Origin of the sequence: Pseudomonas sp. 2FG (assembly GCF_005502935.1) — a bacterium.
Classification (GTDB): Bacteria; Pseudomonadota; Gammaproteobacteria; order Pseudomonadales; family Pseudomonadaceae; genus Aquipseudomonas.
In genome coordinates this window covers 111967-224839 of record NZ_SCMP01000002.1, presented here as the reverse complement: position 1 = coordinate 224839, position 112873 = coordinate 111967, and the positions used below count along the sequence as shown (strand labels likewise).

The 112873-nt window shown below is 62.6% G+C and carries 110 protein-coding genes, 5 pseudogenes and 1 riboswitch (2 of these 116 running past the window's edge); of the genes and pseudogenes, 59 read left to right on the top strand and 56 right to left on the bottom strand.

Annotated elements, in window-relative coordinates; all coding sequences use genetic code 11:
- Nucleotides 1-357 carry the beginning of a DEAD/DEAH box helicase gene (locus FFS13_RS02950; RefSeq protein WP_137817627.1) on the bottom strand. Its footprint begins 2586 nt before the window's first position, so only the first 357 of its 2943 coding nucleotides appear in the window; the start codon lies at nt 355-357; the stop codon falls past the left edge of the window.
- A complete protein-coding gene (locus tag FFS13_RS02945) occupies nt 354-2471 on the bottom strand; it encodes a site-specific DNA-methyltransferase (RefSeq protein ID WP_137817626.1) in 2118 nt (705 codons plus the stop codon). Before FFS13_RS02945 ends, FFS13_RS02950 begins: the two co-directional genes overlap by 4 nt.
- Before the next feature lie 95 nt (nt 2472-2566).
- On the opposite strand from FFS13_RS02945, the gene FFS13_RS02940 reads away from it, so the two are divergent.
- Nucleotides 2567-2965 carry a transcriptional regulator gene (locus FFS13_RS02940; protein WP_137817726.1) on the top strand — a complete coding sequence of 133 codons (399 nt, stop codon included), beginning with the start codon at nt 2567-2569 and terminating at the stop codon, nt 2963-2965.
- 158 nt (nt 2966-3123) lie between these two features.
- Here the strand turns inward: FFS13_RS02940 and FFS13_RS02935 are convergent, their stop codons facing one another.
- Entirely contained in the window at nt 3124-4041 is a 918-nt protein-coding gene (locus tag FFS13_RS02935) for a zinc ABC transporter substrate-binding protein (RefSeq protein ID WP_256657798.1), read from the bottom strand.
- 63 nt (nt 4042-4104) lie between these two features.
- On the opposite strand from FFS13_RS02935, the gene zur reads away from it, so the two are divergent.
- The 7 genes from zur (at nt 4105) to FFS13_RS02900 (ending at nt 9897) form a co-directional block, all read left to right on the top strand.
- Nucleotides 4105-4590: a zinc uptake transcriptional repressor Zur gene (zur, locus tag FFS13_RS02930; RefSeq protein WP_137817624.1), complete on the top strand. Its 486-nt coding sequence runs from the start codon at nt 4105-4107 to the stop codon at nt 4588-4590.
- Nucleotides 4587-5396 carry a zinc ABC transporter ATP-binding protein ZnuC gene (znuC, locus tag FFS13_RS02925; protein WP_137817623.1) on the top strand — a complete coding sequence of 270 codons (810 nt, stop codon included), beginning with the start codon at nt 4587-4589 and terminating at the stop codon, nt 5394-5396. The genes zur and znuC overlap by 4 nt, the downstream gene beginning before the upstream one ends.
- A complete protein-coding gene (gene znuB, locus FFS13_RS02920; protein WP_137817622.1) occupies nt 5389-6177 on the top strand; it encodes a zinc ABC transporter permease subunit ZnuB in 789 nt (262 codons plus the stop codon). The genes znuC and znuB overlap by 8 nt, the downstream gene beginning before the upstream one ends.
- A gap of 104 nt (nt 6178-6281) precedes the next feature.
- On the top strand, nt 6282-7139 hold the full coding sequence (locus FFS13_RS02915) for a PA5502 family lipoprotein (protein WP_137817621.1): 858 nt from the start codon (nt 6282-6284) through the stop codon (nt 7137-7139).
- A 220-nt stretch (nt 7140-7359) separates the two neighbouring features.
- Complete coding sequence (locus FFS13_RS02910; RefSeq protein ID WP_137817620.1) at nt 7360-8367, top strand: methionine ABC transporter ATP-binding protein; 1008 nt, start codon at nt 7360-7362, stop codon at nt 8365-8367.
- The gene (locus FFS13_RS02905) at nt 8367-9041 is read left to right on the top strand and encodes a methionine ABC transporter permease (RefSeq protein ID WP_137817619.1); all 675 of its coding nucleotides are present in this window, start codon (nt 8367-8369) and stop codon (nt 9039-9041) included. Before FFS13_RS02910 ends, FFS13_RS02905 begins: the two co-directional genes overlap by 1 nt.
- Nucleotides 9042-9102: 61 nt before the next feature.
- Nucleotides 9103-9897, top strand: coding sequence for a MetQ/NlpA family ABC transporter substrate-binding protein (locus FFS13_RS02900; RefSeq protein WP_137817618.1), 795 nt, complete (start codon nt 9103-9105; stop codon nt 9895-9897).
- Between the two features lie 73 nt (nt 9898-9970).
- Here the strand turns inward: FFS13_RS02900 and FFS13_RS02895 are convergent, their stop codons facing one another.
- The 5 genes from FFS13_RS02895 to FFS13_RS02875 all read right to left on the bottom strand — a co-directional run bounded on the left by FFS13_RS02895 (nt 9971) and on the right by FFS13_RS02875 (nt 13962).
- Entirely contained in the window at nt 9971-10606 is a 636-nt protein-coding gene (locus FFS13_RS02895) for an SCO family protein (protein WP_137817617.1), read from the bottom strand.
- A gap of 28 nt (nt 10607-10634) precedes the next feature.
- Entirely contained in the window at nt 10635-11534 is a 900-nt protein-coding gene (gene cyoE / locus FFS13_RS02890) for a heme o synthase (protein ID WP_137817616.1), read from the bottom strand.
- Nucleotides 11535-11614: 80 nt separating this feature from the next.
- Entirely contained in the window at nt 11615-12646 is a 1032-nt protein-coding gene (locus tag FFS13_RS02885; RefSeq protein WP_137817615.1) for a COX15/CtaA family protein, read from the bottom strand.
- Nucleotides 12647-12655: 9 nt separating this feature from the next.
- Nucleotides 12656-13237, bottom strand: a complete 582-nt coding sequence (locus FFS13_RS02880) for a hypothetical protein (RefSeq protein WP_137817614.1) — start codon at nt 13235-13237, stop codon at nt 12656-12658.
- Entirely contained in the window at nt 13234-13962 is a 729-nt protein-coding gene (locus tag FFS13_RS02875) for an SURF1 family protein (RefSeq protein ID WP_137817613.1), read from the bottom strand. Before FFS13_RS02875 ends, FFS13_RS02880 begins: the two co-directional genes overlap by 4 nt.
- A 76-nt stretch (nt 13963-14038) precedes the next feature.
- On the opposite strand from FFS13_RS02875, the gene FFS13_RS02870 reads away from it, so the two are divergent.
- Nucleotides 14039-14242, top strand: coding sequence for a twin transmembrane helix small protein (locus FFS13_RS02870; protein WP_137817612.1), 204 nt, complete (start codon nt 14039-14041; stop codon nt 14240-14242).
- A gap of 32 nt (nt 14243-14274) precedes the next feature.
- On the opposite strand, the gene FFS13_RS02865 is transcribed toward FFS13_RS02870, so the two are convergent.
- Genes FFS13_RS02865 through coxB form a run of 4 tightly spaced genes read right to left on the bottom strand, consistent with a single transcriptional unit; the run spans nt 14275 to nt 18478 of the window.
- On the bottom strand, nt 14275-15162 hold the full coding sequence (locus FFS13_RS02865) for a cytochrome c oxidase subunit 3 (protein WP_137817611.1): 888 nt from the start codon (nt 15160-15162) through the stop codon (nt 14275-14277).
- 15 nt (nt 15163-15177) lie between these two features.
- The gene (locus FFS13_RS02860) at nt 15178-15726 is read right to left on the bottom strand and encodes a cytochrome c oxidase assembly protein (protein WP_137817610.1); all 549 of its coding nucleotides are present in this window, start codon (nt 15724-15726) and stop codon (nt 15178-15180) included.
- Complete coding sequence (gene ctaD, locus FFS13_RS02855; protein WP_137817725.1) at nt 15726-17342, bottom strand: cytochrome c oxidase subunit I; 1617 nt, start codon at nt 17340-17342, stop codon at nt 15726-15728. The genes FFS13_RS02860 and ctaD overlap by 1 nt, the downstream gene beginning before the upstream one ends.
- An 11-nt stretch (nt 17343-17353) precedes the next feature.
- Entirely contained in the window at nt 17354-18478 is a 1125-nt protein-coding gene (gene coxB, locus FFS13_RS02850) for a cytochrome c oxidase subunit II (protein WP_137817609.1), read from the bottom strand.
- A 372-nt stretch (nt 18479-18850) separates the two neighbouring features.
- Between coxB and FFS13_RS02845 the strand changes: the two genes are divergently transcribed.
- Nucleotides 18851-19510, top strand: a complete 660-nt coding sequence (locus FFS13_RS02845) for a hypothetical protein (RefSeq protein WP_137817608.1) — start codon at nt 18851-18853, stop codon at nt 19508-19510.
- Between the two features lie 24 nt (nt 19511-19534).
- Here FFS13_RS02845 and FFS13_RS02840 read toward each other — a convergent pair whose 3' ends face one another.
- From FFS13_RS02840 to prlC, 3 genes are all read right to left on the bottom strand, one after another.
- Nucleotides 19535-20593 (bottom strand): PA0069 family radical SAM protein, encoded by a 1059-nt coding sequence (locus FFS13_RS02840; RefSeq protein WP_137817607.1) that lies wholly within the window; start codon nt 20591-20593, stop codon nt 19535-19537.
- A gap of 102 nt (nt 20594-20695) precedes the next feature.
- Entirely contained in the window at nt 20696-20983 is a 288-nt protein-coding gene (locus tag FFS13_RS02835; RefSeq protein ID WP_137817606.1) for a YheV family putative zinc ribbon protein, read from the bottom strand.
- Entirely contained in the window at nt 20980-23028 is a 2049-nt protein-coding gene (prlC, locus tag FFS13_RS02830; RefSeq protein ID WP_137817605.1) for an oligopeptidase A, read from the bottom strand. Before prlC ends, FFS13_RS02835 begins: the two co-directional genes overlap by 4 nt.
- A 135-nt stretch (nt 23029-23163) precedes the next feature.
- Between prlC and FFS13_RS02825 the strand changes: the two genes are divergently transcribed.
- Nucleotides 23164-23706: a gamma carbonic anhydrase family protein gene (locus tag FFS13_RS02825; protein ID WP_137817604.1), complete on the top strand. Its 543-nt coding sequence runs from the start codon at nt 23164-23166 to the stop codon at nt 23704-23706.
- A gap of 144 nt (nt 23707-23850) precedes the next feature.
- On the opposite strand, the gene FFS13_RS02820 is transcribed toward FFS13_RS02825, so the two are convergent.
- Together FFS13_RS02820 and FFS13_RS02815 are read right to left on the bottom strand one after the other, a co-directional pair.
- Entirely contained in the window at nt 23851-24081 is a 231-nt protein-coding gene (locus FFS13_RS02820) for a DUF1161 domain-containing protein (RefSeq protein WP_137817603.1), read from the bottom strand.
- Between the two features lie 65 nt (nt 24082-24146).
- Nucleotides 24147-25217: an aminopeptidase gene (locus FFS13_RS02815; protein WP_137817602.1), complete on the bottom strand. Its 1071-nt coding sequence runs from the start codon at nt 25215-25217 to the stop codon at nt 24147-24149.
- Between the two features lie 91 nt (nt 25218-25308).
- Between FFS13_RS02815 and FFS13_RS02810 the strand changes: the two genes are divergently transcribed.
- Nucleotides 25309-25731 carry a hypothetical protein gene (locus FFS13_RS02810; RefSeq protein WP_137817601.1) on the top strand — a complete coding sequence of 141 codons (423 nt, stop codon included), beginning with the start codon at nt 25309-25311 and terminating at the stop codon, nt 25729-25731.
- Nucleotides 25732-25777: 46 nt separating this feature from the next.
- The gene (locus FFS13_RS02805) at nt 25778-26197 is read left to right on the top strand and encodes a hypothetical protein (RefSeq protein ID WP_137817600.1); all 420 of its coding nucleotides are present in this window, start codon (nt 25778-25780) and stop codon (nt 26195-26197) included.
- A 257-nt stretch (nt 26198-26454) separates the two neighbouring features.
- On the opposite strand, the gene FFS13_RS02800 is transcribed toward FFS13_RS02805, so the two are convergent.
- The 3 genes from FFS13_RS02800 to FFS13_RS02790 form a co-directional block, all read right to left on the bottom strand.
- Nucleotides 26455-26685, bottom strand: coding sequence for a DUF1161 domain-containing protein (locus FFS13_RS02800; protein ID WP_137817724.1), 231 nt, complete (start codon nt 26683-26685; stop codon nt 26455-26457).
- A gap of 174 nt (nt 26686-26859) precedes the next feature.
- On the bottom strand, nt 26860-27075 hold the full coding sequence (locus FFS13_RS02795; protein ID WP_137817599.1) for a dodecin: 216 nt from the start codon (nt 27073-27075) through the stop codon (nt 26860-26862).
- Between the two features lie 238 nt (nt 27076-27313).
- Nucleotides 27314-28210 (bottom strand): LysR family transcriptional regulator, encoded by an 897-nt coding sequence (locus tag FFS13_RS02790; RefSeq protein WP_137817598.1) that lies wholly within the window; start codon nt 28208-28210, stop codon nt 27314-27316.
- Between the two features lie 194 nt (nt 28211-28404).
- Between FFS13_RS02790 and trpB the strand changes: the two genes are divergently transcribed.
- From trpB to FFS13_RS02760, 6 genes are all read left to right on the top strand, one after another.
- Nucleotides 28405-29619, top strand: coding sequence for a tryptophan synthase subunit beta (trpB, locus tag FFS13_RS02785; RefSeq protein ID WP_171006403.1), 1215 nt, complete (start codon nt 28405-28407; stop codon nt 29617-29619).
- Entirely contained in the window at nt 29616-30425 is an 810-nt protein-coding gene (trpA, locus tag FFS13_RS02780) for a tryptophan synthase subunit alpha (RefSeq protein ID WP_137817597.1), read from the top strand. Before trpB ends, trpA begins: the two co-directional genes overlap by 4 nt.
- Nucleotides 30426-30821: 396 nt before the next feature.
- A complete protein-coding gene (locus FFS13_RS02775) occupies nt 30822-31190 on the top strand; it encodes a DUF3302 domain-containing protein (protein WP_137817596.1) in 369 nt (122 codons plus the stop codon).
- 3 nt (nt 31191-31193) lie between these two features.
- The gene (locus FFS13_RS02770; RefSeq protein ID WP_137817595.1) at nt 31194-32153 is read left to right on the top strand and encodes an HlyD family secretion protein; all 960 of its coding nucleotides are present in this window, start codon (nt 31194-31196) and stop codon (nt 32151-32153) included.
- Nucleotides 32154-32341: 188 nt separating this feature from the next.
- The gene (locus FFS13_RS02765) at nt 32342-32548 is read left to right on the top strand and encodes a type II toxin-antitoxin system VapB family antitoxin (RefSeq protein WP_137817594.1); all 207 of its coding nucleotides are present in this window, start codon (nt 32342-32344) and stop codon (nt 32546-32548) included.
- Complete coding sequence (locus FFS13_RS02760) at nt 32545-32925, top strand: type II toxin-antitoxin system VapC family toxin (RefSeq protein WP_137817593.1); 381 nt, start codon at nt 32545-32547, stop codon at nt 32923-32925. Before FFS13_RS02765 ends, FFS13_RS02760 begins: the two co-directional genes overlap by 4 nt.
- 185 nt (nt 32926-33110) lie before the next feature.
- Here FFS13_RS02760 and FFS13_RS02755 read toward each other — a convergent pair.
- Nucleotides 33111-33620 (bottom strand): annotated as a pseudogene (locus tag FFS13_RS02755) (IS5 family transposase); the annotation flags it as partial.
- Between the two features lie 347 nt (nt 33621-33967).
- Between FFS13_RS02755 and ppk2 the strand changes: the two are divergent.
- The 3 genes and pseudogenes from ppk2 to FFS13_RS02740 form a co-directional block, all read left to right on the top strand.
- Nucleotides 33968-34789 (top strand): polyphosphate kinase 2, encoded by an 822-nt coding sequence (gene ppk2 / locus FFS13_RS02750; RefSeq protein ID WP_137817592.1) that lies wholly within the window; start codon nt 33968-33970, stop codon nt 34787-34789.
- 62 nt (nt 34790-34851) lie between these two features.
- Nucleotides 34852-36597: a SulP family inorganic anion transporter gene (locus FFS13_RS02745; protein ID WP_137817591.1), complete on the top strand. Its 1746-nt coding sequence runs from the start codon at nt 34852-34854 to the stop codon at nt 36595-36597.
- A gap of 308 nt (nt 36598-36905) precedes the next feature.
- Nucleotides 36906-37577: pseudogene (locus FFS13_RS02740) on the top strand (calcium-binding protein); the annotation flags it as partial.
- Nucleotides 37578-37750: 173 nt separating this feature from the next.
- Here the strand turns inward: FFS13_RS02740 and FFS13_RS02735 are convergent.
- From FFS13_RS02735 to hemF, 7 genes and pseudogenes are all read right to left on the bottom strand, one after another.
- Nucleotides 37751-38119 carry a DUF5064 family protein gene (locus tag FFS13_RS02735; protein ID WP_137817590.1) on the bottom strand — a complete coding sequence of 123 codons (369 nt, stop codon included), beginning with the start codon at nt 38117-38119 and terminating at the stop codon, nt 37751-37753.
- A gap of 362 nt (nt 38120-38481) precedes the next feature.
- Nucleotides 38482-38760 (bottom strand): annotated as a pseudogene (locus FFS13_RS02725) (transposase); the annotation flags it as partial.
- Nucleotides 38761-38854: 94 nt separating this feature from the next.
- Complete coding sequence (locus FFS13_RS02720; protein ID WP_137817589.1) at nt 38855-39442, bottom strand: hypothetical protein; 588 nt, start codon at nt 39440-39442, stop codon at nt 38855-38857.
- Nucleotides 39439-40719 (bottom strand): peptidyl-prolyl cis-trans isomerase, encoded by a 1281-nt coding sequence (locus FFS13_RS02715; protein WP_137817588.1) that lies wholly within the window; start codon nt 40717-40719, stop codon nt 39439-39441. Before FFS13_RS02715 ends, FFS13_RS02720 begins: the two co-directional genes overlap by 4 nt.
- Nucleotides 40700-41689: a phospholipase gene (locus FFS13_RS02710; protein ID WP_137817587.1), complete on the bottom strand. Its 990-nt coding sequence runs from the start codon at nt 41687-41689 to the stop codon at nt 40700-40702. Before FFS13_RS02710 ends, FFS13_RS02715 begins: the two co-directional genes overlap by 20 nt.
- 328 nt (nt 41690-42017) lie before the next feature.
- A complete protein-coding gene (aroE, locus tag FFS13_RS02705; protein WP_137817586.1) occupies nt 42018-42836 on the bottom strand; it encodes a shikimate dehydrogenase in 819 nt (272 codons plus the stop codon).
- A gap of 188 nt (nt 42837-43024) precedes the next feature.
- Nucleotides 43025-43942 carry an oxygen-dependent coproporphyrinogen oxidase gene (gene hemF / locus FFS13_RS02700; protein WP_137817585.1) on the bottom strand — a complete coding sequence of 306 codons (918 nt, stop codon included), beginning with the start codon at nt 43940-43942 and terminating at the stop codon, nt 43025-43027.
- 308 nt (nt 43943-44250) lie between these two features.
- Between hemF and FFS13_RS02695 the strand changes: the two genes are divergently transcribed.
- Nucleotides 44251-45228 carry an NADPH:quinone reductase gene (locus FFS13_RS02695; RefSeq protein WP_137817584.1) on the top strand — a complete coding sequence of 326 codons (978 nt, stop codon included), beginning with the start codon at nt 44251-44253 and terminating at the stop codon, nt 45226-45228.
- Between the two features lie 6 nt (nt 45229-45234).
- Here FFS13_RS02695 and FFS13_RS02690 read toward each other — a convergent pair whose 3' ends face one another.
- The 3 genes from FFS13_RS02690 to FFS13_RS02680 form a co-directional block, all read right to left on the bottom strand.
- Nucleotides 45235-45792, bottom strand: coding sequence for an L-threonylcarbamoyladenylate synthase (locus FFS13_RS02690; protein WP_137817721.1), 558 nt, complete (start codon nt 45790-45792; stop codon nt 45235-45237).
- A gap of 90 nt (nt 45793-45882) precedes the next feature.
- Entirely contained in the window at nt 45883-46977 is a 1095-nt protein-coding gene (gene dprA, locus FFS13_RS02685; protein WP_137817583.1) for a DNA-processing protein DprA, read from the bottom strand.
- A gap of 105 nt (nt 46978-47082) precedes the next feature.
- Nucleotides 47083-48108, bottom strand: coding sequence for a LysM peptidoglycan-binding domain-containing protein (locus tag FFS13_RS02680; RefSeq protein WP_137817582.1), 1026 nt, complete (start codon nt 48106-48108; stop codon nt 47083-47085).
- A gap of 153 nt (nt 48109-48261) precedes the next feature.
- Between FFS13_RS02680 and def the strand changes: the two genes are divergently transcribed.
- From def to FFS13_RS02655, 5 genes are all read left to right on the top strand, one after another.
- A complete protein-coding gene (gene def, locus FFS13_RS02675) occupies nt 48262-48768 on the top strand; it encodes a peptide deformylase (RefSeq protein WP_137817581.1) in 507 nt (168 codons plus the stop codon).
- Between the two features lie 16 nt (nt 48769-48784).
- Entirely contained in the window at nt 48785-49762 is a 978-nt protein-coding gene (gene fmt / locus FFS13_RS02670; protein WP_171006402.1) for a methionyl-tRNA formyltransferase, read from the top strand.
- Complete coding sequence (gene rsmB / locus FFS13_RS02665) at nt 49759-51087, top strand: 16S rRNA (cytosine(967)-C(5))-methyltransferase RsmB (protein WP_137817579.1); 1329 nt, start codon at nt 49759-49761, stop codon at nt 51085-51087. The genes fmt and rsmB overlap by 4 nt, the downstream gene beginning before the upstream one ends.
- A gap of 12 nt (nt 51088-51099) precedes the next feature.
- Nucleotides 51100-52473 (top strand): Trk system potassium transporter TrkA, encoded by a 1374-nt coding sequence (trkA, locus tag FFS13_RS02660; RefSeq protein ID WP_137817578.1) that lies wholly within the window; start codon nt 51100-51102, stop codon nt 52471-52473.
- A 68-nt stretch (nt 52474-52541) separates the two neighbouring features.
- Nucleotides 52542-52862, top strand: a complete 321-nt coding sequence (locus FFS13_RS02655; RefSeq protein ID WP_137817577.1) for a tetratricopeptide repeat protein — start codon at nt 52542-52544, stop codon at nt 52860-52862.
- Between the two features lie 54 nt (nt 52863-52916).
- On the opposite strand, the gene FFS13_RS02650 is transcribed toward FFS13_RS02655, so the two are convergent.
- Complete coding sequence (locus FFS13_RS02650) at nt 52917-53804, bottom strand: lysophospholipid acyltransferase (protein ID WP_137817576.1); 888 nt, start codon at nt 53802-53804, stop codon at nt 52917-52919.
- Nucleotides 53805-53919: 115 nt separating this feature from the next.
- The gene (locus FFS13_RS02645; RefSeq protein WP_137817575.1) at nt 53920-54477 is read right to left on the bottom strand and encodes a DNA-3-methyladenine glycosylase I; all 558 of its coding nucleotides are present in this window, start codon (nt 54475-54477) and stop codon (nt 53920-53922) included.
- An 80-nt stretch (nt 54478-54557) separates the two neighbouring features.
- Here FFS13_RS02645 and glyQ point away from each other — a divergent pair, with 80 nt between their 5' ends.
- The 4 genes from glyQ to FFS13_RS02625 are packed head-to-tail and all read left to right on the top strand — an operon-like array spanning nt 54558 to nt 58907.
- Nucleotides 54558-55511 (top strand): glycine--tRNA ligase subunit alpha, encoded by a 954-nt coding sequence (glyQ, locus tag FFS13_RS02640; RefSeq protein ID WP_137817574.1) that lies wholly within the window; start codon nt 54558-54560, stop codon nt 55509-55511.
- Nucleotides 55508-57562: a glycine--tRNA ligase subunit beta gene (glyS, locus tag FFS13_RS02635; protein ID WP_137817573.1), complete on the top strand. Its 2055-nt coding sequence runs from the start codon at nt 55508-55510 to the stop codon at nt 57560-57562. The genes glyQ and glyS overlap by 4 nt, the downstream gene beginning before the upstream one ends.
- Nucleotides 57563-57565: 3 nt before the next feature.
- On the top strand, nt 57566-58102 hold the full coding sequence (gene gmhB / locus FFS13_RS02630; RefSeq protein WP_137817572.1) for a D-glycero-beta-D-manno-heptose 1,7-bisphosphate 7-phosphatase: 537 nt from the start codon (nt 57566-57568) through the stop codon (nt 58100-58102).
- A gap of 31 nt (nt 58103-58133) precedes the next feature.
- On the top strand, nt 58134-58907 hold the full coding sequence (locus FFS13_RS02625) for a 1-acyl-sn-glycerol-3-phosphate acyltransferase (protein ID WP_137817571.1): 774 nt from the start codon (nt 58134-58136) through the stop codon (nt 58905-58907).
- A gap of 122 nt (nt 58908-59029) precedes the next feature.
- Here FFS13_RS02625 and FFS13_RS02620 read toward each other — a convergent pair whose 3' ends face one another.
- The 5 genes and pseudogenes from FFS13_RS02620 to FFS13_RS20240 form a co-directional block, all read right to left on the bottom strand.
- Nucleotides 59030-61417: a DEAD/DEAH box helicase family protein gene (locus FFS13_RS02620; RefSeq protein WP_137817570.1), complete on the bottom strand. Its 2388-nt coding sequence runs from the start codon at nt 61415-61417 to the stop codon at nt 59030-59032.
- Nucleotides 61418-61431: 14 nt separating this feature from the next.
- The gene (locus FFS13_RS02615) at nt 61432-61719 is read right to left on the bottom strand and encodes a type II toxin-antitoxin system RelE/ParE family toxin (protein WP_137817569.1); all 288 of its coding nucleotides are present in this window, start codon (nt 61717-61719) and stop codon (nt 61432-61434) included.
- Entirely contained in the window at nt 61709-61948 is a 240-nt protein-coding gene (locus FFS13_RS02610; protein WP_137817568.1) for a type II toxin-antitoxin system RelB/DinJ family antitoxin, read from the bottom strand. The genes FFS13_RS02615 and FFS13_RS02610 overlap by 11 nt, the downstream gene beginning before the upstream one ends.
- A 66-nt stretch (nt 61949-62014) precedes the next feature.
- Complete coding sequence (locus tag FFS13_RS02605; protein ID WP_137817567.1) at nt 62015-62620, bottom strand: competence protein CoiA family protein; 606 nt, start codon at nt 62618-62620, stop codon at nt 62015-62017.
- A 777-nt stretch (nt 62621-63397) separates the two neighbouring features.
- A pseudogene (locus FFS13_RS20240) lies at nt 63398-63502 on the bottom strand (antitoxin); the annotation flags it as partial.
- Nucleotides 63503-63572: 70 nt separating this feature from the next.
- Between FFS13_RS20240 and FFS13_RS02595 the strand changes: the two are divergent.
- Entirely contained in the window at nt 63573-65450 is a 1878-nt protein-coding gene (locus FFS13_RS02595) for a hypothetical protein (protein WP_171006401.1), read from the top strand.
- 496 nt (nt 65451-65946) lie between these two features.
- Here FFS13_RS02595 and gyrB read toward each other — a convergent pair whose 3' ends face one another.
- The 4 genes from gyrB to dnaA are packed head-to-tail and all read right to left on the bottom strand — an operon-like array spanning nt 65947 to nt 72113.
- On the bottom strand, nt 65947-68364 hold the full coding sequence (gene gyrB, locus FFS13_RS02590; protein ID WP_137817565.1) for a DNA topoisomerase (ATP-hydrolyzing) subunit B: 2418 nt from the start codon (nt 68362-68364) through the stop codon (nt 65947-65949).
- 4 nt (nt 68365-68368) lie between these two features.
- A complete protein-coding gene (gene recF / locus FFS13_RS02585) occupies nt 68369-69472 on the bottom strand; it encodes a DNA replication/repair protein RecF (protein WP_137817564.1) in 1104 nt (367 codons plus the stop codon).
- Nucleotides 69473-69495: 23 nt separating this feature from the next.
- Nucleotides 69496-70599, bottom strand: a complete 1104-nt coding sequence (gene dnaN / locus FFS13_RS02580) for a DNA polymerase III subunit beta (protein ID WP_137817563.1) — start codon at nt 70597-70599, stop codon at nt 69496-69498.
- 38 nt (nt 70600-70637) lie between these two features.
- Nucleotides 70638-72113 carry a chromosomal replication initiator protein DnaA gene (gene dnaA / locus FFS13_RS02575; protein ID WP_137817562.1) on the bottom strand — a complete coding sequence of 492 codons (1476 nt, stop codon included), beginning with the start codon at nt 72111-72113 and terminating at the stop codon, nt 70638-70640.
- A gap of 528 nt (nt 72114-72641) precedes the next feature.
- Between dnaA and rpmH the strand changes: the two genes are divergently transcribed.
- The 21 genes from rpmH to glmS all read left to right on the top strand — a co-directional run bounded on the left by rpmH (nt 72642) and on the right by glmS (nt 93091).
- The gene (gene rpmH, locus FFS13_RS02570; RefSeq protein ID WP_002551315.1) at nt 72642-72776 is read left to right on the top strand and encodes a 50S ribosomal protein L34; all 135 of its coding nucleotides are present in this window, start codon (nt 72642-72644) and stop codon (nt 72774-72776) included.
- Nucleotides 72777-72792: 16 nt separating this feature from the next.
- Complete coding sequence (rnpA, locus tag FFS13_RS02565; RefSeq protein ID WP_218568589.1) at nt 72793-73194, top strand: ribonuclease P protein component; 402 nt, start codon at nt 72793-72795, stop codon at nt 73192-73194.
- Complete coding sequence (gene yidD, locus FFS13_RS02560) at nt 73187-73432, top strand: membrane protein insertion efficiency factor YidD (RefSeq protein ID WP_137817560.1); 246 nt, start codon at nt 73187-73189, stop codon at nt 73430-73432. The genes rnpA and yidD overlap by 8 nt, the downstream gene beginning before the upstream one ends.
- Nucleotides 73433-73434: 2 nt before the next feature.
- Nucleotides 73435-75177 (top strand): membrane protein insertase YidC, encoded by a 1743-nt coding sequence (gene yidC / locus FFS13_RS02555; RefSeq protein WP_137817559.1) that lies wholly within the window; start codon nt 73435-73437, stop codon nt 75175-75177.
- 93 nt (nt 75178-75270) lie between these two features.
- Nucleotides 75271-76638: a tRNA uridine-5-carboxymethylaminomethyl(34) synthesis GTPase MnmE gene (gene mnmE, locus FFS13_RS02550; protein ID WP_137817558.1), complete on the top strand. Its 1368-nt coding sequence runs from the start codon at nt 75271-75273 to the stop codon at nt 76636-76638.
- A gap of 560 nt (nt 76639-77198) precedes the next feature.
- Nucleotides 77199-79091, top strand: coding sequence for a tRNA uridine-5-carboxymethylaminomethyl(34) synthesis enzyme MnmG (mnmG, locus tag FFS13_RS02545; protein ID WP_137817557.1), 1893 nt, complete (start codon nt 77199-77201; stop codon nt 79089-79091).
- Nucleotides 79091-79771, top strand: coding sequence for a 16S rRNA (guanine(527)-N(7))-methyltransferase RsmG (gene rsmG / locus FFS13_RS02540; RefSeq protein WP_137817556.1), 681 nt, complete (start codon nt 79091-79093; stop codon nt 79769-79771). Before mnmG ends, rsmG begins: the two co-directional genes overlap by 1 nt.
- Nucleotides 79764-80552 carry a ParA family protein gene (locus FFS13_RS02535; RefSeq protein ID WP_137817555.1) on the top strand — a complete coding sequence of 263 codons (789 nt, stop codon included), beginning with the start codon at nt 79764-79766 and terminating at the stop codon, nt 80550-80552. The genes rsmG and FFS13_RS02535 overlap by 8 nt, the downstream gene beginning before the upstream one ends.
- A gap of 9 nt (nt 80553-80561) precedes the next feature.
- Nucleotides 80562-81434: a ParB/RepB/Spo0J family partition protein gene (locus FFS13_RS02530; protein ID WP_137817554.1), complete on the top strand. Its 873-nt coding sequence runs from the start codon at nt 80562-80564 to the stop codon at nt 81432-81434.
- A gap of 161 nt (nt 81435-81595) precedes the next feature.
- The gene (locus FFS13_RS02525; protein ID WP_137817553.1) at nt 81596-82003 is read left to right on the top strand and encodes a F0F1 ATP synthase subunit I; all 408 of its coding nucleotides are present in this window, start codon (nt 81596-81598) and stop codon (nt 82001-82003) included.
- Between the two features lie 16 nt (nt 82004-82019).
- Nucleotides 82020-82889, top strand: a complete 870-nt coding sequence (gene atpB / locus FFS13_RS02520; protein WP_137817552.1) for a F0F1 ATP synthase subunit A — start codon at nt 82020-82022, stop codon at nt 82887-82889.
- Between the two features lie 176 nt (nt 82890-83065).
- On the top strand, nt 83066-83323 hold the full coding sequence (gene atpE / locus FFS13_RS02515; RefSeq protein ID WP_002555987.1) for a F0F1 ATP synthase subunit C: 258 nt from the start codon (nt 83066-83068) through the stop codon (nt 83321-83323).
- A gap of 70 nt (nt 83324-83393) precedes the next feature.
- Nucleotides 83394-83864, top strand: coding sequence for a F0F1 ATP synthase subunit B (locus tag FFS13_RS02510; protein ID WP_137817551.1), 471 nt, complete (start codon nt 83394-83396; stop codon nt 83862-83864).
- Nucleotides 83865-83878: 14 nt separating this feature from the next.
- Complete coding sequence (locus tag FFS13_RS02505; RefSeq protein ID WP_137817550.1) at nt 83879-84415, top strand: F0F1 ATP synthase subunit delta; 537 nt, start codon at nt 83879-83881, stop codon at nt 84413-84415.
- Nucleotides 84416-84436: 21 nt separating this feature from the next.
- Nucleotides 84437-85981 (top strand): F0F1 ATP synthase subunit alpha, encoded by a 1545-nt coding sequence (gene atpA / locus FFS13_RS02500; RefSeq protein ID WP_137817549.1) that lies wholly within the window; start codon nt 84437-84439, stop codon nt 85979-85981.
- Between the two features lie 50 nt (nt 85982-86031).
- The gene (atpG, locus tag FFS13_RS02495) at nt 86032-86892 is read left to right on the top strand and encodes a F0F1 ATP synthase subunit gamma (RefSeq protein WP_137817548.1); all 861 of its coding nucleotides are present in this window, start codon (nt 86032-86034) and stop codon (nt 86890-86892) included.
- 30 nt (nt 86893-86922) lie between these two features.
- Nucleotides 86923-88299 carry a F0F1 ATP synthase subunit beta gene (gene atpD, locus FFS13_RS02490; RefSeq protein ID WP_137817547.1) on the top strand — a complete coding sequence of 459 codons (1377 nt, stop codon included), beginning with the start codon at nt 86923-86925 and terminating at the stop codon, nt 88297-88299.
- 44 nt (nt 88300-88343) lie between these two features.
- Nucleotides 88344-88769 carry a F0F1 ATP synthase subunit epsilon gene (locus tag FFS13_RS02485; RefSeq protein ID WP_137817546.1) on the top strand — a complete coding sequence of 142 codons (426 nt, stop codon included), beginning with the start codon at nt 88344-88346 and terminating at the stop codon, nt 88767-88769.
- A 160-nt stretch (nt 88770-88929) separates the two neighbouring features.
- A complete protein-coding gene (glmU, locus tag FFS13_RS02480) occupies nt 88930-90288 on the top strand; it encodes a bifunctional UDP-N-acetylglucosamine diphosphorylase/glucosamine-1-phosphate N-acetyltransferase GlmU (RefSeq protein ID WP_137817545.1) in 1359 nt (452 codons plus the stop codon).
- 171 nt (nt 90289-90459) lie between these two features.
- Nucleotides 90460-91230 carry a DeoR/GlpR family DNA-binding transcription regulator gene (locus FFS13_RS02475; RefSeq protein WP_137817544.1) on the top strand — a complete coding sequence of 257 codons (771 nt, stop codon included), beginning with the start codon at nt 90460-90462 and terminating at the stop codon, nt 91228-91230.
- A gap of 10 nt (nt 91231-91240) precedes the next feature.
- On the top strand, nt 91241-93091 hold the full coding sequence (gene glmS, locus FFS13_RS02470) for a glutamine--fructose-6-phosphate transaminase (isomerizing) (RefSeq protein ID WP_137817543.1): 1851 nt from the start codon (nt 91241-91243) through the stop codon (nt 93089-93091).
- A 66-nt stretch (nt 93092-93157) separates the two neighbouring features.
- Here the strand turns inward: glmS and FFS13_RS02465 are convergent, their stop codons facing one another.
- From FFS13_RS02465 to cobG, 9 genes are all read right to left on the bottom strand, one after another.
- Nucleotides 93158-93643, bottom strand: a complete 486-nt coding sequence (locus FFS13_RS02465) for a potassium channel family protein (RefSeq protein WP_137817542.1) — start codon at nt 93641-93643, stop codon at nt 93158-93160.
- 11 nt (nt 93644-93654) lie between these two features.
- On the bottom strand, nt 93655-94680 hold the full coding sequence (locus FFS13_RS02460; RefSeq protein WP_137817541.1) for a DUF2955 domain-containing protein: 1026 nt from the start codon (nt 94678-94680) through the stop codon (nt 93655-93657).
- An 8-nt stretch (nt 94681-94688) separates the two neighbouring features.
- Nucleotides 94689-95819 (bottom strand): HlyD family secretion protein, encoded by a 1131-nt coding sequence (locus FFS13_RS02455; protein ID WP_137817540.1) that lies wholly within the window; start codon nt 95817-95819, stop codon nt 94689-94691.
- Nucleotides 95812-97359: an efflux transporter outer membrane subunit gene (locus FFS13_RS02450; protein WP_137817539.1), complete on the bottom strand. Its 1548-nt coding sequence runs from the start codon at nt 97357-97359 to the stop codon at nt 95812-95814. Before FFS13_RS02450 ends, FFS13_RS02455 begins: the two co-directional genes overlap by 8 nt.
- Nucleotides 97360-97378: 19 nt before the next feature.
- Nucleotides 97379-98479, bottom strand: coding sequence for an AI-2E family transporter (locus FFS13_RS02445; protein WP_137817538.1), 1101 nt, complete (start codon nt 98477-98479; stop codon nt 97379-97381).
- Between the two features lie 177 nt (nt 98480-98656).
- Nucleotides 98657-100312 (bottom strand): precorrin-3B C(17)-methyltransferase, encoded by a 1656-nt coding sequence (cobJ, locus tag FFS13_RS02440; RefSeq protein WP_137817537.1) that lies wholly within the window; start codon nt 100310-100312, stop codon nt 98657-98659.
- A 176-nt stretch (nt 100313-100488) separates the two neighbouring features.
- The gene (locus FFS13_RS02435) at nt 100489-101238 is read right to left on the bottom strand and encodes a precorrin-2 C(20)-methyltransferase (protein ID WP_137817536.1); all 750 of its coding nucleotides are present in this window, start codon (nt 101236-101238) and stop codon (nt 100489-100491) included.
- Entirely contained in the window at nt 101235-101861 is a 627-nt protein-coding gene (locus FFS13_RS02430; protein WP_137817535.1) for a precorrin-8X methylmutase, read from the bottom strand. Before FFS13_RS02430 ends, FFS13_RS02435 begins: the two co-directional genes overlap by 4 nt.
- On the bottom strand, nt 101854-103230 hold the full coding sequence (gene cobG, locus FFS13_RS02425) for a precorrin-3B synthase (protein WP_256657795.1): 1377 nt from the start codon (nt 103228-103230) through the stop codon (nt 101854-101856). The genes FFS13_RS02430 and cobG overlap by 8 nt, the downstream gene beginning before the upstream one ends.
- A 91-nt stretch (nt 103231-103321) precedes the next feature.
- Nucleotides 103322-103543: riboswitch (cobalamin riboswitch) on the bottom strand.
- A gap of 224 nt (nt 103544-103767) precedes the next feature.
- Between cobG and cbiE the strand changes: the two genes are divergently transcribed.
- From cbiE to FFS13_RS02410, 3 genes are read left to right on the top strand one after another with little or no spacing between them, the layout of a single operon-like run.
- Entirely contained in the window at nt 103768-104979 is a 1212-nt protein-coding gene (gene cbiE / locus FFS13_RS02420; RefSeq protein ID WP_137817533.1) for a precorrin-6y C5,15-methyltransferase (decarboxylating) subunit CbiE, read from the top strand.
- 2 nt (nt 104980-104981) lie between these two features.
- Nucleotides 104982-106094: a cobalt-precorrin-5B (C(1))-methyltransferase gene (locus FFS13_RS02415; RefSeq protein WP_137817532.1), complete on the top strand. Its 1113-nt coding sequence runs from the start codon at nt 104982-104984 to the stop codon at nt 106092-106094.
- The gene (locus FFS13_RS02410) at nt 106091-106810 is read left to right on the top strand and encodes a cobalt-precorrin-6A reductase (RefSeq protein ID WP_137817531.1); all 720 of its coding nucleotides are present in this window, start codon (nt 106091-106093) and stop codon (nt 106808-106810) included. The genes FFS13_RS02415 and FFS13_RS02410 overlap by 4 nt, the downstream gene beginning before the upstream one ends.
- A gap of 60 nt (nt 106811-106870) precedes the next feature.
- Here the strand turns inward: FFS13_RS02410 and FFS13_RS02405 are convergent, their stop codons facing one another.
- Nucleotides 106871-107656 (bottom strand): TOBE domain-containing protein, encoded by a 786-nt coding sequence (locus FFS13_RS02405; protein ID WP_137817530.1) that lies wholly within the window; start codon nt 107654-107656, stop codon nt 106871-106873.
- A 143-nt stretch (nt 107657-107799) separates the two neighbouring features.
- Here FFS13_RS02405 and FFS13_RS19940 point away from each other — a divergent pair.
- Together FFS13_RS19940 and FFS13_RS02395 are read left to right on the top strand one after the other, a co-directional pair.
- Nucleotides 107800-107966: pseudogene (locus FFS13_RS19940) on the top strand (ParA family protein); the annotation flags it as partial.
- A 221-nt stretch (nt 107967-108187) separates the two neighbouring features.
- On the top strand, nt 108188-108961 hold the full coding sequence (locus FFS13_RS02395; RefSeq protein ID WP_137817529.1) for a CHAD domain-containing protein: 774 nt from the start codon (nt 108188-108190) through the stop codon (nt 108959-108961).
- Between the two features lie 43 nt (nt 108962-109004).
- Here the strand turns inward: FFS13_RS02395 and FFS13_RS02390 are convergent, their stop codons facing one another.
- The 4 genes from FFS13_RS02390 to FFS13_RS02375 all read right to left on the bottom strand — a co-directional run.
- Entirely contained in the window at nt 109005-109229 is a 225-nt protein-coding gene (locus tag FFS13_RS02390) for a hypothetical protein (protein WP_137817528.1), read from the bottom strand.
- A 338-nt stretch (nt 109230-109567) separates the two neighbouring features.
- The gene (locus FFS13_RS02385) at nt 109568-109981 is read right to left on the bottom strand and encodes an arsenate reductase ArsC (RefSeq protein ID WP_137817527.1); all 414 of its coding nucleotides are present in this window, start codon (nt 109979-109981) and stop codon (nt 109568-109570) included.
- Nucleotides 109982-110183: 202 nt separating this feature from the next.
- The gene (locus FFS13_RS02380) at nt 110184-111803 is read right to left on the bottom strand and encodes a PEP/pyruvate-binding domain-containing protein (protein WP_137817526.1); all 1620 of its coding nucleotides are present in this window, start codon (nt 111801-111803) and stop codon (nt 110184-110186) included.
- On the bottom strand, nt 111800-112873 hold the 3' portion of the coding sequence (locus tag FFS13_RS02375; RefSeq protein WP_137817525.1) for a DUF47 family protein. The gene runs 870 nt beyond the window's last position; only the last 1074 of its 1944 coding nucleotides appear in the window; its start codon lies beyond the right edge, outside the window; it ends in the stop codon at nt 111800-111802. Before FFS13_RS02375 ends, FFS13_RS02380 begins: the two co-directional genes overlap by 4 nt.

Sequence of the window (112873 nt, the reverse complement as noted above, 5' to 3'; positions counted from 1 at the left end):
GTACTTGGGGTGTGCATGCTTGGCCTGGCTGACCTCGCTCAGACGATGGCCGACCAGCAAGGCATCCGCGGCAGCCTGCTGATAAAGATCCTTCAGCGTGGTGCAGCCCAATACCTCATGGGCGACGATGCAGTTGAGAATCGCCTGACGTTGGCCGGGGTGGAAGTTCAAACCGTTGCGGGTGGCGGTCATTTCCGCACCGAACCACCACCTGAGTAGTTCGGCCGTAACCGGCGTGACCAGGTCGAAGATATCCGCCACGCCGTCTTCCAGCCCGAGGCACAGGGTATTGGTACGCAGCGTCAGGGCATCGCTCAGTTGCAGCTGTTCGCGGTTCGGCTTGCTCGGCTCGCTCATTGCGCGCCCTCCACGCCGACGTTGACTGCCACTTCGGCCTCGAAGCCGAACACATCCACCGCCCGCACACAGACCCGTCGAGGGCCGGTCTTGGCCGGCACTTGCAGCACGGCCTCGGTCACCACCCGCAGCGGGTCGCCATCGTTGTCCACATTGCCGCGATAGTCCTGCCAGACCGAGCGGAACACCTGGCCGTCGTAATCCGGATCGACTGCCCAGTACTCGATCATCGCCAGCGGTTCGACGTTTATCACCTGCTGCAACTTGGCGCGGTTGTCGTCGTCCAGATTGATCGCCTCGGGCGACAGCAGCACATAGTTGGCCAGGTTGACCTTGAGGTTTTCCTGTTGCCCGTCAGCGCTACGCTGGCGTTGCACCGGCTTGATCTTCAGGTACTGCAGGCTGGCGAAGCGCACACTGCCACGCAATTTTTCCAGGCTGCCTTTCTTCTTCAGGCGGTCGAGCAAGTCCGGCGGAATCACCAGCACTTCAAGACCCGGGTCATTCAGCGCATCGATGCTCTCGCCGATATTCGGCTCGAAGTTCCAACCCAGCACCACCACCTTGTCCCAGCCCCCGAGCAGGCTGTCGCGCTGGGCCAGCGCCTTCTTCAGGGTCGCCGCGCCGGTCAGTTTGTTCGGCGAGTCGGCATACACCAGGGTGCGCACACCGCCTCCGGCGATGCTGCCAAGATTGCGCAGCGGGTTGTCTTCTTCCGCCAAGGGCAGCGCGCCAAACAACGACAGAACTATCTGCGACAGATCGCCGATACGGAAACTGCGGCCCAGGGTGTTTTTCGCCGCCTCGACCTGGTAGTCGCCGATGGCCTGATACAGAAAGGGCTGGGCATTCTGATCGATCAGGCGCTTGCGCATAATCATGCAGGCTGGCTTGCCCAGATCGCTGGTAATCCAGCGCCGGCCCAGCCGCTCGGCTACGGCGGCGGTGGTGCCGGAGCCGCCGAAAAAGTCGGCGACCAGGCCACCTTCGGGGCAGGAGGCTTTGATGATTCGCTCCAGCAGCGCCGAAGGCTTTTGCGTCGCATAGCCAATGCTCTCGCTGCCCTGCAGTGAGCGGATATCAGCCCACACGTCCCGGCAACGCACACCCTCGGGATTTTTATAAAGTTTCTTACCGGGCACCTTGCCAAACTCAACAAACAGAATGCCCTGCCTGATCCATTCACGTGCGGTTTCTTCGGGCATCCGATACCCGTTGCGCGGCATCTTTTCGCCATAACCAAGGTCGTAGATATACCCCCCGCCTCCGGGGTTATCGATTGGCGCCAGACGAAATACGCCCCCTGCATCTTCTTTGTTGTAAAGCTTGTCACTGGCATCACTGAATGCCTGGAAAACATCCGTCCATACAGGGTCGTTACCCGTTTTCCGATAGAAGAACAGCGTGTCGTGTGACTTGATGAATTTCTTGTTTTTCTCGGAGGTGTCGCCAATAGCGCCTTGCCAGATCAGTTCATTAACGAAGCATTCCCTGCCAAATACCTCATCCAGCACCAGCTTGACGTAGTGCCCCACATGCCAGTCCAGATGCACATAGATCGAGCCGGTATCGCTCAATAGCTCGCGCATCAGGATCAGTCGCGGCGTGATCATCTCCAGATAGGAGGCGGTGCCGTCGCTCCAGGTGTCGGAGTAGGCGAATTGCTCGATCACCGTCGGTTTCTGCTCCAGTTCCACGCCGGGCAGGGTGACCTTGGTGCGGTAGTCGGCCTTGGAGTCGAATGGCGGGTCGATATAGATCAGATCCAGCTTGCCGCGCAGGCTCGGCAGACCGCTCTCAAGATCGCCAGCCAGCAAGGCGGCCATGGCCAGCAGGTTGTCACCGTAAATAAGGCGATTGCGCCATGCTGCATCGGCATCGCCCAGGGCCGGCTGCACCGCGCCGAACAAGCCGCCCTGTACCGAGGCCAGCGACTGCTGACGCAGGCTGGAACTGATCCAGTCGCTAACCTTGCTGTCCTTCGACGGCAACACCCATTCGCGTGTCTGCAGCCCCACACGGTGCCGGCCCTCCAGGCTTTCCAGGATTTTTTCCGCCACCTGCCGCCCACGGGCAACGATTTCGGGGAGTTGTTCAAGCAGCGACTTAGCCATGGAAATCCTGTTCAATTCGTATTGAACTATTAATTCAATAGAAAACCGAACAGGTGTTCAACTTATTGATTGAACTGCGCTTCAAATTCGCCGCCATGAATGAGAAAGCCCAGTTCGCCGAACGTCTGAAAACCGCCATGCTCGCCGCCGGCTACGAGCCTCGTCCGTCGGTTCTTGAGCGGGAGTTCAACCTTCACTATTGGGGTAACCCGATCACTTTCCAGGCGGTAAGACGTTGGCTGCGCGGCGAGTCGCTTCCTGAGCAAGACAAACTGCAAGTACTGGCCGAGTGGCTGCGGGTCGATCCGCAAGCCCTGCGTTTTGGCGAAGGCGCCGTGCAGCGCATCCAGGAAATCCGCAGTCGCTGGGACCAGGCCTTAATGGGTGAAGAGCGCGAAGTGATGCAGGCCTATCTCGACCTGCCGACAGAGCAGCGCAAGATCATTCGCGAAGTGATCCTGGCATTCGACAAAGCGCTAAAAGCCGGCGAATAGGTGGTTCACCCGGTGATGCCTATTCGATCTGTAGCCACTGTTCAGTGGAAAACGCTTCGCGGTTTTCCACCCTTCGTGCGGCCTTTCGCCTTCTAAGAGGGGCGACAGGGTGTAGGTTGGGCTGAGCGGCGCGCTTCAACCCGAGCTACGCCGCGCAGCTATAGGCTGCTCAGGCACTCCACCAGGCCGTCGGCCAGGTTTTCCAGCAATGCCTCATAGCCCGTGACCTCCACCGGCAACGCAGCACCCATGGCATCCAACTCAGCCAGGCGCACCGGCAAACCGGCGCTAAGGGTCTCCGCCAGCCGCGGGCGCAGCGGCGGCTCGCTGAACACGCAAGTCGCACCCACCTGCTGCAAACGCGCGCGCATCGCCGCGACATGCTGCGCCCCCGGCTGCACCTCGCTGGCCACGCTGAGCACCCCGGCGTGCTGCAGGCCATAGGCCGCCTCGAAATAATCGTAGGCTTCGTGGAACACGAAGTAGGGCTTGCCGGCGACGCCGGCCAGACGCGCTTGCAAGCGCTGATCCAAGGCCGTCAGGCGCTCGCCGAACGCCTCGAGGTTGGCCTGATAGCGCGCGGCATTGGCCGGGTCGGCGGCCGCCAGGTCGGCGGCCATCCGCGCGGCGATCACCCGCGCATTGGCCGGCAGCAGCCACAGATGCGCGTCCAGCGTGCCTGGGCGGTGTTCATGATCGTGCTCATCCGCAGCATCGGCAGCCTCCGCATGCGCCGCCGAATCCTCGCCAAAATGCCGCAGGCTCAAACCCGGCAAGCCTTGCACGGCCACGCTGGGCAGGCTGCGGCCCTGCAGCACGCGGGGCAGGAAGCCTTCCATATCCGGGCCGATCCAATACAGCAGCTCGACCTCACGCACTCGCCGCACATCCGACGGGCGCAAGGCATAGTGGTGCGGCGAAGCGCCCGGTGGCAGCAACACCTCGGGCGTACCGACCCCCTCCTGCACCGCCGCGGCGATCAGTTGCAGGGGCTTGATGCTGGTCAGCAGGCGCACCTGCGCCTGGGCCGAAGCCGCGCAGAGGACAAAAAACAGCAGGGCGAGCAAACGCGACACGGGGGCACACTCCGCAGCGAAAGAGTTATAGAATAACGTCTCTTCCAGCAGCCGTCGCCGCCCATGATCCTGACCCCCCTGGCTTCCCGCCCCCACGATCACTCCCATTGCGTGCATAACGCCCTGGCAGAAGCCGACGCCATCTGCGCCCGCCTGGGTCTGCGCCTGACCACCCTGCGTCGGCGGGTGCTGGAGCTGGTCTGGCAGAGCCACAAGCCGCTGGGCGCCTACGACATTCTCGGCGTGCTGGCCGAAGAAGATGGCCGGCGTGCCGCGCCGCCGACTGTCTATCGGGCGCTGGATTTCCTGCTGGAAAACGGTCTGGTGCATCGCATCGCCTCGCTCAACGCCTTCGTCGGCTGCAACCACCCGGAACACGCCCATCAAGGCCAGTTCCTGATCTGTCGCAGCTGCCACGCGGCGATCGAGCTGGAACAGTTGGCGATCAGTGAGGCTATTGTCGCCAGCGCCAACGCCGTTGGCTTCGCGGTGGAAGGCCAGACGGTCGAAGTCGTCGGCCTGTGCGCCGGCTGCCGGAAGGCCGAATGAGCAACGCACTGATCCGCCTCCAGGGCGTTGGCGTCAGCTTCGCCGGGCAAAGCGTGCTGAAGGATGTGCAGCTCAGCGTGCAGCCGGGGGAGATCGTCACCCTGATCGGCCCCAACGGCGCCGGCAAGACCACCCTGGTGCGCGCCGTGCTCGGCCTGCTGAAAACCGAGGTCGGCAGCGTCTGGCGCAAGCCGAAACTGCGCATCGGCTATATGCCGCAGAAGCTCCATGTGGACGCCACCCTGCCGCTCTCGGTGCTGCGCTTTCTGCGCCTGGTGCCGGGCGTCGATCGTCCGCGCGCACTCGCCGCCTTGGCCGAAGTCGGCGCCGAACAGGTGATCGACAGCCCGCTGCAAGGCATCTCCGGCGGCGAACTGCAGCGCGTGCTACTAGCCCGCGCGCTGCTGCGCGAACCCGAGCTGCTGGTCCTCGACGAACCGGTACAAGGCGTCGATGTGGCCGGCCAGGCCGAGCTGTATCGGCTGATCACCCGCCTGCGCGACCGCCACGGCTGCGGCGTGCTGATGGTCTCCCACGACTTGCATCTGGTGATGAGCACCACCGACCAGGTGGTCTGCCTAAACCGGCACGTCTGCTGCTCCGGCCATCCGGAACAGGTCAGTGGCGACCCGGCCTTCGTCGAGTTGTTTGGTCAGGACGCCCAGGATTTGGCGATCTACCACCACCGCCACGACCACGCCCATGACCTGCACGGTGCGGTAGTTGCCGAGCCGCCGGCCGGCGGCCTGACCATCCAGGGCCAAGTGCAACCCCATGTCCACGGAGATGGCTGCAACCATGCCTGATTTTCTCCTCAACGCCCTGCTCGCCGGTTTGGCCCTGGCGCTGGTCGCCGGGCCGCTGGGCTCCTTCGTGGTCTGGCGGCGCATGGCCTATTTCGGCGACACCCTCGCGCATGCCGCGCTGCTCGGCGTGGCCCTCGGCCTGCTGCTGGACGTCAGCCCGACCCTGGCGGTGACGGTCGGCTGTGTGCTGCTCGCGGTGCTGCTGGTCACCCTGCAACAGCGTCAACCGCTGGCCTCCGACACCCTGCTGGGGATTCTCGCACCGACCACCCTGTCGCTGGGCCTGGTGGTGCTGAGCTTTATGCGCGACGTGCGGATCGACCTGATGGGCTACCTGTTCGGCGACCTGCTCGCCGTCAGTCCCGGCGATCTGGCCTGGATTCTCGGCGGCAGCGCGCTGGTGCTGCTGACGTTGACCGCCCTGTGGCGGCCGCTGCTGGCGGTCACCGTGCATGAGGAACTGGCCAAGGTCGAGGGCCTGCCCATCGCCAGCCTGCGCCTGGCGTTGATGCTGTTGATCGCGGTGGTGATTGCCGTGGCGATGAAGATTGTCGGCGTGCTGCTGATCACCTCGCTGCTGATCATTCCGGCCGCCGCCGCCCAACGCCATGCGCGCACGCCGGAACAGATGGCCTGCGGCGCCAGCCTGCTCGGCTTGCTCGCCGTCTGCGCAGGCTTGGCGCTGTCCTGGTTCAAGGACACGCCGGCCGGGCCGTCGATCGTGGTCTCGGCGGCGGCGCTGTTCCTGTTGAGCTTCGCTCTGCCGCGCCGTACCGCGTAGCGGCGACGGAGCACGGCGCCAAAGGCGCACGCCAGCCGAGGTTTGGTTCCAGCCCCTCACGGGGTGTAGACTCGCGTGTTTTGCGCCATCTGAGAGTTGCAGGAATGAAGCCGTTCGCTACCCGTTGTCTGCCCATTGTGGCTATTTCCCTGCTGTTAGCCGCATGCCAGAGCCCGTCGAACAACACTGTGGTGCCGACCGATGAGCTGATCACGGCGTTCCGCCAGTTGGACCAGAGCCTGGCCAGCGGCCAACTCAGCGAGGCCGAAAGCCAGCTCGGCGCGTTGCAGCAGCGCGCCGCCGGCGATACGCGCCTGGAACAGTACCAGCGCCAGCTGGCCGAGGCCTACCTGCAACAAGGCCAGAACGCGCTGCAACAAGGCGATCTGGATAGCGCCGCCAAGGCCCTGAGCCGTGCCCGCGGTTTTATGCCGCAAGCCCCGGCACTGACCACCGGCCTGGATAGCGCCATCGCCCAGGCGCGTACCGCCGAGCTGAGCGCCGCCGAACAGGCCCGCAGCCGCGCGGCGCAAGCCGCCGCCAGTGACGCGGCCGCGCGCAGCGAACAGGCCCGGCAACAGCGCCTGGCCGCCGAGCGCCAAGCCGCCGCCAGCCAACCGCCCAGCACCGCGCCGACGACAACGCCCGCCGTGCCGCCGAGCACACCCGTGGCCCGCTTGATCGACCCGGCGGCCAGCAGCAGCGCGATCCCCCTGCCGATGCTGGACACCCAGGACAACGAACGCCTGCGCAGCTTGCTCGATGCGGTCGCCGCCGATGTCGTGGCGTTTAACTGCGCGGTGCGCATCGAAGTTCGCCAGGCCAAGGACTTCCCTTGGGTGGCCGCCTTGCTCTCGGCGCGGATCAAGAAAATCGACCCGAACTTCAGCCCGCGCCTGTCGCAGCTAATCAAGCCGGGGCAAGTGCCGCGCCTGCTGCTCAGCCCGCAGCACAAGGGTTGACGAAGGGCTTGGTAGGAGCGGCCCATGGCCGCGACCGACCCGAGAGCTCGTATTGCTTGTTGGCTGGGTCTCGCGGTCATGGATCGCTCTTGCGCCGGCCCTAATACGCTTTCGCTATAGCCATAGGCCTATAAAGATTTTTGCGGCCTATTAAGTGCCGGCTAGACTAGCGCCCCCTCATGCCTACCCGGCAGACCGAAAAACCCAAAAGGTTTAACCCGTGATCGACTTCCACCAGGTCCACAAGGCGTACCGCGTCAGTGGCCGCGACATTCCGGCCCTGCAGCCCACCGACCTGAGCATCGCCCGCGGTGAAGTGTTCGGCATCATCGGCCACTCCGGCGCCGGCAAGAGTACCCTGCTGCGCCTGGTCAATCGCCTGGAAGAGCCGTCCGGCGGACGCATCCAGATCGACGGTGACGACGTCACCGCGCTGGACGCCAAGGGCCTGCGGCGCTTCCGCCAACAGGTCGGGATGATCTTCCAGCACTTCAATCTGCTCGCCTCGAAAAGCGTCGCCGACAACGTCGCCCTGCCGTTGAAGCTGGCCGGCGAGCTGTCGCGCCGCGACATCGAGCAACGGGTGGCCGAGCTGCTCGAGCGGGTCGGCCTCGGCGAGCACGCCAAGAAGTACCCGGCGCAACTGTCCGGCGGGCAGAAACAGCGCGTCGGCATCGCCCGCGCGCTGGCGACCCAGCCGAAGATCCTGCTGTGCGACGAGGCCACCAGCGCCCTCGACCCACAAACCACGGCCTCGGTGCTGGAGCTGCTGGCGCAGATCAACCGCGAGCTGAACCTGACCATAGTGCTGATCACCCACGAGATGGACGTCATCCGCAGGGTCTGCGATCGCGTGGCGGTGATGGACGCCGGGGTGATAGTCGAGCAAGGCCCGGTGTCTGAAGTGTTCCTGCATCCGCAACAGCCGACCACCAAGCGCTTCGTGCTGGAAGACGAACAGATCGATGAGGGCGAGCAGCGCGACGATTTCGCCCATGTCCCGGGGCGCATCTTGCGCCTGACCTTCCAGGGTGAAGCGACCTATGCGCCGCTACTCGGCACCGTGGCGCGGGAGACCGGGGTGGATTACAGCATCCTCGCCGGGCGCATCGACCGCATCAAGCAAACCCCTTACGGTCAACTGACACTGGCCCTGACCGGTGGCAGTTTCGAGCAGGCCCTGGCGCGCTTCCAGGCTGCCGACGTGCATGTGGAGGTACTGCGCTGATGGATGCTCTTTTGGCCTTCTTCACCCACGTCGACTGGTATGAGATCTGGCTGGCGAGCCTCGACACCCTGTTGATGCTCGGCGGCTCGCTGCTGTTCACCATCCTGCTGGGGCTGCCACTGGGCGTGCTGTTGTTCCTCACCGGGCCGCGGCAGATGTTCGAGCAGAAGGCGCTGTATGCGCTGCTCTCGCTGGTGGTCAACGTGCTGCGCTCGCTGCCGTTCATCATCCTGCTGATCGTGATGATCCCCTTCACTGTGCTGCTGACCGGCACCTCGCTGGGCGTGGCCGGCGCCATTCCGCCACTGGTGGTCGGCGCCACACCCTTCTTCGCGCGCCTGGTGGAAACCGCGCTGCGCGAGGTCGATCGCGGGATCATCGAGGCGACCCAGGCGATGGGCGCCAGCACCCAGCAGATCATCCTGAATGCCTTGCTGCCGGAAGCCCGCCCAGGCATTTTCGCCGCCATTACCGTCACCGCCATCACCTTGGTGTCCTACACGGCGATGGCCGGCGTGGTCGGCGCCGGTGGCCTCGGCGACCTGGCGATCCGCTTCGGCTATCAGCGCTTCCAGACCGACGTGATGGTGGTCACCGTCGTGCTGTTGCTGGTGCTGGTGCAGATTCTGCAAAGCCTCGGCGACAAGCTGGTGGTGCACTTCTCCAGGAAATAACAACCTCGGCTACATCAGCGGCTATCCGCCGCCCCGACTGACATCCCACAAGGAGCACACGATGAAAAAATTGCTAGCTGCCTTCGCCGCCGTGGCGGCGCTCTCCAATGCTGCCGCGGCTTTGGCCGCCCAGGCCGGCGAAACCCTGACCGTCGCCGCCACCCCGGTGCCGCATGCGGAAATCCTCGAGTTCATCAAGCCGGCCCTGGCCAAACAAGGTGTCGAGCTGAGGGTCAAGGTCTTCACCGACTACGTGCAGCCGAACGTGCAAGTGGCCGAGAAGCGCCTGGACGCCAACTTCTTCCAGCACCAGCCGTACCTGGATGAGTTCAACAAGAGCAAAGGCACCCAACTGGTCAGCGTCGCCGGTATTCACGTCGAACCCTTCGGCGCCTACTCGAGCAAGTTCAAGAGCCTGAGCGAACTGCCGCAGGGCGCCAGCGTAGTGATCCCCAACGACGCCACCAACGGCGGCCGGGCCTTGCTGCTGCTGAATAAGGTCGGCGTGATCAAGCTGAAGGACGCGCAGAACATCCTCGCCACGCCCAAGGACATCGTCGAGAACCCGAAAGCCATCAAGGTGCGCGAGCTGGAAGCCGCGACCCTGCCGCGCGTGCTCGGCCAGGTCGACCTGGCGTTGATCAACACCAACTACGCCCTGGAAGCCAAACTCGACCCGAGCAAGGATGCCCTGGCCATCGAAGGCAGCGACTCGCCCTACGTGAACATCCTGGTCGCGCGCCCGGACAACAAAGACTCCGCCGCCCTGCAGAAACTGGCCAAGGCGCTGAACAGCCCGGAGGTGAAGCAATTCATCCTGGAGAAGTACCAGGGTGCGATAGTGCCGGCGTTCTAAACCCGGCCGCAGCAACCGCGTAACGCAAAAGCCCGCTCATCTGAGCGGGCTTTTTTATGCGCGTGGCTTTAGATCAATCTCTGCCTTGCAACAGAACCGGCAACTGCACGGCCAGCTTCTCGTTATTCAGGGGCGCGCGAATGAAACCATGCTGACGGCCATCCGGCCCGATGATGACCAGGTTGCCACTGTGGTCGACGGTGTAGTTTTCCTTGCTGGTATCGGCCGGGATAAACGGGATGCTCACCGCGTTAGCCAGCTTCTGGATACTCACCACCTCGCCGGTCAGGCCCTGGAACGTCGGGTCAAAGTAACCGAGGTACTGCTTGAGTAGCGGCGGCGTATCACGCTGCGGATCGACGCTGACCAGGATCACCTGCAGCTTGTTGCGCGCCTCTTCCGGCAGCTTGCCCTTGAGTTCGCGCAACTGGGCGAGGGTGGTCGGGCAGATGTCCGGGCAGAAGGTGTAGCCGAAGAACAGCAGGCTCCATTTATCCTTGAGCTGATCGACCGCCACCGCCTGCCCGTCCTGATTGGTCAGGCTCAGGTCAGGCAGCGTGCGGCTTTGTGGCAGCAGGATGATGCCGGCATCGATCAACGCCGCCGGATCTCCTTGGCTCCTGCCATTGAGCACCTTGTGTACGGTCAGGCCCAGCACCAGCGCAACCAAGGCCACGAGAACGAAAACGGTGATTTGAGTACGGGTCATAGGCTCAACAATTCAGAAGTTCAGCCGCTCAGAGATTCAGCAGCAGGTAGTGGTCGACCAGCAGGGCGATAAACAACAGGAACAGGTAGTAGATACTGTACTTGAAGGTATTGATCGCCGCATGTGGCTGGCTGTCACGGTACAGCACCCAGGCCCAATGCAGAAAGCGCGCGCCCAAACCCAGAGCGCAAACCAGGTAGAGCGTTCCACTCATGTGGATGACGTAGGGCAGCAGGCTGACCGCCAGCAACACCAGGGTGTAAAGGACGATATGCACCTTGGTGTAATGCTCGCCGTGGGTCACCGGCAACATCGGGATGTCGGCCTTGGCATATTCGGCCTTGCGGTGGATGGCCAGGGCCCAGAAGTGCGGCGGCGTCCAGGCGAAGATGATCAGCACCAGAAGCAGCGGTTCCGCACTCAGGTGTCCAGTCACCGCCACCCAGCCGAGCAGCGGTGGCGCAGCGCCAGCCAAGCCACCGATCACGATGTTCTGCGGCGTGGCACGCTTGAGAAAGCCGGTGTAGAGCACCGCGTAGCCCAGCAGCGAGGCCAGGGTCAGCCAGGCCGTCAGTTCATTGGTGAAAGCCAGCAGAATGACCAGCCCCGAAACCGACAGCAACAGCGCGAAAGCCAATGCCGCGGCGGGTGATACCCGGCCTTCGGCGAGCGGCCGCTTATGGGTGCGCGCCATCAACGCGTCGATGCGCCGATCCACCACATGGTTGACCGCCGCCGCGCCGCCGGCACACAGGGCGATGCCCAGATTGCCGAACAGCAGCACGGTCCAGGGCACCCCCGCACGAGTCGCGAGGAACATGCCGACCAGGGAGGTGATCAGCATCAGCACCACGACCTTGGGCTTGGTCAACTCCAAATAGTCGCGCCAGAGGGCTTGGCTGTGCTGTTCGCTGAGTAGAGTGGCCATGGCGTCTCTCCTTCTTGTTATTCGTAAGGTAGGTTAGGCCGAAGGACCTAACCCAGCGTTTCACTCGACCCTATGGAGGGTTACGCCGTGGTGCGGCTAACCCAGCCTGCGGACCTCTGCTGCGTCTGACCTAGGTGGCTGCGCAACCGGTAATTGACCAGCACCAGCACCAGCAGCAACGCCGCGCCACCGCCGTTATGGGCGACGGCGACGACCAGCGGCAGGTGCAGTAATACGTTGCTCGCGCCCAGACCGACCTGCACGGCCAAGGCCAACACGAGCAACCCGGCCAACCGTGAGAACCCCGCACCGCGCAGCTGCCAGGCCAGTGCCAGCAGCACCAGCGTCACCGCCAGGGCACCGAGGCGGTGAGTCAGATGAATGGCGGTACGCGCATCGCTATCCAGCTGGCCACCGAGGTAATTGGGACCAATCTGCTGGGTCAGGTGAAAGCCGTTGGCGAAGTCCACCGCCGGCCACCATTGACCATGGCAGGTGGGCAGGTCGATGCAGGCCACCGCCGCGTAGTTGGAGCTCACCCAGCCACCCAGGGCAATCTGCCCGATCACCAGCAGCAGCCCCAACGCCGCCAAGCGGCGCAGTCGGGCAGGCAGCGCTGGCAACGGCGCTAAAGCGCCGGATAGCCGCAGAGTCAAGAGAAACAGCAAGGCCAGGGTGGTAAAGCCCCCGACCAGGTGGGCGGTGACCACCTGGGGCCAGAGCTTCAAGGTCACAGTCCACATGCCAAAGGCCGCCTGGGCGATCACCACAGCGAGCAGTAGCAGTGGCAATTTCAATGGCTGGCCCGGCTGACCGCGCCGGCGCAGCGCGAGGATGGCCAAGCTGAGAATCAGCAAGCCAAGGCTACCGGCGAAGTAGCGGTGCACCATCTCGTTCCAACCCTTCTGCGCCTCCACCGGCGCCTGCGGATAATGCTGCTCGGCATGGGCCAACTGCACCTCGGTTTTCGGTACGCCGATAAAGCCGTAGCAGCCGGGCCAGTCCGGGCAGCCGAGGCCGGCATGGGTCAGCCGGGTGTAGGCGCCCAGCAGCACCACCACCACGGCCAGCACGGTAGCCAGCAGGGCGAGACGGAATCCGGGTTTGGCCATAACGCTTCCTTAGCCGATATTCGACAGTTTCAGCAGATGAAGGAGGTCATTCAGCACAGCTTTGCCTTTGACCTTGGCGCCATAGCGCAGCACCAGGTTGCCGTGCGGATCGACGAGCCACAGCTGCGCAGCGCTGCCGCCATCGGTGGCCTGGTCATAGGCCTGTGCATCCAGCGAGAGGCGCCCGAGCCTGGGATATTCGCGCGTCAGTTCGGCGCTGTAGTCATCCGCCAGTGGCTGCGCAGTGGCCAGGGCATGGCTGGCGCGTGAGGCTTCGCGGCCGAGGCCGATCTGAATTTGCCGCGCCAGGTAGACCAGCTGACGACAGTCTTCAGCGCAGCCTTGCGGGGCGGTCACCAATATCTGCCAGCGGGTTTCTTCGGCGGATTGCACACCCAAATCAGCCCGACTCTGGCCATTGCCGATCAGCTCACCGTGATAATTGCGCCCATCCGGCACCCAGAACCGCCATTGGTACATGGCTGTCGCCAGCACCATCGGACCGATAGTCAGCGCCAGCAGCAGCAACAGCTGCCAGCGCCCCCGACGACGGCTAGGCGGGGCACCAGGCAGGGTTATGGCTGGATTCATGAGGGTTCTCCTGCGCGTTGTGCACTAGCGGATACAGAGTGCAATCCGAGATAAATAAACAGGCCAAACAGGGCTACCGCGAGGGCAAACCATTGCACGGCATAACCCTGGTGTTTTTCCGGCCCCATGGCGACTACGGCCCAGTCGGCCTGGTAGGCCGCGGGGCCGGGTTCCAGGCGCAATTCATAAGGCAGTCCAGCACGGCCCAACTGTTCCCAGACGCTACGCGGCTCAACTGCGGTGATCAGGTGCGGCCACTCGCGGCTCGGCTGGTCGGCTTGCAGCTGGAAGGTGGCGCCCGGCGGCACATAGACCCAGGCAACCAGGCTCAGGGCCGTATCCGGAGTATTGAAGACGGGTGGCGTGCGCCGATCTGGCCAGCGCAGCCAGCCACGGTTGAGCAACAACCAGAGACCGCTGGCCTGATCGTAGAAGGGTTGCAGCAATTCGATGCCGACCTGTCCGGCACGGATGCGGTTGTCGAGCAACAGGCTGTGCTGCTCGTCGAAATGGCCGTACAGACGCACGCGCCGGTACGCCGGATCGGCACTGTGCTCCAACTCGACAATATCGATCGGCTCGGCCGTTCGCCGGGCTTCATAACTGCTCAGCAGGCCGCGCTTTTCCGCGGCGCGGGACAACTGCCAGAAGCCCAGGGCGATCAGCAGCGGCAGCAGCGCCAACACCACCAGGGTTGGCGCCAGACCGGGCCGAAAGCGGCTCATGCGGCCCTCCCGAATCCACCCGTGTGACTGGCTATACTGAACTGCATTCCCCTTCCCCACATCCGAGAGTCACGCCATGCTCAAAGCGGCGATCATCTTCATGCTATTGGCAACCCTAGTCAGTCTGTTCAGCGGTCTGTTCTTTCTGGTCAAGGATCAAGGCCACAGCTCACGGCTGGTCTACGCCCTGACCGTGCGTGTCACCCTTGCAGCCCTCACGCTGGCTCTAGTGGCCTGGGGTTTCTACAGCGGGCAGCTGGTCTCGCATGTCACCTGGTAGCCCGAACCCGCATCCGGGCTACCAGGCCTGCGTTAAAGCACGTAAACGAAGGTAAACAGCCCAATCCACACCACATCGACGAAGTGCCAGTACCAGGCGGCCGCCTCGAAGCCGAAGTGGTGCTCCGGATCGAAGTGCCCGCGCAAGATGCGCACCAGCATCACCGTCAGAATGATCGTCCCCAGCGTCACGTGGGCACCGTGGAAGCCGGTAAGCATAAAGAAGGTGGCGCCGTAGATGCCCGAGCCCAGGGTCAGGCCCAGTTCGTGGTAGGCCTCGACGTATTCCGTGGCCTGGAATGCCAGGAAGGTCAGACCCAGCAGAATGGTCAGCGCCAACCACAGCTTCAGCGGCTTGCGATGGCCCTTGCGCAGCGCATGGTGGGCTAAGGTCACGGTAACGCTGGAGCTGACCAGCAGTAAGGTGTTGAGCAGCGGCAGCTCCCAGGGCGAGATCACTTCCTTGGGCGGCGGGAACAACTTGGAGTCCGGGTTGTTCAGCAGCGGCCAGGCAAACTCGAAGCTCGGCCAGAGCATGTTCGCCACTCCTTTCGCCCCTTCACCACCGAGCCAAGGCCCGGAGAGGTTGCGCACGTAGAACAAGGCGCCAAAGAAGGCGATAAAGAACATCACCTCGGAGAAGATGAACCAGCTCATGCCCCAGCGGAATGAACGGTCCATTTGCGAGCTGTACAGACCTGAGCGGCTCTCCTTGATCACCGTGCCGAACCAGCCAAATAGCATGTAGGCGAGGAACAGGCCGCCGATGAAGAAGATCAGCGGGCCATGGGAATCGGGGCGCGCAGCTTTCATGTCGTTGAACCAGGTGCCCAGGCCGTAGACAGTGGTGAGCAGGCCGATTGTGGCGATGATCGGCCACTTGCTCTGGGTCGGAACGTAATACTGCTCGTGGGTTGCCATTATTGTTCTCCTTGGTTATCCGCCGTTGCTGGCAACCGGCGGATGACGTGCAGTGATATCGAACAGCGTGTAACCGAGGGTCAGGTGGTACACATCCTTGGGCAGGTCACGGTCGACGATGAAACGCACCACCATCTCGATACGCTCACCCGCCTGCAGCACCTGCTGGGTGAAACAGAAACATTCGGTTTTATGGAAATACGCCGCTGCCTCCGACGGCACCACACTGGGAATGGCCTGGGCCGTCATCGGCTTATCGGTCGGGTTATGCGCGATAAACTTCATCTCGTTGACCGCCCCTGGATACACGACTAACTCGTCCGCTACGGGATGGAACTCCCAAACCATGTCGGCGGCATTGGTGGCGAGAAACTGCACTCGTACTTGGCGCTGCTCGTCCACGGTCTGCGTGCCCGCATAGGCCCCGGCCGTTTTGCCATTGATGCCGAACACCTTGCACATCTGGTCGTAAATCGGCACCAAAGCGAAACCAAAGGCGAACATCGCCACCACCAGCACGAGCAGGCGGGTAACCAGGCGACGCGTACTCTGGGCCTCGCTCATCAGCGGCTCACTTCAACTTCCGGTGGCGTCGTGAAGGTGTGGTAAGGCGCTGGCGAGGGCACCGTCCACTCCAGACCCTCTGCCCCATCCCAAGGTTTGGCCGGCGCGGCCTTGCCGCCACGGATGCACTTGATGACGATGAACAGGAAGAGGAACTGCGTGGCGCCAAAGCTGAAGGCACCGATCGAGGAGATCATGTTGAAGTCGGCGAACTGCAGGCTGTAGTCCGGAATCCGCCGCGGCATGCCCGCCAAGCCAACGAAATGCATCGGGAAGAAGGCCATGTTCATGCCGACGAACGACAGCCAGAAGTGCAGCTTGCCGAGGGTCTCGTCGTACATGTGGCCGGTCCACTTCGGCAGCCAGTAATAGGCCGAAGCGAAGATCCCGAAGATCGCCCCCGGCACCAATACATAGTGGAAGTGCGCCACCACGAAGTAAGTGTCGTGGTACTGGAAATCCGCCGGAGCGATGGCCAGCATCAGCCCGGAGAAACCGCCGATGGTGAACAGGATGACGAAGGCCACGGCGAACAGCATCGGCGTCTCGAAGGTCAGCGAGCCCTGCCACATGGTGCTCACCCAGTTGAACACCTTGACCCCGGTGGGCACGGCGATCAGCAGGGTGGCATACATGAAGAACAGCTCGCCCACCAGCGGAATACCGACCACGAACATGTGGTGCGCCCAGACGATGAACGACAGGAAGGCGATACTCGCCGTGGCGTAGACCATCGAGGTGTAGCCGAACAGCGGCTTGCGCGAGAAGGCCGGAATGATCGCGCTGACCGCACCGAAGGCGGGCAGGATCATGATGTACACCTCGGGGTGGCCGAAGAACCAGAACACATGCTGGAACAACACCGGATCCCCGCCGCCGGCAGCACTGAAGAAACTGGTGCCGAAATGGATGTCCATCAGCATCATGGTCACGCAACCCGCCAGTACCGGCATCACCGCGATCAGCAGGAAGGCGGTGATCAGCCAGGTCCAGACGAACAGCGGCATCTTCATCAGGGTCATGCCAGGGGCACGCAGGTTGAGGATGGTGGCGATTATGTTGATCGCGCCCATGATCGAGCTGATGCCCATCAGGTGGATGGCGAAGATGAAGAAGGTGACGCTTTCCGGGGCGTAGGTGGTGGACAGCGGCGCGTAGAAGGTCCAGCCGAAGTTCGGCCCGCCAGCGGCAGAGAACAGGGTGCTGACCAGCAGCGTGAACGCCGCCGGTAGCAGCCAGAAGCTGAAGTTGTTCATCCGTGGCAGGGCCATATCCGGGGCGCCAACCATCAGCGGGATCATCCAGTTGGCCAGGCCGACGAAGGCCGGCATCACCGCGCCGAAGACCATGATCAGGCCATGCATGGTGGTCATCTGGTTGAAGAACTCCGGCTGGACTATCTGCAAGCCGGGCTGGAACAGCTCGGCGCGGATGACCATGGCCATCGAACCGCCGAGCAGGAACATTGCAAAGCTGAACCACAGGTACATCGTGCCGATGTCCTTGTGGTTGGTGGTCAATACCCAGCGCATCAGCCCCTTGGCCGGCCCGTGGTGATGGTGGTCCTGCTCGCTGCTCAGGTGGCTATGCTCGGGATGCTCGTTCACGGCATTCATAGTCATTATTCCTATTCCTCAGCCTGTTTGAGGGCCAACACATCTTTCGGGGCGACCATGTCACCGACGTTGTTGCCCCAGGCGTTGCGCTCGTAGGTGATCACTGCGGCAATATCGACTTCCGACAGTTGCTTGCCGAACGCGGCCATGGAAGTCCCGGGTTTGCCGTTGAAGACGATCTTCAGATGGTCTTCCTTCGGCCCGGTAGCGATCTTCGAGCCCTTAAGCGCCGGGAACATCGGCGGCAGGCCCTGACCTTCGGGTTGGTGACAGGCGGCGCAGGTGCTGTGGTAGACCTTGTCACCCCGCGCAACCAGCTCTTCGCGAGTCCATTCCTTGCTGGTCAGCTCCTTGAGCTTGAGCGTTTCCTCCTTACGCGCGGCCAGCCAGGTGGCGAAATCTTCTTTCGACTTGGCTTCGACCACGATCGGCATAAAGCCGTGGTCCTTGCCGCACAGTTCGGTGCACTGCCCACGGTAGAGACCGGGTTGCTCGATCCGCGTCCACGCTTCGTTGACGAAGCCGGGGATCGCATCGCGCTTCACCGCCAACGCCGGCACCCACCAGGAATGGATCACATCGGCGGCGGTAATCAGGAAACGCACCTTGGTGCCCACCGGCACCACCAATGGCTGGTCGACTTCCAGCAGGTAATGCTCGTCTTTGGGCGCTTGGTTATTGATCTGTTCGGCGGGGGTGGTCAGGTTGCTGAAGAACTCAACGTCCTGGCCCAGATACTTGTACTGCCACTTCCATTGATAGCCGGTGACCTGGATATCCAGCTCCGACTCGCTGCTGTCGTAGATGTCGATCAGCGTCTTGGTCGCCGGAATCGCCATGGCCACCAGGATCACGAAGGGCACCACGGTCCAGAGAATCTCTACCGTCGTGCTTTCGTGGAAGTGCGCCGCCACCTGACCGGTGGAGCGCCGATGGACGAGCATCGACCAGAACATCGCGCCGAACACCACTACACCGATGACCGCGCAGATCCAGAAGATGGTCATGTGTAAATCAAACACTGCATGGCTGACCGCCGTCGCGCCAGGCGCCATATTCACCGTCCAGGCGGCTTGCGCTTGGCTGAATACCGACCACAGCAGGAGTCCCACCCAGACTCGTGGATGTCGCATCATTGCGGGTTCCCCTTATCGTTCTTGTTATCCCGCCGGCTGTGCCTGCGGCCAAGGGAGCGGCTGCTAAAAACCGACTTTAACTGCCGCAACCTCGCCTTGCCGTAGCTCAGTCCGGTTCCATCAGGTGACGCCTTTCGAATCGGAGTATAGACGGCGACTTCGACCTGGCAACGTCGAAACGCAAATGGCCAAAGCCGCCGAAGGCTTGTCCTAAACGCCCCGGTTACCGCGGGCGGAAAACGGTCGCAAACAGCCGATATAACACGCTCGCATAACCATTAAATAATTATGACAATCGCGTCTGAGCCACAGCGTCTGGCGAGCTATGGTCTTTGTTCGCCTCTCACCCATGTCCTTATTTCAGGAGCTGTCATGAACACCGCCGCCCTGCGCGAACTGATTCAGCGCGCGCACCTACACGAAGCCACCAGTGGGCACCTCGTACGCCAACTCGAGGGAAAACTGCTGCGCCTGCACCCCTCCATCCGCCTGCCGGCCAGCGATGCCCAAGGGGTCTTGACGCGCTTCGTCACCGCCTATGTGGAGCAGGTGCCGGAGGTCTTGGATGCCGCCAATCAAGTGGCGCGTGAGGCCGGGATCGAGGCGCAGATCAAACCGGTGCTGAAGGTGGCCGAGCAGTTTTTCCTCCAGCCGCCGGCGCTAATGGCCGGCCATGAAGGTCTCGACGGCCTGCTCGACGAGGCGTATTTGGCCCATCGCCTGGTCGAGGAAGTGAATGATCGCTACATCACCCACCTCGGCCAGCCGTTGATCCCGCTGGATACCACGGTGGCCAATCTGATCGCCCACCAGTTGATTGGTGAGCCCTTCGCCAATCAATTGGACGAAGCGGTACACCTTGCGGTCGAAGGCATGCTGGACGCCGCGATGTTTGCCCAGGACTCCGTGCAGGCCTATCGCGAACGCCTGAGCAGCCCGACCACGGATGCCGCCTGGAAACGCTGGCCGTGCCTGTCACGCCAACTCGGCGTCGAGCTGGAACTCGATCAAGCGCAGCGCGTGGCGAGCTAATTGCGCCGCTAGCACTAAGAGCCTCTACAACAGCGCCATCTGCCCGCCCGGCGGGCAAAAGCGCGAGCAGTCGAGATTGAAACCCTCACGCCTGTTCAGGCCCAGGCGCTTGAGTGCCAGCTTGAAGCGCTGCGCCAGCAGCTCGGCGAACGGCCCTTCGCCACGCATCCGCGTGCCGAAGCGGCCGTCGTAGAGCTCACCGCCACGGCTCTGCCGCACCAGGCTCAACACATGCTCGGCACGCTCGGGAAAGTGCGCCGCCAGCCACTCCTCGAACAGTGGCGCCACTTCGCGCGGCAGGCGCAGGAACATATAGGCCGCGCTTTGCGCGCCGGCCCCCTTGGCCTGCGCCAGCAGTTGCTCCAGTTCGCTGTCGTTGATCAGCGGAATCATCGGCGAGCAGAGCACGCCAACCGGAATCCCCGCCTCGCGCAACACCCGAATGGCCCGCAAACGTGCCGAGGGTGCGGCCGCGCGCGGTTCCATGATGCGTTTCAACTCGTCATCGAGGGTAGTCAGGCTGATCATCACCGCCACCAGCCGCTGCTTGGCCAGTTCGCTGAGCAGATCCAGGTCGCGCAGCACCAGCGAGCCCTTGGTCACTATCGTCAGCGGGTGACGATAACGCAGCAGCACTTCGAGCGTGCGCCGGGTCAGTTGGTGTTCACGTTCGATCGGCTGATAGGGGTCGGTGTTGGCGCCCAGATTGATCGGCGCACAGACATAACCGGGCTTGGACAGCTGTTGTTCGAGCAGGGCCGGGGCGTTGGTCTTGGCGATCAGTTTGGTCTCGAAATCCAGCCCCGGCGACAGATCCCAATAGGCATGGCCGGGCCTGGCGTAGCAATAGATACAACCGTGTTCACAACCGCGGTAAGGGTTGATCGAGCGGTCGAACGGCAGGTCCGGCGACTGGTTGCGGGTGATGATGGTCTTCGCGGTTTCGATCCGCACTTCGGTAGCACGCGACGGCGGCACTTCCTGAAACCAGCCGTCGTCCTCGACCACCGAGCGGGTCGGGGCGAAGCGGTTATGAGGGTTGCTGGCGGTGCCGCGACCGCGCGGCGGAAAAGGCGTAGACATGGCGAAAGGCTCCGGCAATTAACTGTACAAATATACAGTTAATTGCCGGCTTGTCGCTGCGCGTCTATCGGATTGCACTCATTCCCGCAGGAAAGGCGCGGCTCACTCGCCGGACGGTTTCTTCAGCTTGGGATTGGGGAAGAACTGCACCGCCTGCACCTTGGGATCGGCCGGCTTCTTCACTGCGCTGACGTTGACCCGTGTGCCGAGCTCCTTGGGCACCGACTGGCCCTGTGCGTTGAGGGTGTCGGCATAACCGCAGGCGACGCACTCGCGGTGCGGCACGCCATCCACGTCCCACATCTGGATCTTGTCGAGCTCGCTGCACGCAGGGCACACGGCGCCGGCGATAAAGCGTTTCTTGCCGATGTTCACCGGGGCGTCGCTCATGCTGCCTCCGCGCTCAGGCCGAGATGGCGCAGCAGCGCGTCGATCGACGGCTCGCGACCGCGGAAGTCGACGAACAGCTGCATCGGCTCCTGCGCCCCGCCGCGCGCCAGGATCGCCTCGCGGAAGGCGCGGCCGGTATCGGCGTTGAACACGCCTTCTTCCTCGAACCTGGAGAAGGCATCGGCGGACAGCACTTCGGCCCACTTGTAGCTGTAGTAGCCCGCCGCATAACCGCCGGCGAAGATGTGCGCAAAGCTGTTGGGGAAGCGGTTGTAAGCCGGCGGGCGCATGACCGAGACCTCGGCGCGAATGCCTTCCAGCACCTCCAGCACGCTGCGGCCATCACCGTGGGTGGCGTGTAGTTCGAAGTCGAACAGCGAGAACTCGATCTGCCGCGCCATCATCAGCCCGGATTGGAAGTTCTTCGCCGCCAACATCTTGTCCAGCAGGTCCTGCGGCAGTGCTTCGCCGCTCTGGTAGTGGCCGGAAATCAGCGCCAGGCCTTCCGGCTCCCAGCACCAGTTCTCCATGAATTGGCTGGGCAGCTCGACCGCATCCCAGGCCACGCCATTGATGCCCGCAGCACCGGCGTGCTCGACGCGGGTCAGCAGGTGATGCAGGCCGTGGCCGAACTCGTGGAACAGGGTGGTGACTTCATCATGGGTCAGCAGCGCCGGCTGCTCGCCAACCGCCGGGGTGAAGTTGCAGACCAGGTTGGCCACCGGGCTGATCAGATCGCCTGCGGCAGAGCGGCGACGGTCGCGGGCGCCATCCATCCAGGCGCCACCGCGCTTGTTGGCGCGGGCGTAGAGGTCGAAGAAGAAGCGCCCGACATGTTGGCCGTGTTCCTTGATCTCGAACAGACGCACGTCCGGATGCCAGCTGTCGAAGCCTTGCAGCTCGGCGATCTGGATGCCGTAGAGGCGCTGCACTATGGCGAACAGGCCGGTCAGCACCTGGTCGATCGGGAAATAGGCGCGCAGGGTTTCCTGGGCAATGCTGTAGCGCTGCTGGCGCAGCTTCTCGCTGTAGTAGCCGACGTCCCAGCTCTGCAGCTCGCTGCAACCCTGTTCGGCGGCGAAAGCCTGCAACTCGGTGAGATCCTGGGCGGCGAAGGCTTTGCTGCGCAGCGCCAGGTCTCGGAGGAAGTTCAGCACCTGCTCGCTGCTGTCGGCCATCTTGGTCGCCAGGCTCAGCTCGGCGTAGCTGGCGAAGCCGAGCAGCTGCGCCAGCTCCTGGCGCAGATCGAGGATCTCGGCCATCACCGGGCCGTTGTCGTGCTGCCCGGCATTCGGCCCCTGGTCGGAGGCGCGGGTGCAGTAGGCGGCGTAGACCTCTTCGCGCAACGCGCGATTATCGGCATAGGTCATCACCGCGTAGTAGCTGGGGAATTCCAGGCTGATCAGCCAGCCGTCGAGGTCCTTGGCCTTGGCCGCCTGGGCCATCTGCAACTGGGCCGAGTCGGTAATCCCGGAGAGCAGGGCTGCATCGGTGACGTGCTTGGTCCAGGCCTGGGTGGCGTCGAGCAGTTGATTGGAGAAGTGGCTGCCCAGCTCGGAGAGTTTCATCTGGATTGCGCCGTAACGCTGCTGCTCGGCGGGCGGCAGGTCGATGCCGGACAGGCGGAAGTCGCGCAGGGCGTGTTCGAGAATGGTCGTCTGCGCCACCTCGAAACCGCTCGCGGCCGGGCTCTGCGCCAGTGCCTCGTAGGCTTCAAACAAACCGCGGTTCTGCCCCAGCTCGGTCCAGTACTCGGACAGCTTGGGCAGGCACGCCTCGTACGCCTGGCGCAGTTCGGCGCTGTTGCACACGGCGTTCAGGTGGCTGACCGGGCTCCAGGCCCGGCCCAGACGCTCGCCCAGCTCATCCAGCGCCAGCACCAGGCCGTCCCAGGTCGGGGTGGCGGGCTGCTTGGCCAGCAGTTCGGCAATCGCCGCACGGCTCTCGGCCAGAATCGTATCGATGGCCGGCTCGACATGCTGCGGACGAATGGACGAGTAGGGCGGCAGGTCGAAGGATTGCAGTAAGGGGTTGTTCTCGCTCACGGCGGCTCACCTGTTTGGGCATAGAGGGATGTTCTGACCCACGCCGGTGGGCGACGCTCCCCGGCGAGTTTCAAAACAGAATGGGCGCCATCTTAATTACAATCGCGGCTTACCGCAGCTTAAGAGGTTTCTATCGTGGCGATTCGCAGTTATCAGGGCAGCACTCCTAGCTTGGGCGAACGGGTGTTCGTCGATGCCTCGGCCGTGGTCATCGGCGACGTGCAGTTGGGCGCCGACAGCTCGGTCTGGCCGCTGGTGGTGATCCGCGGCGATATGCACCGGATCAGGATTGGTCAACGCACCAGCGTGCAGGACGGCAGCGTGCTGCACATCACCCACGCCGGGCCGTTCAACCCGGACGGCTTCCCGCTGCTGATCGGCGACGACGTGACCATCGGCCACAAAGTCATGCTGCATGGCTGCACGGTCGGCAGCCGGATCTTGATCGGCATGGGTTCGACGGTAATGGACGGCGCGGTGCTCGAAGACCAGGTGATCCTCGGCGCCGGCAGCCTGGTGCCACCGGGCAAACGCCTGGAGAGCGGCTACCTGTACGTCGGCAGCCCGGTGCAACAGGCACGGCCGCTGACCGACAAGGAGAAGGCCTTCTTCACCTACAGTGCGGCGAATTACGTGAGGCTCAAGGACCTGCATATCGCCGAGGGCTACGACCGGTAATGCCCTTCCCCTATTCGTCACCAGGTTGCCCCATGCACTACACAGAACATCCTTTTTGACCCCGGCGGCACCTGACCGGCCCACCGCTGTTGCAGGCCGCTTGCAGTTCCTACAAGCGCAAAGGCACTGTCTGTTGGCCGCCGCTCAACCGTTCTTCTGGTAGATGATCTTCTTCGTGCCGTTTTCGCAGCTGCCGACCACCATGCTCTGGTCATGCACTTCATCGTTGCTGACGATTTCCAGGGTGTAGCTGGTGACCCCGGCGGCTTGGATCTTGGTTTCGATCTCCTGCTTGAGCTCTTCGCAGGATTTCGGCGCGGCCAGCACCGGGGCGGCGAACAGGCTGATCAGCACGGCAACAGCTAATTTTTTCATGGTCCAGCTTCCAGTGATTGCAACATTCCTTGACCGCGTGCGCCTGAATCGCTCGGCGCAACGCCCTAGTCACCCTGCAAGCGTTTCAGCGCCTGCTCGCGCATCGCGCAGGGCAACTCGCCGAGGCCTTTGACCTCTGCATAGAACGCCGGCCAGTCGCCATTTACCTGCCGGAACAGCTGAGCGAACGCCGGCACCCATTGATCATATAGGCCAAAGGGCAACAGCTTGGCATTGTTCAGCGGGCTGTCGATCCAGGCGTCATAGCGCCCCATACCGGCCCATTCGCGCGCGCGCAGCTGGCGGTACTCCGCGCGCAGGCGCTCGAATTCGACGGCCTTGCCGTGGCGCAACGCTGCCTCGCTCTGGCCGCTGGCATACAGGGTTTCCAGCCGTGCGCGGCTGGCCAGCACCAGCGCGGTGAACTGCTCCCGCTGCCGCTCGCGGTTGTCCGCCGGCACCGGCAAGCCACGCGCGGCACGCCATTGGCGCAGGCCCTCGGCCTCGACGAAGCTGGCATAGGACTCGTTGAACGCGGTGTCGCCCGGCAGATAAAACTGCTGGTGCGCCAACTCGTGAAAGATCACCGCGGCCAGGCGCTGGTCATCCCAACGCAGCATGGTGTTGAGCAGCGGATCGTCGAACCAACCGAGCGTCGAATAGGCCTCCACCCCGGCGACGTAGGTGTCCAACCCCTGCTGCTGGAGCAGCGCCGCCGCACCGCGCGCGCGGTTCTGCTCATAGAAGCCGCGATAGGCCACGCAACCGGCGATGGGAAAGCACTGGGTCTGTGGCGCCAGGGAAAACTCCGGGGTGGCGAACAGATTCCACAGCACGAAGGGCCGAGCGAGATCGGCATACAGCCGATAGCTGCGGTTATCCGGCAGGCCCAGTTCGGCGCTGGCGAACGCCCGGGCCGCTTGTGCCAGCACCAGCCGCTGGCGTAGCGCAGGATCGCGCGCGGGGTCGGCCAGCAACTCGGCGACCGGCTCGCGGCGCTGCAACAGCTCGAGCTGGCCGCCGAGCAGTTGCGTGTAATAACCGGCACTGGAACAACCGCTCAGCCCCAAGGCCAGCAGCAACGGAACCCAGTGCGGGTTCGGGGGGTCGAGTAACCAGGATAGACAGTGCGGCATCGCGCGACCCTAGCGCATCTTCGGCAGGCGCTCCAGCGGCGGCTGCTATCCCATCTGCCCACCACTGCCTGACTCAGGCCGGAGCCCCAGCATGCGCGCTTTGCTTCTCGCCACCAGCCTGCTCAGCCTCGGCGGCTGCGCCTTGCTGCGCTTTATGCCGACGCCCGATCCCAGCCAAGCCTGGATCGATCTGCACACCAACGCCGAGAGTGAACTACAGGCCTACCGGGTCGACGCCAAGCCCCTGGACGATGATCGCTACTTCCAGGTCAGCCCCGGCCAGCATGAACTGCGAGTGCGCTTCCAGTTCGCGGTCGCGGCCAGCAATATCGGGCCCAATAGCCCAGCGCACCAGCGCGACTGCCAGCTGGCGTTGAATTACCCGCAGTTCGCCGCCGGCCAACGCTATCGCCTGGAAGCCGGCAGTATCGGCTTCCGCCCCTGGGCCAAGCTTTACGACGATCGGCATCGGCTGCTGGCGCGCGCCCGTGAGACAGGCTGCGGCGGCAGCTAAGCGCAAACGCTATGCTGATAGGAAGGATTCATCTCGCGAGACGTCCATGCGCCACCTGCCTTACTTGCTGCTAGCGCTTGCCCTCGGGGCCTGTGCCAGCCCGTTGCCCAAACCCGATCCCCTGCAAGCCTGGGTCGATCTGTATGCCACGGCCGGCTATACGCTGATGGCCAACAAACTCGACGACAAGCGCGTGAACGACGGCCGCTACTTCCAAGTCAGCCCCGGTCAGCACGAGTTGGAAGTGCGCTTCCAATTCGAGGCGAGCGGTGGTGGTGGCGGCATGGATCAGATGTCCGAGCCGCTGCGGATCACCTGTCACCTGCGGCTGCGCCATGACTTCAGCGCCGGCCAACGCTATCGCCTGGAAGTGCGGCCGCTGCTGAATAGAGCCCAAGGCTGGTTGTACGACGCCCAGCACCGGCTGCTTGCACGCGCCGAAGTGCTGCGCTGCCAGCCCTTTTGAGCCGCTGGCCGCAAGGCTGATCCCAGCGCGACTGCGCGAGGATTTCGTAGGAGCGTAAGCGGGCCCGAAGTCATGCCTATCGCCGGTGAAGATCGGCTCATCGGCGTCGGTCTGCTCCAGCAGCAGCTCCAGCTTGGCGCGGAGGGGAATCCAGCCTTTGCGCTGCAAGAGGCACCTGCGGGTAAGCGCCAGGCAATAAAAAGCCGGCGTCACCTAGGCGACGCCGGCTGCGGCTACACACGTGGCTTAGAAGATTCTTAGTTGCGCCGGTAGACGATTTCCTTGCTGCCGCCGTCGCAACTGCCGACCACTTGCTTGTCGGTCACACTGCCTTTTGCAACGATTTCCAGGCTGTAGGAGGCCACACCCTTGGCTTTCAGCTTCGCGTCGATCTCAGCCTTCAACTCTTCGCACGGCTTAGTGCTGGCGAAGGCCGAACTGGCCAGGGTCAACAGGCCAACGGCCAACATCAGTTTCTTCATCATTATTAACGCTCCCTCGTTGTGTCTAAATCCAATCGGTAAGAACAAGCGTTCACCTGAGCGCTTGGCAGAGCGGCGTACCCCAGGTAAACAGCGCGCAGGCTGTCTTCAGCCCGCAGCCGCTAGGCGAGCCAGCCGAAACCAGCCTAGCTCAAGTTCGCCGACAGTTTTGCGACAGCCCTAGCTATCACTGATCCGAAAGCCGACCTTGAGCGTCACCTGGTAGTGGCCCACCTTGCCGTTTTCGATATGTCCGCGGGTCTCGACGACTTCAAACCAATCCATATTGCGTATCGACTTGGCGCACTCCGCCAAGGCGTTATTGATCGCCTCCTCGATGCTGATTGGCGACGAGCCGATCAGTTCGATTTTCTTGTAGGTGTGGTGGTTCGACATAGACGCAGCTCCTCTGCCGCTGAAAAAGGTCAGCGCTCATGCGTTGCCTCTATTCATGGACACTAGTCGACAGCGAAAAGCGCGGCAAACCCAGCGCCACAAATTAGCTCGGCCCGCCAACCGCGCGGTTCAGGGCAGATTTTTGACGCTGTCCGGGCGGCGCACTCAGCCGTGGCTTGCGCGGCCAAACCGTCCTGAACTAGCGCGCTAGAACAGGCCCTCATCAGCCGGCGACGGCCTAACCCTGCGGCGGGCCGAGGGCGGCTTGCAACCAAGCAGCCAGTTGTTGCGGGCGCTTATCCAGCGTCCGCGCCGGCACCCACAGCGCCAGCTTGGCCGAGGTTTCGACAAAGCCCCAGGGTGCAACCAGGCGCCCGGCCGCCAGATCATCCGCCACCAGTTGTTGTGGCGCGATGGCCACCCCGAGACCGGCGGCGGCGGCTTCCAGCAAGAAATACAGGTGTTCGAAGCCCTGGCCGAGCTTGAGCGCGCCGGCGGCCAAACCATTGCTCGCGGCCCAGGTTGGCCAGGCTTGCGGGCGTGAGGCCGTGTGCAGCAAGGGTTCGCCGAGCAACGCGGCAGGCCCTGCGCCATGCAGCTCGGCAAAGCGCCCATAGCGCGGACTGATCACCGGGCCGATGCGCTCGGCCGCCAGCTCGAAGACCTGCATATCCGCCGGCCACGGCGGCTCGGCGAACCACAGGGTGGCATCCAACCCGGCCCGGCGCGGATCGAGCTCGCCCTCGCTGGCCGACAGGTGCAAACGCAGCTCGGGCAAGTCGCGGTTGAGCCGATCCAGGCGCGGAATGAACCAGCGCGCCAGCAGGCTGCCGGGGCAACCGAGGACGAAAGGCGCATCGGCATTCTGCTGCTTCAGCTCGGCGCAGGCCGTGCGCAGGCGCGCGAACGCCTCGCCACTGGCTTCCCGCAGGCGCAGCCCTGCATCTGTGAGTTTTAGGCCGCGCCCGTCCTTGATGAACAGGGCCAGGCCCAGATCCTCTTCGAGCAGGCGAATCTGCCGACTCACCGCGCCGTGGGTGACGTTCAGCTCGACCGCCGCCTGACTCACGCTCTGCAGGCGGGCGGTGGCCTCGAAGGCGCGCAGGGCATTCAGCGGGGGGAGATCGCGAGACATGAAAATCCGTGAGTTTTACTGACAGGTTAGGGCGATCTTATCGCTTTTGCCGCACGCCACACAGCTTTATCCTGTGCACATTGTTGTAGGAGCGGGCCCTGCCCGCGAGCCAGGTTCGCGCCCATGGGGCACGCCTACAGATGCAGGGGCTGGCTGAAATCCATTCGGCGCCCGACTTTCACAGGAGCATACCCATGACCTCTTTGCGCAACGGCCCCGACGCCAACGGCCTGTTCGGTGCCTTCGGCGGCCAGTATGTCGCCGAAACCCTGATGCCGCTGATCCATGACCTGGCCCGCGAATACGAAGCGGCCAAGGTCGATCCCGCCTTCCTCGAAGAGCTGGCCTATTTCCAACGCGATTACGTCGGCCGCCCGAGCCCGCTGTACTTCGCCGAGCGCCTGACCGAGTTCTGCGGCGGGGCGAAGATCTACCTCAAGCGCGAAGAGCTGAACCACACCGGCGCGCACAAGATCAACAACTGCATCGGCCAGATCCTCCTGGCCCGGCGCATGGGCAAGCAACGCATCATCGCCGAGACCGGCGCCGGCATGCACGGCGTGGCCACCGCCACCGTGGCCGCGCGTTTCGGCCTCGACTGCGTGATCTACATGGGCACCACCGACATCGACCGCCAGCAGGCCAACGTCTTCCGCATGAAGCTGCTGGGCGCCGAGGTGATCCCGGTCACCGCCGGCACCGGCACCCTCAAGGACGCGATGAACGAGGCCCTGCGCGACTGGGTGACCAACGTCGACAGCACCTTCTATCTGATCGGCACCGTCGCCGGCCCGCACCCGTACCCGGCGATGGTCCGCGACTTCCAGGCGGTGATAGGCCGGGAAACCCGCGAGCAGCTGCAAGCCCAGGAAGGCCGTCTGCCCGACAGCCTGGTTGCCTGCATCGGTGGCGGCTCGAATGCCATGGGCCTGTTCCACCCCTTCCTCGACGACGCCAGCGTACAGATCATCGGCGTCGAAGCCGCAGGCTTAGGCATCGAAACCGGCAAGCATGCGGCCAGCCTGAACGGCGGCGTACCCGGCGTGCTGCACGGCAACCGCACCTTCCTGCTGCAGGACGACGACGGCCAGATTATCGACGCGCATTCCATCTCGGCGGGGCTGGACTACCCCGGCATAGGCCCGGAACACGCCTGGTTGCACGAGATCGGCCGGGTCGAATACTGCTCCATCACCGACCAGGAGGCGCTCGACGCCTTTCATAAGTGCTGCCGCCTGGAAGGCATCATCCCGGCCCTGGAAAGCGCCCACGCCCTGGCCGAGGTGTTCAAACGCGCACCCCAGCTGCCGAAGGAGCATCTGATGGTGGTCAACCTCTCCGGGCGTGGCGACAAGGACATGCAGACCGTCATGCACCATATGCAAGAACAGAAGGAGTCCGTCGTATGAGCCGCCTGCAGACGCGCTTTGCCGAACTGAAAGAACAGAACCGTGCCGCCCTGGTGACCTTCATCACCGCCGGCGACCCGGGCTATGACGCCTCGCTGGCGATCCTCAAGGGCCTGCCTGCGGCCGGCGCCGACGTGATCGAACTGGGCATGCCCTTCACCGACCCGATGGCCGACGGCCCGGCGATCCAGCTGGCCAACATCCGCGCACTGGCGGCCAAGCAGAACCTGGCGAAAACCCTGCAAATGGTGCGCGAGTTCCGCGCCGGCAACGGCGACACCCCGCTGGTGCTGATGGGCTACTTCAACCCGATCCACCACTACGGCGTGCCGCGTTTCATCAGCGATGCGAAAGAGGCCGGCGTGGACGGCCTGATCGTGGTCGACCTGCCGCCGGAGCATAACGCCGACCTCTGCGACCCGGCCCAGGCCGCCGGCCTCGACTTCATCCGCCTGACCACCCCGACCACCGACGATGCTCGTCTGCCGAAGGTGCTCAACGGCAGCTCCGGCTTCGTCTACTACGTGTCGGTGGCCGGCGTCACCGGCGCCGGCTCGGCGACCCTCGAGCACGTCGAACAGGCCGTCGCCCGTCTGCGCCGGCATACCGACCTGCCGATCAGCATCGGCTTCGGCATCCGCACCCCGGAGCACGCGGCGACCATCGCCCGCCTGGCGGATGGGGTGGTGGTGGGTTCGGCGCTGATCGACCAGATCGCCAATGCCGAGTCGCCGGAGCAAGCGGTGGCAGGGGTGTTGACGCTCTGCGCGGAACTGGCCAAAGGCGTGCGCGGCGCGCGGGTATAAGCGCTTAGCTGCACAGGTCAGAAAAAAACCGCTGCTTCCGGGAGGGGCAGCGGTTTTTTGTTGGACGCAATGGCTGGAGTCGACCCAAGGACATTCAGTTAGCTAAACATCTGCTCTTCATTGCCTCTCCTGAGGCCATTTCTAGGCGAAGCTTCCTTCGCCGTCGGGGCATTTTCGCTATGCCTGGAACTACCAGGCGGTTATTGATAGCCAAACGACTTATTTCTTTTCTCGTGAAACGACGTTCGTTTCCAATGAATTAATGCTTAGCCTCCAGTGGCAATAATGAAGACTTCCCATATACCTAAAAAGTGACGCTGCACGGAGTCAGTCGTGCCGTGGCTGCCTTGTCGCTGGAAACGCGCTCAAGCTTAAGCAACGAAAAAGGAAGCTTTCATGCTTGATTACTTCGCCTTGGGTCTGCTGATTTTCGTTGGGCTGGTACTGTTCTACGGGATCATCGTGCTACACGACATCCCCTATGAAATCGCCGTGCACCGCAATCATCCGCACCAGGATGCTATCCATGCCGCTGGCTGGGTCAGCCTGTTCACCCTGCATGCCATCTGGCCGTTCCTGTGGATCTGGGCAATGTTGTACCGCGAGGACCGTGGCTGGGGGTTTGGAGACGGCAAGTCCCCGCAAAACCATGTTATGCACCTGGAACAGCAAGTGGCTGAGCTACAGCAGCGCCTGGACCGGCTTGAAGGGCGCGCGGGGCTGCCGCAGGAACCCGCAGAACCGACTCAGGGCGAGGGGATATAAACCATGGACCTCTTGCTGATCCTCACCTACACAGCATTCTGCATCGCCATCTTCAAGATCTTCCGTATCCCACTGAACAAGTGGACGGTACCCACCGCCGTCCTCGGTGGCGTAGTGCTCATCGGCGCGTTGATCTTCACCATGAACTACAACCACCCATACTCCGAGGTGGCGCGTTCGTATTTCGTTTCGGTACCCGTGATTCCGGCGGTTAGCGGCCTGGTAATCGAGGTTCCGGTGCAACCCAACCAGCCACTGGAGAAGGGCGATGTGCTGTTTCACATCGACCCGACTCCTTTTGATAACCGCGTGAAATCGCTCAAGGCGCAGATGGTCTCGGCCAGGGCTGATCTTTTCCGCGCCAGCGAGCTGTTCAAGCGCAACGTCGGCAACCGCCGTGATCAAGATATTGCTACCGCTCGTGTGGCGGACTTACAGGCACAGCTCAACATCGCCCAGTTCGAGCTGGACCACACCGTGGTGCGAGCGCCAAGCAAGGGCTTCGTCACCCACGTCTCGCTGCGCCCGGGGATGATGGCGACCAAGCTACCGCTACGGCCTTCCATGGTCTTCATCCCCGATGAGGGTCACTACTTCGCAGCCTGGATGCGCCAGAACAGCCAGCTGCGATTGACGGCGGGCGACGAGGCCGAAGTCGCCTTCGACGGCATCCCCGGGAAGGTGTTCAAGGGCAAGGTTAAGAACGTGATCGCGGTGATCGGCGAAGGGCAGGTCCAGCCCTCGGGCACGCTACTCAGCTACACCGGCTCGCCACCGCCGGGGCGGGTACCGGTAATCATCGAGATCACCGACCCCGAATACGAGCAGTACAGCAAGCTGATGCCGGGCGGCGCCTATGGGCAGGCGGCGATCTACAGCCGGCATTTCCACCATGTGGCGGTGATGCGCAAGATCCTCCTGCGCATGGCGGCCTGGATGAATTACATCTTCCCGTTCCACTGAGTATTGCGATTGAACAAAAGGCGCCGTTTGGTCGAGCCGTTTGCTTAATCTGTTGAAATCCTAAGTGGCGCACATCCAGTAGCTGGTGAGTGAATGGGAGCACCTAGGCCGGGAATCACCCGGTTCTTGCTTGCCTTGATGATAAAATTGATGCATATTTGAATCAATATTGATGAGGAGGCTCCCGTATGCGAACCACTGTCACAATTGATGATGACCTCTACAAAAAGGCACTAGAAATGGCTGATCCCGGCATGGACAAGACGGACATTTTCCGTGAGGCCATCAAAACGTTTGTGCGAGTGCAAGCGGCCAAGCGTCTTGCTGCCCTTGGCGGCACGATGCCTGAGATTCAGGATGTGCCGCGTCGTCGTGGTGAGTCGGTTTCGCAATGAGTGTGCTTATAGACACTTCGGTATGGATAGACCACTTCCGAAATGGCAACAATGTGTTGGTTGACATGATTGGGCTTGACCTCGCGCTAACTCATCCGATGGTCATTGTCGAAATTGCGTGCGGAACACCCCCAGCGCCGAGAGCACAGACCTTGAACAACATTGGTCTTTTGCAGCCATGCAACCAGGCAAGCTTGAGCGAGGTGATGGAGTTCATCGAACGAGAAAAGCTGTATGGCCTGGGGTGTGGGTTAGTAGACATGGCACTACTTGCTTCCACTCTCATTACACCGGGTGCTGAATTATGGACGCTTGATAAGCGTCTCGACGAATTGGCCGGGCGTTTCGGCGTGGCGCACCGTCCAGCCCTGCACTAAGATTGGGCATCCATTCTCAGTTTCGACCATTTGGCCCTGGGAAGATTTCTTCCCGATTGCTGACCGCTGAAATATGAGGCGGATAGGCCTATCCAAGACTATCTGCCTCGTATTTCAACAGATTAAGCAAACGGCTCGCCGTTTGGTGCCTTTTGCGTTTTAGCCGAGACCCGAGGCTTTCTTGTCTGGGGGCCCTTCTTGGTCTGGTGCATTTCCGGGTCGCGCTTGCCGTCTTTGTTCTTCGTCGAACTGGGCGCATGGATGATCGTGGCATCGACGATGGTGCCCTGGCGCAACATCAGCCCGCAGTCGCCCAAGTAGCCATTGATGACGCCCAGAGTCCCGGCGGCCAGGTCGTGTTTCTCCAGCAGGCGGCGGAAGTTGAGGATGGTGGTTTCATCCGGAATGCAATCCAGATCAAGTCCGGCAAACTGGCGCAGAATCGTGGTCTCGTACAGCGACTCTTCCATCGCCGGATCGCTGTAGCCGAACCAGTTTTGCAGCAGATGCACCCGCAGCAACGCCATCAACGGATAGGCCGGACGACCGCCTTCACCCTTCGGATAATGGGGCTCAATCAACGCTATCAAGGCTTTCCACGGCACCACCTGATCCATCTCGATCAGGAAGCGCTCACGGCGGGTTTGCTTGCGCTTGCCGGCGTACTCGGCATCGGCGAAGGAGATCTGCTTCATCGGGCAACTCGGATAACTGGACGGGCGTATTTCACCAGAATCGGGAAGTCTTTTTCAGCTCAGGGAGGCGTCCATATAAGTTTCCCTAGTGCTTCGGCATCTGAGCGAGCAGCATCTTGTTCGGGGCTGGGCACTCCCTTGCATAGGCTGGCGTCCTCAACTACACCGACAATGGAGCATAAAGCCAAACGAGCGATTCCTCGTGGCTTGGTGCGCACATCGAGCAAAGAGCCAGCCCACAATCGACTCACCACTTCGCTAGACACAAAGTGCCAACTCCGGGCCGGAACGTTGCGTCCACAGGGCTTACCGATCGGCAGCCCGCGAGCACTTGTGAGGCCGAGGCCATGGCAAAGGATAAAAAGGACTCGAATAAGGGTAGACCTGCTGAAAATGCGAAGCTGACGAACAAGGGCTACCTGAATGAACTGCAACGGCTGCACATCGAACTGGTCAAACTGCAGCAGTGGGTGCAGCAAAAGGGCCTCAAGATCTGCATCGTTTTCGAGGGACGCGATGGCGCCGGCAAGGGCGGGACGATCAAGGCACTCACCGAGCGGGTGAGCCCGCGCGTCTTCCGCGTGGTGGCACTGCCAGCGCCGACCGAGCGCGAAAAGAGCCAGATGTATCTGCAGCGCTACCTGCCGCACCTGCCGGCGGCCGGCGAAGTGGTGATCTTCGATCGCAGCTGGTACAACCGCGCGGGCGTCGAGCGCGTGATGGGGTTCTGCACCAAAGAGCAGGTTGCCAGTTTCCTCAAGTCAGTACCTCTTGTGGAACGCGCGATCGTCGGCTCGGGAATCATCCTGCTCAAGTATTGGCTGGAGGTCAGCCAGGAGGAGCAAACCCGCCGACTCGAGGCCCGCATCAACGATGGCCGCAAGATCTGGAAGCTGTCGCCAATGGACCTCAAGTCGTATGGCCGCTGGTATGACTATTCGCGCGCGCGGGACGACATGTTCAAGGCGACCGACAGCGAGTATGCACCGTGGCTGGTGGCCAACTCGAACGACAAGCGGCGGGCCCGCCTCAATATCATCACCGACTTGCTCAGCCGCATCCCCTACGGGGATATACCGCGCGAGAAAGTGAAGTTGCCCAAACGGCAGAAGCCTGGCGGCTATCGCGAACCGGATTATCCGTTCAGGTTCATCCCCGGAAGATTCTGACGGGCGCTGCCGCTCCCCGGAGACACACGCTGCGTGTAGCTGGCCCCGGCTAGGAGAGAGCCATGAAGCAGCAAGGTCCTGAACCCCGCAATCGACTCCATGGCCCTAGTGCGCACGGTGCACGGCCACATTCGAGGAGCAGTGCGCGCCTGCTCGCTCCGGAATGGGTTCGCGGCTATCGGCAGGCCTGGCTCCAGCTCGATGTGATTGCCGGCCTGACTGCGGCGGCGGTCGTCATTCCCAAGGCCCTGGCATACGCAACCATTGCGGGGCTGCCGGTACAGGTCGGGCTCTACACGGCATTTGTCCCAATGCTGATCTATGCCCTGCTCGGAACGTCGCGGCCCCTCAGCGTTAGTACGACCACGACCATCGCCATCCTGACCGGCGCGGCGCTCGCTGGGCTCGGCTCGCCCATCGATCCGGCAGCTCTTGTCGCGGCAACAGCGACGCTGGCATTGCTGGTGGGCGCGATCCTCGTACTTGCAGGACTCCTGCGACTGGGATTCGTCGCCAATTTCATCTCCGAGCCTGTGCTGGTCGGATTCAAGGCCGGCATCGGGATCGTCATCGTGGTGGACCAAATACCGAAGCTGTTAGGCATCCACATTCACAAAGGCTCATTCATCCACAACCTGCTTGGCACGCTCGAGAGCATTCCGCAGGCGTCGCTGCCGACCGTCGCCATGGCGACTTTCATGATTGCGATCCTGGTGGCCATGAAGCGCTTCGCTCCACGCGCGCCCGCGCCGCTGGTCGCGGTGGCGATCGGGATTGGCACCATGGTTGTGTTTGGCCTGGAGCGCTTCGGGGTGGCGACAGTCGGCGTCGTTCCGACAGGGCTGCCTGCCGTGACGCTGCCTGATTGGAAGTTGCTGGCCCAGCTCTGGCCCGCGGCCACGGGCATCGCGCTGATGAGCTTCACCGAAACAATCGCGGCAGGGCGAGCCTTCGCCCAGAGTGACGAGCCCACGCCGCAACCCAACCGGGAACTGGTCGCGACGGGGCTCGCCAACATCGGCGGCGCATTGCTGGGTGCCATGCCCGCCGGCGGTGGCACTACGCAGACGGCGGTGAACCGGCTCGCGGGGGCGCGCTCGCAACTTGCGGGGCTGGTCACGGCGGTACTGGCACTTGGGACTATCCTGCTGCTGGCACCCTTCATCGGTCTGATGCCGGACGCCACCCTGGCTGCGGTAGTAATCGTGTACTCAGTGGGCCTGGTCAATCCGCTGGAGTTCCGCGAAATACTCAAGGTGCGGCGCACCGAGTTCATCTGGGCCCTGGTCGCGATGGCGGGTGTCGTGCTGCTCGGAACGCTGCAGGGCATTGTCGTGGCGATCATCGTATCGCTCGTGGCCCTGGCTTATCAGGTGTCCGATCCACCAGTTCACGTCCTGGGGCGCAGGCCGGATTCCAATGTATTTCGACCTCGAACCGATGAACATCCCGAAGACGAAAGCTTTCCCGACTTGCTCTTGCTGCGGCCGGAGGGGCGCATCTTCTTCGCCAATGCCGAGCGCATCGGCCAGAAGATCCTGCCGTTGATCGCCGAGGCCAGGCCGAAGGTCGTGGTAATCGACCTCAGTGGGGTCTTCGATCTGGAGTACACCGCACTCAAGATGCTGGCCGAGTTCGAGAAGCGCCAGCGCGAGAAGGGGGTGACGCTGTGGCTCGTAGGCCTGACGCCGAGTGTACTGGCCATGGTCAAGCAGTCACCACTAGGGCAGACGCTGGGCATCGAACGCATGTTTTACAATCTCGAGGAGGCCGTTGCGCGCTACGAGGCCGCGTCGGCGGCCGTGTAACTGCCTCTCGTTGTCATCATCTGGGGCTAGTGGCCCTGCTCGAAGAACAGGTCGTCGCAGTTCAGTGCTGCCCAAGGCTGGTGCGACTTGGTGCTCACTGGCGTGGATTGAGCACTGGGCGCCGCTGATGAAAGTTGGCGCGACCATGTCCACGATGAACTGCTATTGGGGCGACAAGATCGTTTCAAACTACCATTGGCCCCACAGCTCACTGGGCAATCTGACCCCCCGCGAGTTTGCCCAACGCGGTCAGAAACAGGCCCTCAAAGCGGCCGAAACCTAGTTTCGAACTGTCGGAAAAGCGGGGTGACAAATACCAGGGCGGCACCGGTAACGACACTTACGTGGTGGATGGCGCGACCGAGACCGTGACGGAAAACGCCAGCGAAGGCATCGACACCATCGAGTCGAGTGTCACGCTGACTTTGGGAAATAACGTCGAGAATCTGACCTTGGTAGGCAGTGGGGCCATTAATGGTACCGGCAACACGCTGAACAACGTGCTGCTTGGTGGCAGTGGAACCAACAGCCTGTCCGGTGCTGCGGGCAACGACAGGCTGGACGGTCAGGGTGGTGCAGATACGTTGACGGGCGGGACGGGTAACGACACCTATGTGCTGGGTCGTGGTTATGGGGCAGACACGGCGGTGGAGAACGATGCCACTGCTGGGAATACCGACATTGCCCAGTTCCTGGGAGGTATAGACACCGATCAGCTGTGGTTCCGTAAGGTATCGAACAATCTTGAAGTGAGCATCATTGGTACTTCCGACAAGCTGACGGTCAAGGACTGGTATCTCGGCAATGCTTATCACGTTGAGCAGTTCAAGACCGCCGAGGGCAAGACCTTGCTAGATAGCCAAGTACAGAACTTGGTCAATGCGATGGCTGCGTTTGCTCCGCCCGCTGCTGGGCAGACATCCTTACCGGAAAATTACCAAACGGCACTGACGTCGGTGATTGCGACCAACTGGCAGTAATTGTCTTCTGAGGGACTCAAGGTCTTTACCATATGGACCTTGAGTCTTTCGGATGTACCCGCTGTTCACCACTGATGCAACTCAGTGTGCAGATCCAATGCAATTGGGTGTTCAGAAACGATGCAGGTCAGTGTGCAGGTGCATGCAATTACGCAGCGGGGCGACCTCAACACTCAAAAACCGTCCTTCTCGAGGTTGTCCAGGTTCACCGGATCGCCAGGTTTGGTATCAAGCTTGTTGCGAATATCCTCGAACATTGCGTCATATTCGGAGTGGCTGCGCATGATGGGGCTAGCGTTAGCGGGCAGGCCATGCTTGATCGCGGCTTTGGCCAGCAGGCTGGCGAAGTTGAAGGCGGTATCGCGGTGCATATCGAATTCTTCAACGAACTCTCGGCCCGACACATGTCCGATCATCTTGAAGTGCATCAGAATGCCTTCCTTGGGGTCACGATGAACCTCATAGAAAACGTCGATGTTGAATTCCGGTACGCCTGGAGTTCCGGGGATACTGGCGCGATTGAGATGACCAGGTGTGAACATTGGATGCTCCTGTTCAGTCTGATTCTGTGAGACCTGCTCATGCTCGCTTAATCAAGCACTAATCCAAGTGGGTTACACGGAGCGACCTTCCCGTGGATCATGACCTGGTCAGAATTTGCGAACAGTTCCAGCAAGTATCCAGATGCTCTTGAGTGAAACTAGCGGGCGCTTGATAGCTTGCAAGGCTGGTAACTGCACCATGCCGTGTTTGTCATTTTAGCACCGAGGCAATGCCTGGGTGCTCAAGCCCGGCGCCAAGTGACACGGCTTTGGTGATCTCGGCGACTACTGCATGCTCGACCCGATCAAGGTCACCGTGCTGACCCCGGGGCAGCCCCTGGAAGGCGATATGGAGGCCAATGGCTCAGCCCGGCAAACTGGCGCAGAATCGTGGTCTCGTACAGCGACTCTTCCATCGCCGGATCGCTGTAGCCGAACCAGTTTTGCAGCAGATGAACCCGCAGCAACGCCATCAACGGATACGCCGGACGACCGCCCTCACCCTTCGGATAATGGGGCTCGATCAACGCTATCAAGCCTTTCCACGGCACCACCTGATCCATCTCGATCAGGAAGCGCTCACGACGGGTTTGCTTGCGCTTGCCGGCGTACTCGGCACCGGCGAAGGAGATCTGCTTCATCGGGCAACTCGGATAACTGGACGGGCGTATTTCACCAGAATCGGGAAGTCTTTTTCAGAGTCTCCTTAAGTAATTGAACTAACCAAACATGCTACTAGGGCGCACTCGGCAACAGCTGCGGCGCTTGGTGCTGCAATTGGCTCTGCAGCATCTCCAACTGCTCCAGGGCCGCGCGCGCCTCGTCGAGTTCCTCGGCGTTGCGTTCGCCGCTTTGCGCGGCCTGTTCGATGCGTTCGCGGATTTCCGGAATCTTCTGCACGCCGGCGGCGTAGGCCTGGATCTGCTCGCGGCTCTGGCGGTCTTCGAATTGGGCATAGCGCGCCGGGTCGGCCAGGGCGGCGGCGGGCGCCTTGGCCCGCGGCTGGCTGGGCTGGAGCGCCGGGCTGCGGGGGTCGCCCTGTTCGGCCATCAGTTGCATCAGGGTCACGGCTTCTTCGGCGCTGAGGCGGGCGGGCTCGACCTGCGCCGGTTCGGCCGGGAGGCTGAGCGGCACCGCGGTCACGCTAAAGTCCGCCACGTCCGCGCTCGGTGAGGGTTGCGGCGCGGCCAGCGACCGCGTTGGCTCGGCGGCCCGCGGCGGCAGCGGCACAGCCGCGACCGGCGCCGCGGCCGGCCGACTCAGCCAGACCACCCCCAGCACCGTCGCCACGGCCAGCAGGGCCAGCCCCAGCCAGGCCTTCATGCCCCCGCCACCTGGGCTGCGGCGCGCAGCGTTTTAAGCCGTGCGTCGAACTGCACCGCGAGCTTCTGCTTGGCCACCGCCTGGTTGATCTCGTAGCGCACGCTGGGATCGCTCAGCGGCAATTGGCGGTCCTCGCGGGCACGCACCCGGATGATCTCGAAGGCGCCGTCGATCAGCATCGGCTGCGATTGGCTAGCGGCCTTCTGGATCAAGGCGGCCTTGTGCAGGAAATCCAGTTGCGAGTCGTCATGGCGGATCAGGCCGAGGTCGCCCGGCGGTGTGCGGGTCTTGTCCGCGGCAATGGAATAACGCCGCACCGCCTCGTCGAAGGCCAAGCCGTTCTGCAGCTCGGCATAGACCTTATCGGCCGTGGCCTGATCGGCCAGGCGGATATGCGCGGCCTGGACCCGGGCGACGTTCTGGTACTGCGCCAGGTTGGCCTGGTAGTAGGCCTGCGCCTCCGCGTCGCTGACCTGGCGCGCCAACTGCTTCAGGCTTTCCGTCTCGTGGTGGAAGTCGCTGTACAGGCCGATCTGGTGCAAATACTTGTGCCGCACCAGCTTGTCGCGCACCAGCCGCCGCACGCCGGCCTGCTCCTCGGCGCCGAAGCCCTGTTGGCCGAGCTGGTACCAGAGGTAATCGCGCCGCACCCGCTGCTGCACCTCGCGCGCCAGGTACTCCAGGTTGCCCTGCTGCAACTCCACCTGGCCCTGCACCGACACGCCCTCATACAGCTCCAACAGGCTGAGCCGCCGCGCCGGCTGGCCGGGGAACTGCCAGTCGAGCAGGGCGATGCCGGCCGCGGCCTGACGCTGCGCCTCGCTCAGCCACAGGCTATTGACCACCACCCCCTGGGCCGCGGGCGCCAGGGTCTGGCGCAGCAGCTCGGCGCTGAGCGGCTGCGGGTTGCGCAGGAAGGGGCCGATATCGCGCTGCAGACGCTGGCCATGAACCCGCTCGATCAGGCTGGCGGCTTCCTCCTCCACCAGGGCGTCGAGGTCGCGGCGGTTGGCCTGGTTCAGCTCGGCCTCCACCGCCCGCGCCAGCAGGCGGTTTTCCACCAGGCCCTCACGCAACTGGCGCGGGTCGGTGTTGAACTTCACCCGCAGCAGCGCCTGCTGCAGCAGCTCGATGCTCTTGCCCGGCAGGCGTTCGCCGTCGATGCGCAGATCGCCGGCGGCCTGGGCGGCGAAGCCCAGGCCCAGGCCGAGAGCGAGCACTAGGGCGCGGCCCAGCCCGGCGGCCGGGCCGCGTGCCTTACAGTCCACCTTGACCATAGAAGCTGTTGGCGCCCTTGGTCAGCACGCTGACGGTCAGCGCGATGGATTCCGGAATCATCTCCTTGGCCACCCGCAGGCGCGTCGGGTAGCTGGTGTCGTACAGCGGCTCCGGATGCTGGTAAGCGACCTGGGCGGTCTGGGTCAGCAGGTCGCGCAGCGGCTGCTGCGCATCGTAGCGGCCGACCAGGTTGGCCACCGCCGTCGGGTCGTTGAGGCTCTCGCTGAAGTAGTGGTCGTCGACCCAGCCTTCCCAGCCGGAGTGACCGTTGCCCGAGGTGATCCAGGCGTGGTGCGGCTGCGCCACGTCGCCGGTGGCGTGCAGGGAATAACCGATGGTCTGCAGCGAAGGCGCCGTCTTGAACTGGTCGAACCAGTACTTGGCCAGGTTGTCGATCGGCTGGAAGGCCGCGGTCTGGAAATCGCCGTAGTGCTGCTGCCAGTCCGAGGCGCTGCCCTGGCGGTAGTGCGTCTCGGTGCTGTTGAAGTCGTCCTTTTTCAGCTCGCGGTTGTACAGATAGACCATGGCGTACCAGTCGACGTCGCCGCCCCAGCTGCCGTCGACCTTGCGGTAGCGGTAGTCGTAGCCGCCGTGGTCGTTGCCGTGGGCATCGCCCTGGCGGCCCATGTTGATGAAGTGCCAGTAGGAGGTGTAGTTGACCAGGGAGGACGCAGCGCCGGCGACCGGCGCGTACTCGTAGCCGATCCACCAGCCGCCGAGGCGGGTGTCCTTGAAGTCGTCGACGTCGTAGGCCGCCTGGCCGAGGATCTCGCCGGCCTGGGCCGGACTGCCGGCGGCGCCGACATAGAACTGGTAGGCCCGGCGCATGTCCGCCGTGGCGCTGGCCGAGTTCATATAGGTCAGGGCGTCTTTGACGATGTTCTTGTGGGTGGGTTGCGACCAGGCGCCGGCTTGGCCGGCGACGGCGGCCAGGCAGAGGCCGGCGGCGAGAGCGGTGATGGGTTTCATGGCGAGTGCGCTCGAGTTGTTATTGGAGTTGAGCATCTATAAGCCGCGCAGATGGCAAGCGTGTGGCAACGGCGGCTACTGCGTACTAAACACCCTGGCCGCGCCCGGCGCGCCCAACCAAAGACGGGGAGGCCCCACACCGACCCCAGCCAAATGGGGGGTGATCAAACAGCGGGCCAGGGCCGATCGAAGAGCTGCGCAAGCTGGAAGGGGCAGAGCATTGCCCGATCCGCTTCGAGGCCTAGGCTGGGTTAGCTGCGGTAGGGTGCAACCCAGCACCCGGCCCAGCGGGCCGGTCATGGCGATGCCTGGCGGCACCGTTGGTGGGTTACGCCAGCAGGCGGCGCAGCTCGGCCAAGACCGGCGCCGTGGCAGGCCGAACGCCGCGCCAGAGGAAGAAGGCCTCCGCGGCCTGTTCGACCAGCATGCCGAGGCCATCCAGCGCGCGAGGCGCGCCGTGCTCGGCGGCCCAACGGCAGAACGCGGTCGGCTCCTTGCCGTACATCATGTCGTAACAGAGGGTATGGCCAGGCCGAATCAGGCTCGCCGAGATCGGCGGTAACTCGCCGGCCAGGCTGGCCGAGGTGCCGTTGACTATCAGGTCGAGCGGTTCTTCCAGCCAGTCGAAGCCGCTGGCGCACAGCGGCCCGAGGTCGGCGAACTGCTGGGCCAAGGCTTCGGCTTTTTCCACCGTGCGGTTGGCGATCACCAGCGCCGCCGGCCGCTCGGCCAGGAACGGCGCCAAGACCCCACGCACCGCGCCGCCGGCGCCGAGCAGGAGAATGCGTTTACCCGCCAGGGCAAAGCCGGCATTCACCGTCAGATCACGCACCAGCCCGGCACCGTCGGTGTTATCGCCGAGCAGGCTGCCATCGGCCAGCTTCTTCAAGGTATTCACCGCGCCGGCCCGCTGGGCCCGGGCGCTCAGGCTATCGGCGAGCCGATAGGCCTGCTCCTTGAACGGCACGGTGACATTGGCCCCCTCGCCGGTCTGGAAGAACGCCCGGGCAAAGCCAGTGAAATCGTCCAGCGGCGCCAGCAGGGCCTCGTAAGTCAGTTGCTGGCCGGTCTGCGCGGCGAACAAACGCTGAATCAGCGGCGACTTGCTGTGGCCGATCGGGTTGCCGAATACGCCATATCTATCCATTCAAAAATCGTCCTGAACGCGTCACGAGTGAAAGCCAGGCAAGGCGCAACGACCATCGGGAGTAACAGCCATAGGCTGGCCCGAAGGGCGAGCGCCAGCGAGTAAAGTGGGCGAGGAAGCGGAGTTTACTGCAGTAAATGAGCATTCCGAGCCCGCTTTCAACGCCGCATGGCTGAACGCAGTAGCGTTCAGGATGATTTTTCCAGCCAATCGCGATCGGTCAGAAAATACTCGGTCAGCCGCGCCTCTTCGCTGCCGGGTGCGGGCTTCCAGTCATAACCCCAGCGCACCAGGGGCGGCAGCGACATCAGGATCGACTCGGTGCGCCCGCCGGACTGCAGGCCGAACAGCGTGCCGCGGTCGTAGACCAGGTTGAACTCGACGTAGCGGCCACGGCGAAAAGCCTGGAACTCGCGCTGTTGCTCGGTAAAGGGCGTGGCCTTGCGCTTTTGTACGATCGGCAGGTAGGCCTCGATAAAGGCATCACCGATGGCGCGCATAAAGGCGAAGCTGGTGTCGAAATCCCACTCGTTGAGGTCGTCGAAGAACAGGCCGCCGACACCGCGCGGTTCATTGCGGTGCTTGATGTGGAAGTAGCGATCGCACCAGGCCTTGTAGCGCGGGTACACCTCGGCGCCGAACGGCGCGCAGGCCCGCTCGGCGATGCGGTGCCAGTGCACGCAGTCTTCCTCGACGGCGTAGTAGGGGGTCAGGTCGAAACCGCCGCCGAACCACCAGACCGGCTCTTCGCCTTCCTTCTCGGCGATGAAGAAGCGCACGTTGGCGTGGGCGGTCGGCACATGGGGGTTTTCCGGGTGCATCACCAGCGATACGCCAAGGGCCTCGAAGCCACGCCCGGCCAGCTCCGGCCGATGGGCGCTGGCCGACGGCGGCAGGCCGCTGCCGAAGACATGGGAGAAGTTCACCCCGCCTTTTTCCAACAGCGCGCCGTTCTCGATCACCCGCGTGCGCCCGCCGCCGCCGGCCGGGCGCTGCCAGGCGTCTTCAACGAAGCGCGCGCTACCGTCTTCGCCTTCCAGCGCGGCACAGATACGGTCTTGTAGGTCGAGCAGATAGGCCTTCACGGCCGCAGTACGGTCACTCACAGCATCACCTTTTGGAGATCTGGCCGCGCCAGATGTCTGCAGTACATGGATGTGCCGCCCGCCAGGCAAAGACTGCTCCTTGCGTTGTCCCGGGCCGAGTCAGGACCCGTACCGGACTCGGCATCCTCGCGCCCAGGCCAGGGCGGACTTGGGTAACACTTAAGCGGCGGGCAAAGCCACGCAGCGCGTGGCTCATAGGCTGAACAGGGGCGCAAGCATAGCATCTGCACCGGCCCCTTCGCTGTTGACGCAGATCAAGCGGGAGAGTTGCATAGGGCCTTTGCCGAACCGTCCAGAGGAGCTTGCCCATGGCCAAACGCATCCAATTCGCCACCCACGGTGGTCCCGAAGTGCTCGACTACGTCGACTACAGCCCCGCCGAGCCGGGCCCCCTGGAAGTCCGGGTACAGAACCAGGCGATCGGCCTGAACTTTATCGACACCTATTACCGCAACGGCCTCTACGCGCCGCCGGCCTTGCCTTCCGGCCTGGGTACCGAAGGTGCCGGGGTGGTGGAGGCGGTGGGCAGCGCCGTGACCCATGTGCAGGTCGGTGACCGCGTCGCCTACGCCACCGGCCCCTTGGGTGCCTACAGCGAACTGCATGTGCTGCCGGCGGAGAAGTTGGTCAAGCTGCCGGATAGCATCAGCTTCGAGCAGGCCGCCAGCGTGATGCTCAAGGGCCTGACCGTGCAGTACCTGCTGCGCCAGACCTATCCGCTCCAAGGCGGCGAAACCATTTTGTTCCATGCCGCGGCCGGCGGGGTCGGCAGCCTGGCCTGCCAGTGGGCCAAGGCCCTGGGCGTGAAGCTGATCGGCACCGTCGGCTCGCCCGCCAAAGCCGAGCGGGCCAAGACCCTCGGTGCCTGGGCGACTATCGACTACAGCCGCGAGAACGTGGTCGCGCGCGTACTGGAATTGACCGACGGGCAGAAGTGCCCGGTGGTCTACGACTCGGTCGGCAAGGACACCTGGGAAACCTCGCTGGACTGCGTCGCGCCGCGTGGCCTGCTGGTCAGCTTCGGCAATTCCTCCGGGCCGGTCAGCGGGGTCAACCTCGGCATCCTCGCGCAGAAAGGCTCGCTGTTCGTCACCCGCCCGACCCTGGCCGGCTACGCCGACAGCCCGGCACGCTTGCAGGCGATGGCCGACGAGCTGTTCGCGATGATCGCCAGCGGCAAGATTCAGCTGCAGATCGGCCAACGCTTCGCCTTGAGCGAAGCCGCCGAGGCCCATCGCGCACTGACCGGACGACAGACCAGCGGTTCGACCATCTTGCTGCCGTAGGCTGGGTTAGGCCGGACGAACCACCTGACCGCTGACCAGGTCACGAATCACGCTGGGATTCTTGCGCCCGCCCAGGGCGCCAGCGAGCACCGCGTCGAGCTGCCGCGGAAAGTACTGCTGGATCCGTAGCCGCGTACGCGCCGGCAGACGGCCGGCGGGATTGGCCGAGGTGGACACCAGCGGCCCGGTCAAGGCGCACAGCTCACGCACCAGCGGGTGGCCACTGACGCGCAAGGCTACGCTGTCGTGCTGACCGGTAATCCACGCCGGGAGGCGGTTCTGGTGCGGCACCAGCCAGGTATTCGGCCCCGGCCAGGTGCTGGCCAGGCGATCGAGCCAGAGCTCGGGAAAGTCTTCGAGGAGAAAGTCGAATTGGCGAATGCTGTCGGCGACCAGGATCAGGCCCTTGTCGATCGGCCGATCCTTCAGCGCCAGCAGGCGCTCGACCGCCTCGGCGTTCCACGGATCGCAGCCCAGGCCCCAGACGGCCTCGGTCGGATAGGCGATCACCCCACCGTTGCGCACCACGCGCGCCACCTGCTGTACCCGCCAACTGCTCACCATCGCCACCTCTGCGCGCAAAACTGGCGTGCAGTGTACCCAAGCTGGCATCTCGACTCATAAGTTTGGCGAAGGGATGGCGAGCTACCAGCTCTAGCGGCCCAGCCAGCGCCCGCCCTCGCAAGCCACCCGGCCCTCCAACTCCAACTCGGTCAGCGCCGCCAGCACCTGCGGCAACGGCCAACCGCAGGCAGCGGCCAGGGCCTCGCTGCTATGGGGCGCGGCATACAGCAGTTGCAGCAGCGGATGCGCGACGGCGGCGGGCGTCACCGTCTCCGGGCCGGCGGCGGGCGGCAAGGCTTGCCAGCCGCGCAGCGCCTCCAGAATATGCTCGACGCTCTCCACCAGAATCGCACCGTCACGGATCAGTTGATGGCAGCCGCGGGCGCCAGGATGGTGGATCGAACCGGGAATCGCGTAGACCTCGCGGCCCTGCTCGGCCGCCAGGCGCGCCGTGATCAAGGAGCCGCTGGACGGACTCGCCTCGACCACCAGCACGCCCAGCGACAGGCCGCTGATGATCCGATTGCGCCGTGGGAAATTACTCGCGTGCGGCGGGCAGTCCAGCGGCAGCTCGGACACCAGCGCGCCAGCCTGCTCGCGAATCGCCGCCGCCAAGCGCAGATGCCGTTGCGGATAGAGGCGCTGCAGCCCCGTGCCGAGTACCGCGACGGTTTTTCCGCCGGCCTCCAGCGCGCCTTGATGGGCCGCACCGTCGATGCCCAGGGCCAGACCGCTGGTAATCACGAAACCGCCCCCGGCCAGACTCCGCGCGAAGGCCTGCGCCGTGTCCAGCCCCGGCTTGGAGGCACGGCGACTGCCGACCATCGCCAGTTGCGGCTGCTGCAGAATGCTCGACTCGCCGGCCACGAACAGCAGCGGCGGGGCATCCGCCAGTTCGGCCAACAGCGCGGGGTAATGCGGATCGTCCCACATCAGCAGATGCTGGCCGGGCTGCTCGAGCCAGGCCAAGGCGGCCGCGGCCCGCTCGCGGATCTCGGCACTGCGCCGCGGCTGCGCACAGGCGGCCGGTAAACCCAGGGCGCGCCAGGCCGTGGCCGGCGCGCTGAGGGCCGAGGAGGCGCTGCCAAAGGCGGCGAGTAATTTGCGCAAGCGCCGCGGCCCGAGTTCGGGCAGGCAATGCAGGCGGAGGCGGGCCTCCAGCTCGGCGGGAGAGGTGAGTGACATGCTGATCATCCTTGATCGGGCCCGCCGCCGCGGGCGGCAGACAACTACTCGGGGAAAACTACTGGGCTAGAAAGCAGAACCCCCGCAGCGCGGGGGTCTTGGGTGTCAGGGGTTTTGCACCTTGTCCATCAGCTCCAGCGAGCGGGTGGCCCCGAGCACCAAGCCGTAGGAAAGCTTGTCGTAGGTGCGGAACACCATCAGCAGGCCGGCACGCTCATCGGGGATCTTCACCGACTCCCCGGTGATGCGATCGCGCACGGTTTCCCCGGTTTTGTACACCGCCAGCACGTTACCTTCGCTAAGCCCATCGCGCCTGCCCTTGTTCAGGGTCACCACGTCGAACTGACCGATCTGGGTGACGCCGCGCGGCACATCGATGATCAGGCCTTGCACTTCCTTGGCCGGCGCACTCGGCATGAAGGTCGAGTTCACCGCGCGCTCTTCGGTGGGGAACAGCCGATCGCCATTACGCACTTCCTGGGTGGTGCGCGTCAGGTTCATGGTCGCCACATCGCCTTCTTCGGCAACCACTTCGCCCCCGCCGATATCGTCGGCGTTGATCCCGAGAACCTCGTTGGTGTACGGATCGGTGTAGGTCTTGCCCTGACGAAAGATGCCGTAGACCGGATGCGCTTCATCGAAGCGGCCACGCGCATACACGCGGTCACCGGCGCCACTGACCACGCGCTCGGCGTTGCCGGCGACTATGTAGGGCGCACCCAGGAACTGCTCCGGCGTGTCGACGATGCGGTTACTGATCAGGAAGCTGTTGATCGCCTCCAGCGGAATGGTCGGAATCGCCTCCGCCATCGGCGTGCTGCGCACCTGCGGCGACAGCTTGATGGTGCCGCGCGACTCGCCACGATTGAGCATCAAGCGCGGTTGGCCGTCGACATAAGTCAGGCTGAGCTGGTCGCCCGGGTAGATCAGATGGGGGTTTTCCACTTGCGGATTAGCGTGCCAGATTTCCGGCCACTTCCAGGGTTCACGCAGGAATTTCCCGGAAATATCCCAGAGGGTATCGCCCTTGACCACGGTATAGCGGTCCGGGTGACCATCCTTGAGCTGCACTTCGGCCTGGGCCAAGCCACTGGCGGCAAGGAGTAGCAGGGCGAGTAGTGATTTCCTCATGCGGTGAATCCCTTTATTATGTGTCTTCACGTGGAACGCCCAAGGGCTGCTCCGAAACCCTCGGGAGCCGCGGCCTGAAGCCGTTTTTCAATGCTGCTCAGCATATTAGCAGCGGATTTTGACTTTATTCCACAAGTGCATCACACAACGCATATGGCAATTCTAAACATCCTCGAGTTTCCCGATCCGCGCCTGCGCACCATCGCCAAGCCGGTGGACGTGGTCGATGACGCCTTGCGTCAGCTGATCGACGACATGTTTGAAACCATGTACGCCGCCCCGGGTATTGGTTTGGCCGCCACCCAGGTCAATGTGCATAAGCGCGTGGTGGTGATGGACCTCAGCGAAGACAAGAGCGAACCGCGGGTGTTTATCAACCCCGAGTTCGAAACCTTGACCGAGCAAGTCGATCAGTACCAGGAGGGCTGCCTCTCGGTGCCGGGCTTCTACGAAAACGTCGACCGCCCGCAGAAGGTCAAGATCAAGGCCTTGGACCGCGACGGCCAAGCCTATGAAGTGCTTGCCGAAGGCCTGCTGGCGGTGTGCATTCAGCACGAGTGCGACCATCTCAACGGCAAACTCTTTGTCGACTACCTGTCCACGCTCAAGCGCGACCGCATCAAGAAGAAGCTGGAGAAACAACACCGCCAGCACGCTTGAGTCCGACACCAAAGGCTTGCCGCGGCAAGCCTTTTTCTTTTCTGGAGAAGCATCTTTGCGCATCGTCTTTGCCGGCACGCCGGAATTTGCCGCACAGCATCTGCAGGCCTTGCTGGCTAGCGAGCACGAGCTGATCGCCGTCTACACCCAACCGGATCGCCCCGCCGGCCGTGGCCAGAAGCTGATGCCCAGCCCGGTGAAACAGCTGGCCCTGCAACACGGGCTGCCGGTGTACCAACCGCAGACCTTGCGCGACCCCGCCGCGCAGGCGGAGCTGGCGGCGCTAAACGCGGACTTGCTGGTGGTGGTGGCTTACGGCCTGATCCTGCCGCAAGTGGTGCTGGATACCCCGCGCCTGGGCTGCATCAACAGCCATGCCTCCTTGTTGCCGCGCTGGCGCGGGGCGGCGCCGATTCAGCGCGCCATCGAAGCCGGCGATAGCGAATCCGGGGTGACTGTGATGCAGATGGACGCCGGCCTGGATACCGGGCCGATGCTGCTGAAAGTCCGCACCCCGATCGGTGCCGAAGACACCGGTGGCAGCCTGCATGACCGCCTCGCCGAACTGGGCCCGCCCGCCGTGCTGCACGCCATCGCCGCCCTGGCCGCCGGCACGCTCGAGGCCGAGGTGCAAGACCACGGCCTGGCCACCTACGCGCACAAATTGAACAAGGACGAAGCGCGCCTGGACTGGCAGCGCCCGGCCCTTGAACTGGAGCGCCTGATTCGCGCCTTCAACCCCTGGCCGATCTGCCACAGCAGCCTCAATGGCGAGCCCCTGAAAGTCCTCGCCGCTGAAATAGCCGAAGGGCAGGGCCAGCCCGGCCAAGTCATCCAGGCCGGCCGCGAGGGCTTGACCGTGGCCTGCGGCGAGGGTGCGCTGCGCCTGACTCGGCTGCAACTGCCCGGCGGCAAAGCGTTGAACTTCGCCGACCTGTTCAACAGCCGCCGCGAACAGTTTGCCCTCGGCACGCTGCTGGGGGCGACAGCATGAATCCGCGTCTGGCCGCCGCCCGTGCCCTGGCGGCGGTACTCGCCGGGAAGGCCTCGCTGAACAGTTCCCTGCCGGCGCAGCTGGACAAGGTCGAACCGCGGGATCGCGGCCTGACCCAGGAGCTGGCCTTTGGCACCGCGCGCTGGCAGCCGCGGCTGGCGCTGCTGGCGGAGAAACTCCTGCAAAAACCCTTCAAGGCCGCCGACAAGGATCTCGAAGCCTTGTTGCTGATCGGTTTGTACCAACTGTTCTACACCCGCATCCCGGCACATGCGGCCATCGGTGAAACCGTCGGCTGTGCCGACCAACTGAAGAAGTCCTCGGCCAAGAGCCTGCTGAATGCCGTACTGCGCCGGGCCCAGCGCGAAGGCGAGGCTTTGCTCGCCGAGCTGGAAAAAGACCCGGCCGCCCGCACCGCCCACCCGCGCTGGTTGCAAAAGGCCCTGAAGGCCTTCTGGCCGGAGCAGTGGGAAGCCATCTGCGCGGCCAACAACGCCCATCCGCCGCTGATCCTGCGGGTCAATCGGTGCCTGGGCAGTCGCGATGCCTATCTCGCCGAACTGCAACGCGTCGGCTTCGCCGCCAGCGCCTGCACCTTCAGCCGTGACGGCATCCTCCTCGGCGAGGCCTGCGATGTCACCACCCTGCCGGGCTTCGCCGAAGGCCGCGTCAGCGTGCAGGACGAAGCCGCGCAGCTGGCGGCCGACCTGCTGGAACTGGCGCCCGGGCAACGGGTGCTGGATGCCTGCTGCGCGCCCGGCGGCAAGACCTGCCACCTGCTCGAGGTAGAGCCCGGGCTGGCCGCGGTGGTGGCCATCGACCTGGAAGCCAAGCGCCTGCTCCGCGTGCAGGAAAACCTCGACCGCCTGGGCCTTAGCGCGCAACTGATCGCCGCCGATGCCCGGCAGACCGAGCAGTGGTGGGACGGCCAACCCTTCCAACGGATCCTGCTCGACGCGCCCTGTTCCGCCACCGGGGTGATCCGCCGCCATCCGGATATCAAACTGACCCGCCAGGCCGAGGACATTCCGGCCCTGGCCGCGCTGCAGGGCGAACTGCTGGACGCCCTCTGGCCCACCCTGGACATCGGCGGGGTGCTGCTCTATGCCACCTGTTCGACCCTGCCGAGCGAGAACAGCGAGGTGCTCGAAGCCTTCCTGGCTCGCACTCCCGGGGCCCGTGAACTGGCTATCGCCGGTCAGCTCGGCCAGCAAGCGCCCGGCCTGACACAGCCCCATGGGCGCCAACTGCTCGCGCAGGAAGGCGGCCATGACGGCTTTTACTATGCCAAGCTGATCAAGATCGCCGCGTCCCCCCGCGGCTGAGGAAGGACACGGATGAAGATCATTATTCTCGGCGCCGGCCAGGTCGGCGGCACCCTGGCCGAGCACCTGGCCAGTGAACACAACGACATCACCGTGGTCGACACCGATGGCGACCGCCTGCGCGACCTCGGCGACCGCCTCGACATTCGTACCGTCCAGGGCCGCGGCTCCTTCCCGGCCGTGCTGCGCCAAGCCGGCGCGGACGATGCCGACATGCTGATCGCGGTGACCAACAGCGACGAAATCAATATGGTCGCCTGCCAGGTCGCCTACACCCTGTTCCACACCCCGACCAAGATCGCCCGGGTGCGCGAGGCCGCGTACCTGACCCGCGCCGACCTGTTCGACAACGAGGCGATTCCGGTCGATGTGCTGATCAGCCCGGAACAGCTGGTGACCCACTACATCAAGCGCCTGATCGAGCACCCCGGTGCCTTGCAGGTGATCGACTTCGCCGAGGGCAAGGCCCAGCTGGTAGGGGTCAGGGCCTACTACGGCGGCCCGCTGGTCGGCCAGCAGCTGCGCCAGCTGCGCCAGCACATGCCCAACATCGACACCCGGGTGGCGGCGATCTACCGTCGCGACCGGCCGATCATTCCCCAGGGTGACACCGTGATCGAGGCCGATGACGAGGTGTTCTTCATCGCCGCCAAGGGCCACATCCGCGCGGTGATGAGCGAGCTGCGCCGTCTCGAGGACAGCTACAAGCGCATCGTCATCGCCGGCGGCGGGCATGTCGGCGAGCGCCTGGCCGAGGCCATCGAAAGCCGTTATCAGGTGAAGATCATCGAGATGAACCCGGCCCGTTGTCGCGCGCTCTCCGAGGCCCTGGACAGCACCGTAGTGCTGCAGGGCAGCGCTTCCGACCGCGATCTGCTGCTGGAAGAAAATATCGCCGACGCCGACATCTTCCTCGCCCTGACCAACGACGACGAGGCCAACATCATGTCCTCGTTGCTGGCCAAGCGCCTGGGCGCGCGCAAGGTGATGAGCATCATCAACAACCCGGCCTATGTCGACCTGGTGCAGGGCGGCGAGATCGATATCGCCATCAGCCCGCAGCTAGCCACCATCGGCGCCCTGCTGACCCACGTGCGCCGCGGCGATATCGTCAGCGTGCACTCGCTGCGGCGCGGGGCGGCGGAGGCCATCGAGGCCATCGCCCACGGCGACGCCAAGTCGAGCAAGGTGATCGGCCGCGCCATCGAAGACATCGCCTTGCCGCCGGGCACCACCATCGGCGCGCTGGTGCGTGACGAAAAGGTGCTGATCGCCCACGACGATACGGTGATCGAGGCCGGCGACCACGTGATCCTGTTCCTGGTCGACAAGCAGTACATCCGCGATGTCGAGCGGCTGTTCCAGGTTGGCCTGACGTTCTTCTAACTTCCGATCCCTAGGCCGGGTAGAGCCAGAAGGGCGAAACCCAGCCGACGAAATGAGGTCGCGCCGATATGCTCGAAGGGCTGGAAAAAATGCTCGCCAAGGGCGTGGACAACGCCCTGCTGCGCTTCGGCCTGGGCAAGGGTTACCTGGATGCCGGCGAATACGCCCGTGCCGCCGAGCACCTGCAGCGCTGCGTCGAGTTCGACCCGAAGTATTCCGCGGCCTGGAAGCTGCTCGGCAAGGCGCACGCAGGCCAAGCCGATCATGCTGGCGCCCGCCGGGCCTGGGAGCAGGGCCTGGCCGCCGCCCAGGCCCATGGCGACAAGCAGGCCGAGAAGGAAATGAGCGTGTTTCTGAAGAAACTGGAACGCCAGCATCCCGCCGCCTGAAGCCGGCGCCAGGATCGATGCGACGCGCGGCTCAGCACGTTTTCGCGAACGAAACTAGTACCACCTCGGCTCGCCGGGCGGGCGCTTCTTGAAGCGTTTCATGCTCCACATGTATTGGCTCGGGTAAGCCCGCACATAGCTCTCGACCACCCGGCTCATGGCCGCCACGGCGGTGTGCGGGTCTTCGCTGTACATCGCCTCGGGCGCCGCCTCGAAAATCACCTTGTAACCCGAGCCATCCTCCAGACGCAGCGCATGCAGGAACACTCCCACCGCCTTGCCGCCGGCGAGCATGCCCGGAACGAATTTGCTGGTCAGCGCCTGCACCGCGCAGAAGGGTACGAAGAAGCCGGCCGAGAGGCTCGGCTCGGGGTCGGCGGGAATCCCCACCACGCCGCCTTTGCGCACTTCCTTGATGATGCTGAGGATGCCTTCCTTGGTCGAAGGCGCCACCCGATTGCCGAGCTGCACGCGCTGTTTGCGCAGCAGCTCATCGACCGCCTTGAGCTTCGGCGGACGGTAGAAAATGATCGGTTTGCACAGGTTGCAATAATAGTGGTTGAGCACTTCCCAGTTGCCCAGGTGGCTGGTGATGCCGACCACGCCCTTGCCGGACGCCAGCGCCGCCTGCAACACCTCCAGGCCTTGCACCTCGCGCACCAGTTCGAGGGACTTCTGCGCCGGCCAGACCCAGGCGCAGGCGCTTTCGGTCAGGGTCCTGCCGATCTCCATCAGGCTCTGGCGCAGCAGACGGTCATGGGCGACGGCATCCAGCTCGGGAAAGCATTTGCTCAGGTTGAGGCCCGCCACCTCGCGCGAGCTGTTCGGCAGCCGCCACATCAGCCAACCAATCGCCGCGCCGAGACCTTGCACCACCCGCCAGGGTAGGAGGGCGAACAGGCGCAGAAAGCCCACCACCAGCGCACCTTTGAACTTCTCCACAGGCAACTCCTGAAATTTGCGAGGCGGCTATTGTAACCAGGCCGAGAGATGGCGAGGTGGCTTAGTAGGAGCGGGCCATGCCCGCGAACGCGCTGATCGCGGGCATGGCCCGCTCCTACCCGGCGGCTGCCAGCTCGGCGTAACGCGAACAATCGGTGGTGTGATCCATGACCATCCCGGCCGCCTGCATAAAGGCGTAACAGATGGTCGGGCCGACGAAGGTGAAGCCCGCCTTCTTCAGCGCCTTGCTCATCGCCTCGGCCTCCGCCGTCACCGCCGGCACCTGGCTGCGATCCTGGAAGTGATTGATCTTCGGCACCCCGCCGACGAAGGACCAGAGCAGCGTCAGCGGATCCTCCAGCTGCTGCCAGGCCTGGGCATTCTGCCGGGCGGCCTTGAGCTTGAGGCGATTGCGGATGATCCCCGGATCGAGCAAACGCTCCTCGATCTCGGCGTCGCTCATCTGCGCCAGGCGCTGCACGTCGAAGCCGAACAGCAGCTCACGGTAACGCTGGCGCTTCTTCAGCACGGTGATCCAGGACAAACCGGCCTGGAAGCCTTCCAGCAACAGCAGTTCGAACAGCTGTTGCGGATCGCGCAGCGGCACGCCCCATTCCTGGTCGTGGTAAGCCCGATACAGCGGGTCGTCGGTACACCAGAAGCAGCGTGGCATAAGGCTCCAGGGGGTAGAGGCGAGTGGGAATCGGGTATACTCCCGCCCTTTCTGTCGCAGCCTCAGTACAGGTGAATTTCGTGAGCCAGCCTACGCCTGCCGTGCGCACCTTCCAAGACTTGATCCTCGCCCTCCAGCAATACTGGGCCGAGCAAGGTTGTGTGGTGCTTCAGCCCTACGATATGGAAGTCGGTGCCGGCACCTTCCACACCGCCACGTTTCTGCGCGCCATCGGCCCGGAAACCTGGAACGCCGCTTATGTGCAACCCAGTCGTCGCCCGACTGACGGCCGCTACGGCGAAAACCCCAACCGCCTGCAGCACTACTACCAGTTCCAGGTGGTGTTGAAGCCGAACCCGGACAACTTCCAGGAGCTGTACCTCGGCTCGCTCAAGCACGTCGGCCTCGACCCGCTGGTACACGACATCCGTTTCGTCGAAGACAACTGGGAGTCGCCGACCCTGGGCGCCTGGGGGCTGGGTTGGGAAGTCTGGCTGAACGGCATGGAAGTCACTCAGTTCACCTACTTCCAGCAGGCGGGCGGCATCGAGTGCTACCCGGTGACCGGCGAAATCACCTACGGCCTGGAACGCCTGGCCATGTACCTGCAGGGTGTCGACTCGGTCTACGACCTGGTCTGGACCGACGGCCCGTTCGGCAAGGTCACCTACGGCGACGTGTTCCACCAGAACGAAGTCGAGCAATCGACCTACAACTTCGAACAGGCCAACGTCGACAAGCTGTTCGAGCTGTTCGACTTCTATGAAAGCGAAGCCAAGCGCCTGATCGAACTCGATCAGCCGTTGCCGTTGCCAAGCTACGAAATGGTCCTCAAGGCCTCGCACACCTTCAACCTGCTCGATGCTCGTCGGGCCATTTCGGTCACCGCGCGTCAGCAGTACATTCTGCGTGTGCGCACGCTGGCGCGTTCCGTGGCCCAGGCCTACCTGCTGGCCCGGGCCAAGCTCGGCTTCCCGATGGCGACCCCGGATTTGCGTGATGAAGTGTTGGCTAAGCTGGAGGCTGCACAATGAGTGCGCAAGATTTCCTGGTTGAACTGGGCACCGAAGAGCTGCCACCCAAGGCCCTGAAAAGCCTCGGTGAGGCCTTCCTCGGCGGCATCGAGAAAGGCCTGAAAGCCGCCGGCCTGAGCTACTCTGCCGCCCGCGTCTACGCCGCACCACGGCGCCTGGCGGTGCTGGTCGAACAGCTGGCCGCCCAGCAGCCGGATCGCAGCCACAACCTCGACGGCCCGCCGCTCTCGGCCGCCTTCGACGCCGCAGGCCAGCCGACCCAGGCCGCCCTCGGCTTCGCCAAGAAATGCGGCGTCGAGCTGGCCGAGATCGACCAGAGCGGCCCGAAGCTGAAATTCAGCCAACGCATTCCCGGCCAGCCGGCCATTGGCCTGCTGCCGGGCATCGTCACTGCGTCGTTGAACGAACTGCCGATTCCCAAGCGCATGCGCTGGGGCGCACGCAAAGAAGAGTTCGTCCGCCCGACCCAGTGGTTGGTGATGCTGTTCGGTGACGCGGTGATCGACTGCGAAATCCTCGCGCAGAAAGTCGGCCGCGAATCCCGTGGTCACCGTTTCCACAACCCGGACAAGGTGCACATCAGCAAGCCGTCGACCTATCTGGAAGACCTGCGCGGCGCCCACGTGCTGGCCGACTTCACCGAACGCCGTGAGCTGATCGGCGCCCGCGTCGCCGAGCTGGCGGCCGAGCAGCAGGGCACCGCGATAGTGCCCGCCGACCTGCTCGATGAAGTCACCGCCCTGGTCGAATGGCCGGTGCCGCTGGTGTGCTCCTTCGAGGAACGCTTCCTCGCCGTGCCGCAGGAAGCCTTGATCACCACCATGCAGGACAACCAGAAGTACTTCTGCCTGCTGGATGCCAACGGCAAGTTGCTGCCGCGCTTTATCACAGTGGCCAACGTCGAGAGCAAGGACCCGGCGCAGATCATTTCCGGCAACGAGAAGGTCGTGCGCCCGCGTCTGACCGACGCCGAGTTCTTCTTCAAGCAGGACAAGAAACAGCCGCTGGAAAGCTTCAACCAGCGCCTGGCCCATGTGGTGTTCCAGGCCCAGCTCGGTTCGGTATTCGACAAGGCCCAACGGGTGTCCGCCCTTGCCGCCTTTATCGCCGAACGCACCGGTGGCGACAGCCAGCGGGCGGCCCGCGCCGGCCTGCTGTCCAAGTGCGACCTGGCCACCGAGATGGTCGGCGAGTTCCCGGAGATGCAGGGCATCGCCGGTTACTACTACGCACTGAACGACGGCGAAGCCGACGATGTGGCCCTGGCGCTGAACGAGCAGTACATGCCCCGCGGTGCCGGCGCCGAATTGCCGAGCACCCTGACCGGTGCGGCCGTCGCGGTCGCCGACAAACTCGACACCCTGGTCGGAATCTTCGGCATCGGCATGCTGCCGACCGGCAGCAAGGACCCCTACGCGCTGCGTCGCGCGGCCCTGGGCGTGTTACGGATTCTGATCGAGAAGCAGCTGGATCTGGACCTGGCCGAGGCCATCGCCTTCGCCATCCAGCAGTTCGCCGACAAGGTCAAGGCCGAAGGCCTGGCGCCCCAGGTGCAGGACTTCATCTTCGACCGCCTGCGTGCCCGTTACGAAGACGAAGGCGTGGAGGTCAGCGTATATCAGGCCGTCCGCGCGCTGTCGCCCACGGCGCCACTGGACTTCGATCAGCGCGTCCAGGCGGTACAGGCGTTCCGTGCCCGTAGCGAAGCGGCAGCCCTGGCGGCGGCGAACAAGCGCGTCTCCAACCTGCTGAGCAAATTCGACGGCCAGGTACCGGCCAGCGTGAACGTCGCACTGCTGCAGGAGCCGGCCGAGCAGACCCTGGCCCAGGTGGTCGCCGCAGCCGCCCAAGCCGTCGCGCCGCTGGCGGCTGCGCGCTGCTACCGCGAAGCCCTGGAGCACCTGGCCAGCCTGCGTGAGCCGGTCGACGCCTTCTTCGAGGCGGTGCTGGTCAACGCCGAGGATGCCGCGGTGCGTGCCAATCGCTATGCGCTGCTGGCGCAGCTGCGCGGGCTGTTCCTCGGCGTCGCCGATATCTCGTTGCTGGGCTAAGTCGTGAAGTTGCTGATTCTCGATCGGGACGGGGTGATCAATTACGACTCCGACGCCTATATCAAGTCGCTGGAGGAGTGGATTCCGCTTCCCGGCTCGATCGCGGCCATCGCGCAATTGAGCCGGGCCGGTTGGACGGTGGCGGTCGCCACCAACCAATCCGGCCTGGCGCGCGGCTATTACGATCTGTCCACGCTGGAGGCCATGCACACGCGCCTGCGTGAGCTGGTTGCGGAGCAGGGCGGTGAGCTGGGTTTGATCCTGTTCTGCCCCCATGGGCCGGATGAGGGCTGCGACTGTCGCAAACCCAAACCGGGCATGCTGAAGACCATCGCCGCGCATTACCGCGTCGAGCTTGCCGGTCTGTGGTTCGTCGGCGACAGCAAGGGTGACCTGGAGGCGGCGTTGGCCGTCGACTGTCAGCCCGTGTTGGTGAAAACCGGTAAGGGCCAACAGACCCTGGGCGCCGCAGTGCCGGCGGGTACCTTGATATTTGACGATCTGGCGGCGGTTGCCGCCCAGCTACTCCACTCTCACTAGGCGGGCAATGCCCGCGACGGATAAAGCTCACATGTCGACAGTGCAGGCCATCAGGATCTTTCTCTTCTACCTGCTGCTGTCCACCAGTGCTTTGCTCTGGTGCAGCCTGAGCTTTTTGGTCGCGCCCTTTCTCTCATTCAAGGCGCGCTACCATTTCATCAACGTCAACTGGTGCCGCTTCGCGGTGTGGCTGACGGCGGCGATGATTGGCATCCGCTATGAAGTCAGCGGTGCGCAAAACGTCCCGAAGCGGCCCTGCGTGATCCTCTCGAAACACCAAAGCACCTGGGAAACCTTCTTTCTCTCCTGCTACTTCGAGCCGCTCAGCCAGGTGCTGAAACGCGAGCTGTTGTTCCTGCCGTTCTTCGGCTGGGCGATGGCCATGCTGAAACCCATCGCCATCGACCGGGATAACCCCAAAGCCGCCCTCAAGCAGCTGGCCAAGCAGGGCCATGAGCGCTTGGAAGAGGGCATCTGGGTGTTGATCTTCCCGGAAGGCACGCGGGTACCCGCCGGGCAGATCGGCAAGTTCTCCCGCGGCGGCGCGGCGCTGGCGGTCAACGCCAACCTGCCGGTACTGCCGATTGCGCACAACGCCGGCGAGTTCTGGCCGAAGCAAGGCTGGGGCAAACGCCCAGGCACCATTAAGGTAGTGATAGGCCCGCTGATGTACGCCGAGGGCACCGGCCCACGCGCCATTGCCGAACTGAATGACCGCGCCTATGCCTGGGTCGAGCAGACCCAGCGCGAGATCGGCGCCTTGCCGGCCAGCTCACCCGTAAGCGAAGCTGCGGCGCCACTCTAGGCCACGCGCGGAGCACCGCTCAGAGCCTTGTCGGCGGCCCGACAAGGCTGTCGATAAACAGCTGGGAACATCCTCTTTACCAACTACGACGAGCGGAAGGCATGGTGCGTGAGTGAGGCCCGTTAGCCCTTTCCAAGCAGCTCCATTGAGCTGGACGAATCTGCGAGTCGGTAGCCCATAGCCTTATAGCCAACTTGGCGCTTGCTCCACATCCGCAACAAAGCAGGGTGTCCGGCATCGACGAAGTCGATGATACGCACATCAGCCTTGTCCGCATGCTCCCGGTGCAGCCGCCCGGCATACTGCTGGAGAGTACCCTTCCAGGAAACGGGCATGGCCAGTATCAACGTATCCAGTGCTGGGTGATCGAAACCTTCACCCACCAATTTCCCTGTTGCCAGGATCACCCGTGGCACATCAGATGGTAGCGCTGCCATCTCGCCCATAAGCGCGGCGCGCTGCTTCTTGGAAAGCCGTCCATGCAGGGTAAACAGATTCTCGACCCGTCCACTCAGCCGCTCTTCAATTGCACTGAGGTGATCCGTTCGCTCAGTCAGCACCAGGATCTTCCGTCCTTGGTCGAAGGCGACTCCGATCTCGGCAATAATCTTGGCCGTTCGCTCCGTGTCGCTGCAAACCTGCAAGAAGACATCTTGAATACCTGAACCTTCAGGCATGACTATCGGTCGAGACAGCCACTGCGGCATCACGGCCAGATCAGCTGGAGCACTCTCGGGCCTGGTAGCTGTATGCCGGATGGGCCCGCACTGCATAAAGATGATCGGTTGCTGACCATCGCGACGTATGGGTGTGGCGGTCAGCCCCAACACATATTTAGCACCAGCAGTCTTGAGGATGGCTTCGAACGAAAAGGCCGACAGGTGATGACATTCATCCACGATTATTTGTCCGTATTTTTTCACCTGCTCGCTGACTTCGCCCTGCCGCGACAAGGACTGCATCACGGCAATATCGATGATGCCTGTCGGCTTGGCCTTACCACCGCCTATAGTGCCGACCTTCGTTTTGTCTGCCCCCAGAAACGCCTGCAACCTCTCCTTCCACTGCTGGAGCAACTCCGTCCGATGCACCAGCACCAGCGTGTTTACACCGCGCCTGGCAATCAGCGCGGCTGCCGTGACAGTTTTACCAAAAGCAGTTGGCGCACAGAGGATGCCGGTGTCGTGCTCCAGCATTCCGTCAAGAGCAGCCTCTTGATCCGCGCGTAACGTGCCCGCAAAGCGGACATCGACGGGCTCTCCTTCGAAACGCTCATCGTGCAGCACCAGTTCAATCGCGTTGTCATGCAGCAGCGTCCGGACGTCATCCAAGCAGCCACGAGGCAAGGCAATGTGCTGAGGAAAGTTTTCTGCACAGCCAATGATCCGGGGCTTGTTCCATACGGGCAGGCGCATGGCCTGCGCCTTGTAGAATTCGGGATTCTGAAAAGCCGCCAATCGGATGAGCTTGTTGACCAATGGCTGGGGCAGTTCGGACTTGTCGAAATAGATCTGGTTGGCCAAGGTCACGCTCACTGACTTGGGCAGCGGACAAGCCAATTTCTGGGTCTTTGGCGATGGGTGATGCCAGGGTTTCAGTTCATCATCATCCGCCACTCCGGTGACATCCAATGGATGGCGACCGCCTGTGGCCCGCAGTATCGTGGGCGCAATGTCCTGCCCGAACATCGGCTGAATACTGGCCAGAAATGCCCACTGGTCGGGATAAGGTGTCAGCGTCTCATCGACAAAAACACTGCCGTTGAGCACACGGGCTCGTTTCTGCAATGGCAACGCAATCAAGTTGCCAAAGCCGCCTTTGGGCATGCTGTCCTGGTTTGGAAAAAGCCGGTCATACGACCCCAGCGTCAGCTGACGGGTACGCTCACAGGTATGGCTGATGATCGCGGAGCCAAGCAGCCGCGCCTCGTACGCTGGGACATTGCGCTCAAATAAAATCCAGGCGTGCGCCCCGTTACCCGAGCGGGATATTTCCAATGCCACGGGCACGTCCAAGTCACGGCATGATTGGGCGAAAGCAGTGACATCTTCGCGCCAATCAGCCTCGTCAAAATCCACCGCCAGGAAATAGCATGTGTCATCAGGCAGCAACGGGTAAACGCCGATGACAATCTCTCCGGCCAAGTGCTTGTAGAGCACCTGGTCGGTCAGCGGCAGGAGCTGACGATGCGAGCAGTCCCCACATTTTATCCGGGGCTTCTCGCACACTCCCGGTCGCCATTCATTACCGCAAGCAGGCGAGTAGCCTGATTTACCGGCCTTGCTTTCCCAGCGCACTGGGAACACATCGGCCCTGCCCCGAAACAATCGCTTGAACAGCGCCAGCTTGGCATCCGTGTCGAGACTCGAACTTAACAGTGGGGCTGGGCTAGCCGGTTCAACTTTCGGCGGCTCATCCGGCAAACGCCACTCAATGCCATGAGTTTCCAACAGAGCGATCAAGCGGGCATTTTCGGCCCGTAAATGCCCCAGCAGATCACTATCACTCATCGGCCCATACCCAGCTATTTGAGGCGCTCGGCAGCCTTGCGGTAAACCTGCTCACGCTCACGGCGATCAACCGCCACCACAAACACCACCACCTCATGGTCAAGCACCTGGTACACCAACCGATAGCCACTGCTGCGCAGCTTGATCTTGTAGCAGCCGGGCAGCGCGTGCAGACGGTTGGCCTCGATGCGCGGGTTGAGCAATATCTCCGCGAGTTTTTTCTTCAGCTGCTGGCGAACGGTATCACCCAGCTTGTGCCATTCCTTCAGTGCCCGTGCATCGAATTCAAGGCTATAGGTCATCCAGCGCCACCTTCACGCGCTGAGGAGCCGCCAGGCGTTCGCGTACGGTGGCGATCAACGCCTCATCATCCTCGGTCATCAGCACCGGGCGAAATGGCAGCTGGCCGCGCTCAGCCACATACTGCAAGGCTTGGCGCATCAGCTCAGAAGGGGTGACGCCAAGCCTTTCCAGCTCACGGTAAGCGCGGACTTTAAGCTCGTCGTCGATACGGATATTGATGGAAGCCATGACCGGGCCCTCACTGTAACGACATTTGTCATTACAATGCCACCCTTGCGGTTGTTTGGCAACAGGTCAATCAGCAATCGAATCAACCACTGACCAGCCGAGACACACCAAAGTCAGGTATAGCCACTGCTTGATGTCCGCCCGGTGCAGAATTGATTTTTTAAGCTCCAGCAGCCCCGCAGCGGAGGAAGTCACCTCCAAGCCGCTCAGATCCACCTCAACCGTACGAATCCCCTCACGCTCGATTCTGGCCAACTTCTCTTCATCCACAAACGACGTGCACGCGAACTCAATCAGCAGCGGGCCATCGCATAGGTGCGCTACGAGATCTGGACGGAAATCCCCCATCCACAGCTCCTCACGCACTGAATCAAAATCCCACCAGGACGATTGATCTTCAGCGTTCGGGACATGACCAGGCTGGGGAGGCAGATGCAGACCTAACGCCTCCCTAACCACACGCTTGGCATAGAGATGAAGAAAGCTCTCAGGCTGTACCTCGCAAGGCACCTTTTGCGACACATGCGAGAAGTGATGGATACGGTGCTTTCCTTTGCGGGCAATCAAAGACTCCTGACATTCGAGGCATCTGCACATGCAGAGCAGTCCGCTGGGGACTTCATCAATCGAAACAATACGGTCGGTGGAATCAAGCGCAATCGTCATGGTCATGGGGCATCCCTCTGGAGTTAAGAGCGCCTCCAGACTGAGAATGTATTGCCCAGAAAACCTTCAAGATCCGGGACAATCCGGATCCCCCACTTTCTCTAATAAAGAAAGTGCTTACGAATCAATTGCATAGGGAATAGCATGAACGAAGCACTACGACGCCTCAAAAGCCACTTGGTAGAGAACCCATCGAGAGGGCGCTCTTACGACATCCTGTCTTTCATGGTTGATCAGTGCCTGGCCACCGTTATGGGTAACTGCCATGAAGGATGATGGTTGCGAACTGGAGATGTTCCGTCACGAGAAATACCGCTGGACTCGCCTAGTGCGCTTTTCCGCAGACTGTCCGCGCTGCGGCAGCAACATCGAACTACAGCCCGGTAAACCTGACCAGCAGTACCCCTTGGTAGGCCGATGCGTCGAAAGCCCGCATGCCCATGTGTACAGCTTCGACCGGATGACATTAAAAGGCGCCTATTTGGGCCCACCGATCATCTCAGCCACAGCCGCTAAGTAAGGAGTCTCGATTTTCTGATCGAGGATGGGATCCGGTAAGCACACCAGCGGGTCGAGCCAATCGGCTTTGGCCCGCTATGTTAGAGCACTTGAGCCAGCAGTTTACCTTCAAGACCAGGGGCCATTTGCACCTGCCATATGCCGAAGACGAGTTGCAGGCTTTTGCGAAAATCCCGGCGATGGTCAAGCGCCATGGGCCCGATCTGACCTTGGACGCATTAAAGAAGACCCTGGGATTGTAGCCGTCGAACCAATCCTCCTGACTCAGGAAACGACTCCATGCTCGATGCGCCCAATCAGGTCGAGCACGGCTTCGACCTCCACCCCCGTGGCAAGCATCTCGATAGGAGGACACCTGCCACCAACACCGGGCGTTCATCACGCTCGTAACCGCGCCGGAATCGGTTTGTACGCGCCGTGGTGTCAGGGAGTGGTACTTGTGACCGGCGACAAAGGTCATAGCATCTCGCTCATAAAAGATGAGCCTTCCCTACAAGTGTGGACACCAGGCGGGATCACCAAGGCGTTGACCAGCGCTGAGGGGCTGACAGCCACCAAAGCGTACGAGTTGATCGATGCTCAGCGTGAACTTGTCCTTGCCACTCTTGGGCAATTGCGTCAGCAGATAGCCGAAAACAATAGATTCCAGCAGTACCAAAAAACACAGTGCCTGCTTGATCAGAATGGCCTTGAGCTATGGATGGCCGAGTATCGCCTGGAGAACTGGAACTCCAAGTGGATGCTGAAAATCGTGAACCGGCCCAATTGCGAGAGCCAAGAGCGGCGCGAGCAGCTGCAAACGCAATTGCGTGACGAGTTCCGGTTACTACAAGAGCTGGCTGGATTAACCGGTGTGACTTACAGCGCACCACTGATTGATGATGGTGAACTGATGGTTCTGCCAATCAGCATGCCTAAAGGTAAACCCCTCTCGATCATTGATCTCTCGGGATATTCCGAAGTGTCAGCCAGGTCGACGCTGATTTCTGCTTTAACGGCGATTCAAGGCATCCATCGTCGTGGAGCCACATTGGGTGGGGTTTCCGCTAACTCAATCTATCTCACCGATGCAGGTGAGGTCTGCTTTGTCGATATCCTGAACAACCATAGCGCAGGCGATGACATTGACCTCATCACCTCACTGTTTAAGCCCTTGGTCGAAAATCTTCATTGGGAAATCTCCGGAAGCAGCGATGCAGAAGGGGAGATGGCCTCAGAACGCTTATCGCACTTGATCGCAAACCTTATGAGCGATGGCGCTTCAGCAGCACTTTCCTCCTCAGAAGCTCCTTTTGAGGCTGTACCGGGGGCAGTTCTCGACAATCGTTATGAATTGGTCGAGCAAGTCGATGAGGATGCTTTCTCAAGCATCTGGCGTTCTCGCCACATCGCTGGACGCTTCGATTGCGCGGTTCAGATTTATGACGATGCAGATGAGGTTTGGGAGCTGGTGGCCGATCAATATCATCGGCTCGCTCAGATTTACCATCCTGCGCTGGAGCGGGTATTCGATCTTGCTCGAATTCCCAGCACCGATGCTTACTTTATCAGCCGAGCATGGGCGAGTGGTGAGACGCTCTTTGACCAAGCGTCTATCAGTGCCGAGGAGTTCCGGCACTGGCTGGAGCAATTACTCGCGGGGCTTGGCTACTTACACAGGCTTGGGTTCACCCATAGGAACATAACCCCGCTTAACATCCTCGTGGATGGTGTCAGGGCTACCTTAGTCGGTATGAGTTCCCTCCCAGCCGAAGACCGTCGAGTGGGTGATCTTCGGTACAAGTTCCCAGGTGTGATAGAGCAGGGCTGGTCATCCTTTGCAGATTTGTATGCGCTTTGGGCCTCATTGTTGGATGGCTTACAGCCTGGCGTATTGAAGGAAGCAGGGGGGGATCTTGAGCAGGCAGTTCAGCAAGTCATTCACCCTGCGCTTAATGATGGCCTGAAAGCCAAAGTAGCGAAGCTGCTGCACGAAGGCACTGCGTTCCATGCTTATGACTACGTTGCATGGTTTGGTTTGGACATCGTTGCCCAGCAGACTAAAGATCTACCCGACGCATTTGCCAAAAAATGGGGCATCAGCAAGGGCTACATGACGTTCTTGGTTGTGGACATGTTGAACGATCAACGGCCCCGCATTCGTAGCCAATGGGTAATCGATGCTTTGAGAACCAGGCGTATACCAGGCAACAAAACTAACAAAGCCTCGATGAATTCGACCTTCAGCAGGATGAAATCTTCCGGGATCGTAGAAGAGCACAAGACCAAGCATCGCCTGACTGAATCCTTCTTGGTTGACTGGCAAGCCAGTCAGTAGCTCTTCCAGTGCCCAACAAAAAGCCCCTGCTGACTAGAATCAGCAGGGGCTTCTCTATTTTCATGCTACGGGCCAACAACTTTGGCCGAACCGCTAACTTTGGCCGAAGTGGCAAATTACTTTGCCCACTTACAGGGTGGCAGGGTGGCAGGGTGGCTCAGCATGCCGTTCGTTTTAATGAATCCGCAAGCGTGTCCCATTAGCTCACCCATCAGCGTTTCGAGAGCACTGATGGGCGATGCTGTTTTCATTGCCCAAAATTGGCCGCCTGCATTCTCCCATCAAAACGCGCAGATTTTCGCGCCTTCTGAAACGAGATTTAGCGAACATTTCCTGTAGCTTCACTACAGGCGATGCCCCCACCGATGGTTCCCCACCATCTCTAAGAAACTGATCCATAAAGAAAAACCCCGGCTCTAGGCCGGGGTAGTGACGCTTTTTGTCATGACAATAACTTGCACGAACATGACAATTAACTTGCCCGTCGACAAACTCATCAGAAGTCCAGGTTGGAGACTGCCAACGCGTTGGTCTCAATGAACTCTCGGCGCGGTTCAACTTCATCACCCATCAGGGTGTTGAAGATCTGATCGGCACTGATGGCGTCTTCGATGGTCACCTTGAGCATGCGGCGGGCATCCGGGTCCATGGTGGTTTCCCACAGCTGGCTCGGGTTCATTTCGCCCAGTCCTTTATAGCGCTGGATGCTGTGGCGCTTGGTGCTTTCCGCCAGCAGCCAGTTCAGGGCGTCCTTGAAGCTAGTCACCGGCTTCTTGCGCTCGCCGCGTTTAACGAAGGCGCTTTCTTCCAGCAGGCTGTTCAGTTGCTCTCCCAGGCTGGTAACGGTTTTGTAGTCGTTACTGGCGAAGAAGTCGCGGTTGAAGGTGATGTAGTTGGAGACGCCATGGGAAATCAACTCGACTTCCGGCAGCCACAAATGCCGCTCCTGGTCTTCCCGTAGGTTGGTCTTATAGACCAGGCCGGACTTCTCGACGCCACGCAGACGCTCGTTGAACTGCTCCAACCAGCCTTGCATCGAACTCTGATCGGCCAGGTTGTCGAGGCTGACCGCCGGCAGGTAGACGAAGTGCTCGGTCAGCTCCTGTGGGTACAGACGCGACAAGCGCTTGAGGGTCTTCATCACCATGCGGAAGTCGTTAACCAGACGCTCCAGCGCCTCACCGGCGATGCCGGGCGCGTTCTCGTTGACGTGCAGGCTGGCATCTTCCAAGGCCGACTGGGTCATGTATTCCTCCATGGCCTCGTCGTCCTTGATGTACTGCTCCTGCTTGCCCTTCTTCACTTTGTACAGCGGCGGCTGGGCGATATAGATGTAGCCGCGCTCGATCAGCTCGGGCAGTTGGCGGAAGAAGAAGGTCAGCAACAGGGTGCGGATGTGCGAACCGTCGACGTCGGCATCGGTCATGATGATGATGTTGTGGTAACGCAGCTTCTCGATGTTGTATTCGTCACGGCCGATACCGCAGCCCAAGGCGGTGATCAGCGTGCCGACTTCCTGGGACGAAATCATCCGGTCGAAGCGTGCGCGCTCGACGTTCAGAATCTTGCCCTTGAGCGGCAGAATGGCTTGGGTCTTGCGGTTCCGCCCCTGCTTGGCCGAGCCGCCAGCAGAGTCCCCTTCCACCAGGTAGAGTTCGGAGAGCGCCGGGTCCTTCTCCTGGCAGTCGGCCAGCTTGCCGGGCAGGCCGGCAATATCCAGGGCGCCTTTGCGCCGGGTCATCTCCCGCGCCTTACGCGCGGCTTCACGGGCGCGGGCGGCGTCGATCATCTTGCCGACCACGGCCTTGGCTTCGTTGGGGTTTTCCAACAGGAAGTCGGAGAAGTACTTGCCCATTTCCTGTTCGACCGCGGTTTTCACCTCGGAGGAGACCAGCTTGTCTTTGGTCTGCGAGCTGAATTTCGGGTCCGGCACTTTCACCGAAATAATCGCAGTCAGACCTTCGCGGGCATCGTCACCGGTGGTGGCGATTTTGTGCTTCTTCGCCAGGCCTTCCTGTTCGATGTAGGTGTTGAGGTTACGCGTCAACGCCGAGCGGAAGCCGGCCAGGTGCGTACCCCCGTCGCGCTGCGGGATGTTATTGGTGAAACACAGCAGGTTCTCATTGAAACTGTCGTTCCACTGCAGTGCCACTTCCACGCCGATACCGTCGTCACGTTGCACGTCGAAGTGGAATACCTGGTTCACCGGGGTCTTATTGGTGTTCAGGTATTCGACGAAGGCGCGCAAACCGCCTTCGTACTTGAACAGTTCTTCCTTACCGCTGCGCTCGTCCTTGAGGACGATGCCGACACCGGAGTTGAGGAAGGACAGTTCGCGCAGGCGCTTGGCCAGAATATCCCAGCTGAAGTGAATGTTATGGAAGGTCTCGGCCGACGGCTTGAAGTGAATCTCGGTGCCGGTCTTATCGGTATCGCCAACCGTCCGCATCGGCGCCTGCGGCACACCATGCACGTAGGTTTGCTCCCAGACTTTGCCACTGCGGCGCACGGTCAACAGCAGCAATTCGGACAAGGCGTTGACGACCGAAACGCCCACACCGTGCAAGCCACCAGACACTTTATAAGAGTTGTCGTCGAACTTACCGCCGGCGTGCAGCACGGTCATGATGACCTCGGCGGCGGAAACGCCTTCCTCTTTGTGCACGTCGACCGGGATGCCGCGCCCGTTGTCACGCACGGTGATGGATTCATCCGGGTGGATGGTGATGCTGATGTCGTTGCAATGGCCAGCCAGTGCTTCGTCAATCGAGTTATCGACCACCTCAAACACCATATGGTGCAGGCCGCTGCCATCGTCGGTATCGCCGATATACATACCGGGACGCTTGCGTACGGCATCTAGCCCTTTCAGCACTTTAATGCTGGAGGAGTCGTACGTTTGATTTTCGCTCATGCCTTCACTCCCGGTGGTCGTGGGTCTGGGTGATACGGCCATGTTCCACGTGGAACATGGCTACCGGCGTATCCGTGTGCCAGCAGTCCCGCAACAATTCATGGTCTACACAGGTGATAAACACCTGGCAGTTCAAATCTTCTAACAATCGACACAGGGCCTTGCGATGCTGCTCATCCAGTTCTGACGGCAAGTCATCCACCAGATAAATGCACTGCCCGCGACGGGCCTGACTGACCAAATGCCCCTGGGCAATGCGCAAGGCGCAGACCACCAACTTCTGCTGGCCGCGGGAGAGTATCTCCGCCGCATTGTGCGCACCGAACCTAAGCCTGAGGTCGGCCCGCTGGGGGCCCGCTTGAGTGTGTCCAAGCTGCTGGTCGCGGAGAAGGGAAGTGGCCAGCACTTCATTCAACTCACGCTCTTTATCCCAGCCGCGATAATAACTAAGCGACAACCCCTCGAGCTCAACCAGCTCGGCGAGGATGCGTTCAAACACCGGTTTCAGGGCCTGAATATAGGCGCGCCGATAACCGTCAATTTCATCGCTAGCCAGGCACAGTTCACGGTCCCAGGCCGCTTGCGAAGCGGGGTCAAGTGTACCATGCCGCAGCCATGAGTTTCGCTGCCGCAGGGCCTTCTGCAGGCGCTGCCAGGCCGGTAGAAAGCGAGGTTCCACGTGGAACACCCCCCAATCGAGAAACTGCCGCCTAATCTTCGGCGCGCCTTCGAGCAAGCGAAGGCTATCCGGGTTAATCAGTTGCAGCGGCAGTGTCTCGGCCAATTGCGCCGCACTGCGCGCATTCTGGCCATCGATGCGAATCTGAAACTCGCCCTGACGATCACGGGATATCCCCAAGCTGCTGTGGCCACCTTCAGCCAATTCAACCTGACCGAATACCGTACAGGCCAATTGCTCGTACTGAATGACCGGGAGTAGCCGGGCACTGCGGAAGGAACGGGCGAGGCCGAGCAAGTGGATGGCTTCCAGCACGCTGGTCTTGCCGCTGCCGTTAGCACCGTGAAGGATGTTGATGCGGGGGGAGGGGGAGAGGGTCACCGGGTGTAAATTGCGCACCGCGGTGACCGTGACGCGACTGAGGGACATCTAGGCGTTTTTCAACGTCAGCGTCAGAGACGCATCGGCATTACGACGTAAGCGGAATCGTCGTTGTCGGATTCCTGTACCAGCGCACTGCTGTTGGAGTCGGACAGAATCAGGCGAACCTGCTCCGTCGTCATCACCCCCAGCACGTCGAGCAGATAGCTGACGTTGAAGCCGATTTCCAGATTGCCGCCGTTGTAGTCGACCGCCACCTCTTCTTCGGCTTCTTCCTGCTCGGGGTTGTTCGCCTGAATCTTCAGTTGTCCGGCCGCCAGTTGCAGACGGATACCGCGGTACTTCTCGTTGGAGAGGATCGCCGTACGGCTGAAGGCTTCACGCAGCGCCTGACGATCGCCCAACACCAACTTGTCGCCACCCTTGGGTAGCACGCGCTCGTAATCCGGAAACTTGCCGTCGACCAGTTTCGAGGTGAAGGTGAACTCACCGGTAGTCGCGCGGATATGGTGTTGGCCGAGAACGATGCTGACGCTGCCATCCTGCTCGGTGAGCAGACGCGCCAGTTCCAGAATACCTTTGCGCGGGACTATCACCTGATGCCGATCGGCTTGTTCGATACCGGCTTCCATCGAGCACATGGCCAGACGGTGACCATCGGTAGCGACCGCGCGCAACACACCGGTCTGCACTTCCAGCAGCATGCCGTTCAGGTAATAGCGCACATCCTGCTGCGCCATGGCAAAGCTGGTGCGCTCGATCAGGCGGCGCAACTTGCTTTGCACCAGGTTGAAGGTGAACGAGCCAGGACCTTCCTCAACCGTTGGGAAGTCATTCGCCGGCAGAGTCGACAAGGTGAAACGGCTACGGCCGGCCTTGACCACCAGCTTCTGCTCATCCACACGGATATCGATCAGCGCGTCATTCGGCAAGCTTTTGCAGATATCCATCAGCTTGCGCGCCGGCACTGTGATCTCGCCCGGTTCCGCCGGTTCTTCGAGCGTTACGCGGCCAACCAGTTCGACTTCCAGGTCGGTGCCGGTGAGCGACAGCTGCTGGCCTTCAACCACCAGCAACACATTGGACAGCACCGGCAGAGTCTGACGGCGTTCGACCACGCCGGCGACCAGTTGCAGCGGTTTCAACAGGGCTTCGCGTTGAATAGTGAAATGCATGGTCTCGTCCCTTGCCTCGTGGGCTGCGTCGTGTGGAATCAGGTGGTCAGCGTGCGCAGCAGGTTCTTGTAGTCCTCGCGGATGTCCGCGTCGGATTCCCTAAGTTCAGCAATCTTACGGCAAGCGTGCAATACCGTGGTGTGATCACGACCGCCGAAGGCGTCACCAATTTCCGGCAAGCTATGGTTGGTCAGTTCTTTCGACAAGGCCATGGCGACCTGACGCGGACGCGCGACAGAACGCGAACGGCGCTTGGAAAGCAGATCGGAAATTTTGATCTTGTAGTATTCGGCGACCGTGCGCTGAATATTGTCGACGCTGACCAACTTGTCTTGCAGCGCCAACAGATCCTTCAGCGATTCACGGATCAGCTCGATGGTGATATCGCGGCCCATAAAGTGCGAGTGGGCAATCACCCGCTTCAGCGCACCTTCCAGCTCACGTACGTTGGAGCGAATGCGCTGAGCAATAAAGAAGGCCGCATCATGGGGTAGATCGACCTTCGCCTGGTCGGCCTTCTTCATCAAGATGGCCACCCGCGTTTCCAGTTCCGGCGGCTCCACGGCCACCGTCAGGCCCCAGCCGAAACGCGACTTGAGGCGCTCTTCCAGCCCTTCGATTTCCTTCGGGTAGCGGTCGCTGGTGAGGATCACCTGCTGGCCGCCTTCCAGAAGCGCGTTAAAAGTGTGGAAGAATTCTTCCTGGGAACGCTCTTTCTTAGCGAAGAATTGAATATCGTCGATTAGCAGGGCATCCACCGAACGGTAGAAACGCTTGAACTCGTTGATCGCGTTCAACTGCAGCGCCTTGACCATGTCTGCAACGAAGCGCTCCGAATGCAGGTAGACCACCTTGGCATTCGGGTTCTTCTTTAATAGGTGATTACCCACCGCATGCATCAGGTGGGTCTTACCCAGACCGACGCCGCCATACAGGAACAGCGGGTTGTAGCCGTGCTTTGGGTTGTCCGCCACCTGCCAGGCCGCTGCACGGGCCAGCTGGTTGGATTTACCCTCGACGAAGTTTTCGAAGGTAAAGGTACGATTCAGATAGCTGGTGTGCTTCAGCGCACCTTCTACTTGAACCGAACGCTCGGTGCGTACCGGCGCAGTCTGAGTGCTGGCTCCGGCCATCGGATCGAAGCTGGAGCGCGAAGGCTCATTCGCAACAGCAGTAGCCGTAGTCGGCTCATCGCTACGGGCAACATTGCTTGCCGGTGCAACAGCGGCAGCTAGCGGCGCAGCAGGAGCAACGCGAGCAGCGGCACTGCGCTTACTCCCTATTAATAAGGAAAGCGCCGGAGCCATGCCCTCGCTGCGCTCCTCCAGCAACTCCAACAAGCGGCCCAGGTATTTTTCGTTGACCCAATCGAGGACGAAGCGATTCGGCGCATAAATGCGCAACTCGTCGCTATCCGCTTCGACCTGCAACGGGCGGATCCAGGTGTTGAATTGCTGGGCAGGCAGCTCGTCGCGTAACAGCTCCACGCACTGCTGCCAAAGTTCCACGGACACGGATATCCCCTAAGGTCGAAAAGGCCGCGAGGCCAAAAACAGCCGCCATTGTAGCGACCGGAGAGGGAGTTATCCACACGAAGCGTGCGTTCTCAGCAAGTAAAATCAAAGCTTTACTCGGGTTTCATGGGTTCTGCTCGTCCTGCATGAATCTCTGTGGATAACCCCTCGCGAGCTGCCTGGATAACCACCAGCGAAAACGGGTTGATAACCGCTCTGTGCATAACTACCGACTCTATCCCCAGCTTATCCGCCGGCATCGCACACCTGGAGCACGGTTTCTCGACAGCCTTTCGAAACGCTGAAAACCGCACAGCATAAGGGCTTCACAAGGTTATCCACAGAAAATCGCTTCCCTAAGAGTTATTAACATCACTAAAAGATTTAAATATCTTCTTTCTTAATATTCTTTATCTGCACAGGAAAAGCTGGTTGGAAATTGACCTGACCGTCTGCTTTCTCTAGAATTGCCGGTCTCTTAAAACGGGGGCCATTCCGGCCCGTAGTCGACCATCCAGGTAACGCACCATGAAACGCACTTTCCAACCCAGCACTATCAAGCGCGCTCGCACCCACGGCTTCCGTGCCCGCATGGCCACCAAGAACGGTCGTGCAGTTCTGTCGCGTCGTCGCGCCAAAGGCCGTAAGCGTCTGGCAGTCTGATAATTCGGCACCGGCGGTGAGTCAAGACTTCAGTCGGGAAAAGCGCCTGCTGACCCCTCGACAATTCAAGGCTGTCTTCGACTCCCCCAGCGGTAAGGTTCCGGGTAAAAACGTCCTGCTGCTCGCGCGCAACAACGATCTTGATCATCCCCGCCTGGGTTTGGTCATCGGTAAGAAGAGCGTCAAGCTCTCGGTTGAGCGCAATCGCCTGAAGCGTGTGATTCGCGATTCATTTCGCCTGAACCAAGAGTCCTTGGTCGGTTGGGATATCGTGATAGTCGCGCGTAAAGGCCTAGGTGATCTAGAAAACCCCGAACTCGTTCAACAGTTCGGCAAGCTCTGGAAACGCTTGGCACGCAGTCGGCCACGCCCGGAAGTCCTCACCGAAACGGGGGTAACCGACAGTCCCCATGCGTAAACTGGCACTCGCCTCGATCCAGGTTTACCGCTATGCCATCAGTCCGCTGATGGCCAGTCACTGTCGCTTTTACCCCAGTTGTTCCTGCTACGCGTATGAAGCCATCGAACATCATGGCCTCATACGCGGTGGCTGGCTGACCCTGCGTCGGCTTGGTCGCTGTCACCCGTGGAATCCCGGTGGTTACGATCCGGTTCCAGTCGCCCCCACTTCCCGACCCCCTTCGATGGCCGAGTAATCATGGATATTAAACGCTCGATCCTGATCGCCGCCCTGGCAATCGTGTCCTATGTCATGGTTCTCAAGTGGAACGAGGACTACGGTCAAGCCGCACTGCCAACTCCAAGTGCAACCGCCGGCAACGTCGCCGCCACATTGCCGGATAGCCCCGTTGCGAATAGCGCCAGTGACGATGTGCCGACGGCGAATGCTGCGCACAGCGAACCGGGCGCAATTGCGACTGCCGCGACCAGCGATAAGCTGATTCGGGTCAAGACCGATGTTCTTGAGCTGGCCATCGACCCACGTGGCGGCGACATAGTGCAGTTGACTCTGCCGCAATACCCACGCCGGCAAGATCATCCCGATGTGCCCTTCCAGCTGTTCGATAACGGTGGCGAACGTCTGTATCAGGCGCAAAGCGGCCTGACCGGCGCCAACGGCCCGGATGCCAGCAGCAGCGGTCGGCCGCTTTACAGCAGTGCGCAGAGTTCTTACGCGCTGGCCGAGGGTCAAAACCAATTGACCGTCGACCTGAATTACCGTGCCGACGGTGTTAACTACATCAAACGCTTCAGCTTCAAGCGTGGTTTGAATCCGCAGTGTTCCGCCAAGGAACAGCAACAGAAAAAAACCGGCTGTGTCGATCCTTCGTCCTATCAGGTCGATGTTCGTTACCTGATCGATAACCAAAGCACCCAAGCCTGGACCGGTAACCTGTTCGCTCAGCTCAAGCGTGATTCCAGCGACGATCCGTCCTCGACCACCGCCACCGGCACCGCTACCTATCTCGGTGCCGCACTCTGGACCAAGGAAGAGCCGTACAAGAAAGTGTCGATGAAAGACATCGACAAACAGCCGCTGAAAGAGACGGTCGAAGGCGGTTGGGTCGCCTGGTTGCAGCATTACTTCGTGACTGCCTGGGTTCCGGCCAAGGACAGTGCCAACCTGGTGCAGACTCGCAAAGACAGCCAGGGCAACTACATCATCGGTTTCACCGGCCCAAGCTTGACTGTCGCGGCGGGCGCCAAGGCGGAAACCGCGGCGACCCTCTACGCCGGTCCGAAAAGCCAGGAATACCTCAAACAGTTGTCCCCGGGTCTTGAGCTGACCGTCGACTACGGCATTCTCTGGTTTATCGCCCAACCCATCTTCTGGCTGCTGCAACATATCCACAGCCTGCTGGGTAACTGGGGCTGGTCGATTATCGCGCTGACCATCCTGATCAAACTGGCCTTCTTCCCGCTGTCGGCGGCCAGCTACAAGTCCATGGCCCGCATGCGTGCCGTCGCGCCAAAACTGGCCGCTCTGAAAGAGCAGCATGGCGATGACCGGCAGAAGATGTCGCAAGCGATGATGGAGCTGTACAAGAAAGAGAAGATCAATCCGCTCGGTGGCTGTCTGCCGATTCTGGTGCAGATGCCCGTGTTCCTCTCGCTTTACTGGGTGTTGCTGGAAAGCGTGGAAATGCGCCAGGCGCCGTGGATGTTCTGGATTACCGACCTGGCGATCAAGGACCCGTTCTTTATCCTGCCGATCATCATGGGCGCCACCATGTTTATCCAGCAGCAACTGAACCCGACCCCGCCGGATCCGATGCAGGCCAAGGTGATGAAGCTGATGCCGATCATCTTCACCTTCTTCTTCCTCTGGTTCCCCGCCGGTCTGGTGCTGTACTGGGTGGTCAACAACTGCTTGTCGATCGCCCAGCAGTGGTACATTACCCGCAAGATCGAAGCCGCGGCGAAGAAGGCCGAAGCCTGATTCGAGCTTGCTAAGATGATGACAAGCGCCCCCCCCTGAGTAATCAGAGGCGGGGCGTTTTGCTATCTGCCCTTTGGTCATGAGAGCACCGCCATGAGCACCCTTCGTGAAACTATCGCCGCCATCGCCACCGCTCAGGGCCGTGCTGGCGTGGGCATAGTGCGTGTCTCCGGACCGCTGGCCGCGAGTATTGCCAAAGCGGTGAGCCAGCGGGAACTGAACCCGCGCTACGCCCACTACGGACCATTCCATGATGGCCAAGACCAGGTGCTCGATGAAGGCTTGGCCCTGTATTTCCCCGGGCCGAACTCCTTCACCGGCGAAGATGTGCTCGAACTGCAAGGTCATGGCGGTCCGGTGGTCCTCGACTTGCTGCTGCGCCGTTGCCTGGAATTGGGCGCCCGCCTGGCCCGACCGGGGGAATTCAGCGAACGGGCCTTTCTCAATGACAAACTCGACCTGGCCCAGGCTGAAGCGATTGCCGACCTGATCGAAGCCAGTTCCGAACAAGCGGCACGCAATGCCTTGCGCTCGCTGCAGGGGGAGTTTTCCCGACGCGTGCATGAGTTGACCGAGCGGCTGATTGCCCTGCGCATCTATGTCGAAGCCGCCATCGACTTCCCCGAGGAAGAAATCGATTTTCTCGCCGACGGCCATGTTTTGGGTCTGCTCGACGAGGTGCGCACTGAACTGGCGGGGGTGGTGCGCGAAGCCGGTCAAGGCGCGCTGCTACGCGATGGCATGACAGTGGTGATCGCCGGCCGGCCGAATGCGGGTAAATCCAGCTTGCTGAATGCCCTGGCCGGGCGGGAAGCGGCCATAGTCACCGAGATCGCCGGCACCACGCGGGATGTCTTGCGCGAACATATCCACATCGATGGCATGCCGCTGCATGTGGTGGACACCGCCGGCTTGCGCGCCACCGTTGATCAGGTGGAAAAGATCGGCGTGGAACGGGCGCTCAAGGCTATCGGCGAAGCCGACCGGGTGCTGCTGGTGGTCGATGCCACAGCCCCCGAGGCCGCCGATCCCTTTGCCCTGTGGCCGGAGTTTCTCGCGCAACGGCCGGATCCGGCCAAGGTCACGCTGATTCGCAACAAGGCGGACCTGACGACGGAAACCATAGCCCTCGAAGTCAGTGCCGATGGCCACGTCAGCATCAACCTCTCGGCCAAATCCACGGCCGGGCTGGAGCTGTTGCGCGAACACCTGAAGACCTGCATGGGCTACGAACAGACCTCCGAAAGCAGCTTCAGCGCGCGCAGACGCCACCTCGAAGCCTTGGGCCTGGCCAGCGCCTCCCTCGAGCACGGGCGTGCCCAGCTGACCCAGGCCGGTGCCGGTGAGCTCCTGGCGGAAGACTTACGCCAGGCGCAACAGGCACTGGGGGAAATTACCGGGGCTTTCAGCTCCGACGACCTGCTCGGGCGGATCTTCTCCAGCTTCTGTATCGGTAAATAAGCCAGCCATAACGGTTGGGAAACAGCCCAACCGTCTCCTCGCTAAGCCGTAAACATTCCTGCTTTTCCCAACCCTCTTTCGACAACCGTGGAAGCTTCAATGCTTCCACGTCTGCGTGTGGGCGACTTTTGCCTGGACAAACAGACGGATAAGCCTTGTGGAAAAACCGGCCTAAGCCCGGTCCATAACCCGGTGATAAAACGGGGGATAAAGTGCCCTGTGGATAACCGGTATTTTCATCCACAGCTTACATACGGCTATCCAACAGGCAGAAATCAGGATCAACACAGCCTTTTGAAACGCTGGAGGCCTTGCTGCTATTGATCTGCAGCGATCTATCCACAGAAAAGTGGCGCATAAGTAATAAACATAAAAACAAAGCTTTATAAAAATTCATTCTTTTAATCTTTATTAACCGGCGTGCTTTTCGAGCCAAGGCCGAGCTGGCTATTTTTTGTGCAGAAGGCTTCTTTCACCACGGCTTAATCCCTATACTTGTCGGCTTTCCGCTTTTCCCAAGTTAAAAGCCTCCCCAATTCTCAACAGGCACGAGGTGCGTGGTGGATTTCCCTTCCCGTTTTGATGTGATCGTCATCGGCGGCGGCCATGCCGGTACCGAGGCCGCGCTGGCGGCTGCACGTATGGGTGTGAAAACCCTGTTGCTGACCCATAACGTGGAAACCCTCGGGCAGATGAGCTGCAACCCAGCCATCGGCGGCATAGGTAAAAGCCACCTGGTCAAGGAAATCGACGCCCTCGGCGGCGCCATGGCAGAAGCGACCGACAGAGGTGGCATCCAGTTTCGCGTGCTGAACAGCCGCAAAGGCCCCGCCGTACGCGCCACTCGCGCCCAGGCCGACCGTGTTCTGTACAAGGCCGCGATCCGCCACAGCCTGGAAAACCAGCCGAATCTGTGGATATTCCAGCAAGCCTGCGACGACCTGATCGTCGAGCAGGATCAGGTGCGTGGCGTAGTGACGCAGATGGGGCTGCGCTTCTTCGCCGAATCCGTGGTGCTGACCACCGGCACCTTCCTCGGCGGACTTATCCACATAGGGTTGCAGAACCACTCCGGTGGTCGTGCCGGTGACCCGCCGTCGATTGCCTTGGCGCAACGCCTGCGTGAACACCCGTTACGCGTCGGTCGGTTGAAAACCGGCACACCACCACGTATCGATGGCCGCTCGGTGGATTTCTCGGTGATGACCGAGCAGCCCGGCGACACGCCGATTCCGGTGATGTCCTTCCTCGGTTCGAAAGAGCAGCATCCGCAGCAAGTCAGCTGCTGGATTACCCACACCAATGCGCGCACCCACGAAATCATCGCCGCCAACCTCAATCGCTCGCCGATGTATTCCGGGGTGATCGAAGGGATTGGTCCGCGCTACTGCCCGTCGATCGAAGACAAGATCCATCGCTTCGCCGACAAGGACAGTCACCAGGTGTTTATCGAGCCCGAAGGCCTGACCACCCACGAGCTGTACCCGAACGGTATCTCCACCTCGCTGCCCTTCGATGTGCAGCTGGAACTGGTGCGCTCGATCCGCGGCCTGGAAAACGCCCACATAGTGCGGCCGGGCTATGCCATCGAGTACGACTACTTCGATCCGCGCGACCTGAAATACAGCCTGGAAACCAAGGTGATCGGCGGGCTGTTCTTCGCCGGCCAGATCAACGGCACCACCGGTTACGAAGAAGCCGGCGCCCAAGGTCTGCTCGCCGGGGCTAACGCCGCGTTGCGCGCCCAGGGCAAAGACAGCTGGTGTCCACGTCGCGACGAGGCCTACCTCGGCGTGCTGGTCGACGACCTGATCACCCTGGGCACGCAAGAACCCTACCGGATGTTCACCTCGCGGGCCGAGTACCGGCTGATCCTCCGTGAGGACAACGCCGACCTGCGCCTGACCGAAAAAGGCCGCGAGCTCGGCCTGGTCGATGACCGGCGGTGGGCGGCGTTCTGCGCCAAGCGCGAAGGCATCGAACTGGAAGAGCAACGGCTGAAAAGCACCTGGGTGCGCCCGGGCACAGCCCAGGGCGATGCGCTCGCCGAGCGTTTCGGCACGCCGCTGACCCACGAATACAACCTGCTCAACCTGCTGACTCGCCCGGAAATCGATTACGCCGGGCTGATCGAAGTCACGGGCGCGGGTAGCAGCGATCCGCAAGTCGCGGAACAGGTCGAGATCAAGACCAAGTACGCCGGTTACATCGACCGCCAACAGGACGAGATCGCCCGTCTGCGCGCCAGTGAAGAGATCAAGCTGCCCGAGGATATCGACTACACGGGTATTTCCGGCCTGTCGAAAGAGATCCAGCACAAGCTCGGCCAGTCTCGCCCGGAAACCCTCGGCCAGGCCTCACGGATTCCCGGGGTCACCCCGGCGGCGATTTCCCTGCTGATGATTCACCTGAAAAAACGCGGCGCCGGGCGTCAGTTGGAGCAAAGCGCCTGATGTCCCTGGTTACCGCGTTACACGCAACTGAACTGACCCGTGGTGCCGAGCTGTTGGGCGTCAGCCTGAGTGAAAGCCAGCACAGCCAGTTGCTGGCTTACCTGGCCCTGCTGATCAAGTGGAACAAGGCCTATAACCTCACCGCCGTGCGCGATCCCGACGAAATGGTCTCGCGACACCTGCTCGACAGCCTCAGCGTGGTGCCCTTCGTGCGCGAGGCTGGGGATAACTGGCTCGACGTCGGCAGCGGCGGCGGTATGCCGGGTATTCCACTGGCGATTCTGTTCCCCGAGCGCCACTTCACGCTGCTGGATTCCAACGGCAAGAAGACTCGTTTCCTCACTCAGGTGAAGCTGGAACTGAAACTGGCCAATCTGGAAGTTATCCACAGCCGGGTGGAAGGCTTCAGGCCTGCGCAGCCGTTCGCCGGTATCTGTTCGCGGGCGTTCAGCGCGCTGGAAGACTTTGCCAACTGGACTCGTCACCTGGGCGATCTGAATACGCGGTGGTTGGCGATGAAAGGCGTGCATCCGGACGACGAGCTGCAGGCGTTGCCGGCGGACTTCCGGCTGACCGCTACCCATGTGCTCAAGGTTCCCGGTTGCCAAGGCCAACGCCATCTGCTGATACTGCGCCGCACCCTAGGGCCTCAAACCGGGACAGACGCTGACCATGGCTAAAGTATTCGCCATCGCCAACCAGAAAGGTGGTGTCGCCAAGACCACCACCTGCATCAACCTCGCGGCTTCCCTGGTTGCCACCAAGCGCCGGGTGCTGTTGATCGACCTCGATCCGCAGGGCAACGCGACCACGGGGAGCGGCGTCGACAAGCTGGCGCTCGAGCATTCGATCTACGACGTGTTGATCGGCGAGTGCAGCCTGGGCGAGGCCATGCAGTTCTCCGAGCACGGCGGCTATCAGCTGCTGCCGGCCAACCGCGACCTGACCGCCGCCGAAGTGGCCCTGCTGGACATGCCGGCCAAGGAAAGCCGCCTGCGCCAGGCCTTGGCGCCGATTCGCGAAAACTACGACTACATCCTCATCGACTGCCCGCCGTCACTGTCGATGCTGACGGTCAATGCGCTGGTTGCCGCCGATGGGGTGATCATTCCGATGCAGTGCGAGTATTACGCACTGGAAGGGCTCACCGACTTGGTCAACTCGATCCAGCGGATTGGCAAGCTGCTCAATCCGGCGCTGAAGATCGAAGGCCTGCTGCGCACCATGTACGACCCCCGCATCAGCCTGACCAACGATGTTTCCGCCCAACTGAAAGAACACTTCGGCGACAAGCTCTACGACACCGTGATCCCGCGCAACGTGCGGTTGGCCGAGGCCCCAAGCTTCGGCATGCCGGCGCTGGTCTACGACAAGCAATCCCGTGGTGCCCTCGCCTACCTGGCCTTGGCCGGTGAATTGTCGCGGCGTCAGCGCAGCGTCATCCGAACCGCAAAAGCATAAGGAACTCGCATGGCGATCAAAAAACGAGGTCTCGGGCGCGGGCTGGACGCCCTGCTGGGCGGCAGCAGCGTCAATGCTTTGCAGGAAGAAGCCGTGCAAGCCGATACCCGCGAGCTGCAATACATACCGCTGGACCTGATCCAGCGCGGTAAATACCAGCCGCGTCGCGACATGGACGCCACCGCACTGGACGAACTGGCGCAATCGATCAGGGCCCAAGGCGTGATGCAGCCCATCGTGGTGCGCCCGATCGGTGCCGGTCGGTTCGAGATCATCGCCGGTGAACGCCGTTGGCGCGCCAGCCAGCAAGCTGGCTTGGACAAGATTCCGGCGATGGTTCGCGAAGTGCCCGATGAGGCGGCCATCGCCATGGCCTTGATCGAGAACATCCAGCGCGAAGACCTCAACCCGATCGAAGAAGCGGTCGCCTTGCAGCGCTTGCAGCAGGAGTTCCAGCTGACCCAGCAGCAAGTCGCCGAAGCGGTCGGCAAATCGCGCGTCACCATCACCAACCTGCTGCGCCTGATTGCCCTGCCGGAAGAGATCAAGATCCTCCTGTCCCATGGTGACCTGGAGATGGGGCATGCCCGCGCCTTGCTCGGTTTACCGGCAGAACAGCAGGTCGAAGGGGCGCGACATGTTGTCGCACGTGGTCTGACCGTGCGCCAAACCGAAGCGCTGGTACGCCACTGGCTGAACAGCAAAGAAAAGCCGCTTGAACCGCCCAAGGTCGACCCGGACATCAGCCGCCTGGAGCAGCGCCTGGCTGAGCGCCTGGGCTCTCCGGTGCAGATCAAGCACGGGCAAAAGGGTAAGGGGCAATTGGTCATCCGCTATAGCTCGCTGGATGAGTTGCAAGGTGTCCTGGCCCACATTCGCTAAAACAATTGCACATGTAGCGAGTAGTCGGAAATCACTACCGGGCAGTTGAATAGGGGTGGAACGCCCCCTATACTCTGCGCGCATTTTGTCGGCACAAACTATGCCAAGTCGTTGATTTGAATTGACTGACGCCAGAGGCCGAAAAGCCGGAGAAAAGCTTGATGGATGTCCGCACGCCCAACCGCCTGCCCTTCCATCGTTTACCGGTGTTTCCCGTCCTGCTCGCCCAGTTCGTCGTGCTGTTACTCGCAGCGGTCGTTTTGTGGCGGTGGCGCGGAGCGGTAAGTGGCTACTCTGGGCTGTGTGGCGGGCTGATTGCCTGGCTGCCGAATGTGTATTTTGCCCACAAGGCGTTCCGCTTCACGGGAGCGCGGGCCGCCCAAGCCATAGTCCGGTCTTTTTATGCCGGTGAAGCGGGCAAGCTGATTTTGACGGCAGTGCTGTTTGCGCTGACGTTTGCAGGTGTGAAGCCATTGGAAGCGCTGGCAGTATTCGGCGTATTCCTGCTGACCCAACTGGTCAATTGGTTCGCGCCCCTGCTGATGAGAACAAGACTTTCGAGACCTTAGGGCGTTTGAGGCAAACATGGCAGAACAAACCGCTTCGGGCTATATCCAGCACCACTTGCAGAACCTGACTTACGGGCAACTGCCGAATGGTGATTGGGGGTTCGCTCACACCGCAGCAGAAGCTAAAGCAATGGGCTTCTGGGCATTCCATGTCGACACTTTGGGCTGGTCCATCGCCCTGGGTCTGATCTTTGTCCTGCTGTTCCGCCTGGCCGCGAAAAAGGCGACCTCCGGTCAGCCGGGTGGTCTGCAGAACTTCGTTGAAGTGATGATTGAGTTCGTCGACGGCAGCGTCAAGGACACCTTCCATGGCCGTAACCCGTTGATCGCACCGCTGGCCCTGACGATTTTCGTCTGGATCTTCCTGATGAATGCCATCGACCTGGTGCCGGTGGACTGGATTCCGAAAGTTGCAGCATTGCTCACCGGTAATGAACACCTGTTCTTCCGCGCGGTACCGACTACCGATCCGAATGCCACCCTGGCCATGTCCCTGTCGGTGTTCGCGCTGATCATTTTCTACAGCATCAAGATCAAGGGTATCGGTGGCTTCATCGGCGAACTGACTCTGCACCCGTTCAGCAGCAAGAACCTGGTGGTTCAAGCGCTGTTTATTCCGGTCAACTTCCTGCTGGAGTTCGTGACCCTGGTGGCCAAGCCTATTTCGCTGGCACTGCGTCTGTTCGGCAACATGTATGCCGGTGAACTGGTGTTCATCCTGATCGCCGTGATGTTTGGTACCGGCATTCTCTGGCTGAGTGGTCTGGGGGTCGTACTGCAGTGGGCGTGGGCGGTGTTCCACATCCTGATCATCACCCTGCAGGCGTTCATCTTCATGGTGCTGACCATCATCTATCTGTCGCTGGCGCACGAAGATAACCATTAAAAACGCGTAGCGCACCCGCTGACCTTCGCCCCTCGGGGAGAAGGTGCCCGAAGGGCGGAAGAGGGTGTGCGGTGTTTTGAGTGGAAGCCCGCAAGGGCAAAGGCAACAACTGATTTCGCTTTACCGCTTTACCTTAACAACCTTAACCAATACGACATAAAAAGTCGGGAGGAAAGATGGAAACTGTAGTTGGTCTGACCGCGATCGCCGTTGCACTGCTGATTGGCCTGGGTGCCTTGGGTACCGCCATTGGTTTCGGCCTGCTGGGCGGCAAGTTCCTGGAAGGCGCTGCGCGTCAGCCGGAAATGGTTCCGATGCTGCAAGTTAAAATGTTCATCGTCGCTGGTCTGCTGGACGCCGTGACCATGATCGGCGTTGGTATCGCACTGTTCTTCACCTTCGCGAACCCCTTCGTTGGTCAACTGGCAGGCTAATGCTCTGGAATCCCAGCGATGGGATTTCGAGTGATTGGTTTGACGGACAACGAACGAGCGAGGTGTTGGCGTGAACATTAATGCAACCCTGATTGGCCAGTCCGTTGCCTTCTTCATCTTTGTGCTGTTCTGCATGAAGTTCGTGTGGCCTCCGGTCATCGCGGCTTTGCAGGAGCGTCAGAAGAAGATTGCGGATGGACTGGACGCTGCCAGCCGTGCGGCTCGTGATTTGGAGCTCGCCCACGAAAAAGTGGGCCTGCAACTGCGCGACGCCAAAACCCAGGCAGCTGAAATCATTGAGCAAGCCAAGAAACGCGCTACCCAGATCGTCGACGAAGCTCGCGATCAGGCCCGTGTTGAAGGTGAGCGCCTGAAGACTCAGGCTCAGGCCGAGATCGAACAGGAACTGAACAGCGTCAAAGACGCCCTGCGGGCCCAACTGGGTGGCTTGGCGATCAGCGGTGCTGAGAAGATTCTGGGCGCCACTATCGACCGTAACGCGCATGCGGAGCTGGTTTCCAAACTGGCAGCCGAAATTTAAGCGAGGGCGCGATCATGGCAGAACTGACCACGTTGGCCCGACCTTACGCCAAGGCTGCTTTTGAGTACGCTCAGGCCCACCAGCAACTGGCCAATTGGTCAGCCATGCTCGGCCTGGCTGCAGCGGTGTCGCAAGACGACCGCATGCAGCGCGTGCTCACGGCCCCGCGTCTGACGAGTACAGATAAGGCCACCACCTTTATCGAGGTGTGTGGTGATAAGTTCGACGCCAAGGTACAGAATTTCCTTCACGTCATTTCCGAGAACAACCGTCTGGAGTTGTTGCCGGAGATCGCCGAACTGTTCGAGCTGTTGAAAGCCGAACAGGAAAAATCGGTTGATGTGGACGTCACCAGTGCCTTCGCATTGAACGAAGAACAGCAAGACAAACTCGCCAAGGTTCTCAGTGCACGGCTCGGCCGGGAAGTGCGCCTGCACGCTGCGGAGGATGCCACCCTGATCGGTGGTGTCGTGATCCGCGCCGGCGACCTGGTTATCGATGGCTCAGTTCGCGGCAAACTCGCGCAACTAGCCGAAGCATTGAAATCTTGAGTTTGAAGGGGCAGCAGAGCAATGCAGCAACTCAATCCTTCCGAAATAAGTGAAATCATCAAGGGCCGCATCGAAAAACTCGATGTGACCTCCCAAGCCCGTAACGAAGGCACAGTCGTCAGCGTGTCCGACGGTATCGTGCGGATTCACGGTCTGGCCGACGTTATGTACGGCGAAATGATCGAGTTCCCGGGCGGCGTCTACGGTATGGCGATGAACCTGGAGCGCGACTCTGTCGGCGCCGTGGTTCTCGGTGCCTACCAGTCGCTGGCCGAAGGCATGAGTGCCAAGTGCACCGGCCGCATCCTCGAAGTGCCGGTTGGTCCGGAACTGCTGGGTCGTGTGGTCGATGCCCTGGGTAACCCCGTCGACGGTAAAGGCCCGCTGAACAACGTCGCTACCGACGCGGTTGAGAAGGTTGCACCGGGCGTGATCTGGCGTAAGTCGGTCGACCAACCGGTACAAACCGGTTACAAGGCCGTCGATGCCATGATCCCGGTTGGCCGTGGCCAGCGTGAGCTGATCATCGGTGACCGTCAGATCGGTAAAACCGCTCTGGCGATCGACACGATCATCAACCAAAGAGACAGCGGCATCCGCTGCGTCTACGTCGCTATCGGTCAGAAGCAATCGACCATCGCCAACGTGGTTCGCAAACTGGAAGAAAACGGCGCGTTGGCTAACACCATCATCGTCGCGGCCAGTGCTTCCGAATCCGCTGCGCTGCAGTTCATCGCACCGTACGCCGGCTGCACCATGGGCGAGTACTTCCGTGACCGCGGCGAAGACGCGCTGATCGTCTATGACGATCTGTCCAAGCAAGCCGTGGCCTATCGCCAGATTTCCTTGCTGCTGCGCCGTCCGCCAGGCCGTGAAGCCTACCCAGGCGACGTGTTCTATCTCCACAGCCGTCTGCTGGAGCGCGCTTCCCGCGTATCCGAAGAGTACGTTGAGAAGTTCACCAATGGCGCCGTGAAAGGCAAGACCGGTTCCTTGACCGCTCTGCCGATCATCGAAACCCAGGCTGGCGACGTGTCCGCGTTCGTTCCGACCAACGTGATCTCGATCACCGACGGTCAGATCTTCCTGGAATCGGCCATGTTCAACTCCGGCATTCGTCCGGCAGTGAACGCCGGTGTGTCGGTATCCCGTGTGGGCGGCGCGGCTCAGACCAAGATCATCAAGAAGCTCTCCGGTGGTATCCGTACCGCTCTGGCTCAGTACCGTGAACTGGCGGCTTTCGCCCAGTTCGCCTCTGACCTGGACGAAGCCACCCGTAAGCAGCTTGAGCATGGTCAGCGCGTTACCGAACTGATGAAGCAGAAGCAATACGCGCCGATGTCCATCGCCGACATGTCGCTGTCCCTGTACGCCGCCGAGCGTGGCTTCCTGCAGGACATCGAGATCGTCAAAATCGGCAGCTTCGAACAAGCTCTGATTGCTTACTTCAACCGCGATCACGCCGACTTGATGGCGAAGATCAACGTGAAGGGTGACTTCAATGACGAAATCGACGCAGGCATGAAAGCCGGCATCGAGAAGTTCAAGGCCACCCAAACCTGGTAAGCCGCAGCGGGGGTCGCAAGACCCCCGCCTGCTAACCCGATAGGTGTTACATGGCAGGCGCAAAAGAGATTCGCAGCAAGATTGCGAGCATCAAAAGCACGCAAAAGATCACCAGCGCCATGGAAAAGGTGGCTGTCAGCAAGATGCGCAAGGCTCAAATGCGCATGGCTGCCAGCCGTCCCTACGCGGAGCGCATCCGCCAGGTGATTGGTCATCTGGCCAACGCTAACCCGGAATACCGTCACCCGTTCATGATCGACCGCGAAGTCAAGCGTGTCGGTTATGTGGTGGTGAGCAGTGACCGTGGTCTGTGCGGTGGCTTGAACACCAACCTGTTCAAGGCCCTGGTCAAGGACATGGCGGTAAACCGCGAACAAGGCGTAGAGATCGATATCTGCGTAGTAGGCAGCAAGGGTGCGGCATTTTTCCGCAACTTCGGCGGTAACGTCGTCGCTGCAATCAGCCACCTGGGCGAAGAGCCGTCGATCAATGATCTGATCGGCAGCGTCAAGGTGATGCTGGATGCCTACCTGGATGGCCGTATTGATCGCCTGTCCGTGGTTTCCAACAAGTTCATCAACACCATGACGCAACAGCCGACAGTGGAGCAGTTGATCCCGCTGGTGGCTGATCCGGATCAGGAACTCAAGCATCACTGGGACTATCTCTACGAACCCGACGCTAAAGAGCTGCTCGACGGCCTGATGGTGCGCTACGTGGAGTCGCAGGTGTACCAGGCGGTGGTCGAGAACAACGCGGCTGAACAAGCGGCGCGGATGATCGCGATGAAGAACGCTACCGACAACGCCGGTGATCTGATCAGCGATTTGCAGCTGATCTACAACAAGGCGCGTCAGGCGGCGATCACCCAAGAGATCTCGGAAATCGTTGGCGGCGCTGCCGCGGTCTGATACCGGTTCAAATATTCAGAGGATCCAGCTATGAGTAGCGGACGTATCGTACAAATCATCGGCGCCGTGATCGACGTGGAATTCCCACGCGATCAGGTCCCGAGCATCTACGACGCCTTGAAAGTTCAAGGCGCCGACACCACCCTGGAAGTTCAGCAGCAGCTGGGCGACGGCGTGGTCCGTACCATTGCGATGGGCTCGACCGAAGGCTTGAAGCGCGGTCTGGACGTCAACAACACGGGCACAGGCATCTCCGTACCGGTCGGTAAAGCGACCCTGGGCCGGATCATGGACGTACTCGGCAACCCGATCGACGAAGCCGGCCCGATCGGCGAAGAAGAGCGTTGGGGTATTCACCGCCCTGCGCCGTCTTTCGCCGAACAAGCGGGCGGCAACGACCTGCTGGAAACCGGCATCAAGGTTATCGACCTGATCTGCCCGTTCGCCAAAGGCGGTAAAGTCGGTCTGTTCGGTGGCGCCGGTGTCGGCAAGACCGTAAACATGATGGAACTGATCCGTAACATCGCCATCGAGCACAGCGGTTATTCCGTGTTCGCCGGTGTGGGTGAGCGTACTCGTGAGGGTAACGACTTCTACCACGAGATGAAGGACTCCAACGTTCTCGACAAAGTGGCGCTGGTTTACGGTCAGATGAACGAGCCGCCGGGCAACCGTCTGCGCGTGGCACTGACCGGCCTGACCATGGCCGAGAAGTTCCGTGACGAGGGTAACGACGTACTGTTGTTCGTCGACAACATCTACCGTTACACCCTGGCCGGTACCGAAGTATCCGCACTGCTGGGCCGTATGCCTTCGGCTGTGGGTTATCAGCCGACCCTGGCCGAGGAAATGGGCACTCTGCAAGAGCGCATCACTTCGACCAAAAACGGTTCGATCACCTCGATCCAAGCCGTCTACGTTCCTGCGGACGACTTGACCGACCCGTCGCCGGCGACCACCTTCGCCCACTTGGACGCCACCGTCGTACTGTCCCGTGACATCGCCTCCCTGGGTATCTACCCGGCGGTCGATCCACTCGACTCCACGTCGCGTCAGTTGGACCCGATGGTGATTGGTCAGGAGCACTACGATACCGCGCGTGGCGTTCAGTACGTGCTGCAGCGCTACAAAGAGCTGAAGGACATCATTGCGATCCTGGGTATGGACGAGCTGTCGGAAGCCGACAAGCAGTTGGTATCCCGCGCTCGTAAGATCCAGCGCTTCCTGTCGCAGCCGTTCTTCGTGGCTGAAGTCTTCACCGGTGCTTCGGGTAAATACGTTTCCCTGAAAGACACCATTGCTGGCTTCAAAGGCATCCTCAACGGTGACTACGACCAACTGCCAGAACAAGCGTTCTACATGGTCGGCAGCATCGAAGAAGTCATCGAGAAAGCCAAGAAACTGTAATCCCAGCGCCCGGTAACGGGCGCTAATCAGGTTGAGGCAAGCAAATGGCTATGACAGTCCATTGCGATATCGTCAGCGCGGAAGGCGAGATCTTCTCCGGTCTGGTCGAGATGGTGATTGCGCACGGTAACCTGGGTGATCTCGGGATCGCTCCAGGTCACGCACCGTTGATCACCGATCTCAAGCCGGGCCCGATCCGCCTAATCAAGCAGGGTGGCTGGTCCGAGGTGTTTTACATCTCCGGTGGTTTCCTGGAAGTGCAGCCGAATATGGTGAAGGTCCTGGCCGACACCGTACAGCGTGCAGCCGACCTGGACGAAGCCTCTGCTCAGGAAGCCGTCAAGGCTGCCGAGAAGGCCCTGCATGATAGAGGCGCGGAGTTCGACTACGGTTCCGCCGCCGCCCGTCTGGCCGAGGCCGCAGCTCAGCTGCGGACCATCCAGGCGGTGCGCAAGAAGTTCGGCGGCTAATCCCGCAAGACTTCATCGCGATCGAGTAAAAGGGTAGCCTTGGCTACCCTTTTTCTTTTTCCGGTTTTGCCTATTCGTAGGCTGGGTAGAGCGCAGCGAAACCCGGCTCCTGTGTATTACCGGGTTTCATCCGGCCTATGCTTGTTCAGGATCTGTCCACATGTCTCTCGATATCGTCATCCTCGCCGCCGGCCAAGGCACGCGCATGCGTTCCGCGCTACCCAAGGTGCTGCATCCGGTCGCCGGTAAATCCATGCTCGGGCATGTCATCGACAGCGCCCGGCTACTGCAGCCGCAGAGCATCCAGGTGGTGATCGGCCACGGCGCGGAAACCGTGCGCGAGCGGTTGGCCGCGGACGACCTGAGCTTCGTGCTGCAAGCCCAGCAACTGGGCACCGGCCACGCGGTGGCGCAGGCGCTGCCCAAGCTTTCGGCCGAGAACGTGCTGATCCTCTATGGCGATGTGCCGTTGATCGAGGTCGACACCCTGCAGCGCCTGCTGCAACGGGTCAGTTCCGAGCAGCTTGGGCTGTTGACGGTCGATCTGAACGATCCGACCGGCTACGGGCGGATCGTTCGCGACGACCAGGGCCTGGTCAAAGCCATAGTCGAACACAAGGATGCGACGCCCGAGCAGCGGGCGATCTGCGAAGGCAATACCGGCATCCTCGCGGTGCCCGGCAAGTGCCTGGCCGACTGGCTCGGCCGCCTGTCGAACAACAACGCCCAGGGCGAGTACTACCTGACCGACGTGATCGCCATGGCGGTGGCCGACGGCCTGGTGGTGGCCACCGAGCAGCCGCTGGATGCCATGGAAGTGCAGGGCGCCAACGACCGCATGCAGCTGGCCGAACTCGAGCGCCATTACCAACAACGCGCGGCCCGCCAGTTGATGGCCCAGGGTGTGACCCTGCGCGATCCGGCACGTTTCGATCTGCGTGGCGAGGTGACGGTGGGCCGCGATGTGCTGATCGACATCAACGTGATACTCGAAGGCCGGGTGCTCATCGAAGATAACGTCGAGATCGGCCCCAACTGCGTGATCAAGAACAGCACCCTGCGCAGAGGTGCGGTGGTCAAAGCCAACAGCCATCTCGAGGGTGCCGAGTTGGGCGAGGGCAGCGATGCCGGACCGTTCGCACGCTTGCGCCCAGGTTCGGTGCTGGGCGCCAAGGCGCATGTGGGTAACTTCGTCGAGTTGAAAAACGCCGTGCTGGGCGAAGGCGCCAAGGCCGGCCACCTGAGTTACCTGGGCGACGCCGAAGTGGGGGCGCGAAGCAACATCGGCGCGGGCACCATTACTTGCAACTACGATGGCGCCAACAAGTTCAAGACCGTGTTGGGCGAAGACGTGTTTATCGGCTCCAACAGCGCCCTGGTTGCTCCTGTGGCGCTCGGCGACGGTGCCACCACTGGCGCCGGCTCGGTGATTACCGCCGATGTACCGGCCGCCACCCTGGCGGTGGGCCGGGCCAAGCAGCGCAATATCGAAGGCTGGAAGCGCCCGACCAAGAAGTGATGCGACGTAGGGTGGATAACCGCGAAGCGTTATCCACCGACGGTTTCGCCAGCGTTTCGCTTGGTGGACAAGCACAGCGTTGTCCACCCTACGTCGTTTCCCGCTTGACGAAAAAGCTTCGATAGGTTTTGATTCGCGCACTTATCTTTCGAATCGAAACTTAACTGGCCTATGTCGAAGCGCAACACCCCGCAACGCCGTCACGCCATTCTTGCGCTGCTCACCGAGCAGGGTGAAGTCAGCGTCGATGAGCTGGCCAAGCGCTTCGCCACCTCGGAAGTCACCATCCGCAAAGACCTCGGCGCGCTGGAGAAGAACGGCCTGTTGCTGCGTCGTTACGGCGGGGCGGTGCCGATGCCGCAGGAACTGATCGCCGACGGCGGCCAACCGATCTCCAAATACAAGCAGGCTATCGGTCGTGCTGCGGCCGGGCTGTTGCGTGAACACGCACGGATCATCATCGATAGCGGTAGCACCACCGCGGCGTTGATTCCGGAGCTCGGCTACAAACCCGGTTTGCTGGTGATGACCAATTCCTTGAGCGTGGTCAGCGCCTTGCGCGAGCTGGAACACGAGCCGGTGTTGTTGATGACTGGCGGCACCTGGGACCCACATTCTGAATCCTTCCAGGGCCAAGTCGCCGAGCAAGTGCTGCGCTCCTACGATTTCGATCAGCTCTTTATCGGGGCCGATGGTATCGACCTGGCGCGTGGCACTACGACCTTCAATGAGCTGTTGGGCCTGAGCCGGGTCATGGCCGAAGTCGCCCGTGAAGTCATAGTCATGGTCGAGGCCGATAAGATCGGCCGCAAGATTCCCAATCTGGAGCTGCCCTGGAGCAGCATCCATACCCTGATTACCGACGAACGCCTCCCAACGGAGGCCCGTGAATCGATCACGGCGCGCGGGATACACCTGATCTGCGCCGTTGTAGAAGCCTAAGGAGAGAACTATGTGTGGCATCGTTGGCGCCGTCGCCGAGCGCAATATCACCGCGATCCTGGTGGAAGGCCTGAAACGTCTGGAATACCGCGGCTACGACAGCGCCGGCCTGGCGGTCTTCAGCAGTGCCGGGCAGCTGGAGCGCCGCCGCAGTGTGGGCAAGGTCAGCGAGTTGGAAAACGCGCTGAATGCCGAACCATTGGCCGGTCGTCTGGGCATCGCCCACACCCGTTGGGCCACCCACGGCGCACCGAGCGAGCGTAACGCCCACCCGCACTTCTCCGGCAGCGAGCTGGCGGTGGTGCACAACGGCATCATCGAAAACCACGAACAATTGCGCGAACGCCTGAAGGGCCTCGGCTACCTATTCAGCTCGGATACCGACACCGAAGTCATAGTTCATCTGCTCGATCACAAGCTTAAAGACTGCGGTGATCTGGCGGCGGCGCTGAAAGCCGCGGTGAAGGAATTACACGGTGCCTACGGTTTGGCGGTCATCAGCGCGCGCCAACCGGATCGCCTGCTCGCCGCCCGCAGCGGTAGCCCGCTGGTCATCGGCCTCGGTCTCGGTGAGAACTTCCTCGCCTCCGACCAACTGGCATTGCGGCAGGTTACCGACCGCTTCGTGTACCTGGAAGAAGGCGACATAGCCGAAATCCGCCGTGACAGCGTGCAGATCTGGACGGTCGATGGCCAGCCGGTGGTGCGCGAAAGCGTGCAATACCACGAAGGGGCCGAGGCGGCGGATAAGGGTGAGTATCGCCACTTTATGCTCAAGGAGATTCACGAACAGCCGAAGGTGGTGCAGCGCACCCTGGAAGGCCGTCTGGGTTCCGATCAGGTGCTGGTGCAGGCCTTCGGCCCGCAAGCCGCCGAGCTGTTCGCCAAGGTGCAGAACGTGCAGATCGTCGCCTGCGGCACCAGCTACCACGCCGGCATGGTCGCCCGTTACTGGCTGGAAGGCCTGGCCGGCATTCCGTGCCAGGTCGAAGTGGCCAGCGAGTTCCGCTACCGCAAGGTGGTGGTGCAACCGGGCACCCTGTTCGTCAGCATCTCCCAGTCCGGCGAAACCGCCGACACCCTGGCCGCCTTGCGCAACGGCAAGGCGCTGGGCCCGGATAACGGCGGTTACCTGGCCAGCCTGGCGATCTGCAACGTGGGCATCAGCTCACTGGTGCGTGAGTCCGACCTGACTCTGCTGACCCAGGCCGGCCCGGAAATTGGCGTGGCTTCGACCAAAGCCTTCACCACCCAACTGGTGGCGCTGATGCTGCTGACCCTGTCACTCGGTCGGGTGCGCGGAACCTTGGCGGCCGGTGTGGAAGCCGAGCTGGTGGAAGAGTTGCGCCGCTTGCCGACTCGCCTCGGTGAGGCGCTGGCGATGGACAGCAGGGTGGAGAAAATCTCCGAGCTGTTCGCCGAGAAGCATCACGCGCTGTTCCTCGGCCGTGGCGCGCAGTACCCGGTGGCCATGGAAGGTGCGCTGAAGCTCAAGGAAATCTCCTATATCCACGCCGAGGCTTACCCCGCCGGTGAACTCAAGCACGGCCCGCTGGCCCTGGTGGACAGCGACATGCCGGTGGTCACAGTGGCGCCGAACAACGAGCTGCTGGAAAAGCTCAAATCCAACCTGCAGGAAGTGCGCGCCCGTGGCGGCGAGCTGATCGTCTTCGCCGACGAGCAAGCCGGCTTGGGCAACGGCGAGGGCACCCATGTGGTGAACATGCCGCACATCCTCGATGCTCTGGCACCTATCCTCTACACCATCCCGTTGCAGCTGCTGTCCTACTACGTCGCCGTGCTCAAGGGCACAGACGTCGACCAGCCGCGCAATCTGGCCAAGAGCGTCACCGTCGAATAAGCCTCAGGGATAAGCGCGCGGCGGGTGTGGGGGTCCTGAATTCAACACACAAGCACCGCCGTTCGCCTAGCCCTTATGGTTAGGGAAAACGTCGTCTCGTCTTGCAGGGGGCTCATTCGGCTGCAGCCGGGCCAGGTTGTGCTTGATGACATCCATCACCGCCGCGGTCATCACCGAGGTGGAGACACCGAACATCAGGATGCCGTTGGCCGCTTCCAGCGGGCCGAGCAGACGCCAGCGTTCGGACATGACGATATCGCCATAGCCCAGGGTGGCGAAGTTGACCCCCGAGTGATACAGCGCGGTGGCGAACTCGCCGAATTCGCCGAGCAGCATGAACAGGGCGGCCCAGATGGCCATCTGCACGAAATTGCCGAGCAACATCAGCAGCATCACCATCGACAGCAACAGGATATCCAGCCACTGCGAGTCGCGGCCTTGCCGGGCATGCCTGAAGCGCACGTACTGGCGCAGGCACATGGCCAGGAAAATGGCCTGCAGCAGCAGGCAGAGCAGCATCACGGGGAGGCCGGTCAGCAGATTGAGCAGCATGGGTGACCCCTTCAGCGGGCGTGTTGCCGCACGCGGCGGCGTTGGTCGAGCAGGTGGACCATCAGGCAGGCATAGAGGGTGACGGCGATGAACAGCCCCATGCGCACGGCGAAGGCGCTGTAGACATCCTTGCCGGCGGCGCTGTCCTGCACCGACTGACCGAGCAGGATGATCAGGGTGACCTGAGTATTGAGCCAGAAGCCAGGCGTCAGCCGGGTCGGGCTCAGGGCATAGAGCTTGCGCGCCAGCAGCAGGCCGACCAGCAGCATCCACAGGAAGAACATCCACAGGTGCACAAACAGGCTGAGGGCGCACCAGAACAGGATCGCCAGCAGGCCGCCGAGCAGGGTCGAGCCGAGCAACTCGCGGCCGGCATCGCGCGCCTTGGTGGTGCAGCTCTGCTGGCCGAGGCTCACCGATTTCATGATCAGTGGCATATAGCTGGCCGGATCGATCAGTGCCAGCAGGAAGGCCGGCAGCACTACCAGGGCTGCGCGCAATGCCACCCAGCCGGCTTCTTCGGTCGGCAGCGCCGGGGCGGCCGGTGATGCCTGCGCGGCGGTGGTTTCGGGAAACAGCCAATGGCTGAGGGACAGCACTATTACGGCGAGGAGCAGGCCCTTGACTAGGGCGCCGATGACCAGTAGGGCCAGGCCGAAATCGGCGGTGCCGGCCGCAGAAATCATGGTCAGGCCGATCACCAGGAAGGTGGCGACCAGGTTGTTGCCCCCGTGCAGGCCATAGCGGAAGGCCAGGAACAGGCACAGGCCAATCAGCAGAACCCCGCTGAAAGGGTAGTAGCGCAGCAACGGGATCAGCAGCAGGCCGCTGCCGGTGGTCAGCATCACCACCAGCGTCAGCCCCAGCCCAGCCTTCAACGACAGGGGGCGGTTGAGCGAGGCTAGGAGGAACAGGCTGAACAGCGGAGCGACAAAGGGGATCGGCAGGTTCAGGCCGAAGCTGGCGGCCAGGCACAGCGCGGTGCCGCTGGCCAGGCGCAGTGCCCGCTGGCTGCGGGGCTCGCGTTCAGTGGGCATGGGCGCTGTCAGTAGGCATAGGACAGCCAGCTCATCAAACGCAGGAACAGGCGACCCAGCGGGTTAAGCGGGTTGCCCTCGTCGGGGAACGCCATGACTTCGGCCTGCCCGCCGACGCGGATGCCGCGCAGCGTGGCCAACTCGCCCGGGGCGAGCTCGATAATTACCGGGAAGCGCTGGGCCGGGCGCAGCCAGTCGCGGCTGTTCTCCACGCTCGGCAGGGTGCCGGGCGCGGTGCTCTGGCCGACGCTGACCCCATAGCCGACGCTGCGCACACGACCTTCGAATATCTCGCCAGGCAGCGCGTCCAGCACTATGGCAACCGGGGTGCCGGGCTCGACCCGGCCCAGGTTGTTCTCGGTCATTTCCGCGCTAATCCATACATCGTGAATGGCGATCAGGGTCATGACCGGATTTCCGGCAGCGGCATATTGTCCGGCTTCGGTGCGCAGATCGGTGATCAGCCCGGCCGAACGTGCTCGTACCCGGGTATTGGCCAGGTCCAGTTCGGCCTTTGCCAGGGCGGTGGCGGCGCTGCGCAGCAGGGCGTTGTCTTCGTCGCTGCCGCCCTGCTGTTCACGTGCGCGTTGCACTTCGGCCCTGGCCGCGGCGACCTGACTGATGGCCTGCTCACGACTGGAGCGGGAGACCTCGAGGAGACGCACGGAAATGGTTCCCGGATCGTCGCGATACAAGCCTTCAAGACGTTGGTTATCCTGGCGAGCCTTGAGTTCGTTGGCCTGGGCGGCGCGCAAGGATGCTTGCGCCGAGTCGATTCCGGCGGTGCTGGCAGCGATCTGACGGCGTGTCGACTCGAGGTCGGCACGGGCGCGATCGACGGCGATCCGGTACTGCTGCTGATCCACCTCGAAGAGGACTTCGCCGGCCTTGACGTCTTGATTGTTGCGCACCTGCACCCGGGTCACCCGGCCGGCCACTTCTGCGGCCACCGGGACGACGAAGGCCTGCACCCGCGCCTGCTGCGTGTAAGGAGTAAAGCGGTCGGCCAGCAGGTACCAGAGCAGGCTCAGGCCGATCAGCCAAACCACCCACTTCGCGCCCTTCTTTACCGGGTCGGCGGTAGGCGCGGGCGCGCCGGTGACCGGAGCCGAGGGGGCGGGCTGCGCTGCTTCACTCATCGTCTCTTACCTTGTGTGGAGTCGGGGAGGCGCTGGCCGTGGGGTCCGTGGGCTCATCCAGGAGGTCGCCCCAGTCGGTGCGTTGCTGCATCTGCTCGCGGCTGGCCTGATCGACCCTCGGCTGAGCGCTGTACCAGCCGCCTCCAAGGGCCTTGTACAGGGCAATCAGATTGCTCACTGCATTGGCACGGCTGAGCAGGTAGTTATCCTGTTGCAGGAACAGCGCACGCTGGGCGTCCAGCACGCGCTGGAAGTCCGAGTAGCCTTCGCGGTACTGGGCGTTGGCCAGGGTCACCGAGCGCTGGGCGGCCAGTGCCGCCTCGCGCAGGATACGCTCGCGCTCCAGCGCCTTGATCAGGCCATTGGCGGCATCGTCGGCCTCGCGCGCCGCCTGGCGCACGGCGTCGCGGTAGACCTCGATCAACTGCTGCAAGCGGGCATCCTGCACGCGCACGTTGTTGCTGATTTGGCCGTGGTCGAACAGGTTCCAGCGCAGGCTGGGGCCGCCGACCAGGTCCAGACTGTTGGAGGCGCCGTCCAGTGAGCTGGCGGACCAGACGATGCTGCCCAGCAGGCTCAGTGAGGGGTAGAGATCGGCTTCGGCCACGCCGATGAGTGCCGACTGGGAGGCGACATTGAGTTCGGCGGCGCGTATGTCCGGCCGGCGCAGCAGCAGGTTGGCGGGTACGTCCTGCAGCACCGCGCGATCGATCAGCGGGATCAGCCCCTCGTTCTCGACCAACTCCGGCAGCGGGCTGGGCGGACGGCCGATCAGCACGGCCAGGGCGTTGCGGGTGCGCAGTACCTGGTCCTCGAAGTCGGGAATGGTACTCAGGGTGCCCAGATACTGGGTCTTGGCCTGTTGCAGGTCGAGTTCGGCAGTCTGCCCACTCTTGAACAGCTTCTCGGTGATTTCAAAGCTGCGCTTTTGCTGCTCGGCGTTCACACGGGCGACACGCAGACGCGCTTCGGTGGTGCGCAGGGCGAAATAGGTATCGGCCATCTGCGCCCGCAGCAGCACCAGTACGTCTTCGTAATTGGCTTCGGCGGCGAAGTAGCTGGCATCGGCCGACTCGATGGCACGGCTGAAGCGGCCCCAGAAATCCAGCTCCCAACCTATGTCGAAGCCCGCGCTGTATTGCCAGAAATGGCTGTCCTGCGGGTTACGCCCACCGGACTGGTTGCGGTCCAGGTACAGACTGTCGGCGCTGGCCTGCTGCAGCTGCGGGTAGCGCCCGCTCTGGGCGATACCCAATTGGGCGCGCGCCTCGAGCACCCGCAGGCCGGCAATCTTCAGGCTCGGGTTGTGGGCGTCGGCCTCGGCAATCAAACGGTCGAGGATAGGGTCGGCGAACACCTGCCACCACTGCAGAAAGTCGGGTTGTGGGCGCTGCTGGCTGGCCTGCTCGAGCGCCGGGCTGTTCCAGTGTTCGACCCATGCCTCACGCGGTGCCTGGAAGTCCGGCCCCAGGCGTACGCAGCCACTGAGGCCAAGTGCGCCGAGCAGGAGTAACCGGCCTGGGCGAAGTCCGGGCGACATGGGGGCGAGCCTGCTCGCGTCAGGGCTCCTGGTCGCCTGGCCCGCCGCCCTGCGGCTGGTCCCTGACCCATTGCCAGAACAGCTGGTAGCCGACCGCGAGAACCACCGGGCCGATGAACAGGCCGATGATGCCGCCGGTGACCATGCCGCCCAGGGCGCCGATCAGCACCACCGGCATCGGCACATCGACACCCCGGCCGAGCAGCAGCGGCTTGAGCACGTTGTCGGCCAGGCCGGCGACGAAGACGTAGATGGCGAAGGCAATGGTCGCCATGCTGGCACCCTCGGTGGCGAAGACGAAGGCGATCACCGGGAGAGTGATCAGGGTGGCCGGTAGCTGCATGATGCCGAGCAGCAGTACCGCCAGGGCCAGCAGTCCGGCGCCGGGGATGCCCATGAGCACGAAGCCGACGCCGATCAGCAGCATCTGGATGAAGGCGATGCCGACCACGCCCTGAGCCACCGCACGGATGGTGGCGGTGCACAGTTCGGTGATTTGCGCTCCCTTGCCCGGGCCGGAGATCCGCGAGGCGATCTGCACCGCGCTGCGACCGCCGTTCTCACCATAGGCCATGAAGATGCCGGCGATGATCAGGGCGAAGATGAATATCAGCAGGCCCGTGCCGAGGCCGGCGAGCTTGCCCAGCAGGGTGAGACTGACACCCTTGAGGTGCGGGGCGAGCTTCTGCGCCAGGCCGCTCAGGTCGGTGGCGGCTTGCAGCCAGAAGCCGTGCAGGGCGTTGCCCACCAGCGGCCAACTGGCGACCGAGTCGGCCGGCGGCGGAATATGGAAGCCGCCGCTCTTGACCACGGCGATGGCCTGCTCCACCGAGTCGGCCATCGAGGTGCCCAACAGGTAGACCGGCACCATCAGGATGCCGATGGCGAGCAGCACGATCAGCGTCGCGGTGCGCCCGTCGTTGTTGCCCAGCTTGCCCTTGAGCCTGCCGTGCAGTGGGTAGAGGGTGATCGCCAGGATCAACGACCAGAGCATCAGGTCGAGGAAGGGGTGGAAGATCTGGTAGCAGAAAATCACCAGCACGGCGATCAGCCCGGCACGGATCAGCACATCGAGCAGGCCGTGGGACAGCGCCTTCTCGGCAGTGGGCGTGGGCAACATCGATTATCTCCTGGCAGGTCGCCGCAAAGGCATGAGCTCGGTAAGCCCAAGCATAGACGCTCAACCGCGGAGGGTAGCCCGAAGAGGCATGCCAGCCACGGCACCTCGCCGCTTACCTGTCATGCCGTGGCTGGGCCGTACGCTGCGACCAAGAACTTCAACAGCCGCCTCCAAGCCTCAGGGATAAGAGCGTGGCGTGTAGACCCAGGCGCCGCCGTCCTGACGGGCAAAGCGCCGGGTCGTCGATGAGCCGATGATCACCATGGTGCGCATGTCCACCTGCTCCGGGCGCAGCTCGGCGAGAGTGGTGAGGGTCAGGGTTTCCCCCGGCCGGCCGATATCGCGACCGAGCACGACGACGGTATCGCCGCTGCGATGGCCGGCGACTATCTCCAGCGCTCGGCCCAGTTGCCAGGGGCGGGCGCGGGAGATCGGGTTGTAGAAGGCCAGCGCCAAATCGGCCGCCGCCGCATGCTCGAGGCGCAGTTCGATGATGTCCCAGGGCTTGAGGTTGTCCGACAGCGACAGGATGCAGAAGTCATGGCCCAGCGGTGCGCCCGCCCGTGCGGCAGTCGCCAGGGCGGCGGAGACGCCGGGGAAGATTTGCAGGTCGACGGCCTGCCAGAGCGGATCGCTCGAGGCTTCCAACGCTTCCAATACCGCCGCCGCCATGGCGAACACACCGGGGTCGCCGGACGACACCACCACCACCGAACGACCGCTGCTGGCCAGCTCGAAGGCATGCCGGGCGCGCTGCAGTTCTTCGCGGTTGTCGCTGCAATGCAGCACCTGCTCCGGGCGGAACGGCCCGGCCATCTTCACGTAGGTTTCGTAACCGAGCACATCCTCGGCCTGCTGCAATGCCAGCTTGGCGGCCGGCACCATGAATTCGGCGGCGCCAGGGCCAAGGCCGACGACGGTCAGGCGGCCACGGGCCTGGCCGATGGTGGCCGGGTCGACTGGCTCGGGCGAGACGAACAGGCGGATGCCGCCGACTTGCCGACTCAGGGCGGGCAGCGTTGTGTCGTCGGCAATAAAGCGCAGTGGCACGCCGAGCGCTTCGGCGGCCCTGGGCAATTCGGCAGCGCTCATCCATTTACACGGGGCCAGCAGGCAGGCCAGGGAAAGCGGCGCCAGGCCGGCGCCGGTCAGGCCGGCGCGAACCGTGGTGGCGGTATCGCCCGCCAGCGAATCGACCAGGGCCATGACCACGCGGGGGTGGATCAGCAACTCGGCGGCGCTGGCGGGGCGATCCGCCGGGGTGATGTGGATAACCCGTCCGGCCCGGTCATCCACCGGCAGCTTGGCCTCGGCCAGCCAGGGGGCGTCGCCCTCGATACGCAGCGTCTCGCCGCCAAGCAGATCGGAGACGAAGCGCTTGCCCTGTTCGATATCGGCCAGCGCATAGCCGGCGGGCGGATCGAGCAGGCAGGTGCCGAAGCGCAGTTCGCCGCTGGTGGTGATGGCCGGCGCGACGTCCAGTGCCGCGGCGATTTCGCGGGCCATGTGGTTGACCCCGCCGAGGCCGCCGAGCAGCGGCACCACGGCGCTGCCGTCCTCGGCCACGGCCAGCACCGGCGGCTCGGCGCCTTTGCTTTGCAGCAGTGGCGCGAGGATGCGGATGACGATGCCGGCGGCGCACAGGGCGATGATCGGCGTATCGCGCCGATACAGCTCGCGCAGGGTGTCGCCGAAGTCGTCGTAGGGCTGCTCGACGCCTTCGACGCGGCCACGCAGGCCGTGGATCTCCGCCTGTGGATAAAGTGCCTGGATGCGGCGTGCGGTGGCCAGGCTGGTGTTGCCGAGAATGACGATGGCCGGGGCGTTATGCATGCTGGGGTACCAGTTAAATGTCGGGTAGAGCGTCAACGCGGTCAGGGAAACATCTGCGTCGCGAGAACATCCGTAGGGTGCGCCGTGCGCACCGAGGCCGGTTGGTGCGCGCGGCGCACCCTACTCAGGCTTTTGTCACCATGTTGCGGGCGAGCGGAGCAAAATCGGGCGCGTCATCAGGCCTGCCATTTTTCGCCCGGCACGATAATCAGTGAAAAGTACGGCGAGGCCATCGGATCGACCTGATCGAGCGGCACTATGCGCTGGTTGTCCATGGTCGCCCGCTCGACGTAGAGCGCCCGTTCAGCCAGGCCGAGGTCTTCGAGCACGGCGCGAACCTTGTCGAAGTTGCGTCCGAGCTTCATCACCACCGCCGCGTCGGTAGCGGCCAGGCGTTGCTTGAGATCGTCCGCCGGCAACACCCCGGAGAGCACTGAGAGGCTCTGGTTGCGGTACACCAGCGGGATGCCGAGCACCGCCGCGCCGCCCAGCATCGAGCAGACCCCGGGCACCACTTCGGCGGCATAGCGGCTGGCCAGGCGATCGTGCAGGTACATGTAGGAGCCGTAGAAGAACGGGTCGCCTTCACAGATCACCGCCACATCGCGGCCTGCTTCCAGGTGCCCGGCGATCTGTTCGGCGCAGGTGTCGTAGAAGTCGCTGATGATGTCCTCGTAGCACAGCGGCGGCGCCAGCTTCTCGGTGGTCACCGGGTAGACCATCGGCAGGGTCTGCTGCTCGCTGCCAAGGTGTGCGGCAATGATGCCGAAGGCGTTGCCATGCTGGCCCTTGGCGACCTTGGCCTTGGCCACGAAGTAGCCGACCACGGGGGCGGCCTGCAGCAGGCGCAGCGCCTTGAGGGTGATCAGCTCGGGGTCGCCGGGACCCACGCCGATGCCGAGCAGACGTCCTTTGGTGCTCATCATTCCACCTCCGTGGCCAGGGCGTTGACCGCCGCGGCGGCCATCGCGCTGCCACCGCGGCGACCGCGAACTATGACGTAAGGCACGCCACGGCTGTCGGCGGCGAGCATTTCCTTGGACTCGGCGGCGCCGACGAAGCCCACCGGGAAGCCGAGGATCAGCGCCGGTTTCGGCGCGCCGGCGTCGAGCATCTCCAGCAGGTAGAAGAGCGCGGTCGGGGCATTGCCGATCACCACCACGCTGCCTTCCAGGTGTTCGCGCCAGTGCTCCAGCGCGACCGCCGAGCGGGTGTTGCCGCGTAAACGGGCCAGGTCGACCACCCCTTCGTCATTGAGGGTGCAGATCACCTGGTTGTTCGCCGGCAGGCGTGCGCGGGTCACGCCTTCGGCGACCATCCGCGCGTCGCAGAGGATCGGTGCGCCGGCGGCCAGGGCTTGGCGCCCGGCGCTGCCGGCACCCGGCGAGAAGCGCAGGTCCTGGACCACATCGACCATGCCGCAGGCATGGATCAGCCGCACCGCGAGTTTTTCCAGGTCGGCGGGTATGCCCCGCAAATCGGCTTCGGCGCGGATGATGGCAAAGGACTGGCGGTAAATTTCCTGGCCATCGCGGATGTAATCAATCATCGGTCGGTTTCCATGGGTCGGGCAGCACGGCCAGCAGGTCGCCGGCCTCGGCAATGGTCAGATGGCGCGCCAGCGGGCGGCCGAAGCCGGGCACCGCCGCATCGCGTTGGTAGAGGTCATAACGCCCGTCGGCGACGGCCAGCAGGGTCAGCGGAGAGTCGTGGGCGGCGGCGCAGGAGCGCGGGCAGCCACTCAGGTGCAGGCCGGGCAAGGGCGCGCTGCCGGCCAGGCGCGCAGCCAGGGCCAGGGCATCCGCCTTGGTCGCGGCCAGGCCTTTGCCGCAGCCGGCCGAACCGCTGCAGGCGATGATGCGCGCCAGCGGCTGCAGGGGATCGCAGACCAGGCCGAGTTCGCCCAAGGCGTGCAGCAGCGCCGGCCCATCGGCCTGGCGGATATTCGGCAGCAACAGGCTTTGCCAGGGCGTCAGGCGCAGGCTGGCGTCGCCGAACTGCTGCGTCAGCCGCGCCAGTTCAAGCAGCTGCTGCACGTGCAGGCGGCCGAGCGGCGGTGCTGCGCCGACTTGCAGCAGTCCAGGCTGCAGCTGCGGCTGCAGACCCAGGTGCGCCCAGGCCTCGGCCGCCGGGCGGCGCCACTGACGCAGCGCTGCGTCTTGCTGCAAGGGGAAGTCCAGCCGGGCCTGTAGCCGCTGGAGGAAGTCCTGCGCCGGCAACTCCGTCAACAGCTGGCGCATGCGGCTGTGCTCGGGGCCGGCCAGTTCGAGGAACAGCTCCAGGCACGCCAACACCAGCGCCGGCACCTGCTCCAGGGGTACGGCGGCGAGGGCCGTGTCCGGGCTGCCGGGCAGTGGTGGGCACCCGGCCAGGCCGAAGGCGAACAGCGGCTGGCTGCCGCCCTGCAGGGCACTCAGCCACAGATCGTGAGGGTGTTCGAGCATGGCCAGGCGTTCGCCGCCATCCAGCAGCAGGGCGAACTTGGCCGACAACCGGTGCAGCGCGGGGTTGTCCTGCAGGGTGGCCAGCAACTGGTCGGCCAGGGGGCTGACATCCAGCAGGGCGGCCGGGTCTAGGCCGGCGGCCGGGCTGACCATCAGGTTGCGCACATCATCGGCGCCTGGGCTGCTGGGGCCGAGGCCGGCGGCCAGCAGGCTGGCGATCAGGGCATCTTCCTGGCCGACGCGCACCCCGCGAATCTGCAGATTGGCGCGGTTGGTCGCCTCGATCACGCCGCTGCCGTGCTCCTGCGCAGCAGCCGCCACGGCCAAGGCCTGGCTGGCCCGCAAGCGACCGGCCGGCAGCTTGATCCGGCAGATGCCACCGTCACGGGCCTGGACGATGCGCAGCAGACCGGGACACGCCGAAGGGCGTGGCTCGCTGGGCTGTTGCTGAGGCTGTGGCGCGCTGTCGTTCAAAGGGTCACCCGATCGGCTGTCGCGGTGACCGGGCGAGCGCTCCCCGCAGGGAACTCTCCACGACATCGGCACACCCCGTCCGATGCTTGCACACGCGACCAAGTTCGGCGGCAGGTCTCCTGGCTGGCAGTTGCAAGCCCTGTGGATAACCTCAGCTAAGGTGTTATCCACAGGGCTCGGCATCCGGCGCGGCCTTCCCGGTGTGAACCAGTGGCGGGGGGCGCTCGAACTCGCTGCATACAGTTGCGGGGGCAGCCACGGTTCACCGTGTTCCCTCTTCGGCCCCTTGGAGGCTGTTCATGATCTGCTGCGCGTCGGCCATACGGTGTTGAAATCGGGCTCAGAATGCTCATTTACGACCAGTAAACTGCGCTTCTTCGCCCGATTTCGCCTTGTCTGGCCTTAGCTCGCGAGATCGTGAACAGATCCTTGGGGCACCGACGAACGCGCTATTATGCCTGCTTTGCCCGGCCCCAGGAAAAGCCTCCTCGTCGGATGCTGGCGGGGTGTGCAGCAAATGCCAGTGAGGAGTTGCGGATGTCGCCTTGGCTGACAGTGGTGGGGATCGGGGAAGACGGCTTCAGCGGGCTCGGCAAACCGGCCCGGCGGGCGCTGTTGGAAGCCTCGATGGTGTTCGGTGGGCAGCGCCAGCTGGATCTGCTGCCGGCCTGCCTGCGCGGGCAACGCCAGGCCTGGCCGAGCCCCTTCGCTCTGACCCCGGTGTTGGCGGCGCGCGGTACGCCGGTCTGCGTGCTGGCCAGCGGCGACCCCATGTTGTTCGGCGTCGGTGCCAGCCTGGCGCGGCAGTTGCCGGCCGATGAATTACGGGTGCTGCCGGCGCCGTCGTCCTTCTCCCTGGCTGCCGCGCGGCTCGGCTGGCCTTTGCAGGACGTGGCCTGTCTGTCGGTGATGGCCCGCCCGCTAGCCGCCCTGCATACCCAGATCCACCCCGGCGCGCGCCTGCTGGTGCTGAGCAATGACGGCAGCAGCCCCGCCGCCATCGCCGAGTTGCTCGCTGAACGCGGTTTCGGCGCCAGCCGCCTGCGGGTGTTCGAGCACCTGGGCGGTCCGCTGGAGCGCTGCATCGACGGCACGGCGCAGGGCTGGAGCCTGGCCAGCACGGCGGCGCTCAACCTGGTGGCGGTCGACTGCCTGGCCGCGCCGACGGCGCGCCGCCTGCCGCTGACCCCGGGCCTGGCGGACACGGCCTTCGCCCATGACGGCCAACTGACCAAACGCGATGTCCGCGCCATCACCCTGGCACGCCTGGCCCCGGCGCCGGGCGAACTGCTCTGGGATGTCGGCGCCGGCTGCGGCTCCATCGGCATCGAATGGATGCGTGCCCATCCCAGCTGTCGCGCCATCGCCATCGAGGCCAATGCCGGGCGCCAGGCCTTGATCGCGCAGAACCGCGAGGCCCTTGGTGTGCCCGGGCTGCAACTGGTCGCCGGCAGCGCGCCCGAGGCACTGGTTGGGCTGGCAGCACCGGATGCGATCTTTATCGGTGGCGGTGTCACGCTGCCCGGTGTGCTGGAAAGCTGCTGGGCCCAGTTGCGCCCCGGCGGCCGGCTGGTGGCGAATGCGGTGACCCTGCAGAGCGAGGCGACCCTGGTGGCTTGGCGCGCGGTCCATGGCGGCGAGTTGACTCGCATCAGCCTGGCCCAGGCCCAGCCCCTCGGCGACTTCGATACCTGGCGTGCGGCATTGCCCATTACTCTTCTGGAAGCCACCAAGCCTATGGTTTTCTGAGCATGCGCGACGAAACCCCCGAACAGCCTGCGCCCCTGCGCAGCGGCTACACCACCGGCAGCTGCGCCACGGCCACCAGCCTGGCCGCCGCGCGCCTGCTGCTCGCCGGTTCGGCCAGCGATGCGGTGGAAATCGTCCTGCCCAAGGGCAAACAGGTGTTGATGCGTCTGGAGTTTTGCCGCCTGTTCGAGGAGGGTGCCGAAGCCGGCACCCTGAAGGATGCCGGCGACGATCCGGACGTGACCCACGGCGCCCTGGTGTTCGCCCGCGTGCGGCTGAGCGTCGAACCCGGCGTGCGCTTCCAGGCCGGGCCGGGTGTCGGCACGGTCACCAAACCCGGCCTGACCCTGGCGGTGGGCGAGCCGGCGATCAACCCGGTGCCCCGGCAGATGATGACCAGCCACCTGACCCAGCTCGCCGCCGAGCAAGGCTATGCCGGCGGTTTCGAGGTGGCGATTGGGGTGGAGAACGGCGAAGCCCTGGCGCTGAAAACCATGAACCCACGGCTGGGGATTCTCGGCGGGCTGTCGATTCTCGGCACCAGCGGCATAGTCCGACCGTTCTCCTGCGCCGCCTATATCGCCTCGATCAACCAGGGCATAGACGTCGCCCGCGCCAACGGCTTTCAGCATCTGGCCGCCTGCACCGGCAACGCCAGCGAAGACTGCATGCGCGCTTACTACAACCTGCCGGAGACTGCCCTGGTCGAGATGGGCGACTTCGTCGGCGCGGTGCTCAAGCATCTGCGCAAGGCGCCGGTGGAAAAGCTCAGCCTGTGCGGCGGCTTCGGCAAGATCAGCAAACTCGCCGCCGGGCACCTGGACCTGCACAGCCGCCACTCCAGCATCGACCTGGCGCAACTGGCCGGCTGGGCTGGCGAGATAGGCGCATCGAGCGAATTGCAGCAGGCCATGCGCGCCGCCAACACCAGCCAGCAGGCCTTGGCGCTGGCCAGCGCCGCCGGGGTGAAACTCGGCGATGCGGTGTGCGCCCACGCCCTGGCCTTCGCCCGCAAGACCGTCCCGGCGCAGGTGCAGCTGGAAGTCTTCGCCATCGACCGCCAGGGCCGGATCGTGGGACAGGCAGGCGTCGGCATGGCGGCCGAGCAACCATGACCCGCATCCTCCTGCTCGGCGGCATCACCGAAGCCCTGGCCATCGCCCGCCGGCTCGGCCCCCAACACATCTACAGCCTCGCGGGGCTGGGCCGGGTGCCGGATGACCTGGCCTGCCAGGTGCGCGTCGGCGGTTTCGGCGGCGCCGCAGGGCTGGCGCGCTTTATCGCCGAGGCCGGCATCGGCCTGCTGCTGGACGCCACCCACCCCTACGCCGCGCAGATCAGCCAGAACGCCGCCACGGCCGCGCGCCTGGCCGGCATTCCCTGCTGGGCCTTGCGCCGCCCCGGCTGGCAGGCGCAAGCCGGCGACGACTGGCGCGAAGTGGCGGACTGGGCCGGGCTGATCGAAGCGCTCAAGGGCTTTCACCGTCCGCTGTTCACCCTCGGCCGCGAGCCGCTGGAGCACCTGCACGAGATCCCCGAGGCGCAACACTGGAGCGTGCGCTGCCTGCAATCCCTGCCCGGCAACCCACGCGCCGAGGTGATAGGTGCGCGCGGCCCGTTCAGCCTGGCAGGCGAGCGCGAACTGTTCGCCCGGCTGCGCAGCGATGTGTTGATCAGCAAGAACAGCGGCAGCCAGGCCACCGAACCCAAACTGCAAGTGGCGCGGGAGCTGGGCCTGCCGGTGCTGGTGCTGCGCCGCCCGCAGTTGCCGCCGGTCGACCGCGAATTCAGCGACCCGCAGAGCCTGCTCGGCGCGCTTTCGCCCGCCTAGATCATCAGCCCGCGCAGAGGGCGGTTGAACGCTAGGATCGTGGCCAAGGACCGAGTCGCGCTAAAACCTGCCCAGAATGATATGGGCCGCCTTGATAAGGGCCGCTACCGGCTTGCCGCTGCAGAGCTCAAGGTCATCTGCCTGTGCATTGCTCAGCACCGCGGCAATCTGCGCGCCGCCCGGCAGTTCAATCGCCACCTCGGTTTCCGCGCTCCCTCGGGTGGCCTGTCTGACTGCGCCATGCAGCAAGTTGTCCGTTGGCTCACTGGGGGTGAAGTCGGCGCCAACCAACAGGACCCAAGAGGCTTTTATCAGGGCGTAGACGGCATCCCCTTCCTTGAGTCCGAGACGTTCGGTGCTGTCGTGCGTGATCGACGCGCACAAGCGATCGCCGCTGTCTAAATGGAACTCGACCCGGTCGTTGACCTCGCCGCGCTGGATCGCGCTGACCTTGCCGAACAGCTGGTTGCGCGCACTGGTCTTCATGCGCAAGCGTTCCATGATCTCGAGGAAGGATGAGATCCCGGCATCCTCACCCAAGCGCTGGAGAAACAGCCGATGCTCTCGCTCATAGCGGTGGAAGGCTTCGATCAAGGCATGGCCCGCCGGCGTCAAGCGGGTCCCGCCGCCACCCTTGCCACCGGCACTGCGTTCGACCAGTGGGCTGCCGGCGGCGGCATTCATGGCATCGACAGAGTCCCAGGCAAACTTGTAACTCACGCCCACGGCTTTCGCGGCCTGGGTGATAGAGCCCGTGCTGTCGATCCGCGACAGCAAGGCGATGCGTCTTTCCCCGGCAAGGTCCTTACCGTTGTGCGTGATCCAGAAATGCCCTTCCAGCTTCATCGTCTGTCTGCGAGTAGTGGTTCCGCTGGCATCTTACCACTGGCCTTCATACTGACTTCGCGATGCTTGAGCGCCTCGCATCCGATCAACCGCCGCGCACTGTATTCGCCCAATCCGCTGCATGCTAGGCAACGCACGGGCATAAAAACCGGGCCCAAAAGCTGAGCAAGCTTCTGGATAAGCTGGACGAGGATTACGAGCGGATTTACCTGGATACTCGGGCCTCGACTTCTACAGCATCTCGGCGCTGATAGCCGCTGACCGCTGCCTGATCCCTTTCGCCTGCGCCAGCTTTTCTCGCCAGACACGCTAGGCCGTGCTCGGGGAAATTGAGGAAATCCAGGGAGCTCACAATGAGCTGACCCAACAGTTCGTGGAGTTATCTAGCTTCCTGGAGGTAAAGGCCTGACAGCCTGACAGCCTGACTGCCCCGGTCGCCGTAGACTGGCGACATCTCCCTGATGTGTGGCTCAAACGACCCAGGTTTCCTCGGCTAATCTGATTTCTCCATAGCTGTGTTTGGAGCGTCGGATGTCATTCGTAGATGCAATCGTTGCCCAGGTTTTGGTGCTTGAGACAGCGCTCTACCATGCCTACGCTCGCATAGAGGCCAGGACAGATAGCGAGGCTCTGCATGACTTGCGGATCAATCTGCGGCGCATGCGAAGTCTGTTGCGACCATTACGCCGGATCGGCGCAGTAGCGCTGCTCAATGAAGCAGCTGCCGAGGTTGGCAAGCTGACTACCCCAGTGCGTGATCTTGAAGTGTTGATCGATGAGCTTGAACGGCAGGGGCTCACACAACAGGCCAATGCCCGGAAGGCTATCCTGCAGTCCAGCTATGGCAGCATCGTCGAAAGCTCGACGATCCATCAGCTCTTTGCCCGACTGGATCAATGGCCGTCAGATTTCCGTGCTGCTGAGCGTGAAGGCGAATTACGCCAGATCAGGAAGAAGATTGCCAAGCGCTTGCACAAGCAGGTGGAGCGATTGAAAGCAGCACTGACAGACCCTCAATACGATCGGCACCAGCTACGGATTTTGGTCAAGCGCACCCGTTACGCAACCGATGCCTATCCTCGGCTTTCTCCCATATCCGCGGAGGCCGCAGCTTCGCTCAAGGTTGTGCAGTCTGCACTGGGCGCTTGGCATGATCATTACCAATGGTGCCTCAAGGCGAGACTGGAGGAAGACCTTCAAGCGCTGCAAGATAAATGGCAGGTAGCGGCTACCGCGGCGCTTATGAGTGCCGAGGTGGAGTTGTTCCAGCTTGCAGAGTTGCTGGCGAAGAATCAGCAGGCGTAAAAAAGGCCGCCTTGAGGGGCAGCCAGACAAAGCAAGTAAATACCTACTGATGCGACTCAAGTGTTGCTTGCGCAGTGCTGCCAGATAATGACAACTCGGTTAACACTTCACTGCAGCTTGCCGGCAGGGCGTGAGGCGCATCGAGTCGAGCCTGCAGCCGCTCGGCATAAGCTTCTGCCTCATCCTGGCTGCGGAAACTTACAGTGCAGGTGTCCAGCTTTACCACCCAGCCAGCCGTGCCCTGTACTTCTTCTATCTCGACGTTCATCAGCAGAGTCCCGGGAAACCTTACAAGGGTGCTGATGATAGCTCGCCATCATGATGCTGGCCAACACCTTTAGAGGCCTCTAGATCGGTGCTCTCAGGCGATTTCTGTCTATTTCAGAGCGATTAGGAATAAGCGATTTATTGATGCACTATCTCCCCCTTCCTGGCGGGGCCGAGTGCCCAATTTCGGCCAATAGAGATCACTTACTCGTGGCCATAAGTTCGATCGGCGCATCCCTGCGACCGGGCCTGTCGTGAATAAAAGGAATGCTCCTGTTAATTCTGCAAGGCGCTTACTGAGCAGTGTCCAGCAATGTCTGCTTCGGGTTTATAGGAGCGTCAGTGCCTGGTCTTCACAGTGGCGAACATTTTGACGCGATCGTGAATCTCCTGCAGGGCATGACGAAAGGGGTCATGTCTTTCGCTGGTAACCGGATCCTCGAAGTTCCACACCATCACTTCTCCGGAGGCCGGCATCCGCGCAGCCTCCCCGGACGACTTGTCGCAGAGAGTGACCACGTAATCGAACTGCTGCCCCTCGAACTCATCGATGGCCTTGCTACGCAGGCCGGTCGTGGCGATGCCGATATGATCGAGGGACTCGAGCGTGCGTGGATCCACCTCACCGGCCGCAATACCGGCGCTGAAGGCTTCGAAGTGTTCGGCGTCGGTATGCCGAAGCAGCGCTTCCGCCATCAGGGAACGAACATCATTGTTTGCGCAGACGAACAGAACACGGAATTTGTCAGCCATAGCTACTTTTACCTCGTCCAGCCTGTTGGTTTAGTTGTCGAAACAAAGGCACTTTCCATTTCAACCGAGCTTTCTGACAGCGGCATTTCAGGCCGATGAAAGGCTCCCGTCTGTCATCGCTCTACAATGGATCTTGCGCAGATTGATCATCAAGTCACTTGAGCCGACTGCAATCGCTGCCGGCGGCTTGCGCGTTGCACGTTCAGCCGTGCGAGCTGCGCAGCCTATCGAGACGGCCGAGCAGTTCTTGCGGAATCCGCTCCTCCACCCGTGTCGTGCCGGCGTAGAGCACGCCTTCGTTGCCGTCGAGCGTGATGGGATCGCCCTCCCTCAGATCCAGGCCGCCGATGGACAGGACGCGCTCCAACTCGTTGATCGCCAGGCTTTCGCAGCCGACCAGGCACACCTTGCCGAGCTGGCGTGCCACCACCGCAGCGTGCGAGGTGCGCGCGCCCCGCTGGGTCAGCAAACCGTCGGCCAGATCGAGGGCGGCGATGTCGCGCGTCTCGGCATCGCGGCGTACCAGCACCACGGTGGCGCCGGCAGCCTTGCGCTCCCGCACTCGCGCCTCGTCCAGTGCGATCTCGCCACACACCACGCCGCTGGCCGCACTGGCCGCATGGGCAAGCGGCGCGAGAGTCTTGCCATCCTCGGCGGCCACCACGCGCAGCACGAGCGCCTGGGCATCGAGCGTCCGCGTCCTTGCAAGCGCGACTGCCTGGGTGATCACCCCCTGATCGCAGAGATCGAGCGCAATGCGCGCCGCCGCCTGTGGCGTGCGCTTGCCGCCTCTCGTCTGCAGGAGGTAAAGCTGGCCATCCTGCACGGTGAATTCGAAGTCCTGCATGTCGCCGAAGGCCCGCTCGAGTTGCACGGTGGCGCGCAGCAGTGAGTCCCAGACCTGTGGCGCAACGGCTGCCAGCTCGTCGTGCCCTTGTGCACTTCGCCGGCCGCTGACAACGTCTTCACCCTGGGCATTGAAGAGGAAGTCGACCCAGGGCACGGGCTCGCCACTGATCGGGTTGCGGGTAAAGCCTACGCCCGATCCGGACATCCCGCCGGCATTGCCGAACACCATCCGCTGCACCGTCACTGCCGTCCCCATCGAGTGCGGCAGGCCGTGCAACTCACGATAGGCGTGTGCCTTGTCGCTGTGCCAGGAGGCGAAGACGGCGGCGATCGCCTCGCGCAGTTGCACCTGCGCATCCTGCGGGAAAGCCTCGCCGGCCTCCCGCGCATAGGTGGCCTGATGGCGGCTCGCCACCTCCCGCAGCGCGGAGAAATCGAGTTCGCGTTCGTCGCTATCGGCACGTACCGCATCGAGGTCCACCTCGAAATGCTGCGCGTCGATGCCGGCTACCACCTCGCCATACCCCGCAATCAGGCGGCGGTAGGCATCCCAGGTGAGGCGGGGATGCCCGGTGAGCCGCACCAAGCCGGGCAGGGTCGCGTCGGTGAGACCAATATTGAGCAGCGTCTCCATCATCCCCGGCATGGAAACCGCTGCGCCCGAGCGCACCGACAGCAGTAAGGGGTGTCGCGTATTGCCGAATCCGAGACCGGTAAAACGTTCCAGTTCCTGCAGTGCCCCCTGCCAGAGCTGGGGGCCGACCTCAGCCCGCCCGCACCAACCCGTGCCGAGAACGAAGGCCGGCGGCACGGGAAGGCCCAGTGCCGCCATGCGGGCGAGGCTCCAAGCCTTAAACCCCAAGGCTGCCGGGGTCGCAGCCGCGGGCAGCGGCGTGCCGCCGGCGATGAGATGGATCAGCCTGAGCGCGTTCTCTTCGGCCGCCGCTTGCACGGGATCGCGTCGCGGGTTCATACGCCCCCCACGCGGCTAAACGCGAGCTTGCGCAGGCCGTAACCGGTGGCGAGCAGCGCGTCGGTGGCAAGCTCGAGTGCGACAGCGAATTCCGTGCTCAGGTTCAGTGTCGCCGCATCGCAGACGTGCTCCGACAGCGCACGCCGGGCGTCGCGCAGCAGGATGTCGCTCTGGCGTTCGGCATTGAGTACTCGCCACAACGCAGCGACGAATTCCTCGTGGTCCTCCCCGCTACTCTCCTCCCCGAGCGTGCAGGCGATGGCGAGCGCCTTGACGTGGTCCTGCGTGGCCGCGAGGACCTCATCGGCCAGCAGCTGTATCACCTGGTGCACTTCACCCCGCCAGCCCTGGTGGTGGTCGTCGGCGATCAACGACAACAGGAAGGCAGACTCCTCCAGGCAATCGGCCACATCGTCGGCACGCTCGATCAGGCGGGTGAAGGGTAGCCAGCGCGGATGGCGCTCGGCGCGCACGCGCGAGCTCATCACCAGCAGGTCGGCCTGGCGCTCCCATTCCTTGGCACGCTCGGCCAGCTTGCGCGCAGCGCTCTTGTCGCGTTCGTGGCCGTGCGCGAGGGCATCACGCAGGCCCTCGGCAAGCGCGTGGCAGTACGCCGCATGTTCGGTCAACTGATCGAATTCGTCGCGCCGGCGCCGCATATGGCGTACCAGCAGCAGCCGCGTATCGTCCGCGATCAGCGCGAGCGGCTGGCGCTGCTGCATCGCCTGGCTGGAGAGCACCAGCACCTCGTCGAGGAACTCCTTCGCCTGCGCCGACCCCATCACCTGGTCGAGGCGGTCGCCGATGTGGAAGTAGTCCGCGCCCAAGGCCTGCATGGCACCGTAGATCAGTTGTTCGCCACCGGCCACCAACCAGGCCATGTGGCCCACCTCACGGCGGGCAGCTTCGGTGAGAACCGCCACCGCATCGACCTTGCTGACGAACTGCAGCAGACGTTTGCGGGCGCGGTTCCAGTCGATCAGGAACACGATGCGTGAACCAATACCTTCGAGCACGCGCAGCAGCGCCTCCTCGTCTTCGCACTCGAAGGTCGCGGTGCCGACGTGATA

Coding starts and splice junctions, on each gene's coding strand:
- FFS13_RS02945 (WP_137817626.1), bottom strand. CDS start 2,471: ATGGCTAAGTCGCTGCTTGAACAACTCCCCGAAATCGTTGCCCGTGGG.
- FFS13_RS02940 (WP_137817726.1), top strand. CDS start 2,567: ATGAATGAGAAAGCCCAGTTCGCCGAACGTCTGAAAACCGCCATGCTC.
- zur (WP_137817624.1), top strand. CDS start 4,105: ATGATCCTGACCCCCCTGGCTTCCCGCCCCCACGATCACTCCCATTGC.
- znuC (WP_137817623.1), top strand. CDS start 4,587: ATGAGCAACGCACTGATCCGCCTCCAGGGCGTTGGCGTCAGCTTCGCC.
- znuB (WP_137817622.1), top strand. CDS start 5,389: ATGCCTGATTTTCTCCTCAACGCCCTGCTCGCCGGTTTGGCCCTGGCG.
- FFS13_RS02915 (WP_137817621.1), top strand. CDS start 6,282: ATGAAGCCGTTCGCTACCCGTTGTCTGCCCATTGTGGCTATTTCCCTG.
- FFS13_RS02905 (WP_137817619.1), top strand. CDS start 8,367: ATGGATGCTCTTTTGGCCTTCTTCACCCACGTCGACTGGTATGAGATC.
- FFS13_RS02900 (WP_137817618.1), top strand. CDS start 9,103: ATGAAAAAATTGCTAGCTGCCTTCGCCGCCGTGGCGGCGCTCTCCAAT.
- FFS13_RS02895 (WP_137817617.1), bottom strand. CDS start 10,606: ATGACCCGTACTCAAATCACCGTTTTCGTTCTCGTGGCCTTGGTTGCG.
- cyoE (WP_137817616.1), bottom strand. CDS start 11,534: ATGGCCACTCTACTCAGCGAACAGCACAGCCAAGCCCTCTGGCGCGAC.
- FFS13_RS02885 (WP_137817615.1), bottom strand. CDS start 12,646: ATGGCCAAACCCGGATTCCGTCTCGCCCTGCTGGCTACCGTGCTGGCC.
- FFS13_RS02880 (WP_137817614.1), bottom strand. CDS start 13,237: ATGAATCCAGCCATAACCCTGCCTGGTGCCCCGCCTAGCCGTCGTCGG.
- FFS13_RS02875 (WP_137817613.1), bottom strand. CDS start 13,962: ATGAGCCGCTTTCGGCCCGGTCTGGCGCCAACCCTGGTGGTGTTGGCG.
- FFS13_RS02870 (WP_137817612.1), top strand. CDS start 14,039: ATGCTCAAAGCGGCGATCATCTTCATGCTATTGGCAACCCTAGTCAGT.
- FFS13_RS02865 (WP_137817611.1), bottom strand. CDS start 15,162: ATGGCAACCCACGAGCAGTATTACGTTCCGACCCAGAGCAAGTGGCCG.
- FFS13_RS02860 (WP_137817610.1), bottom strand. CDS start 15,726: ATGAGCGAGGCCCAGAGTACGCGTCGCCTGGTTACCCGCCTGCTCGTG.
- ctaD (WP_137817725.1), bottom strand. CDS start 17,342: ATGAATGCCGTGAACGAGCATCCCGAGCATAGCCACCTGAGCAGCGAG.
- coxB (WP_137817609.1), bottom strand. CDS start 18,478: ATGATGCGACATCCACGAGTCTGGGTGGGACTCCTGCTGTGGTCGGTA.
- FFS13_RS02845 (WP_137817608.1), top strand. CDS start 18,851: ATGAACACCGCCGCCCTGCGCGAACTGATTCAGCGCGCGCACCTACAC.
- FFS13_RS02840 (WP_137817607.1), bottom strand. CDS start 20,593: ATGTCTACGCCTTTTCCGCCGCGCGGTCGCGGCACCGCCAGCAACCCT.
- FFS13_RS02835 (WP_137817606.1), bottom strand. CDS start 20,983: ATGAGCGACGCCCCGGTGAACATCGGCAAGAAACGCTTTATCGCCGGC.
- FFS13_RS02820 (WP_137817603.1), bottom strand. CDS start 24,081: ATGAAAAAATTAGCTGTTGCCGTGCTGATCAGCCTGTTCGCCGCCCCG.
- FFS13_RS02815 (WP_137817602.1), bottom strand. CDS start 25,217: ATGCCGCACTGTCTATCCTGGTTACTCGACCCCCCGAACCCGCACTGG.
- FFS13_RS02810 (WP_137817601.1), top strand. CDS start 25,309: ATGCGCGCTTTGCTTCTCGCCACCAGCCTGCTCAGCCTCGGCGGCTGC.
- FFS13_RS02805 (WP_137817600.1), top strand. CDS start 25,778: ATGCGCCACCTGCCTTACTTGCTGCTAGCGCTTGCCCTCGGGGCCTGT.
- FFS13_RS02795 (WP_137817599.1), bottom strand. CDS start 27,075: ATGTCGAACCACCACACCTACAAGAAAATCGAACTGATCGGCTCGTCG.
- FFS13_RS02790 (WP_137817598.1), bottom strand. CDS start 28,210: ATGTCTCGCGATCTCCCCCCGCTGAATGCCCTGCGCGCCTTCGAGGCC.
- trpB (WP_171006403.1), top strand. CDS start 28,405: ATGACCTCTTTGCGCAACGGCCCCGACGCCAACGGCCTGTTCGGTGCC.
- trpA (WP_137817597.1), top strand. CDS start 29,616: ATGAGCCGCCTGCAGACGCGCTTTGCCGAACTGAAAGAACAGAACCGT.
- FFS13_RS02775 (WP_137817596.1), top strand. CDS start 30,822: ATGCTTGATTACTTCGCCTTGGGTCTGCTGATTTTCGTTGGGCTGGTA.
- FFS13_RS02770 (WP_137817595.1), top strand. CDS start 31,194: ATGGACCTCTTGCTGATCCTCACCTACACAGCATTCTGCATCGCCATC.
- FFS13_RS02765 (WP_137817594.1), top strand. CDS start 32,342: ATGCGAACCACTGTCACAATTGATGATGACCTCTACAAAAAGGCACTA.
- FFS13_RS02760 (WP_137817593.1), top strand. CDS start 32,545: ATGAGTGTGCTTATAGACACTTCGGTATGGATAGACCACTTCCGAAAT.
- ppk2 (WP_137817592.1), top strand. CDS start 33,968: ATGGCAAAGGATAAAAAGGACTCGAATAAGGGTAGACCTGCTGAAAAT.
- FFS13_RS02745 (WP_137817591.1), top strand. CDS start 34,852: ATGAAGCAGCAAGGTCCTGAACCCCGCAATCGACTCCATGGCCCTAGT.
- FFS13_RS02735 (WP_137817590.1), bottom strand. CDS start 38,119: ATGTTCACACCTGGTCATCTCAATCGCGCCAGTATCCCCGGAACTCCA.
- FFS13_RS02720 (WP_137817589.1), bottom strand. CDS start 39,442: ATGAAGGCCTGGCTGGGGCTGGCCCTGCTGGCCGTGGCGACGGTGCTG.
- FFS13_RS02715 (WP_137817588.1), bottom strand. CDS start 40,719: ATGGTCAAGGTGGACTGTAAGGCACGCGGCCCGGCCGCCGGGCTGGGC.
- FFS13_RS02710 (WP_137817587.1), bottom strand. CDS start 41,689: ATGAAACCCATCACCGCTCTCGCCGCCGGCCTCTGCCTGGCCGCCGTC.
- aroE (WP_137817586.1), bottom strand. CDS start 42,836: ATGGATAGATATGGCGTATTCGGCAACCCGATCGGCCACAGCAAGTCG.
- FFS13_RS02695 (WP_137817584.1), top strand. CDS start 44,251: ATGGCCAAACGCATCCAATTCGCCACCCACGGTGGTCCCGAAGTGCTC.
- FFS13_RS02690 (WP_137817721.1), bottom strand. CDS start 45,792: ATGGTGAGCAGTTGGCGGGTACAGCAGGTGGCGCGCGTGGTGCGCAAC.
- dprA (WP_137817583.1), bottom strand. CDS start 46,977: ATGTCACTCACCTCTCCCGCCGAGCTGGAGGCCCGCCTCCGCCTGCAT.
- FFS13_RS02680 (WP_137817582.1), bottom strand. CDS start 48,108: ATGAGGAAATCACTACTCGCCCTGCTACTCCTTGCCGCCAGTGGCTTG.
- def (WP_137817581.1), top strand. CDS start 48,262: ATGGCAATTCTAAACATCCTCGAGTTTCCCGATCCGCGCCTGCGCACC.
- rsmB (WP_137817579.1), top strand. CDS start 49,759: ATGAATCCGCGTCTGGCCGCCGCCCGTGCCCTGGCGGCGGTACTCGCC.
- trkA (WP_137817578.1), top strand. CDS start 51,100: ATGAAGATCATTATTCTCGGCGCCGGCCAGGTCGGCGGCACCCTGGCC.
- FFS13_RS02655 (WP_137817577.1), top strand. CDS start 52,542: ATGCTCGAAGGGCTGGAAAAAATGCTCGCCAAGGGCGTGGACAACGCC.
- FFS13_RS02645 (WP_137817575.1), bottom strand. CDS start 54,477: ATGCCACGCTGCTTCTGGTGTACCGACGACCCGCTGTATCGGGCTTAC.
- glyS (WP_137817573.1), top strand. CDS start 55,508: ATGAGTGCGCAAGATTTCCTGGTTGAACTGGGCACCGAAGAGCTGCCA.
- FFS13_RS02625 (WP_137817571.1), top strand. CDS start 58,134: ATGTCGACAGTGCAGGCCATCAGGATCTTTCTCTTCTACCTGCTGCTG.
- FFS13_RS02620 (WP_137817570.1), bottom strand. CDS start 61,417: ATGAGTGATAGTGATCTGCTGGGGCATTTACGGGCCGAAAATGCCCGC.
- FFS13_RS02615 (WP_137817569.1), bottom strand. CDS start 61,719: ATGACCTATAGCCTTGAATTCGATGCACGGGCACTGAAGGAATGGCAC.
- FFS13_RS02610 (WP_137817568.1), bottom strand. CDS start 61,948: ATGGCTTCCATCAATATCCGTATCGACGACGAGCTTAAAGTCCGCGCT.
- FFS13_RS02605 (WP_137817567.1), bottom strand. CDS start 62,620: ATGACCATGACGATTGCGCTTGATTCCACCGACCGTATTGTTTCGATT.
- gyrB (WP_137817565.1), bottom strand. CDS start 68,364: ATGAGCGAAAATCAAACGTACGACTCCTCCAGCATTAAAGTGCTGAAA.
- recF (WP_137817564.1), bottom strand. CDS start 69,472: ATGTCCCTCAGTCGCGTCACGGTCACCGCGGTGCGCAATTTACACCCG.
- dnaN (WP_137817563.1), bottom strand. CDS start 70,599: ATGCATTTCACTATTCAACGCGAAGCCCTGTTGAAACCGCTGCAACTG.
- rpmH (WP_002551315.1), top strand. CDS start 72,642: ATGAAACGCACTTTCCAACCCAGCACTATCAAGCGCGCTCGCACCCAC.
- yidD (WP_137817560.1), top strand. CDS start 73,187: ATGCGTAAACTGGCACTCGCCTCGATCCAGGTTTACCGCTATGCCATC.
- yidC (WP_137817559.1), top strand. CDS start 73,435: ATGGATATTAAACGCTCGATCCTGATCGCCGCCCTGGCAATCGTGTCC.
- mnmE (WP_137817558.1), top strand. CDS start 75,271: ATGAGCACCCTTCGTGAAACTATCGCCGCCATCGCCACCGCTCAGGGC.
- rsmG (WP_137817556.1), top strand. CDS start 79,091: ATGTCCCTGGTTACCGCGTTACACGCAACTGAACTGACCCGTGGTGCC.
- FFS13_RS02535 (WP_137817555.1), top strand. CDS start 79,764: ATGGCTAAAGTATTCGCCATCGCCAACCAGAAAGGTGGTGTCGCCAAG.
- FFS13_RS02530 (WP_137817554.1), top strand. CDS start 80,562: ATGGCGATCAAAAAACGAGGTCTCGGGCGCGGGCTGGACGCCCTGCTG.
- FFS13_RS02525 (WP_137817553.1), top strand. CDS start 81,596: ATGGATGTCCGCACGCCCAACCGCCTGCCCTTCCATCGTTTACCGGTG.
- atpB (WP_137817552.1), top strand. CDS start 82,020: ATGGCAGAACAAACCGCTTCGGGCTATATCCAGCACCACTTGCAGAAC.
- atpE (WP_002555987.1), top strand. CDS start 83,066: ATGGAAACTGTAGTTGGTCTGACCGCGATCGCCGTTGCACTGCTGATT.
- FFS13_RS02505 (WP_137817550.1), top strand. CDS start 83,879: ATGGCAGAACTGACCACGTTGGCCCGACCTTACGCCAAGGCTGCTTTT.
- atpA (WP_137817549.1), top strand. CDS start 84,437: ATGCAGCAACTCAATCCTTCCGAAATAAGTGAAATCATCAAGGGCCGC.
- atpG (WP_137817548.1), top strand. CDS start 86,032: ATGGCAGGCGCAAAAGAGATTCGCAGCAAGATTGCGAGCATCAAAAGC.
- atpD (WP_137817547.1), top strand. CDS start 86,923: ATGAGTAGCGGACGTATCGTACAAATCATCGGCGCCGTGATCGACGTG.
- FFS13_RS02485 (WP_137817546.1), top strand. CDS start 88,344: ATGGCTATGACAGTCCATTGCGATATCGTCAGCGCGGAAGGCGAGATC.
- glmU (WP_137817545.1), top strand. CDS start 88,930: ATGTCTCTCGATATCGTCATCCTCGCCGCCGGCCAAGGCACGCGCATG.
- FFS13_RS02475 (WP_137817544.1), top strand. CDS start 90,460: ATGTCGAAGCGCAACACCCCGCAACGCCGTCACGCCATTCTTGCGCTG.
- glmS (WP_137817543.1), top strand. CDS start 91,241: ATGTGTGGCATCGTTGGCGCCGTCGCCGAGCGCAATATCACCGCGATC.
- FFS13_RS02465 (WP_137817542.1), bottom strand. CDS start 93,643: ATGCTGCTCAATCTGCTGACCGGCCTCCCCGTGATGCTGCTCTGCCTG.
- FFS13_RS02460 (WP_137817541.1), bottom strand. CDS start 94,680: ATGCCCACTGAACGCGAGCCCCGCAGCCAGCGGGCACTGCGCCTGGCC.
- FFS13_RS02455 (WP_137817540.1), bottom strand. CDS start 95,819: ATGAGTGAAGCAGCGCAGCCCGCCCCCTCGGCTCCGGTCACCGGCGCG.
- FFS13_RS02450 (WP_137817539.1), bottom strand. CDS start 97,359: ATGTCGCCCGGACTTCGCCCAGGCCGGTTACTCCTGCTCGGCGCACTT.
- FFS13_RS02445 (WP_137817538.1), bottom strand. CDS start 98,479: ATGTTGCCCACGCCCACTGCCGAGAAGGCGCTGTCCCACGGCCTGCTC.
- cobJ (WP_137817537.1), bottom strand. CDS start 100,312: ATGCATAACGCCCCGGCCATCGTCATTCTCGGCAACACCAGCCTGGCC.
- FFS13_RS02435 (WP_137817536.1), bottom strand. CDS start 101,238: ATGATGAGCACCAAAGGACGTCTGCTCGGCATCGGCGTGGGTCCCGGC.
- FFS13_RS02430 (WP_137817535.1), bottom strand. CDS start 101,861: ATGATTGATTACATCCGCGATGGCCAGGAAATTTACCGCCAGTCCTTT.
- cbiE (WP_137817533.1), top strand. CDS start 103,768: ATGTCGCCTTGGCTGACAGTGGTGGGGATCGGGGAAGACGGCTTCAGC.
- FFS13_RS02415 (WP_137817532.1), top strand. CDS start 104,982: ATGCGCGACGAAACCCCCGAACAGCCTGCGCCCCTGCGCAGCGGCTAC.
- FFS13_RS02410 (WP_137817531.1), top strand. CDS start 106,091: ATGACCCGCATCCTCCTGCTCGGCGGCATCACCGAAGCCCTGGCCATC.
- FFS13_RS02405 (WP_137817530.1), bottom strand. CDS start 107,656: ATGAAGCTGGAAGGGCATTTCTGGATCACGCACAACGGTAAGGACCTT.
- FFS13_RS02395 (WP_137817529.1), top strand. CDS start 108,188: ATGTCATTCGTAGATGCAATCGTTGCCCAGGTTTTGGTGCTTGAGACA.
- FFS13_RS02390 (WP_137817528.1), bottom strand. CDS start 109,229: ATGAACGTCGAGATAGAAGAAGTACAGGGCACGGCTGGCTGGGTGGTA.
- FFS13_RS02385 (WP_137817527.1), bottom strand. CDS start 109,981: ATGGCTGACAAATTCCGTGTTCTGTTCGTCTGCGCAAACAATGATGTT.
- FFS13_RS02380 (WP_137817526.1), bottom strand. CDS start 111,803: ATGAACCCGCGACGCGATCCCGTGCAAGCGGCGGCCGAAGAGAACGCG.